Origin of the sequence: Methylobacterium sp. SyP6R, assembly GCF_019216885.1 — a bacterium.
GTDB lineage: Bacteria > Pseudomonadota > Alphaproteobacteria > Rhizobiales > Beijerinckiaceae > Methylobacterium.
Map to the genome: position 1 here is coordinate 5,209,364 of NZ_JAAQRC020000001.1, position 114,154 is coordinate 5,323,517.

97 protein-coding genes and 1 riboswitch (1 of these 98 only partly in view) are annotated in these 114,154 nt (G+C 69.8%); of the genes, 53 read left to right on the forward strand and 44 right to left on the reverse strand.

Annotation, left to right across the window (positions count from 1 at the left end):
- Positions 1-306 precede the first annotated feature (306 nt).
- The 6 genes from HBB12_RS23900 to HBB12_RS23925 all read left to right on the forward strand — a co-directional run bounded on the left by HBB12_RS23900 (position 307) and on the right by HBB12_RS23925 (position 7,268).
- Complete coding sequence (locus tag HBB12_RS23900; protein WP_236991648.1) at positions 307-1,674, forward strand: lipopolysaccharide biosynthesis protein; 1,368 nt, start codon at positions 307-309, stop codon at positions 1,672-1,674.
- Position 1,675: 1 nt separating this feature from the next.
- Positions 1,676-2,692, forward strand: coding sequence for a glycoside hydrolase family 5 protein (locus HBB12_RS23905; protein ID WP_236991649.1), 1,017 nt, complete (start codon positions 1,676-1,678; stop codon positions 2,690-2,692).
- A gap of 20 nt (positions 2,693-2,712) precedes the next feature.
- A complete protein-coding gene (locus tag HBB12_RS23910) occupies positions 2,713-3,864 on the forward strand; it encodes a glycosyltransferase family 4 protein (RefSeq protein ID WP_236991650.1) in 1,152 nt (383 codons plus the stop codon).
- Between the two features lie 330 nt (positions 3,865-4,194).
- Entirely contained in the window at positions 4,195-4,386 is a 192-nt protein-coding gene (locus tag HBB12_RS23915; protein WP_099954190.1) for a hypothetical protein, read from the forward strand.
- A 4-nt stretch (positions 4,387-4,390) separates the two neighbouring features.
- Entirely contained in the window at positions 4,391-4,858 is a 468-nt protein-coding gene (locus HBB12_RS23920; protein WP_236991651.1) for a YaiI/YqxD family protein, read from the forward strand.
- A gap of 76 nt (positions 4,859-4,934) precedes the next feature.
- Positions 4,935-7,268: an FdhF/YdeP family oxidoreductase gene (locus tag HBB12_RS23925; protein WP_236991652.1), complete on the forward strand. Its 2,334-nt coding sequence runs from the start codon at positions 4,935-4,937 to the stop codon at positions 7,266-7,268.
- 400 nt (positions 7,269-7,668) lie between these two features.
- On the opposite strand, the gene HBB12_RS23930 is transcribed toward HBB12_RS23925, so the two are convergent.
- From HBB12_RS23930 to HBB12_RS23940, 3 genes are all read right to left on the reverse strand, one after another.
- Positions 7,669-7,899 carry a hypothetical protein gene (locus HBB12_RS23930; RefSeq protein WP_236991653.1) on the reverse strand — a complete coding sequence of 77 codons (231 nt, stop codon included), beginning with the start codon at positions 7,897-7,899 and terminating at the stop codon, positions 7,669-7,671.
- A gap of 89 nt (positions 7,900-7,988) precedes the next feature.
- Complete coding sequence (locus tag HBB12_RS23935; protein WP_236991654.1) at positions 7,989-8,192, reverse strand: hypothetical protein; 204 nt, start codon at positions 8,190-8,192, stop codon at positions 7,989-7,991.
- 71 nt (positions 8,193-8,263) lie between these two features.
- The gene (locus HBB12_RS23940) at positions 8,264-9,013 is read right to left on the reverse strand and encodes a MauE/DoxX family redox-associated membrane protein (protein ID WP_236991655.1); all 750 of its coding nucleotides are present in this window, start codon (positions 9,011-9,013) and stop codon (positions 8,264-8,266) included.
- Between the two features lie 70 nt (positions 9,014-9,083).
- Here HBB12_RS23940 and HBB12_RS23945 point away from each other — a divergent pair, with 70 nt between their 5' ends.
- The gene (locus HBB12_RS23945) at positions 9,084-9,488 is read left to right on the forward strand and encodes a MerR family transcriptional regulator (RefSeq protein ID WP_442919312.1); all 405 of its coding nucleotides are present in this window, start codon (positions 9,084-9,086) and stop codon (positions 9,486-9,488) included.
- A gap of 135 nt (positions 9,489-9,623) precedes the next feature.
- Here the strand turns inward: HBB12_RS23945 and repB are convergent, their stop codons facing one another.
- Together repB and repA are read right to left on the reverse strand one after the other, a co-directional pair.
- Positions 9,624-10,682, reverse strand: coding sequence for a plasmid partitioning protein RepB (repB, locus tag HBB12_RS23950; RefSeq protein WP_236991657.1), 1,059 nt, complete (start codon positions 10,680-10,682; stop codon positions 9,624-9,626).
- Positions 10,679-11,887 carry a plasmid partitioning protein RepA gene (gene repA, locus HBB12_RS23955; protein ID WP_236991658.1) on the reverse strand — a complete coding sequence of 403 codons (1,209 nt, stop codon included), beginning with the start codon at positions 11,885-11,887 and terminating at the stop codon, positions 10,679-10,681. Before repA ends, repB begins: the two co-directional genes overlap by 4 nt.
- Before the next feature lie 602 nt (positions 11,888-12,489).
- Here repA and HBB12_RS23960 point away from each other — a divergent pair.
- The 5 genes from HBB12_RS23960 to HBB12_RS23980 all read left to right on the forward strand — a co-directional run bounded on the left by HBB12_RS23960 (position 12,490) and on the right by HBB12_RS23980 (position 18,590).
- Positions 12,490-12,744 carry an acyl carrier protein gene (locus HBB12_RS23960; RefSeq protein ID WP_236991659.1) on the forward strand — a complete coding sequence of 85 codons (255 nt, stop codon included), beginning with the start codon at positions 12,490-12,492 and terminating at the stop codon, positions 12,742-12,744.
- 2 nt (positions 12,745-12,746) lie between these two features.
- On the forward strand, positions 12,747-13,958 hold the full coding sequence (locus HBB12_RS23965) for an acyl-CoA dehydrogenase family protein (protein WP_236992873.1): 1,212 nt from the start codon (positions 12,747-12,749) through the stop codon (positions 13,956-13,958).
- Positions 13,958-14,920, forward strand: coding sequence for an amino acid--[acyl-carrier-protein] ligase (locus HBB12_RS23970; protein ID WP_236991660.1), 963 nt, complete (start codon positions 13,958-13,960; stop codon positions 14,918-14,920). The genes HBB12_RS23965 and HBB12_RS23970 overlap by 1 nt, the downstream gene beginning before the upstream one ends.
- A 79-nt stretch (positions 14,921-14,999) precedes the next feature.
- The gene (locus HBB12_RS23975) at positions 15,000-15,929 is read left to right on the forward strand and encodes a DUF1839 family protein (protein WP_236991661.1); all 930 of its coding nucleotides are present in this window, start codon (positions 15,000-15,002) and stop codon (positions 15,927-15,929) included.
- A 231-nt stretch (positions 15,930-16,160) separates the two neighbouring features.
- Positions 16,161-18,590 carry a glycosyl hydrolase 2 galactose-binding domain-containing protein gene (locus tag HBB12_RS23980; protein WP_236991662.1) on the forward strand — a complete coding sequence of 810 codons (2,430 nt, stop codon included), beginning with the start codon at positions 16,161-16,163 and terminating at the stop codon, positions 18,588-18,590.
- Between the two features lie 246 nt (positions 18,591-18,836).
- Here the strand turns inward: HBB12_RS23980 and HBB12_RS23985 are convergent, their stop codons facing one another.
- From HBB12_RS23985 to HBB12_RS24005, 5 genes are all read right to left on the reverse strand, one after another.
- Entirely contained in the window at positions 18,837-21,134 is a 2,298-nt protein-coding gene (locus HBB12_RS23985; protein ID WP_336886950.1) for a PAS domain S-box protein, read from the reverse strand.
- Positions 21,135-21,241: 107 nt separating this feature from the next.
- Positions 21,242-21,652 carry a DUF1236 domain-containing protein gene (locus HBB12_RS23990; protein WP_236992874.1) on the reverse strand — a complete coding sequence of 137 codons (411 nt, stop codon included), beginning with the start codon at positions 21,650-21,652 and terminating at the stop codon, positions 21,242-21,244.
- A 478-nt stretch (positions 21,653-22,130) separates the two neighbouring features.
- Positions 22,131-23,846 carry a malate dehydrogenase (quinone) gene (gene mqo / locus HBB12_RS23995; RefSeq protein ID WP_236991664.1) on the reverse strand — a complete coding sequence of 572 codons (1,716 nt, stop codon included), beginning with the start codon at positions 23,844-23,846 and terminating at the stop codon, positions 22,131-22,133.
- Between the two features lie 503 nt (positions 23,847-24,349).
- The gene (locus HBB12_RS24000; protein ID WP_236991665.1) at positions 24,350-24,856 is read right to left on the reverse strand and encodes a CYTH domain-containing protein; all 507 of its coding nucleotides are present in this window, start codon (positions 24,854-24,856) and stop codon (positions 24,350-24,352) included.
- Between the two features lie 178 nt (positions 24,857-25,034).
- A complete protein-coding gene (locus HBB12_RS24005; protein ID WP_236991666.1) occupies positions 25,035-26,393 on the reverse strand; it encodes a formimidoylglutamate deiminase in 1,359 nt (452 codons plus the stop codon).
- A 124-nt stretch (positions 26,394-26,517) separates the two neighbouring features.
- Between HBB12_RS24005 and hutI the strand changes: the two genes are divergently transcribed.
- Positions 26,518-27,741 carry an imidazolonepropionase gene (gene hutI, locus HBB12_RS24010; RefSeq protein ID WP_236991667.1) on the forward strand — a complete coding sequence of 408 codons (1,224 nt, stop codon included), beginning with the start codon at positions 26,518-26,520 and terminating at the stop codon, positions 27,739-27,741.
- Positions 27,742-27,948: 207 nt separating this feature from the next.
- Positions 27,949-29,613, forward strand: a complete 1,665-nt coding sequence (gene hutU / locus HBB12_RS24015) for a urocanate hydratase (RefSeq protein ID WP_236991668.1) — start codon at positions 27,949-27,951, stop codon at positions 29,611-29,613.
- A gap of 1,326 nt (positions 29,614-30,939) precedes the next feature.
- Here the strand turns inward: hutU and HBB12_RS24020 are convergent.
- Complete coding sequence (locus tag HBB12_RS24020; protein WP_236991669.1) at positions 30,940-32,019, reverse strand: replication initiator protein A; 1,080 nt, start codon at positions 32,017-32,019, stop codon at positions 30,940-30,942.
- A gap of 300 nt (positions 32,020-32,319) precedes the next feature.
- Here HBB12_RS24020 and HBB12_RS24025 point away from each other — a divergent pair, with 300 nt between their 5' ends.
- Together HBB12_RS24025 and pepT are read left to right on the forward strand one after the other, a co-directional pair.
- Entirely contained in the window at positions 32,320-32,940 is a 621-nt protein-coding gene (locus HBB12_RS24025; protein WP_236991670.1) for a glutathione binding-like protein, read from the forward strand.
- A gap of 238 nt (positions 32,941-33,178) precedes the next feature.
- The gene (gene pepT / locus HBB12_RS24030; RefSeq protein WP_236991671.1) at positions 33,179-34,414 is read left to right on the forward strand and encodes a peptidase T; all 1,236 of its coding nucleotides are present in this window, start codon (positions 33,179-33,181) and stop codon (positions 34,412-34,414) included.
- Between the two features lies 1 nt (position 34,415).
- On the opposite strand, the gene HBB12_RS24035 is transcribed toward pepT, so the two are convergent.
- Complete coding sequence (locus HBB12_RS24035) at positions 34,416-35,684, reverse strand: TetR/AcrR family transcriptional regulator (protein ID WP_236991672.1); 1,269 nt, start codon at positions 35,682-35,684, stop codon at positions 34,416-34,418.
- A 42-nt stretch (positions 35,685-35,726) separates the two neighbouring features.
- Positions 35,727-36,740, reverse strand: a complete 1,014-nt coding sequence (locus HBB12_RS24040; RefSeq protein WP_236991673.1) for an NAD-dependent epimerase/dehydratase family protein — start codon at positions 36,738-36,740, stop codon at positions 35,727-35,729.
- 177 nt (positions 36,741-36,917) lie between these two features.
- Here HBB12_RS24040 and HBB12_RS24045 point away from each other — a divergent pair, with 177 nt between their 5' ends.
- From HBB12_RS24045 to HBB12_RS24075, 7 genes are all read left to right on the forward strand, one after another.
- Complete coding sequence (locus HBB12_RS24045; protein WP_236991674.1) at positions 36,918-37,670, forward strand: ABC transporter ATP-binding protein; 753 nt, start codon at positions 36,918-36,920, stop codon at positions 37,668-37,670.
- Positions 37,663-38,382 carry an ABC transporter ATP-binding protein gene (locus tag HBB12_RS24050; RefSeq protein WP_236991675.1) on the forward strand — a complete coding sequence of 240 codons (720 nt, stop codon included), beginning with the start codon at positions 37,663-37,665 and terminating at the stop codon, positions 38,380-38,382. The genes HBB12_RS24045 and HBB12_RS24050 overlap by 8 nt, the downstream gene beginning before the upstream one ends.
- 271 nt (positions 38,383-38,653) lie before the next feature.
- Positions 38,654-39,874 (forward strand): ABC transporter substrate-binding protein, encoded by a 1,221-nt coding sequence (locus HBB12_RS24055; RefSeq protein WP_236991676.1) that lies wholly within the window; start codon positions 38,654-38,656, stop codon positions 39,872-39,874.
- Between the two features lie 360 nt (positions 39,875-40,234).
- Positions 40,235-41,140 (forward strand): branched-chain amino acid ABC transporter permease, encoded by a 906-nt coding sequence (locus HBB12_RS24060; RefSeq protein WP_236991677.1) that lies wholly within the window; start codon positions 40,235-40,237, stop codon positions 41,138-41,140.
- A 1-nt stretch (position 41,141) separates the two neighbouring features.
- The gene (locus tag HBB12_RS24065) at positions 41,142-42,128 is read left to right on the forward strand and encodes a branched-chain amino acid ABC transporter permease (RefSeq protein ID WP_236991678.1); all 987 of its coding nucleotides are present in this window, start codon (positions 41,142-41,144) and stop codon (positions 42,126-42,128) included.
- A 34-nt stretch (positions 42,129-42,162) separates the two neighbouring features.
- Entirely contained in the window at positions 42,163-43,059 is an 897-nt protein-coding gene (locus tag HBB12_RS24070; protein WP_236991679.1) for a dihydrodipicolinate synthase family protein, read from the forward strand.
- Positions 43,060-43,065: 6 nt separating this feature from the next.
- Positions 43,066-44,307 (forward strand): NAD(P)/FAD-dependent oxidoreductase, encoded by a 1,242-nt coding sequence (locus HBB12_RS24075; protein WP_236991680.1) that lies wholly within the window; start codon positions 43,066-43,068, stop codon positions 44,305-44,307.
- A gap of 385 nt (positions 44,308-44,692) precedes the next feature.
- Here HBB12_RS24075 and HBB12_RS24080 read toward each other — a convergent pair whose 3' ends face one another.
- Entirely contained in the window at positions 44,693-45,031 is a 339-nt protein-coding gene (locus tag HBB12_RS24080; RefSeq protein ID WP_236991681.1) for a hypothetical protein, read from the reverse strand.
- Between the two features lie 368 nt (positions 45,032-45,399).
- Here HBB12_RS24080 and HBB12_RS24085 point away from each other — a divergent pair, with 368 nt between their 5' ends.
- Positions 45,400-45,678, forward strand: a complete 279-nt coding sequence (locus tag HBB12_RS24085) for a DUF3297 family protein (protein ID WP_236991682.1) — start codon at positions 45,400-45,402, stop codon at positions 45,676-45,678.
- 74 nt (positions 45,679-45,752) lie between these two features.
- Here HBB12_RS24085 and HBB12_RS24090 read toward each other — a convergent pair whose 3' ends face one another.
- Positions 45,753-46,247 carry a VOC family protein gene (locus HBB12_RS24090; RefSeq protein WP_236991683.1) on the reverse strand — a complete coding sequence of 165 codons (495 nt, stop codon included), beginning with the start codon at positions 46,245-46,247 and terminating at the stop codon, positions 45,753-45,755.
- Between the two features lie 143 nt (positions 46,248-46,390).
- Between HBB12_RS24090 and HBB12_RS24095 the strand changes: the two genes are divergently transcribed.
- The 4 genes from HBB12_RS24095 to lexA all read left to right on the forward strand — a co-directional run bounded on the left by HBB12_RS24095 (position 46,391) and on the right by lexA (position 52,252).
- Positions 46,391-47,368, forward strand: a complete 978-nt coding sequence (locus HBB12_RS24095; RefSeq protein WP_236991684.1) for a LysR family transcriptional regulator — start codon at positions 46,391-46,393, stop codon at positions 47,366-47,368.
- On the forward strand, positions 47,365-48,432 hold the full coding sequence (locus tag HBB12_RS24100; RefSeq protein WP_236991685.1) for a PAS domain-containing protein: 1,068 nt from the start codon (positions 47,365-47,367) through the stop codon (positions 48,430-48,432). Before HBB12_RS24095 ends, HBB12_RS24100 begins: the two co-directional genes overlap by 4 nt.
- 88 nt (positions 48,433-48,520) lie before the next feature.
- Positions 48,521-51,295, forward strand: a complete 2,775-nt coding sequence (uvrB, locus tag HBB12_RS24105) for an excinuclease ABC subunit UvrB (RefSeq protein ID WP_236991686.1) — start codon at positions 48,521-48,523, stop codon at positions 51,293-51,295.
- Positions 51,296-51,514: 219 nt separating this feature from the next.
- On the forward strand, positions 51,515-52,252 hold the full coding sequence (gene lexA / locus HBB12_RS24110) for a transcriptional repressor LexA (RefSeq protein WP_236991687.1): 738 nt from the start codon (positions 51,515-51,517) through the stop codon (positions 52,250-52,252).
- 229 nt (positions 52,253-52,481) lie between these two features.
- On the opposite strand, the gene HBB12_RS24115 is transcribed toward lexA, so the two are convergent.
- From HBB12_RS24115 to HBB12_RS24125, 3 genes are read right to left on the reverse strand one after another with little or no spacing between them, the layout of a single operon-like run.
- Positions 52,482-53,822, reverse strand: coding sequence for an NCS2 family permease (locus HBB12_RS24115; RefSeq protein ID WP_236991688.1), 1,341 nt, complete (start codon positions 53,820-53,822; stop codon positions 52,482-52,484).
- Entirely contained in the window at positions 53,813-56,563 is a 2,751-nt protein-coding gene (locus HBB12_RS24120; protein ID WP_236991689.1) for a molybdopterin-dependent oxidoreductase, read from the reverse strand. The genes HBB12_RS24115 and HBB12_RS24120 overlap by 10 nt, the downstream gene beginning before the upstream one ends.
- A gap of 11 nt (positions 56,564-56,574) precedes the next feature.
- Positions 56,575-57,399: an FAD binding domain-containing protein gene (locus HBB12_RS24125; protein ID WP_236991690.1), complete on the reverse strand. Its 825-nt coding sequence runs from the start codon at positions 57,397-57,399 to the stop codon at positions 56,575-56,577.
- A gap of 452 nt (positions 57,400-57,851) precedes the next feature.
- Here HBB12_RS24125 and HBB12_RS24130 point away from each other — a divergent pair, with 452 nt between their 5' ends.
- Positions 57,852-58,547, forward strand: a complete 696-nt coding sequence (locus HBB12_RS24130) for a hypothetical protein (RefSeq protein ID WP_236991691.1) — start codon at positions 57,852-57,854, stop codon at positions 58,545-58,547.
- 26 nt (positions 58,548-58,573) lie between these two features.
- On the forward strand, positions 58,574-59,629 hold the full coding sequence (locus tag HBB12_RS24135) for a DMT family transporter (protein WP_236991692.1): 1,056 nt from the start codon (positions 58,574-58,576) through the stop codon (positions 59,627-59,629).
- A gap of 77 nt (positions 59,630-59,706) precedes the next feature.
- Here HBB12_RS24135 and HBB12_RS24140 read toward each other — a convergent pair whose 3' ends face one another.
- The 3 genes from HBB12_RS24140 to HBB12_RS24150 all read right to left on the reverse strand — a co-directional run bounded on the left by HBB12_RS24140 (position 59,707) and on the right by HBB12_RS24150 (position 61,766).
- Positions 59,707-60,132, reverse strand: a complete 426-nt coding sequence (locus tag HBB12_RS24140) for an ACT domain-containing protein (protein ID WP_236991693.1) — start codon at positions 60,130-60,132, stop codon at positions 59,707-59,709.
- Positions 60,133-60,196: 64 nt separating this feature from the next.
- Positions 60,197-60,592, reverse strand: a complete 396-nt coding sequence (locus HBB12_RS24145; RefSeq protein ID WP_236991694.1) for a RidA family protein — start codon at positions 60,590-60,592, stop codon at positions 60,197-60,199.
- 376 nt (positions 60,593-60,968) lie between these two features.
- The gene (locus HBB12_RS24150) at positions 60,969-61,766 is read right to left on the reverse strand and encodes a helix-turn-helix transcriptional regulator (protein WP_236991695.1); all 798 of its coding nucleotides are present in this window, start codon (positions 61,764-61,766) and stop codon (positions 60,969-60,971) included.
- 87 nt (positions 61,767-61,853) lie between these two features.
- On the opposite strand from HBB12_RS24150, the gene HBB12_RS24155 reads away from it, so the two are divergent.
- Positions 61,854-62,615, forward strand: a complete 762-nt coding sequence (locus HBB12_RS24155) for a class I SAM-dependent methyltransferase (RefSeq protein ID WP_236991696.1) — start codon at positions 61,854-61,856, stop codon at positions 62,613-62,615.
- Positions 62,616-63,082: 467 nt separating this feature from the next.
- On the opposite strand, the gene HBB12_RS24160 is transcribed toward HBB12_RS24155, so the two are convergent.
- The 3 genes from HBB12_RS24160 to HBB12_RS24170 form a co-directional block, all read right to left on the reverse strand.
- On the reverse strand, positions 63,083-65,371 hold the full coding sequence (locus HBB12_RS24160; RefSeq protein WP_236991697.1) for a putative bifunctional diguanylate cyclase/phosphodiesterase: 2,289 nt from the start codon (positions 65,369-65,371) through the stop codon (positions 63,083-63,085).
- A 652-nt stretch (positions 65,372-66,023) separates the two neighbouring features.
- The gene (locus HBB12_RS24165) at positions 66,024-67,442 is read right to left on the reverse strand and encodes a PepSY-associated transmembrane domain-containing protein (RefSeq protein WP_236991698.1); all 1,419 of its coding nucleotides are present in this window, start codon (positions 67,440-67,442) and stop codon (positions 66,024-66,026) included.
- Positions 67,442-69,571 carry a TonB-dependent receptor gene (locus tag HBB12_RS24170; protein WP_236991699.1) on the reverse strand — a complete coding sequence of 710 codons (2,130 nt, stop codon included), beginning with the start codon at positions 69,569-69,571 and terminating at the stop codon, positions 67,442-67,444. The genes HBB12_RS24165 and HBB12_RS24170 overlap by 1 nt, the downstream gene beginning before the upstream one ends.
- Positions 69,572-69,828: 257 nt before the next feature.
- Positions 69,829-70,033, reverse strand: a riboswitch (cobalamin riboswitch).
- Positions 70,034-70,297: 264 nt separating this feature from the next.
- Between HBB12_RS24170 and HBB12_RS24175 the strand changes: the two genes are divergently transcribed.
- The 5 genes from HBB12_RS24175 (at position 70,298) to HBB12_RS24195 (ending at position 76,714) form a co-directional block, all read left to right on the forward strand.
- On the forward strand, positions 70,298-71,473 hold the full coding sequence (locus HBB12_RS24175) for an extracellular solute-binding protein (RefSeq protein WP_236991700.1): 1,176 nt from the start codon (positions 70,298-70,300) through the stop codon (positions 71,471-71,473).
- A gap of 365 nt (positions 71,474-71,838) precedes the next feature.
- Positions 71,839-72,906, forward strand: a complete 1,068-nt coding sequence (locus tag HBB12_RS24180; protein ID WP_236991701.1) for an ABC transporter ATP-binding protein — start codon at positions 71,839-71,841, stop codon at positions 72,904-72,906.
- Positions 72,907-72,977: 71 nt separating this feature from the next.
- The gene (locus HBB12_RS24185; protein WP_236992875.1) at positions 72,978-73,835 is read left to right on the forward strand and encodes an ABC transporter permease; all 858 of its coding nucleotides are present in this window, start codon (positions 72,978-72,980) and stop codon (positions 73,833-73,835) included.
- The gene (locus tag HBB12_RS24190; protein WP_236991702.1) at positions 73,832-74,674 is read left to right on the forward strand and encodes an ABC transporter permease; all 843 of its coding nucleotides are present in this window, start codon (positions 73,832-73,834) and stop codon (positions 74,672-74,674) included. Before HBB12_RS24185 ends, HBB12_RS24190 begins: the two co-directional genes overlap by 4 nt.
- 237 nt (positions 74,675-74,911) lie before the next feature.
- Positions 74,912-76,714 carry a methyl-accepting chemotaxis protein gene (locus HBB12_RS24195; RefSeq protein WP_236991703.1) on the forward strand — a complete coding sequence of 601 codons (1,803 nt, stop codon included), beginning with the start codon at positions 74,912-74,914 and terminating at the stop codon, positions 76,712-76,714.
- 390 nt (positions 76,715-77,104) lie between these two features.
- Here the strand turns inward: HBB12_RS24195 and HBB12_RS24200 are convergent, their stop codons facing one another.
- Positions 77,105-77,752 (reverse strand): class I SAM-dependent methyltransferase, encoded by a 648-nt coding sequence (locus tag HBB12_RS24200; protein WP_236991704.1) that lies wholly within the window; start codon positions 77,750-77,752, stop codon positions 77,105-77,107.
- On the reverse strand, positions 77,752-78,903 hold the full coding sequence (locus HBB12_RS24205; RefSeq protein ID WP_236991705.1) for a glycosyltransferase family 4 protein: 1,152 nt from the start codon (positions 78,901-78,903) through the stop codon (positions 77,752-77,754). The genes HBB12_RS24200 and HBB12_RS24205 overlap by 1 nt, the downstream gene beginning before the upstream one ends.
- A gap of 145 nt (positions 78,904-79,048) precedes the next feature.
- Between HBB12_RS24205 and HBB12_RS24210 the strand changes: the two genes are divergently transcribed.
- Positions 79,049-80,293 (forward strand): DNA topoisomerase IB, encoded by a 1,245-nt coding sequence (locus HBB12_RS24210; protein ID WP_236991706.1) that lies wholly within the window; start codon positions 79,049-79,051, stop codon positions 80,291-80,293.
- A gap of 65 nt (positions 80,294-80,358) precedes the next feature.
- Here the strand turns inward: HBB12_RS24210 and HBB12_RS24215 are convergent, their stop codons facing one another.
- Positions 80,359-81,018: a LuxR C-terminal-related transcriptional regulator gene (locus HBB12_RS24215; RefSeq protein WP_236991707.1), complete on the reverse strand. Its 660-nt coding sequence runs from the start codon at positions 81,016-81,018 to the stop codon at positions 80,359-80,361.
- Positions 81,019-81,460: 442 nt separating this feature from the next.
- Between HBB12_RS24215 and HBB12_RS24220 the strand changes: the two genes are divergently transcribed.
- Both HBB12_RS24220 and HBB12_RS24225 read left to right on the forward strand, forming a co-directional pair.
- On the forward strand, positions 81,461-81,670 hold the full coding sequence (locus HBB12_RS24220) for a hypothetical protein (protein WP_236991708.1): 210 nt from the start codon (positions 81,461-81,463) through the stop codon (positions 81,668-81,670).
- A 9-nt stretch (positions 81,671-81,679) separates the two neighbouring features.
- Positions 81,680-82,213: a hypothetical protein gene (locus tag HBB12_RS24225; protein ID WP_236991709.1), complete on the forward strand. Its 534-nt coding sequence runs from the start codon at positions 81,680-81,682 to the stop codon at positions 82,211-82,213.
- Between the two features lie 154 nt (positions 82,214-82,367).
- Here the strand turns inward: HBB12_RS24225 and HBB12_RS24230 are convergent, their stop codons facing one another.
- Complete coding sequence (locus tag HBB12_RS24230; protein WP_236991710.1) at positions 82,368-83,270, reverse strand: GGDEF domain-containing response regulator; 903 nt, start codon at positions 83,268-83,270, stop codon at positions 82,368-82,370.
- A gap of 102 nt (positions 83,271-83,372) precedes the next feature.
- On the opposite strand from HBB12_RS24230, the gene HBB12_RS24235 reads away from it, so the two are divergent.
- Positions 83,373-83,720, forward strand: a complete 348-nt coding sequence (locus HBB12_RS24235; RefSeq protein WP_236991711.1) for a hypothetical protein — start codon at positions 83,373-83,375, stop codon at positions 83,718-83,720.
- A gap of 4 nt (positions 83,721-83,724) precedes the next feature.
- Here HBB12_RS24235 and HBB12_RS24240 read toward each other — a convergent pair whose 3' ends face one another.
- The gene (locus HBB12_RS24240) at positions 83,725-84,594 is read right to left on the reverse strand and encodes an IclR family transcriptional regulator (protein ID WP_236991712.1); all 870 of its coding nucleotides are present in this window, start codon (positions 84,592-84,594) and stop codon (positions 83,725-83,727) included.
- Between the two features lie 266 nt (positions 84,595-84,860).
- On the opposite strand from HBB12_RS24240, the gene HBB12_RS24245 reads away from it, so the two are divergent.
- From HBB12_RS24245 to HBB12_RS24265, 5 genes are all read left to right on the forward strand, one after another.
- Complete coding sequence (locus tag HBB12_RS24245) at positions 84,861-86,060, forward strand: branched-chain amino acid ABC transporter substrate-binding protein (protein WP_236992876.1); 1,200 nt, start codon at positions 84,861-84,863, stop codon at positions 86,058-86,060.
- A 406-nt stretch (positions 86,061-86,466) separates the two neighbouring features.
- A complete protein-coding gene (locus HBB12_RS24250) occupies positions 86,467-87,420 on the forward strand; it encodes a branched-chain amino acid ABC transporter permease (protein ID WP_236991713.1) in 954 nt (317 codons plus the stop codon).
- Positions 87,417-88,745 carry a branched-chain amino acid ABC transporter permease gene (locus HBB12_RS24255; protein WP_236991714.1) on the forward strand — a complete coding sequence of 443 codons (1,329 nt, stop codon included), beginning with the start codon at positions 87,417-87,419 and terminating at the stop codon, positions 88,743-88,745. Before HBB12_RS24250 ends, HBB12_RS24255 begins: the two co-directional genes overlap by 4 nt.
- Positions 88,742-89,506, forward strand: a complete 765-nt coding sequence (locus HBB12_RS24260) for an ABC transporter ATP-binding protein (RefSeq protein WP_236991715.1) — start codon at positions 88,742-88,744, stop codon at positions 89,504-89,506. Before HBB12_RS24255 ends, HBB12_RS24260 begins: the two co-directional genes overlap by 4 nt.
- Before the next feature lie 14 nt (positions 89,507-89,520).
- Positions 89,521-90,243: an ABC transporter ATP-binding protein gene (locus HBB12_RS24265; RefSeq protein WP_236992877.1), complete on the forward strand. Its 723-nt coding sequence runs from the start codon at positions 89,521-89,523 to the stop codon at positions 90,241-90,243.
- Between the two features lie 85 nt (positions 90,244-90,328).
- Here the strand turns inward: HBB12_RS24265 and HBB12_RS24270 are convergent, their stop codons facing one another.
- Together HBB12_RS24270 and otsB are read right to left on the reverse strand one after the other, a co-directional pair.
- A complete protein-coding gene (locus HBB12_RS24270; protein WP_236991716.1) occupies positions 90,329-90,751 on the reverse strand; it encodes an FKBP-type peptidyl-prolyl cis-trans isomerase in 423 nt (140 codons plus the stop codon).
- 69 nt (positions 90,752-90,820) lie between these two features.
- On the reverse strand, positions 90,821-91,573 hold the full coding sequence (gene otsB, locus HBB12_RS24275; RefSeq protein ID WP_236991717.1) for a trehalose-phosphatase: 753 nt from the start codon (positions 91,571-91,573) through the stop codon (positions 90,821-90,823).
- A 466-nt stretch (positions 91,574-92,039) separates the two neighbouring features.
- Here otsB and HBB12_RS24280 point away from each other — a divergent pair, with 466 nt between their 5' ends.
- Together HBB12_RS24280 and HBB12_RS24285 are read left to right on the forward strand one after the other, a co-directional pair.
- Positions 92,040-93,998 (forward strand): putative bifunctional diguanylate cyclase/phosphodiesterase, encoded by a 1,959-nt coding sequence (locus HBB12_RS24280; RefSeq protein WP_236991718.1) that lies wholly within the window; start codon positions 92,040-92,042, stop codon positions 93,996-93,998.
- A 34-nt stretch (positions 93,999-94,032) separates the two neighbouring features.
- The gene (locus tag HBB12_RS24285) at positions 94,033-94,686 is read left to right on the forward strand and encodes a metallophosphoesterase family protein (protein ID WP_236991719.1); all 654 of its coding nucleotides are present in this window, start codon (positions 94,033-94,035) and stop codon (positions 94,684-94,686) included.
- Between the two features lie 193 nt (positions 94,687-94,879).
- Here HBB12_RS24285 and HBB12_RS24290 read toward each other — a convergent pair whose 3' ends face one another.
- Both HBB12_RS24290 and HBB12_RS24295 read right to left on the reverse strand, forming a co-directional pair.
- Complete coding sequence (locus tag HBB12_RS24290) at positions 94,880-95,986, reverse strand: nickel/cobalt efflux transporter (protein ID WP_236991720.1); 1,107 nt, start codon at positions 95,984-95,986, stop codon at positions 94,880-94,882.
- Between the two features lie 14 nt (positions 95,987-96,000).
- Complete coding sequence (locus HBB12_RS24295; RefSeq protein WP_236991721.1) at positions 96,001-96,279, reverse strand: metal/formaldehyde-sensitive transcriptional repressor; 279 nt, start codon at positions 96,277-96,279, stop codon at positions 96,001-96,003.
- Positions 96,280-96,372: 93 nt separating this feature from the next.
- Between HBB12_RS24295 and HBB12_RS24300 the strand changes: the two genes are divergently transcribed.
- Entirely contained in the window at positions 96,373-96,591 is a 219-nt protein-coding gene (locus tag HBB12_RS24300; RefSeq protein ID WP_236991722.1) for a DUF1289 domain-containing protein, read from the forward strand.
- Positions 96,592-96,866: 275 nt separating this feature from the next.
- Here HBB12_RS24300 and HBB12_RS24305 read toward each other — a convergent pair whose 3' ends face one another.
- A complete protein-coding gene (locus HBB12_RS24305) occupies positions 96,867-97,745 on the reverse strand; it encodes a LysR family transcriptional regulator (protein WP_236991723.1) in 879 nt (292 codons plus the stop codon).
- 103 nt (positions 97,746-97,848) lie between these two features.
- On the opposite strand from HBB12_RS24305, the gene HBB12_RS24310 reads away from it, so the two are divergent.
- Positions 97,849-98,727, forward strand: a complete 879-nt coding sequence (locus tag HBB12_RS24310; RefSeq protein WP_236991724.1) for an SDR family oxidoreductase — start codon at positions 97,849-97,851, stop codon at positions 98,725-98,727.
- A gap of 57 nt (positions 98,728-98,784) precedes the next feature.
- The gene (locus tag HBB12_RS24315; RefSeq protein ID WP_236991725.1) at positions 98,785-99,273 is read left to right on the forward strand and encodes a P-loop NTPase family protein; all 489 of its coding nucleotides are present in this window, start codon (positions 98,785-98,787) and stop codon (positions 99,271-99,273) included.
- Between the two features lie 52 nt (positions 99,274-99,325).
- Here HBB12_RS24315 and HBB12_RS24320 read toward each other — a convergent pair whose 3' ends face one another.
- The 7 genes from HBB12_RS24320 to radA all read right to left on the reverse strand — a co-directional run bounded on the left by HBB12_RS24320 (position 99,326) and on the right by radA (position 107,743).
- Positions 99,326-99,781 (reverse strand): NUDIX hydrolase, encoded by a 456-nt coding sequence (locus HBB12_RS24320; protein ID WP_236991726.1) that lies wholly within the window; start codon positions 99,779-99,781, stop codon positions 99,326-99,328.
- A gap of 50 nt (positions 99,782-99,831) precedes the next feature.
- Positions 99,832-100,236: a dihydrofolate reductase family protein gene (locus HBB12_RS24325; RefSeq protein WP_236991727.1), complete on the reverse strand. Its 405-nt coding sequence runs from the start codon at positions 100,234-100,236 to the stop codon at positions 99,832-99,834.
- 92 nt (positions 100,237-100,328) lie between these two features.
- A complete protein-coding gene (locus HBB12_RS24330) occupies positions 100,329-102,440 on the reverse strand; it encodes a sensor domain-containing protein (protein ID WP_236991728.1) in 2,112 nt (703 codons plus the stop codon).
- A gap of 350 nt (positions 102,441-102,790) precedes the next feature.
- Positions 102,791-103,549, reverse strand: coding sequence for an SDR family NAD(P)-dependent oxidoreductase (locus HBB12_RS24335; protein ID WP_236991729.1), 759 nt, complete (start codon positions 103,547-103,549; stop codon positions 102,791-102,793).
- A 20-nt stretch (positions 103,550-103,569) separates the two neighbouring features.
- Entirely contained in the window at positions 103,570-105,072 is a 1,503-nt protein-coding gene (gene purF / locus HBB12_RS24340; RefSeq protein ID WP_236991730.1) for an amidophosphoribosyltransferase, read from the reverse strand.
- A 279-nt stretch (positions 105,073-105,351) separates the two neighbouring features.
- Positions 105,352-105,945 (reverse strand): CvpA family protein, encoded by a 594-nt coding sequence (locus tag HBB12_RS24345; protein ID WP_236991731.1) that lies wholly within the window; start codon positions 105,943-105,945, stop codon positions 105,352-105,354.
- A gap of 343 nt (positions 105,946-106,288) precedes the next feature.
- Positions 106,289-107,743 (reverse strand): DNA repair protein RadA, encoded by a 1,455-nt coding sequence (gene radA, locus HBB12_RS24350; protein ID WP_236991732.1) that lies wholly within the window; start codon positions 107,741-107,743, stop codon positions 106,289-106,291.
- Between the two features lie 175 nt (positions 107,744-107,918).
- On the opposite strand from radA, the gene HBB12_RS24355 reads away from it, so the two are divergent.
- The gene (locus HBB12_RS24355) at positions 107,919-108,497 is read left to right on the forward strand and encodes a cytochrome b (protein WP_236991733.1); all 579 of its coding nucleotides are present in this window, start codon (positions 107,919-107,921) and stop codon (positions 108,495-108,497) included.
- Between the two features lie 145 nt (positions 108,498-108,642).
- Here the strand turns inward: HBB12_RS24355 and HBB12_RS24360 are convergent, their stop codons facing one another.
- Positions 108,643-109,305, reverse strand: coding sequence for a TetR/AcrR family transcriptional regulator (locus tag HBB12_RS24360; protein ID WP_442919313.1), 663 nt, complete (start codon positions 109,303-109,305; stop codon positions 108,643-108,645).
- Positions 109,306-109,390: 85 nt separating this feature from the next.
- On the opposite strand from HBB12_RS24360, the gene HBB12_RS24365 reads away from it, so the two are divergent.
- Complete coding sequence (locus HBB12_RS24365) at positions 109,391-110,584, forward strand: MFS transporter (RefSeq protein ID WP_236991734.1); 1,194 nt, start codon at positions 109,391-109,393, stop codon at positions 110,582-110,584.
- Between the two features lie 110 nt (positions 110,585-110,694).
- On the opposite strand, the gene HBB12_RS24370 is transcribed toward HBB12_RS24365, so the two are convergent.
- Entirely contained in the window at positions 110,695-112,695 is a 2,001-nt protein-coding gene (locus HBB12_RS24370; protein ID WP_236991735.1) for a PhoX family protein, read from the reverse strand.
- Positions 112,696-112,886: 191 nt separating this feature from the next.
- Positions 112,887-113,210 (reverse strand): hypothetical protein, encoded by a 324-nt coding sequence (locus HBB12_RS24375; RefSeq protein WP_236991736.1) that lies wholly within the window; start codon positions 113,208-113,210, stop codon positions 112,887-112,889.
- A gap of 377 nt (positions 113,211-113,587) precedes the next feature.
- Between HBB12_RS24375 and HBB12_RS24380 the strand changes: the two genes are divergently transcribed.
- Positions 113,588-114,154, forward strand: the start of a protein-coding gene (locus HBB12_RS24380) for a pyridoxal phosphate-dependent decarboxylase family protein (protein WP_236992878.1). 849 nt of this gene lie beyond the right edge of the window; only the first 567 of its 1,416 coding nucleotides appear in the window; its start codon is at positions 113,588-113,590; its stop codon lies beyond the right edge, outside the window.

Sequence of the window (114,154 nt, forward strand, 5' to 3'; positions counted from 1 at the left end):
GCGGCGATCGGTGAAGAATTGCCGGCGGTCCGCACCCGCCTCACGATGAATGCAGCCACCCGCACTCGAGATGCAGCCTTAATTCAGTGCAGGGTTAACGGCGCGTTGGACGAATACCGGCAAGTCCGTATCGGAGCCGTTACGAATGGATAAGCTTGTCGTCTTGTTACGACGTCGCGACGATATCCCGATGGTCGGGGCGCACGCGCGGGATCGCGTTAAAGTCCCGATAGGGGATCGCTGCTAAGTCCGAGGGATGAGCGGCGGGCGCGAAGACCCCGCCCCCATCGAGAGGCGACGGACACGATGCTGACACTCGTCGCGCGGCTGCGCCGATCGGCCCGCTCGCAGCAATTCGCCTCGGCCTTCGTCGCCCGGATCGCCAGCGCGGTGCTCGGCTTCGTGATGCTGCTCGTCGCGAGCCGGGTCCTCACCACCTACGAGTACGGCGTCTACGTCTTCCTTTTCTCGCTCGGCAGCGGGCTCGGCCTCATCGCGGCCTTCGGCCAGCAGAACCTGGTGCTGAAGCATTACCGCGCGCAGGACGGCGTCACGCCGCACAATGACGGGCTGGTGCGCTACAATCTCGGCTGGCTCGGGATCGCGATCACCCTGATGGTGGGTGTGAGCGCGGTGGTCTTCGTCGCCGAGGAATCCCTGCCCGACCCGTATCACCGGCTCCACCTCGCCTGCGCCTTCGCGGCCGTGTTCGCGCTGTCGGAATATCTCCAGAGCTATTTTCGCGTTCACGGCCAGATCTGGCTGGCGCTGCTGCCGCGGGAGGTGGTCTGGCGCGGCGCCTGCTCGGTGCTGCTCTGGGGTGCCTCGCTCGCCGGCCTCCTCACCGGCGCCACCGCGGCGATGGGGATCGTGCTCGGGCTGCTGCTGGCGATGACGCTCTACCAGATCGGTCACCTCGCGAGCCTTCACGGCTGGGATTCCTGGCGCGGGGGCTTCGGTCATCCGCAGAAGGCGCCGGCCTGGCGCAGCGAGAGCCTGCTGTTCACCGCCAACAACGTGATGGTGGCGGTCACGGCCTTCCTCGAGACCGTGATCGTCGGGGCGCTGCTCGGCATGGAGCAGGCGGCGTTCTACTTCGTGGCCCTCCGCTACGCGACGCTCGTCAACCTGCCGAGCGCGGCGATCGACACCGTCAGCATGCCGATGATCGCGGGCCATTTCCAGGCCGGCGACCGGGAGGGCGCGCAGCGCCTGGTCGGCCGGCTGTCGCTCGCGAGCTTCGCGATCTCGTCGGCAGGCGCGGTGGCGATGGCGGTCGGCGCTCCTTTCGCGCTGACCTTGTTCAAGCCGGACTTCGCCGCCCATACCGACGTGCTGATGGTGCTCAGCCTCTCGTCGGTCGTCACCGCGTTCTTCGGGCCGGGGGCCTCGCTGCTGACGATCGGCGGCGGCGAGCGCTACATCCTGATCAGCAACGCCGTCCTGTTCTCGGTCTACGCGGTCCTGCTCTGCCTCGTGGCGGTACCGTTCGGCATCCTCGGCGTCGCGGTGGCGAATGTGTGCTGGACGATCGTCATCAACCTGGTCCTCGCCCGCTGGGTGCGGGCGAACTGGAACGTCGACAGCCGCGCGACTGCCTTCTTCACCCGCCGCCGGGCGCCCGCCCCCTTGCAATCCGCCCCCTTGCAGCCCGCCGCCCAGGCGGCCGAGTGACATGCGCCGCCTCCTCGCCCTCGCCTGCCTGTTCCTGGCGCTCCCGCCCGCGCCTGCCGCCGCCGCACCCGCCTGCCTGCGCGGCGTCAACATCAGCGGGGCCGAGTTCGGCACCGTGCCGGGACGTTACGGCTTCGATTACCTCTACCCCTCGGCCGCGACGATCGGCCGGTTCGCGGGTTTGGGCCTCAGCGCGATGCGGCTGCCGATCCGCTGGGAGCGGCTGCAACCGACCCTGCGCCAGCCCCTCGATCCGGACGAACTCGCCCGCCTCGAAGCCGCGGTCGCGGCCGGGACACGGGCGGGCCTGCGCACGGTGATCGACCTGCACAACTACGCCTATCACGGCAAGGCGCGGATCGGCACCGAGATGGTGACGCCGGAGGCCTTCGCCGATGTCTGGCGACGCCTGGCGCAGCACTTCCGGGGCGACGCCTCGGTGGTGTTCGGGCTGATGAACGAGCCGCACGACATTCCGGCCGATCGCTGGCTCACCGCCGCCAACGCCGCCATCGCGGCGATCCGGGAGGCCGGGGCCAGGCAGCTGGTGCTGGTGCCGGGCTCGGGCTGGACCGGCGCGCATAGCTGGACCGCCGACCTGCCGACCGGCAACAACGCCGCGATCATGCTCGGCACGGTCGATCCGGGAGAGAACTACGCCTACGAGGTGCACCAGTACCTCGACGCCGATTTCTCCGGCACCCATGCCGAGTGCAGCCGCGGCGCCGACGCCCTCAAGGCGGTGGAACGCCTGACCGGCTGGCTGGTGCAGAACAAGCGCCGCGCCTTCCTGGGCGAGATCGGCGCCTCCGGCAAAAGCGGCTGCCCGGAGAAGCTGGCGGCTTTGCTGGCCCATCTCAACGCGAATCCGCAGGCCTGGGTCGGCTGGACCGCCTGGGCCGCGGGCGACCTGTGGGCGCCGGATTATCCCTTGAGGCTCGATCCCGCCGGGGCCACCGCCCCGGTCGTGGCCGCGATCCAGGCCGCCGCCCGAGCCAAGCCGTCCTGCGAGCCGTGAGCGCCAGGTTGACAATCGCCATGCCGAACCCCGCCCCCCTCTCGATCCTGCACGTGGTCCGCCAATTCCTGCCCAATCGCGGCGGGCTGGAGGATTTCGTCGCCAACCTCGCCCGCGAGCAGGCCCGCCTCGGCCACCGGGTCCGGGTGCTGACCCTCGACCGGCTGTTCTCGCAGCCCGACGCCCGGCTGCCGGCGCGGGAGCGGCTGGAGGGGATCGACATCGAGCGGATCCCGTTCGTCGGCTCGCACCGCTATCCCGTCGCGCCGTCCGTGTTCCGGCATCTCGGCGACGCCGACCTCGTCCACGTCCACGCCATCGACTTCTTCTTCGACGCCTTCGCGCTGGCCAGACCCCTGCATCGCCGGCCGATGGTGGCGACGACCCATGGCGGCTTCTTTCACACCAAGGCGCATTCGCGGCTGAAGCAGCTCTGGTTCCAGGGCCCGACCCGAATGAGCGCGCGCGCCTACGAGGCGATCATCGCCTGCAGCGAGAGCGACGCCCGGCTGTTCTCAGCCATCACACCCGGCGACGTCACGGTGATCCAGAACGGCGTCGACCTCGACAAGTTCGCGGACGCCGCCTCCCGCGAGCCCCGCCGCGCGCTCCTGACCCTCGGCCGCTTCGCCCACAACAAGCGCCTCGACCGCCTGCTCGCGGCGATGCAGGCGCTGACCACCGGCGGCGCCGGCTGGCGGCTGCGGATCGTCGGGGTCCCCTCCGATTGGACCGAAGCCGCGCTCACCGCCGAGATCGACCGGCTGGGGCTGACCGGCGCCGTCACCCTGCATACCGGCCTCGACGCTCCCGCGGTCCGCGACCTGATCGGGCAGTCGAGCCTGTTCGTCTCGGCCTCGCAATACGAGGGGTTCGGGATCGCCTTGATCGAGGCGCTGAGCGCCGGGCTCGTCCCGGTGGCCCATCCCAACGACGCCTTTGCCTGGCTCGGGCGGCACCACCCCTCGATCACCCTGACGGATTTCGCCGATGCGCCGGGCGCCGCCGCGGCGATCCGCGGCGCCTACGACCGCCTGGAGCGGGGTGCGATCGTGCCCGGGTCGGAAGACCTGTCGGAGTACCGCTGGTCGAGCGTCGCGGCGCGCTACGTCGCGGCCTACGAGGCGGCGCTCGCCGGGACCGGGCCGGTGGTGGCCGCCACGGCGGCGTGAGGGGATCTGGGCCAAAAGGTCTGCGAGCCTGCCCCCTTCTGCGGGTCAGGGTGGCCCCCGGAGGCGGCCCGGGAGAGGGGACGCCGATTCCCGAGAGGTCACGCGCAGCATGAAGGGCGCCACATCTTTCGGCGTCGCTCTGCCCGTCTCCTGCCGCGCAGAGGGGGGGAGGGCTTGGCCGCGCTCCGTCAACACACCGTTAACCCTCATCCGCGACCCTGGCCGGGCCGCGGCGACGGATGCCGTTGCCCTCCCCTCCCCTGCCAGGGCTCGCCGCGTCGCAAGTCCTCATGCGATAAGCGTGCGGGACCCGCCCGCAACAGGATGACAATGCACCTCGTCGTGACCGCCCACACCGCCAACGGCCCGCTGTCGCACCAGCGCACCTCGCCGGAGGATGCCCTGGAGAAGGCGCAGGAACTCGAGGCCGAGGGCCACGACCACGTCGTCATCACCGACATCACCGGCCGGGACTACGCGCCGCCGGAATTCGACAGCCTGTTCCTCAATCCCGGCCGCTGACACCATGGCGGCGATCACCATCCTCGTCGATGCCGATGCCTGCCCGGTCAAGGACGAGATCTATCGCGTCGCCGGCCGGCATGGCGCCCACGTGGTCGTGGTCGCGAATGCGTTTCTGAACGTGCCCCGCGAGCCGTGGATCGAGCGCGTCATCGTGTCGGACAAGTTCGACGCCGCCGACGACTGGATCGCCGAGCGGGCCGGGCCGGAGACGGTCGTCGTCACCGCCGACGTGCCGCTGGCCAGCCGCTGCGTGAAGGCCGGCGCCAGCGTGCTCGGCCCGACCGGCAAGGCCTTCACCGATTCCTCGGTCGGCATGGCGCTCGCGACCCGCGACCTGATGCAGTCCTTACGCGAGGCCGGCGCGGTGACCGGCGGGCCGAAGCCGTTCTCAGCGAAGGACCGCTCCGCCTTCCTCGACGCCCTCGACCGGGCGCTGGTGCGGCTGCGGCGCAACGCCCAGGGCGGCTGAGCCCGCTTCCCGCGAACTTACCCAATCCCTGCGGGTTCCTTGTCGGCGGCTGCCTTTCGCCGCCGGGAGAGCCAGCATGTCGGTCGAGGAGAACACGGTCCATTACGACAGCCCGGCCGGCGGCTGGGGCTCGGTGCGCGGCATTGCCGAGGTGTTCGGCAAGGAATGGGCGACGCCGCTCGCCACAGAGACCTTGTTTCGCCAGAACAAGCCGAAAGGCTTCATGTGCGTCTCGTGCTCCTGGGCGAAGCCCGCGAACTACCACCCCTTCGAGTTCTGCGAGAACGGCGCCAAGGCGACCCTGTGGGAGCTGACCACCCGGCGCTGCACGCCAGACGTCCTCGCCAAGCATACGCTGACCGAGTTGCGGGGCTGGAGCGACTACGATCTCGAGCAGCTCGGCCGCCTCACCCACCCGATGCGCTACGACCGCGCCAGCGACCGCTACGTTCCTTGCGGCTGGGACGAGGCCTTCAAGGCGATCGGCACGGAGTTGCGCCAGCTCGCTCCGAAATCGGTGGTGTTCTACTCGTCCGGTAGGGCCAGCCTCGAGACCTCGTATCTCTACGCCCTGTTCGCCCGGCTCTACGGCAACAACAACCTGCCCGATTCCTCCAACATGTGCCACGAGACGACCTCGGTGGCCTTGAAGAAGGTGATCGGTGCCAGCGTCGGCACGGTCGTGTTCGACGACCTGTCCAAATGCGACGCGATGTTCTTCTTCGGCCAGAACACCGGCACCAACTCGCCGCGATTCCTGCACCCGCTCCAGGAGGCGGCCAAGCGCGGGGTGAAGATCATCACCTTCAATCCCGTGCGCGAGCGGGGGCTGGAGAGCTTCACCAACCCGCAGAGCCCGGTCGAGATGCTGACCCGCTCCTCGACGCAGATCAGCGCGCAGTACCATCAGGTCCGGCCCGGCGGCGACATCGCGGTGATGCTCGGCCTGTGCAAGCACGTATTCAACGCCGACGACGCCGCCAAGGCGCGGGGCACCCGAATCCTCGACGTCGACTTCATCGCCCAGCACACGACCGGGCTGGAGGCCTTCGAGGCGAAGGTCCGGGCGACCCCCTGGGAGGAGATCGAGCGCGAATCCGGGATCCCGCGCGCCGATATCGAGGCGGCGGCCCAGGTCTATGTCGAGGCCGAGCGAACTTGCGCCTTCTACGGCATGGGGCTGACGCAGCACGTCCACGGCTTCGAGAACGTCGCGATGGTCGTCAACCTGCTGCTGCTCAAGGGCAATATCGGGCGCGAGGGCACCGGGGTGTCGCCGGTGCGGGGCCATTCCAACGTCCAGGGCCAGCGCACCGTCGGTATCTCGGAGAAGCCGGAACTGGTGCCGCTCGACCGGATCGCCGAGCAATTCGAGTTCGAGCCGCCGCGGGAGAAGGGCGTCAACACGGTGGAGGCCTGCGAGGGCATCCTCGAGGGCTCGATCAAGGCCTTCATCGGGCTCGGGGGCAACTTCGTGCGGGCGATCCCCGACCAGGACCGGATGGAGAAGGCCTGGACCGGCATGCGCCTCACCGTGCAGGTCGCGACCAAGCTCAACCGCTCGCACCTCGTCAACGGCGAGATCGCCTACCTCCTGCCCTGCCTCGGCCGCACCGAGGAGGACAAGCAGGCCGCCGGACCGCAGGCGGTGAGCATCGAGGACACGTTCAGCTGCATCTACGGCTCGCAAGGGCGCCGCACCCCGGCGAGCGACTTCCTGAAGTCGGAGGTCGCGATCGTGGCGGGCCTCGCCAAGGCGACGCTGGCGGAAAACCCGAAGGTTCGGTGGGACGAGTGGGTCGGCGATTACGGCCTGATCCGCGACGAGATCGCCAAGACCTATCGGGAGGAGTTCCACGACTTCAACGACCGGCTCTGGATCCCCGGCGGTTTCTATCGCGGCAACTCGGCCCGTGAGCGGATCTGGAAGACCGAGAGCGGCAAGGCGGAGTTCACCGCGCCCGAGGTGATGTCGGCAACCGGATTCGAGGACGAGCCCGGCCGCTACCGGCTGATCACCATGCGGTCGAACGACCAGTTCAACACCACGATCTACGGCTACAGCGACCGCCTGCGCGGGATCGAGGGGACCCGCGACGTGCTGTTGATGAACCCCGGCGAGATCCGCCGGGCCGGCTTGCGCGACGGCCAGGTCGTCTCCCTCGTCAGCGATGCCGGCGACGGGATCACCCGCGAGGTGACCGGCCTCACCGTGACGCCGTTCTCCCTGCCGGACGGGTGCCTGGGGGCCTATTACCCCGAGATGAACCCCCTGATGGCGCTCTCGCACCACGACATCCAGTCGGGAACGCCGGCGGCGAAATCGGTGCCGGTGCGGATCCGGCCGGAGGCCGGCGGCGCGAAGACCGACCGGCTTGAGCCGACCGGGCACGCGGCGCATCCGATCTGACGGAGGCCGACATCGTCGGGGCGGGGTGTCGCGCGCCCCCTCCCCTATCATGAGATTTGCCCTGCCCCGGGATCTGCGCAGGAAAATGCCAGGTGCCCGGGAATGACGCACAATTGTGCTTGTGCGGGCGTGAATCGCCGGGTACCACTGTGATCACAGACACGAAACAGGCCGCCCTCGAGAGCGGCCCGAAGTCTGGGGAGGAAGGCCCTCAACGAGGGCAAGCACCGCCGCGACGCCATCGCGGCGGTGCTTCCATGTTGTCCCACACGCAACCGGGCCGCGCAATCCGGCCAAAGGGACAAGCCGCGCGGCCACCGTGCCGATGGGCTGCAACCTGCTCACCGTACCGAGCGACGCAACGCTCTCCCCGAGGGGAAGGCCGTCGCGTCGGCCGGCATCAGGCCCCCTGCCCTTCTCCTTGCCCCGGCGGCTCCGGAAACGGCGTCCAGTCGGTGAAGGCGTCGACCTCGTAGCCGTAATCGGTGGTGGCGACGTGCCAGGGCCGGCCGTCCCCGAGCCGCCCGGGATCCCAGCGGATCACGGCGCGCCGGTCCGGCTCGTCCCGGTGGATGGCGATGATCCAGCGCCCGTCCCGGGGCGCGCGATCGATGGGCCTCCAATCGGTCATCGGGTGCTCCACGGTCATTGCCTGTGCCCGGGTCAACGCGCCAAGACTAACGCGCCAAGACTAACGCGCCAGGCCTGCCGCCGTTCGCCTCAGCGCGGCGCGGCACCCCGCACCAGGCGCTCGCCCGCCTCGCATTCGCGCAGGTAGGTCGCCCGGTTGTCGCCGGTGATCCCGGCTTGGTCGGCCTTGGCCTCGCAGGCCCGGCGTCCCTCCGCCGGAGCCGGATCGGGAGCGGCCTGAGCAGACGCGGCGGCGGGTGACAGAAGGGCGAGAATCAGGAGGGCGTGGCGCATGACGGGCCTCGATCGGCAGGTGGTTCGTCCCGGTCCAGCGCCGGTCCCGCCCGATGGTTCCCCACGCGGGCTCAAAGGGCCGTCGCGGCCATCCAGATCGCCATCGCCACCATCATCAGGTTCTCGGTCAGCGACACGAAGCCGAGCGGGACGTTGCTGCCGCCGCCGACGCAGGCGCATTTCAGCTCGCGCCGGTCGAGATAGACCGCCTTGAACACCGAGACCGCGCCGATTCCTCCGATGACGAAGGCCACGGGCACCGACAGCCATGTGAGCATTCCGGCGGCCATCAGCAGGCCGGCGAGCGCCTCGGCATAGGGGTAGATCGTGGCGTACGGGACCCATCTCTGGGCAAGCAGATCGTAGCCGAGGAACATGCTGGAGAAGGTCTCGACGTTCGAGAGCTTGAGGATCGCCAGCACGCACATGCTGAAGGCGATGAACCACTCGCCTGCCCGCATCGTGAGCGGCGTGCCGTAGGCGGCCTGGCTGACCGCCAGCGCCATCAGGGCCGTCATGCTGAACAACGCAACGACCGGGCGATAGCTCACCGCGTTCGGGTCGCGCACCGGCTTGCCGAGGCGGCGGCGCAGGTCGTCGTAGCCGCCGATGCGCTCGCCGGCGATGAAGACCTGCGGCGTGGTCTTCACCCCATGCTCGGCCTTGAAGCGGTCGGTCTCCTCCCGGGTGGTCAGGGGGCGGTCCTCGACCGCGTAGCCGGCTCGGGCGAGCAGGTGGCGGGCCTTCAGCCCGTAGGGGCAGACATGGCTGTCGGTCGCCATGCGGTAGAGGGTGGCGTTGCGGGCGGAAGCGGTGCTCATCGGGCAACCTCGTCTGGTGTCGATCATGGCCCGATGGCGTAGCATCCGTACCATGCTACGGAGTCAAGCCATGCCCCTCTCGAAGACCGCCGACCTGACCATCGCCGGACTCGCCCGCGCCGGCGGCGTCGGGGTCGAGACGATCCGCTACTATCAGCGGCGCGGGTTGCTGCCGGTGCCGGCGCGGGCCGGCGCCATCCGGCGCTACGGACCCGAGGAGATCCGGCGCCTGCGCTTCATCCGCTCGGCGCAAGGCGCAGGCTTCACCCTGGAGGAGATCGCCGAGCTCCTGGCACTCGATGCCGGCGAGGACCGGGCCCGGGCGCGGGAGCTCGCCCGCCTGCGCATCGAGGCCCTGGAGGCCCGGATCGCCGAGCTGAGCGCAGCCCGCGACGCGCTCACGCGCCTCGCCGAGGCGTGCGGCGCCACGATGCGCGGGCCATGCCCGATCATCACCGCCTTCGAGCCGGAGTGAGACGATCTCCGGAACATTCCTTTCGGAGATCGTCTCACGAGCCTGCGCGGCGCTTGAGCGAAGCCGATTTCCGACTGATCGCTCGGCGATTGCGCAGCAATCGCCGAGCGATCAGTCGGAAATCATATGACGGCGTCAGGGTCTGGACCGGCCGGCGCGGTAGGCGGCCAGGATTTCGGGCAGCCGGTCGAGGACGTAATCGGCGAGCCCGGGCTCCACGCTCTCGTCGAACGACAGGGCGACCCGGTCGGGCGTGCGCTCGATCCGGGCGATGAAGCGACCGGCCTCGTCGCTCCAGACCTGCGGCGCCGGCCGCTTCGCGGCGGGGGGCGAGAGCGCATTCAGCACCGCGGCGAAACGCTCGTTGGTCGGCTTCTCCCGGAAGCCGGGATCGGCGAGCAGGCCGTCGATCCGGCGGGCCGGGGCCGTCCTAATCCGCTCGGCGAGCAGCATCCAGCGCGGCCGCCCGGCGGACGGCGCCGGGCCGATCGCCCGGACGATCTCCGCCGGCACGGTGCGGGCCACGGAGATCAGGGTCGAGAGGTCGCCCTTGCCGACACCCATCGCGGCGGTGATCGTCGCGCGCGGGAAGCCGTGCTCCTCGAGCCGGAGCGCGAAGAAGGCCCGCTCGATATAGCTCAGGTCCTGCCGCTCCAGGTTCTCCTTGCCCTGGGCCACCACCAACTCGGCGTCCGAGAGCGGGCGCACCACCGCGCGGACGGCTTGCGCGAGACGCCGCGCCGCCTGGATCCGCCGCCTGCCATAGGCGACCTGGTAGCGCTCCGGGCTGTCCGGATGCGGCCGTACCAGGATTGGCACCTGCTGGCCGCTCTCGCGGATGCTCTCGACCAGGGCGGCGAGGCCCGGATCGTTGGCGTCAGTCACCCGGTCGGCGATGAAGGAATCGTCGATGCGCTCAGGCTCGATCTCGACGACGACGGTGCCGGCCTCGATCTCCGCCGCGGCATCGGCCCGGGCGGCGAGCCCGCGCAGGGTGCTGCTCATCGCCCGGACCGCGCCGCTGCGGCTGCGCTCCGGGGCGCGGGGGTTTGCAGCTGCAAACTCGGGCTCGGGTGGGCTCGGGTTTGCAGCTGCAAACGCCTCCGGCTCCGGCGTCGGCGGGGCCTCGGGGGCAGCCGGTTTGGCCGTCGGCTTGGCGCCGAACAGCGCGTCGAGGTTCGACTTGCGGCTCATGACCGGCCCCAGGCGCGGCGGATCAGACCCTCGATCTCGCCGTTGACGGCCTCGAGCGATTCGAGCGCCCGGTCGTAGGTCGAGCGGGTCACGCTCTCGCGGCCGATCTCGTAGAGGGTCTGCTTCGACAGGCCGGCATCGGACACGGCAGAGGATTTGAGCATCGGCGCAGTCAGCACCGCATCCTCGAACAGGGTGCGCAGCATGCCGACGATGCGGGTCTGGGGCGCATCCTGCTGCTCGTAGCGGGTCACCAGATAGCGCAGCCAGTCGTATTGCAGGCGCCCGCCGGATTCGGCCACCACGCCGAGCAGGTCCTCGGTCATCGCCAGGAACTGGCTCATCGAGGCGACGTCGAGCATCTGCGGATGCACGGTGATGAGCAGCGAGGTCGCGGCGCAGAGTGCCGAGAGGGTCAGGTAGCCGAGTTGCGGCGGGCAATCGATCACGACGATGTCGTAGGACGAGGCCACCGAGTCGATGGCGTGGGCGACCCGATCGAAGAACAGCGGCTCGCCGGCCCGGCGGCGGGTGAGCGCCCGCGGCGTCTCGTGCTCGAACTCCATCAGTTCGAGATTGGCCGGCACCAGGTCGAGGCCGGTGAAGTAGGTCGGGCGCACCACGTCGCGAAGCGGCCTGGAGTCGTCGTACCGGATCGCGCCGTAGAGCGTCTCGTCGGCCCCGACATCGAGTTCCGGCTGCACGCCCAGCAGCGCCGAGAGGCTGGCCTGCGGGTCGAGGTCGATGGCGAGCACCCGGTAGCCGCGCAGCACCAGGGACTGGGCGAGGTGGGCGGTGGTGGTGGTCTTGCCCGACCCGCCCTTGAAGTTCGCCACCGCCACCACCTGCAGGTGTTCGGAGCCCGAACGCCGCGGCTGGTAGCGTCGGCCGCCCCGGGTATTCTCGTCGAGATAGGCGCGCAGGCCGTGGATGTCGGCGAGCGTGTAGGAGCGGCGGCCATTGGCCGAGACCTCCGGCTGCGGCCCGAGCCCGTCGGCGGCGAGCTGCTGGAGCCGCGACACCGTCACGCCGATGATCCGGGCGGCCTCGGTCGAGGTGAAGCGGCGCAGGCCCTTGGCGGCGGTGGGCGGGAAGAGGCCCGACGAGATCGCCTGGAGCTGCGCGCGAAGCGTCGCCGCATGGGCGCCGATCGTCGCGGCGGGTGCCACCGGGGCGGGGGGTTGCGGCGGCGTGTGCTGATTCATCCTCGCAGGCCCTGTTTGCAGAAAATTCGCCGGTTCGGCGTTCGAACTGCAATTGGCCTGTTTTTACCCCGATTCGCAATCGCCGCCGCGCCGCCCCGCAAGCCCGGCGCAAGCTCCCGACGCCAGGGGGCCGGGAAGGAGAGGGGGCTTTCCGGCTCCGAGCCCCTCCACCCGGAGCGGGGCAGCCCCTCCGGACGGCATAGGACCTACCTCGAAGTGAGGCGGCCACGACCGCTTCATCGCGCCTTCGCCCGGCGCTAGGGTCCGGATCGGCGCCGAGACCCATCGACCAAGCTCAACCCGAAGCGGCAGGCCGCCAGAGGGTGGCACCCCAAGAGCGCGCGACGCGCACCAGGCTTAGTCCTCTCGGTGAAATCCGTAAGCTTGACGGAATTCCATCTCAAGGGCGCTCCGGCGGTTTGCCGGCCGTTAAGCTGTTCAGAGTTTAGTGTCCCGCATCCACTCGGATCGACCGGGTCGCCCCGCAGTGGAACAGAAAATTCCCTAAAATAGACATGTGAAAATTTACCAAGAAGTGGCCCGGAGATTGCAATCTCATCTGCCGAATGGGATGCTCGTCTCACACAGGAAGGTGGTGCCTCATGGTCGAAATCTCTGACATCCGCGACGTGCTGAAGTCGCTGGAATCGCTGAAGGCCGTCGTCGATGGGCTGTCGGACGACGACGACCTGTTCGAGAAGGGACTGGATTCCTTCGGTTCGGTGCAGCTGATGCTGGCCCTCGAGGAGCGATTCGACATCGAGTTCCCCGATTCGGCGCTCGGCCGGCGCTCGTTCTCGACCATCCGCATCATCCGGGACACCGTCTCGGGCCTGGCCCAGCAGGAGGCCGCATGAACATGCACGTCGAGGTCGCGGCGGCTCTGCCCGCCGCGACGCCGGCCCCGGCGGGCGACCTCGACGCGCGGGCCAAGCGCGTCGCGGAACAAGCCGCCCGCCACGCCGACGCCGTCGACCGCGAGGGCCGCTTCCCGGCCGAGGCGGTCGCCGCGCTCAAGGCCGAGCGCCTCTTCGGCATCCAGGTCCCGCGCTCCCTGGGCGGGGAGGGGGCCTCGATGAGCGAGATCGCCGAGCTTTGCGCGGTTCTCGGGCGCGCCTGCTCGGCCGCCGCGATGGTATTCGCGATGCACCACATCAAGCTCGCGAGCCTCGTCACCCACGGCCTCGACAGCGCCTGGCACTGCACGCTGATGGAGCGGATCGCCGCCGAACAGATGCTGATCGCCTCCTCGACCACCGAGGCCGGCATCGGGGGCGATCTGCGCAACAGCCTCTGCGCCGTCGAGGTGGAGGGCGACACCTTCCGCCTGACCAAGGAGGCGAGCGTCATCTCCTACGGCGCGCAGGCCGACCTGATCCTCGCCACCGCCCGCCGCCACAAGGAGGCCGCGACCTCCGACCAGGTGCTGGTGGCGCTGCTCGCCGACCAGATCACGCTCGAGCGCACCAGCGTGTGGGACACGCTCGGCATGCGCGGCACCTGCAGCGACGGCTTCCTGCTCAAGGCCGAGGGCCTGCCCGTGGCCCAGGTGCTCCAGAAACCCTTCGCGGAGATCGCCGCGCAATCGATGCTCGCCGCCTCGCACCTGCTCTGGGGCAGCGTGTGGTTCGGCATCAGCAGCTACGCGGTCGACCGTGCCCGCGCCTTCGTGCAGGCCGAGGCGCGCAAGAAGCCGGGCCAGGTGCCTCCAGGCGCCCTGCGCCTGGCGGAAGCCGCCAACGAACTCCAGGCGATGAAGAGCACGGTCGTCGCCGGGCTCGCCCGCTACGAGGCCGCCAAGGGCGACCCCGATGCGTTGAGCGCGATCGGCTTCTCGATCATGCTCAACAACGTCAAGACCACCGTCTCGGTCCAGGCCGTCGACATCGTGCAGCGGGCGCTCAGCGTCGTCGGCATCATGGGCTACAAGAACGGCACCCCGTTCAGCCTCGGCCGGCAGCTGCGCGACGTCCTCTCGGCGCCGCTGATGATCAACAACGATCGCATCCTCTCCAACACCGCCAACCTCCTGCTGGTGCAGAAGGGCAGCGGCAAGCTCCTGAGCGCGTGATGGACCAGAGCCTCTCCCCCTCCGATCTCCTGCCCGCCTTCGACGATGCCGAGGCGCCCGCGCCGCGCTCGTTCCTCGACCGCCTGTTCGATCGCGGCCTCCTGATCCGCACCGGGGTCGACGGTCTCTACGGCCGCTCCGGCGCCTTCGAGAGCGTGGTCGAAGCCCTCGACCGGCTGGTCTCGCGCATCGGCGGCGCCGACGGCGCCGAAACCTTACGCTTCCCGCCCGGCATGGCCCGCTCCAGCTTCGAGCGCAGCGGCTACCTCAAGGGCTTCCCGCACCTCGCCGGCACGGTGCACAGCTTCTGCGGCAACGAGGCGGACCATGCCCGGCTCCTCGCCTGCCTGGACGCCGGCGAGGACTGGACCGCCAAGCAGGCCGCCACCGACATCGTCCTGACCCCGGCCGCCTGCTACCCGCTCTATCCGGTCGCCGCCGCCCGCGGCCGGCTGCCCGAGGGTGGGCTGCTGTTCGACCTGCAATCCTACTGCTTCCGGCACGAACCCTCGCTGGAGCCGACCCGGATGCAGCTGTTCCGCATGCGCGAATACGTCCGCATGGGCACGCCGGAGCAGGTTCTGGCCTTCCGCGAACTGTGGCTGACGCGCGGCACCAAGATGATGAGCGATCTCGGCCTGCCGCTCGCCATCGACCCGGCCAACGATCCGTTCTTCGGCCGCGCCGGCAAGATGCTGGCCAACAACCAGCGCGCCCAGGCGCTGAAGTTCGAGCTGAACGTGCCGGTCAACAGCGAGGACAAGCCGACCGCCTGCCTCAGCTTCAACTACCACCAGGACCATTTCGGCACGACCTGGGGTATCGCCCAGGCCGACGGCTCCACCGCCCACACGGCCTGCGTCGGCTTCGGCCTGGAGCGGATCACGCTTGCGCTCCTGCGCCACCACGGCCTCGACCTCGACGCCTGGCCGGCGGAGGTCCGCGCCCAGCTGTTCGGCTGAAGCCGCGATGTCGGCCGCCCTCGCTCACGCCATCGCGCCGCGGACGGAGACGTCCGCGGCCCCGATTCTTCCCCGTCCCGTGCACACGCCGCACGCGCTCCACGCCCCCGACCGGACCTGGCCGGAGACGAATTGCTACGTCGATCTCTGGATCGAGCTCCTGCACCTGCGGGGTCTTAGCCCCGAGGCGATGCTGGGCTTCACCCTGCGGCAGGATTTCGAGGGCGACCAGTTCACCTTCTTCAAGCCGAAGGCCGCCGACATCGAGGCGCTCTACGGCCTGGAGATCCTGGAACTGGCGCTCTACGAGGATCTGGAGAGCCACAGCCTGGTCCAGGCGGCGCGGGGATTCCCGGTGCTGGTCGAGGTCGATGCCTTCTTCCTCCCCGACACCGCCGGCACCACCTATGGCCGCGAGGCCTCGAAGACCACGATCGCGATCCTGGCCCTCGATCCGGCGCGGCGCGTCCTCGACTACGTCCACAATGCCGGGCGCTTCACGCTCGAAGGCGCCGATTACGACGGGATCTTCGCGAAGGGGCGGCTCCTGCCCTATGCCGAGTTCGTGAAGCCGTGCGGCTTACCCTTGAGCCCGGCCGAACTGCCCGGCGCCGCCCTCGCCTTGCTGCGCCGGCACCGCGCCCACGCACCGGCGGCCAACCCGGTCACCGCCTTCCGCGCGTGCCTGGCGGGCAAGGCGGATTCCTTCGTGCAGCGTCCGCTCACCGCCTTCCACGCCTACGCCTTCAACACCACCCGGCAGCTCGGGGCCAATTTCGAGCTTCTGGGCAGCCATCTCGCCTGGCTGACGGCAGCGGGGGCAGGGTCGCTCAGTGAGGCGGCGGAGGCGGCGACGCGGCTGGCGCAGGAGGCCAAGGCGTTCCAGTTCCAGCTCGCCCGCGCCTTCGCCCGCGGCAAGCTCGCCGGTCTCCCGGAGCGCCTGTCGGCCGCCGAGGCGACCTACGCGGCCGTGTTCGCGGCGCTCGACCGGGCGCTTCCGGCGGAGTGAGAGCCAGCATGATCGGCGAGGACCAGCCTCGCCGATGTCTGTGTCGATCCCATCCACGACCTGACCCTGAGGTGCCGGCCGATCGAAGATCGGTTGGCATCGAAGGAGGGTTCCGGAAGTCTCCGAGATCTCCGGAACCCTCCTTCGAGGCGAGCAATGCTCGCACCTCAGGATGAGGTCGTGGGCGGGATCCTATCGACTTACCCCATCGAGCAGGCTCTGACCGACAGCATGGCCCTTCCGCGCACCGTCGACCGGCCCCTCGACGGGCCTTGGGACATGATCGTGATCGAGCCCGGCGCCTGCGCCGGGCCGGAGGAGCTGAAAGGTCTCACCGGCTTCATCCCCGCCCCGGTGCCCGGTACCGCCGCGGGCGCTCTGCGCGCAGCCGGCCGCTGGTCGGATCGGGAGCCGACGCCGCTGCACGGCTCCGACATCTGGTACCGCACGCAGATCGAAGGCCGGGGCCGCGAGATCCTGCGCTTCGAGGGCCTGGCGACGCTCTGCGAAATCTGGCTGGACGGGCAACTCGTGCTCTCCTCCCGCTCGATGTTCCTCGCCCACGAGGTCGCGGTCGATCTCGACGGCACTCACACCCTCGCGCTCGCCTTCCGTTCCCTGGCGCAGGATCTCGCCCGGCCGCACAAGCGCGGCCGCTGGCGGCCCCAGCTCGCCACCCCCGGATCCTTGCGCCATGCCCGCACCACCTTGCTCGGCTTCATGCCGGGCTGGTGCCCGAGCGTCGACGCCGTCGGGCCGTACCGGCCGGTCACCCGGAGAGGGGAGGGGGCTCGACCCACCGACATCGACCTGCGGGCGAGCGTCGAGGAGGGGGCCGGGATTCTCGCTGTCGGCTTCAGCTTTCCGAAAGCCCGCGGCCCCGTCACCCTGAGCTGCGATGGCCGCGAGAGGGGGCTCGCCGAGACCACGCCCGGCCGGTTCGAGGGCCGGCTCGAACTGCCGGGCGTCGCCCTGTGGTGGCCGCACACCCATGGCGAGCCGCGGCTGCATGCCGTCACGGTCGAGGCCGGGGGCGAGGCGTTCGATCTCGGCCGGGTCGGATTCCGCACCATCACGCAGACCCGCCCCTTCGCCGAGGGCCTGAGCCTCGCGGTCAACGGGGTGCCGGTCTTCTGCCGCGGCGCCTGCTGGACCCCGCCCGATCTCGTCGGGCTGCCGGGCGACCGCGCGTCTTATGCCCCCTCCTTGAGCCTCGCGGTGGAGGCCGGCATGACCATGATCCGGGTCGGCGGCACGATGCTGTACGAGGCAAACGCCTTCCACGATCTCTGCGACGAACTCGGCCTCCTGGTCTGGCAGGACCTGATGCTGGCCAATTTCGATTATCCGACCGACGATCCGGCCTTCCGCTCGGCGCTCCAGACCGAGATCGCGCAGCTCCTCGACCGGGTCCAGGCCTCGCCCTCGCTCTGCATCGTCGGCGGCGGCAGCGAGGTCGAGCAGCAGGCGGCGATGCTCGGCTTTCCGGAATCGGTCTGGCGCGCAAAGGCCGTGGAGGCGATGCTGCGCGAGGCCGCGGCGGAGATCCGGCCGGACCTCGTCGTGGTGCCGAACTCGCCCTCGGGCGGCGACCTGCCGTTCTCCACCAATGCGGGCGTGACCCACTATTACGGCGTCGGCGCCTATGGCCGCCCGTTCGAGGATGCGCGCCGGGCCGACGTGCGCTTCGCCTCCGAATGCCTGGCCTTCGCCAACGTGCCGGAGCCGGTCTCGCTCGCGGAAGCCGGCCTGACCGATCCGCGCGATCCCGCCTGGGCCCTCGGCGTGCCGCGCGACCGCGGCGCCGACTGGGACTTCGAGGGCGTGCGCGACCACTATGTCGGGTCGCTCTATGGGGTGGACCCGCAGGCCCTGCGCCGCGACGATCCGGAGCGCTACCTGACCCTCGGCCGGGCCGCGGTCGCCGAGGTGATGGAGGCGACCTTCTCGGAGTGGCGGCGCGCCGGCTCGATCACAGCCGGCGGTCTGGTCTGGCTCTACCACGATCTCGCGCCGGGGGCGGGCTGGGGCGTGGTCGACGTCGCCGGGCGGCCGAAATCGGCCTGGTACGCCCTCAAGCGCGCCTTCCGGCCGGTTCAGGCCGTGCTCACGGACGAGGGGCTGAACGGCCTCCACGCGCACCTGCTGAACGAGACCGCCGATTCGATCGAGGCGACCGTCACGCTCACCTTCGCCACCGCCGCCGGCAAGGTCGCCGCCAAGGCGGAGCGCGCCCTGACGCTCGCACCGCGCAGTGCGCTCGTGCTGTCCTCGGCCGCTCTGCTCGGCCGCTTCTTCGACGCGACCGCCGCCTACCGCTTCGGCCCGGCGGCGCACGACCTGGCACACCTGCGGCTCACCTGCGCCGATGGGACGTTCCTCGCCGAGGCGTTCCATTATCCGGCCGGCCGGGACGCGACCCCGCGGGAGATCGGCCTCTCCGCCGCCCTCGTCGAGGATCGCGACGGCGTCGGGCTGCGGGTCGCGACGGAGCGGCACGCCCTCGGGGTGCATGTCGTGCTCGACGGCGAGGGGCGCCCGTCCGACACCTGGTTCCCGCTTGCGCCGGGAGGAGAGCGACGCCTCGCATTCACCGGGACGGAGGGGCGCCCGAGCGGGACGGTGCGGGCGGTGAACGGGAGCGAGGTGGTGCGGTTCTGAAGGGCTGCCCCACGTCATATCAAGATGAGACGCAGGATCCCCTCTCCCGTGTGGGAGAGGGGTAGGGGCGATCGAAGATCGCGCGAGGGTGCTACGGCTCCGTGTAAAGCTGCCAGCACCACGCTCAGCGCTTTATACTGAAGCGTGTCACCCTCACGCGGGATTTTCGATCCCCAGGCCCCTCTCCCACACGGGAGAGGGGGGATGTGCTCCAGCTCTACACGAACTCATCACGGAGACGTCGCCTCACTCCCCCCGCCGCAGCTCCACCAGCGGCGCCGTCAGCGTGCACACCACCCCCTCGGGCGGGTAATGCATGGTGACCTCGCCGTCGACGGTGCCGGCCAGCCCCCGTTCGATCAGCCGCGAGCCGAAACCCTTGCGGGTGGGCGGCGTCACACGGGGACCGCCATGCTCCTGCCAGCGCAGGGCCAGGACGGGGGCGGCGGGGTCGGTGATCGTCCAGTCGAGGGTGACGTAACCGTTGGGGGTGCGAAGAGCGCCGTACTTGACCGCGTTGGTGGCGAGTTCGTGCGCCATCAGGGCGAGGGAGAGCGCGGCCGGCGCCCCGCACGGCACCGGCGGGCCGTCGAGGCGGAACCGTCCGGGCCGGCCGTCGTCGTGGATGGCGAGCGCACCGCCGAGCACCGCCCGTAAGGAAGCGCTCTCGCCCTCGCCGGTCAGCAGGAGGTCGTGCGCCTTGCCGAGCGCCACCAGCCGGGCCACCAGCGCCTCGCGGGCCGCAGCAGGGTCGGTGGCGTTGCGCAGGGTCTGCACGGCGATGGCCTGGACCATCGCCAGGGTGTTCTTGAGCCGGTGGCTCAGCTCGCGGTTGAGGATCTCCTGCTGCGCCTCCGCCGCCTTGCGGGCCGAGATGTCGTGGCTGACCGCCGCGAAACCCTCGAACGCCCCGAGCGACGAGGAGCCCTTCGGCCCCCGCAGGGCGAAGAGGTTGTAGCGCACCGGCACCACCGCCCCGGTGATGCGGTTGCGCAAGCGGAACTCGCCGCTCCAGCACCCGCCGGACCGGATGGCGGGCAGGATCGTGTCTTCGGCAAACGGCAGGTCCTCGGGGGTGAAGACGTCGGTCAGGCGCACATCCTGCGTCGCGTCCTCGCCGAGACCCACCAGGGCCCGGCCGGCCGGGTTGACGTAGTCGATCCGGCCTTCGGCATCCGCGATGGCGATGAAGTCGCTCGACTGCTCGGCCACGAGGGCGAGCCGGCGCAGGGCGGCTTCCGCCTCGCGCTGCTCGGTCACGTCGAGGAACACCGTGACCGCGGCCCGGATCGCCCCGTCCTCGTCCCGCACCGGGCTGCTCGAGACCTCGAGCAGGCGCAGCGCCCCGGTCGCGGCGTTGCGGTAGCGCATCGCCTCCCCGGTCACCACCGCGCCGTCCCGCAGCGCGCGTAAGGACGGGTACTCGTCGGGCGCGTAGGGACGGCCGTCGGCGTGCTCGGCGCGGAAGGAGGCGTAGCGGGAGAGGGCGGGACCGTCGATGCCGTGGCCGAGGATCGCTTCGGCCTGGGCATTGATCAGGTTCGGCGCGCCCGGCCCGATCCCGGCGACCGAGATGCCGACCGGCGCCTGCCGAAACACCGCTTCGAGCAATCCGCGTTCGAGGTCGAGCCGGCGTTCCGAGTCGCGCCGTTCCGCCTCGGCGCGCTTGCGCTCGGTGAGGTCGAGCATCGCGCCGATCATCCGCACCGCGCGGCCGGCCTCGTCGCGGATCACCGAACCGCGATCGAAGACGTCCGCGTAGGAGCCGTCGGCGCGGCGGAAGCGGTACTCGTCGCTCCACACCGTCCCGGTCCCGTCGATGACGGCATGGATCGAGGCGTCGATCCGGGCGCGGTCGTCGGGATGGATGTGGTCGATCCACCACGCCCCGGTCGGCGCGACATCGACGAGGACGTGGCCGTAGGCCGCCTCCAGCGCCTCGTTCCAGAGCACGTGGTCGGTGGCGAAATCCCAGTCCCAGATGGCGTCCCGGGTGGCCTGGGCCGCCCGGCGGTAGCGCTCCTCGGTGGCCTGTGCCGCGCTCAAGGCCGCCTCCTGCTCGGCATTCGCCCGGCGCAGGGCGAGCTGGCCCATCACCTGGCGCGCCAGCGCCCGCAGGTCCCCGGTCTCGGCATCGCTCAAGCCCTCCGGCCGCGAGACGTAGTCGATCACGCAGAGCGTGCCGAGAACCAGCCCGTCGGGCGTGCGCAGCGGCGCCCCGGCATAGAACCGGATGCCGGGCGAGGCGGTGACGAGCGGGTTGTCGCGGGTGCGGGGATCCCGGCTCAGGTCGGGGATGACGAGGAGCGCGTCCGGCTGCGCCAGGGCGTGGGCGCAGACCGAGCGGCCGAGATCGGTCTGGGGCAGGGGAAAGCCCGTGCGGGCCTTGAACCATTGCCGGGTGCCGGCGACCAGGCTCACCAGCGCGATCGGCGTATCGCACAGGCGGCTGGCCAGGCGCACCACGTCGTCGAAGCCCTGCTCGGGCAAGGTGTCGAGGATGGCATACGAATCGAGCGCGGCGAGGCGGTCGGGATCGCACACGGCAATCGGCGGATCGGGAGGGAGTGACATGCGTGGCCGGGGCTTTCTGTCCCGGCTCTTAACGCGAGGACGGCCCGAAGGTCACGGCTCTTGCGTCACCCGCCCCCTCAATCGATCACCTCGACGACCCGGCGCGTGCCGGGCTCGACCAGCACCGGGTGATCGTTGACGATGGTGTAGTTCAGTCCCTTGAGGGCGAATTCCGGCGGCACGTCGTAGTAGATCACGCCCTCGGGCGGCAGCACCGTGCCGACGCGCAGCGGCCCCTCATGGCGGAAGGACCGCCGGTGCTCGCCCGCGGCATAGATGCGGAAGCGCTCGCGCCGGTCGATGCCCAGGATGCTGTTGGCGGTGCCGACGGCGGCCCCGATGGCCCCGCCCACCACCGCGCCCACCGGCCCGGCGATCGCCTCGCCCCGGGCCGCGCCGTCCTGGGCCCCGCGGGACGCCCCTTGCGCCTGGGCGGCACCGATCCCGAAGCCGAGGAGGAGGGCCGTGGTGGCGAGGCGCAGGGCGATGGTCATGAGTCGTATCTCGGGCGGTGTCTCGGGACCGGCCGGGAGCTTGGCCGTATCGGGAGAACGGTGGGGATGCGGGGCCGGTTCCCGGTCCTTGCCGGACCGACGCGCGCCGCTCTCCCCTTATGCAAGGAGCTGTCCGGGGAGAGAAAAAAGCGCGCCTCCCCTCTCCCGTGTGGGAGAGGGGCCTGGGGATCGAAGATCCCGCGTGAGGGTGACACGCTTCAGTGTGAAGCTCGAACTATCGTGCCGGCAGCTCAACGATTCAGTTTCATTCTGAGCCGTGTCACCCTCACCCCTACCCCTCTCCCACACGGGAGAGGGGATCCCGCGCTTGATCTTAAAGGGGATTTTCCCCGGACAGCCCTGCGCCCTGTGGGCAGGAAGGGGAGGGGCCCACGACCCCGTCGCACCGCATCCCGCTCGCGCGGGTGGCGCGACTGCCGGAGACAATCGTCCCACCCGCGCGGGTTCCGCCTCAGGGCGCCAGATCGCCGACCGGTCCCTTGACCGGCGTGTCGCTGCTGTTGAGCACGGTGTCGCTCACCGGAGTGGGCTTGAGCGGTCCGCGATCGATCGCCGGCGGGGCCGGCAATTGCAGCTGCTCGCTGGTATAGGCCCAGGCTTGCGCCACCTTCTCCGGGTCGTCGTTCAGGCGCTGGCCGTAGCTCGGGACGATCCGGCGGATCTTCTCCTGCCATTCGGGTGTGGCGACGTTCTTGGCGAAGACCTTCTGCAGCACCTCCAGCATGATCGGCGCCGCCGTCGAGGCGCCCGGGGAGGCGCCGAGCAGAGCCGCGATGCTGCCGTCCTTGGCATTGACGATCTCGGTGCCGAGCTTCAGCACGCCACCCTTGTCTTTGTCGCGCTTGATGATCTGCACGCGCTGGCCGGCCTGCCACAGGCGCCACTCGCCCTTCTTGGCCTTGGGGAAGTACTCCCGGAGCGCCGCCAGGCGGTCGTCGTCGGAGAGCATCAGCTGGCCGGCGAGATATTCGACCAGCGGGTACTCGTCCATGCCGACCTTCATCATCGGCCAGACGTTGCTGGTCGTGGTCGAGGTCAAGAGGTCGAAATACGACCCCTCCTTCAGGAACTTGGTCGAGAAGGTCGCGAACGGGCCGAACAGGATGACGCGCTTGCCCCCGAGCACGCGGGTGTCGAGATGCGGCACCGACATCGGCGGCGAGCCGACCGAGGCCTTGCCGTAGGCCTTGGCGAGGTGGAGCGTCGCGACGTCCGGATTCTCGTTGATCAGGAACGAGCCGCCGACGGGGAAGCCGGCATAATCCTGGCCCTCCGGGATGCCGGAGGCCTGGAGCAGGTGCAGCGCCCCGCCGCCGGCGCCGATGAACACGAACTTGGCGTCGATGGCCTGGCGCGACCCGTCCTTGAGATTGCGCGAGGTCACGCGCCAGGAGCCGTCCGGATTCTTCTCGATGCCCTGGACCTCGGTCGAGACGTCGAGGCGGAATGTCTTCTGGTTCTTCAGGTGGGCGACGTATTGACGGGTGACCTCGCCCCACTCGACGTCGGTGCCGAGCGGCGACCAGGTGGCGGCGACCTTCTGGTTCGGGTCGCGTCCCTCCATCATCAGGGGGACCCAGGTCTTGAGCTTCTCGGGATCGGTCGAGAACTCCATCCCGGCAAACAGCGGGCTCGCCTTCAGCGCCTCGTAGCGCTTCTTCAGGTACGCGATGTTGTCGTCACCCCAGACGAAGCTCATATGGGGCGTGTAGTTGATGAAGGACTTGGGGTCCTTCAGGACACCGTTCTTCACCTGCCAGGCCAGGAACTGGCGTGTGACCTGGAACGCCTCGTTGATCTCAACCGCCTTGGCGATCTCGATCTTGCCCTTCTTCTCGGGGGTATAGTTCAGCTCGGCCAAAGCCGAATGGCCGGTGCCGGCGTTGTTCCAGCCGTTCGAGCTCTCCAGCGCCACCTGGTCGAGGCGCTCGATCATCCGGATCGACCAGCCGGGCTCCAGCTCGTTGAGCCACACGCCGAGCGTCGCGCTCATGATGCCGCCGCCGATCAGCAGCACGTCGACCTTGTCGGCACTCTGCGCGAAGGCGAGCGACTCGGGCAGCGCCGAGGCCGCGAGGCCGGCGGCCGCACCGCCGAGGATCTGGCGGCGGCTCACGCCGGTCAAGCAGGCGGCCTTCAGGGAGGTGGTCTTGTCGTCGGCACGCATGGCCAGATCCCGTTCTCGTGCGGGCCGGCGGATGCGCGAGGCACCCCCGGCCGTGACAGGCGTCAGATCGCGACGACGGGAGGGCCCGCGCGTCCCAAAGACCATTCGGGTGGGTTTCCTCGTATCGGTCGCGGCACCCGGCCGCGATCGGCCGGTCCCTCGCGACGCGGGTCCCGCTCCCGGTCCGGGATCGCGGGGGCGTCCCTTCCGCCGGGGATGAAGAGGCGGCACGGCGCGGACAAGACCGCGGACCGACCTCGGGGGCGGGGAAGACGCTGGCCGGTTCGGCTCGATGATCTTGCGGTCGGCTCATAGCCGATGTGAACCGGAAGGACAATCGCCCCGCGACCGCCGCTCCCGCCGTGCCCATCATCGTCGAGTGAGAGCAGTTCCGGACTTTGCTGACACTTCCTCAACGGCGGTGCCTGAGAACTATAATGCCTGTCCTGCTGCTGCCGGTCCATGAGTTGCCGCGCACGCGGATGAAGCGGGGGGTCCGGCCGTCACAGCGCCGCGGCGATCACCTCGGTCAGGGTCACCGGCCGGCCGGCCTCCCGGGCGAGGCGCAGCAGCGTCGACTGGCGGAAGCGGGCATCCGCCGTGACCTCGCGGCCGAGCCAGTCGGGCAGGCCGACGACCTGCGCCTCGTGCTCCAGCTCGATCTCCGCCAGGACCATTCCGGCGAGCGAGCCGCCATATTCGTCGACCGTCCAGACCAGCCCGTCATGGGGCACGGAATGGCGGGTCTTCTCGATGAGGCAGGTCTCGCAGACGAGGCGCAGCATCGCCTCGGCCTCGTCCCGCGGGATCTCGTACTCGAATTCCGGCCGGGACAGGCCGTCGCGCCGGCCCTTGACGGTGAGCCAGGCCCGCTCGTCGTCGAGCCGCACCCGTACCTTGCCGGTGGCGAACTCGCCCACGAGCCCGTCCGTGAGCCGCTGCCGGCTCACCGCCCCCTCGCGCCAGCCCGCATGGGCGACCAGGAACTTCCGCTCGACCTCGTACCGCATCGCCCTCGACCGTTCGTGCCCCGCCTCGCGGCCACAGGGCGCCCGGGCGACGCTGGTGCGAGCGCCCGGCCGGGCCCGGCCGCTGCCGGGGCGGCGGGGCTGATAGCCGATCGGCCCTGCGAGGGCCAGGGCCGTTATGTCGATCCGCTGACGGTGCGACGCGCGAAGACCCCGTCCGTCACTCCGCCATCAACCGACGCAGCACCCCCGCATACCGCGCGCCCACCGCCTCCCGGGCGACGTGCCGCCCGCCCGTGACGACCTGGCGGCCCGCCACCCACACCGACTCCACGGCCCGCGATCCGGCCGCGAAGATCCAGCCGTCGAGGAGGGCGTCGCCGTGCCGTTCGAGCAGCGCCGGATCCATCCCGTCGAGAGCGACGCAATCGGCCGGGGCCCCGGCGCGGAGCCCATCACCCTCCGCTGCCAGCGCCTGCGTGCCGCCGGCGAGCGCCGCCTCGAACAGGGCGCGCCCGGTCGAGGCGCCGGGGGCGGCGAGCACGTTGCGCTGGCGCTGCCCGAGGCGCTGGGCGTATTCGAGCTGGCGCAGCTCGTCGGCCGCCCCCACCAGCACGTTCGAATCGGTGCCGATCCCGTAGCGTCCGCCCGCCGCGACGAAGCCGGGGGCCGGAAAGATACCGTCGCCGAGGCTCGCCTCGGTCACCGGGCACAGGCCCGCGACGGCGCCGCTTCCCGCGAACCGCGTCGTCTCGTCCGGGGTCATGTGGGTGGCGTGGATCAGGCACCAGCGCGGGTCGAGCCCGGCGTTGTCGAGGAGCCATTGCACCGGCCGCGCGCCGGACCAGGCCAGGCACTCCTCCACCTCCCGCACCTGCTCGGCGGCGTGGATATGGACCGGCCCGCCTTCCGCAAGGGCGACGGCAGTGGACAGATCGTCCGGCGTCACCGCCCGCAGGCTGTGGGGCGCGACGCCGAGCGTGGCGCCGGGGAGGGCCGCCAGGGCGGCGCGGGATTCCGCGACGAGGCGCCCGAACAGGTCGAGATCGCTGACGAAGCGGCGCTGACCCTCATTCGGCGCCGCACCGCCGAAATTCGACCAGCGGTAGAGCACCGGCAGCAGGGAGAGGCGCAGGCCCGTCAGCGCCGCCGCGGCGGCGATCCGCTCCGCCATCTCGGCGACGTTGCCGTAGGGGCGCCCGTCCGGGGCGTGGTGCAGGTAGTGGAACTCGCCGACCCGGGTGAAGCCGGATTCGAGCATCTCGACATAGGCCTGGGCCGCCACCGCCTCGGCCTCGTCCGGGCTCATCCGCAGGGCGAAGCGGTACATCGTCTCGCGCCAGGTCCAGAACGTGTCGGAGGCGGGCCCCCGCCGCTCGGCGAGCCCCGCCATGCCGCGCTGGAAGGCGTGGCTGTGGAGGTTGGGCAGGCCCGGCACCAGCACGGCGACCCGGGTATCGCCGGGCTGCGGCGCGGCACCCGCCTCGAGCGTCGAGAACCGGCCCTCGGTCACGGTCAGCCGGAGATCGGCCTGCCAGCCCGTGGGCGTAAGACCTTGAGCGGCGTGCAGCACGGTCATCGGAGCATCCCCTGCATCGGCGCGTCTCCTGCATCGGGCGGTGCGCTCCCGCGCGCCACCATTCATGTCTATACAAAGCGGATCGCTCATGTCTATACATATAGGCGAATCGGAGGAGACGCGCATGAGCGGGAGTGAAGGCGTGCCACAGGTCTGGCGCAACGTCCGGCTCGCCACCTTCGCGCCCGGGCTCGCGGGAATCGGCGCGGTCGAAGACGGCGCGCTCGCGATCCGCGACGGGCGCATCCTGTATGCCGGGCCCGCGGCCGAGCTGCCGGGGGCGGCCTTGGCGGGGGCCGAGACGATCGACGGCGAGGGCCGCTGGATCACGCCGGGCCTGATCGACTGCCACACCCATCTCGTCTGGGCCGGCGACCGGGCGCACGAATTCGAATTGCGCTTGGCAGGCGCCTCCTACGAGGAGGTGGCGCGGGCCGGCGGCGGCATCGTCTCCTCGGTCGGCGCCCTGCGGGCGGCGAGCGAGGACGACCTGGTGCGCCAGACCCTGAAACGGCTCGACGCGCTGATCGCCGAGGGCGTCACCACCGTCGAGGTGAAGTCCGGCTACGGCCTCGACCTGCCAAGCGAGCGCAAGGCGCTGCGCGCCGCCCGCCGGCTCGCAGAGCTGCGCCCGGTCGGCATCCGCACCACCTTCCTCGGCGCCCATGCCCTGCCGCCGGAGGCCGGGGGCGACAAGGACGCGTATATCGCGGAGGTCGCCGACACGATGCTGCCGGCACTCGCCGCGGACGGCTTGGTCGATGCGGTCGATGCGTTCTGCGAGGGTATCGCCTTCTCGCCCGAGCAGGTCGCGCGGGTGTTCGAGCGCGCCGAGTCTCTCAGGCTGCCGGTGAAGCTCCATGCCGACCAGCTCTCGAATCTCGGCGGCGCCGCCTTGGCCGCGCGCCATCACGCGCTGTCGGCCGACCACCTCGAACATACCGACGAGGCCGGCGCCGCCGCCATGGCGGCGAGCGGCACCGTCGCGGTGCTCCTGCCCGGCGCCTATTACTTCATCCGCGAGACCAAGCTGCCGCCGGTGGCCCTGTTCCGGCAGCATGGCGTCCCGATGGCGGTTGCCACCGATGCCAATCCCGGCACCTCGCCGCTCACCTCGCTGCTGCTGGCCATGAACATGGCCGCCACGCTGTTTCGCCTCACCGTCGACGAGTGCCTCGCCGGCACCACCCGCGAGGCCGCCCGCGCGCTCGGAATCCTGTCCGAGGTCGGCACACTCGAAGCCGGCAAACGCTCCGACCTCGCGGTGTGGTCGGTCGAGCGGCCGGCCGAGCTCGTCTACCGCATGGGGTTCAACCCGCTTCATGCCCGTATCTGCGGAGCGCGCTGAACTCAAAATCATTCTCTCCCATCCGCGATCTCATCCTGAGGTGTCAGTCCATCACATTGATGGACTGACCTCGAAGGAGGTCTCCAGAAGTCTCCAAGATCACTGGAGCCCTCCTTCGAGGCTCGCTTCGCTCACACCTCAGGATGAGGTTGTGGGTGGGATGAATTGGACGACATTCGAACGCCATCCTCCTGCCCGGAGCCACCCATGACCCGCATCGACAACGCCCGCATCGTCCGCGCGCCCCACGGCACCACCCTCACCGCCAAGAGCTGGCTGACCGAGGCGCCGCTGCGGATGCTGATGAACAACCTCGATCCCGACGTGGCCGAGCGGCCGGGCGAGCTGGTGGTCTATGGCGGCATCGGCCGCGCGGCGCGGGACTGGGCGAGCTTCGACCGCATCGTGGCGGCCCTGCGCGACCTCGACGACGATCAGACCCTGCTGGTCCAGTCCGGCAAGCCGGTCGGGGTCTTCCGCACCCATGCGGATGCCCCCCGCGTGCTGATCGCCAACTCGAACCTGGTGCCGCACTGGGCGACCTGGGAGCATTTCCACGAGCTCGATCGCAAGGGCCTGATGATGTACGGCCAGATGACGGCCGGGTCCTGGATCTATATCGGCAGCCAGGGCATCGTTCAGGGCACCTACGAGACCTTCGTCGAGATGGGCCGCCAGCATTATGCCGGCGATCTCTCCGGCCGCTGGATTCTCACCGCGGGTCTCGGCGGCATGGGCGGCGCGCAGACGCTGGCCGCCACCATGGCGGGGGCCTCCTGCCTCGCCGTCGAGGCGCAGGCCTCGCGCATCGAGTTCCGGTTGCGCACCGGTTACGTCGACGTCCAGGCCCGCGACCTCGACCACGCCCTCGAACTGATCGAGGAATCCTGCCGCAACAAGACCCCGCGCTCGGTGGCGTTGCTCGGCAACGCGGCCGAGATCTTCGGCGAACTCTACGCCCGCGGCGTGCGCCCCGATTGCGTCACCGACCAGACCTCGGCCCACGATCCGGTCAACGGCTACCTGCCGGCGGGCTGGACGGTGGCCGAATGGGAAGCGAAGCGCGAGACCGATCCGGCCGCGGTGGCGGCGGCGGCGAAACGCTCGATGGCGGTGCATGTCCGGGCGATGCTCGATTTCCACCGCGCCGGCGTGCCGGTGGTCGATTACGGCAACAACATCCGCCAGATGGCGCTGGAAGAGGGGGTCGAGGACGCCTTCGCCTTTCCGGGCTTCGTGCCGGCCTACATTCGCCCGCTCTTCTGCCGCGGAATCGGGCCGTTCCGCTGGTGCGCCCTCTCGGGCGACCCCGAGGACATCTATCGCACCGACGCCAAGGTGAAGGAGCTTCTGCCCGACAACCACCACCTCCACCGCTGGCTCGACATGGCGCGGGACAAGATCAGGTTCCAGGGCCTGCCGGCGCGGATCTGCTGGGTAGGCCTCGGCGACCGCCACCGCCTCGGGCTGGCCTTCAACGAGATGGTGCGCAAGGGCGAGTTGAAGGCGCCGATCGTCATCGGGCGCGACCACCTCGATTCCGGCTCGGTCGCCTCGCCGAACCGCGAGACGGAAGCCATGCGCGACGGCTCGGACGCGGTCTCCGACTGGCCTTTGCTCAACGCGCTCCTCAACACCGCGTCGGGCGCCACCTGGGTCTCGCTGCATCACGGCGGCGGCGTCGGGATGGGATTCTCGCAGCATGCCGGCATGGTGATCGTCTGCGACGGCAGCGAGGCCGCGGATCGGCGCCTCGAGCGGGTTTTGTGGAACGACCCCGCCACCGGCGTGATGCGCCACGCCGATGCCGGCTACGAGGAGGCCGAGGCCTGCGCCCGGGAGCATGGGCTGGATTTGCCGTCCCTCGTGTGAGGCGTTTTTGGCGTAAAATCCTACCCTCTCACCTCATCCTGAGGTGTTGGCGATCGGAGATCGACTGACCTCGAAAGAGGGCTCCAGGGATCGCAGCGACTTCTGGAGCCCTCCTTCGAGGCTCCTTTCATACGCTTTCCGATTGATCGCTTCGCGATGCGGAAAGCGGCTTCGCTCAGGCGCCGCGCGGGCTGATGATACGAAATCCGGAAGTGATCTTCCGGATTTCGTATCAGTCGCGATCTTCGATCGCCAGCACCTCAGCATGAGGTCGCGGGTGGGAAGGGCCGGATTCGCACGTGGAACTGTCCCGAGACCGCTCGACGTATTTCGGGAACTTCGCCTTTACGGCCATGATGTCGGCGAGAAGCCTTGGAGACTGCAAAACCGCCTTGCCCTCGATGTGCAGCCCCTGATCCCCAGGGCCGCCCTCCCGCGCCTGCCCTGTCCACCGAGGCGGGGTTCTGGATTGCGGGGAAACCGTGCAGGACCGGCACTCCGATCGGTCGCTTCTCCCCGCTGTCCCCGATGTACGTCCTTGCGCCGCCGCAGCTGGTCCGCGTCCGGGATGTCACGACGCTGTCGGGGTTTCGTGACCGCGACCGGTACCCTCCCGCTCCTTTTTGGCGTTCCGGATCACCCTTCCATCCCATCACCCACCGTCCGGACGTACTTCACGAACGGTTCGCCATGGCGCGAACCTCCTGTTGTCCGCCCTCGCGCATCGCCATCCGTCCCCATCGCTGCCCTGAATCCGCTCGTACGATGCTGAGGTCCGATGAGTCGAGATCGTGATCCTCCATCCCGGAGAGTCCCACAGGAAAGCTTTCTCGAGTCGAGTCCAGCTTGACCCTCCCAGTTGGACAGATGCCGTAGCCGACTGGGTCGTTCCGGTGAGTCCCGTGGACTCCTGTGGGCGCCGTGTGGATCGCGCCTCGACTCGCGATTGCCATCAACGACTCGGGGGCCGACTCCCTGTCCGGCTTTTCCCCAGAATGCACCGCTTAGAGTGTTACAGGAATCTTTATCGATTTAGGCGCTTGGGTGGCGGCGATTCCTGAAACCCGCCCAAATGTTTAATGCAGGTGGACCGTTCCCGTTGTACCGGGGATTCGTCCCCGTTGTACCGGTCGTCCTGTCCCCGAAGTACCGTGCCGGCGTTCCCGATCGCACGGTGGCCGTTCCCGAAGTGCCGATCCGCCCCCAGGGCGTTCCCGAAGTGCCGAGTCCACCCGACTCGTTCACAGGGATTCCGGGGATTTCCCCTCGGGACCGCCGCTCTCCTGCCCCGCTCCCCTCGTACATCGGGAACGGGGTCCCTGTGGATCAGTGTGCATCGCGCACGAAGCGCTCGGCAAACCCCAGGAAGGCGCTCTCGTAGTTCTTCGGCTCGCGGGTCGCGTCGCCTTCGAGCCAGTGGTCGAACTCGGTCTTCAGCCCGTACACGTCCCAGCCGGGATGGGCCTTGCGGCAGAGGGCGATCGTCTCGTCGGACAGGTGGCGGAAGAGCGGCAGCTCGGCCGACGCCTTCGGCTTGCGGGTACGCTTCGGCTTCGGCGCGGCGACGATCAGCCCTTCCTCGGTGACGAGGTCGCGGCGGATCATCCGCAGATGCGGCTCGCCGCGCTCCTTGTCCTCGATCCGCAGGACGAAGCCGGGCAGTTCGTCCGCCTTGGCGATCTTGGCGATCTCGAACTTGAACCGGCGATAGGTCCCTTCCGCGCCCGACTTGTCGAACAGGGTCGGCAGGCTGATGGCGAAACCCCCTTCGCCCGCGCCCCCGGCATGCTTGCGCGCGATGCGGTAGAGCCAGCGCTCGCGCCCACCGGTGATGCCGAAATAGGCGGGGTCGATGGCGAGCACGCCGCCATCCATCAGCACGCCCTCGTAGAACCAGTCCGACAGAGTGATCGACATGCCCCGGCTGGCATTGGTCTCCTCGTCGATCGTGTCGTCGAAGGCGTCGATCCAGCTGAACTGGCGTTCCTTGCGCTTGGCCTTCTCGGCCCGGATGTTGGTGCGCACCGAGGTCGATTGCAGGCGAAACAGCGCGTCGCGCAACAGCTTGTATTGCCGCCCGCCGGTCTCGCGGCCGATCCCCTTCAGAAGGTCGTAGGGCATGAAGTTGAGCTTGCGCGGGATGTCGTTGCGGCCGCGCTTCTTCATCTCGCAGATCGTCGAGGCGGCCCAGATCAGGATGTCGGCGTCCCAGATCGTCGCCATGCCGTAGGCCTGGTTCGGCAGCACCCGCACCCAGACCGAGCCGTCGGGGCTGGTATAGTCGATCTCCTTTAGGCGCTTCTGCTTGGCGATCGAGAAGAACGGACGCTCCATCGTCTCCCGCTGGTCGCGGAAGTGCACGAAGGGCACCACCATATCGATCTGGTCGTTGCGCCGATGGCTCATCGTCACGTCCGTATCGGGCCCATGGACGGCGCCCGCCGCGCCGTGCCGCCCCCTGTCGCCCTGCCGTCCCGAATCCGTCTCATGGGTCCGAGGCTAGGCCCCGCTCTCCTTCCAAATCGTGGACACAACAGGGTTTTTCGATGCCGTCCCCGATCCTCTTCAATCGCGGTTAACGTCGAATCCGGATTACCGCTCTGGTCGTGGGCGCGCTTGTCGTCGGGCCCTGCGCCCTGGTAACCGGGTGTTAGGATTTGCCGGATGGCTCGCGGCCGCGCGGGCTGCCGCCGGAGGGAGCGCAGCATGATCCAGCTCTATGCCTGGGACACGCCGAACGGCCGCAAGATCAGCGTCGCCCTGGAGGAGATGGGCCTGACCTACCGGGTCGAGCCGGTGGACATCACCAAGGGCCGGCAATTCGAGCCGGCCTTCCTGCGCTTGAGCCCGAACAACCGCATCCCGGCGATCGTCGATTCGGAGGGGCCGGACGGGGCGCCGATCTCGGTCTTCGAATCCGGCGCGATCCTGGTCTACCTCGCCGAGAAGACCGGGCTGTTCCTGCCCGCCTCCGGGCGCGGCCGGGTCCAGGTCATGGAGTGGCTGATGTGGCAGATGGGCGGTTTCGGGCCGATGCCGGGCCAGGTCCACCACTTCCTCGGCGTCGACGAAAAGGATCGCGCCTACGGGCTCGAGCGCTACCAGAAGGAAACGCGCCGGCTCTACGGCGTGCTCGATAAACGGCTGGGGGAGGGGGAGTTCGTCGCCGGCGCCCTCTCGATCGCCGATTTCGCGATTCTCGGTTGGGCCTGGCGCCACGCCCGGCACCGCGTCGATCTCGCGGACTATCCGAACGTGCAGCGCTGGTACGAGGCGCTGATGGCGCGGCCGGCGGTGCAGCGCGGCTTTTCGGTGGCGCTCACCTGATGCGCCTGATGAGAGTCTGGTCTGACGGCATCACTGGTGTTTTTCCATCCCACCCGTGACCTCATCTTGAGGTGTTAGTCCATCGAAGATGGACCGACCTCGAAGGTGGGCTCCAGGGATCGCTGTGATCTCTGGAGCCCTCCTTCGAGGCTCCCTTCGGTCGCACCTCAGGATGAGGTCGCGTGTGGGAGAAAAATGGATTGACGACGGCGAGCAGGCTCTGAGGGAACGACACGCCATGGCGGACGAGACGGCCCTGCGGGCGCAACTGGTCGAGCGGTTTTTTCGCTACCTCGCGGTGGCGAGCCAGAGCGATGCCAGCGCCACCACCCTGCCGAGCACGCCGGGCCAGCGCGCCCTGGCCGAATTGCTGGCGGATGAGCTGCGCGGCTTAAGCCTGACCGACGTGGTGGTCGACGACCACGCGATCCTGACCGCCCGCAAACCCGGTACCCTTCCCGGCGCGCCGCCGATCGGCTTCGTTGCTCATCTCGACACCGTCGATGTCGGGCTCTCGCCTAAGATCCGCCCGCAGGTGCTGCTTTTCGACGGCGCCGACCTCTGTCTCAACCGCGACCGGGACATCTGGCTGCGCGTCGCCGAGCATCCGGAGATCGTGCCCTATCGGGGCGAGGACGTGATCGTCGGCGACGGCACCAGCGTGCTCGGGGCCGACAACAAGGCGGCGATCGCGGTCCTGATGACCCTGCTGGCGACCCTGACGCCGGACGATCCGCATGGCGACATCTGGGTGGCCTTCGTGCCCGACGAGGAGATCGGGCTGCGCGGCGCCAAGGCCCTCGACCTCGCGCGCTTGCCCGTCGATTTCGCCTACACGATCGACGCCTGCGGCCTCGGCGAGGTGGTAATCGAGACCTTCAACGCGGCCGGTGCCGAGATCGTGTTCACGGGTGTGGCCGCGCATCCGATGTCGGCCAAGGGCGTGATGGTGAACCCGCTCCTGATGGCGCACGACTTCATCTCCCGGTTCGACCGGGCCGAGACGCCGGAGAACACCGAGGGGCGCGAGGGCTACATCTGGTTCAACGGCCTCCAGGCCCATTCCGGCGAGGCCCGCCTCCAGGCGATGATCCGCGACTTCGACAAGGCGAACTTCGCCGCCCGCAAGGCGCGCCTGCACGCGGTGACCGAGGAGATCGCCGCCCTCTACCCGACCGGCCGGGTGGACTGCCGGATCACCGACACCTACGGCAACATCCACGACAGCCTCGGCGACGATCGCCGCTCGGTCGACCTCCTGTTCGCCGCGCTCAAAGCCGAGGGGATCGCCCCGCGCCAGATCCCGATGCGCGGCGGCACCGACGGCGCGGCGCTCTCGGCCCGTGGGCTCCCGACGCCGAACTACTTCACCGGGGCGCACAATTTCCACTCGCGGTTCGAGTTCCTGCCGGTCTCGGCCTTCGCGGCGTCGTGGCGGGTGACGCGGCGGATCTGTTTGCTGGCGGCGGGGTAGGTCAGCGCGCCGCCGGCGCGAACAGCCCCAGGAACAGCGGCCGGGCGTAGAGGTCGGCCGCATTCTCCGGCGTCACGCCCGGCACCCAGGCGGGCAGCTCGGCGGCGGCGTTGACCATGCTGGAGACGAGTTGCGCCGCGATGCCGGCATCGAGCGGGCGGACCGAGCCGTCGGCCATGCCGTCGACGAGGCAGAAGCCGAAGCGCTCGGTCAGGCGGTTCATGGTGCGCCGCGTCTCGGTGCGCAGGGCCTCCGGCAGGGCGCTGAAGGCGGTGACGCGCAGCAAGGGACCGCCGGGGCCGAGCTGGCTGCGCACCAGCGTCGCCGAGGCGGTGCAGATCCGGTCCCAGCCGCTGCCGCCCCGCGCATCCGCCGCGTCCTGCACCGCCCGGATCTGCGCGAAGCTGCGGGAGAAGCAATTGGCGACGAGGTCGTCCTTGTTGTCGTTGTGGTGGTAGAACGAGCCCTTGGTGACCTTGAGGAGCCCCGAAATCTTCTCCACCGAGGCGCCGCGATAGCCCTGCTGGTTGATGAGGATGGTGGCGGCGCGCAGGAAGGCCTCCGGCGACACCTCGCTCTCCTCCTGCGGCGCCTGTTCGGGCAGCAGGGCCGGGCGCCACTCGGAGCCTGCCGCCGCCATGCCGCGGGTGAGCAGGTCGGTCATCCGGGCGCCGGCCCGGGCATAGTCCCGCGGCTCGTAGCGGCCGATCCACAGCCGGGTCGAGTGGATCACCGAGAGCAGCAGGTGGGTGCGGGCGTTGCGGTCCCGCCGGTCGAGGCCGTCCCCGTCGAACAGGCCGCGCAGGCGGCGAAACAGCGCGTTGTAGGCGGCAAACACGCTCTCGGCCTGGGGGGCGGGCAGGGCCCGCACGTCGTTGAGCACGGCGATGTCCGGCTCCTCGCCCATCGCCATCGCGGCCCGGTGGGCGGCCGCGAGGTCGAGGAGGCGAGCGAGCCGCGCCGGCCCGTCGGGGGCGCCTTCCGCCTGCGCCACCAGCCCGTCGAGCACCCCGATCGTGTGCAGGAAGCAGGCCGCCGCCAGGTCCTCCTTGCGGCGGTAATAGTAGGTGACGCTGTTCGTCATCAGCCCGACGCTGCGGGCGACGTCGGCCAGCGTCGTGCCCTTCACCCCGGCCTCGTTGATCAGGGCGGCGGCGGCGTGGAGGATCGCGTCGCGCTTCTGGGCGTAGCGCCGGGTCTGGCGCGGCGCCGCCTCGGGGGCGGGCACGGTCTCGGGATCGAGGCTGCGGGGCATGGGGGGATTGAGCACTGTCATGGCCTCCATGACAAGCCGGTGATTTCACGGGCCTCGTCAGGCCCCGGTGCCGTAATGCTCCCGGTACCAGGCGACGAAGGCCGGAATGCCGGAAGAGAGCGGCGTCGCCGGCACGTAGCCGACGAGGTCGCGCAGGAGCTCGGTGCTCGCTTCCGTCCGCTCGACGTCGCCGGGCGGCAGGTCGCGCAGGTGGCGCACGGCGCGCGCCCCCAGGGCCGCCTCCAGGGCATCGAGCATCACCGCCACGCTCACCGGCCGGCCGCCGCCGATATTGACCATCCGGTAGGGCGCGACCGGGCTCAACGTATCGGCCGCCGAGACGGGATTCGCGCCCGGCAGGGGAGGGGGCGCGTCGATCAGCCGGGTGATGCTCTCGACGAGGTCGTCGATATAGGTGAAGTCCCGAACCGCGCGGCCGTGGTCGTAGACCTCGATCGGCTCCCCCGCCAGGATCTTCCGGGTGAACAGGAACAAAGCCATGTCGGGCCGGCCCCACGGCCCGTAGACGGTGAAGAACCGGAACGCGGTCGTCGGGATCTTCCACAGATGAGCGTAGGAATGCGCCATCGCCTCGCCGGCGATCTTCGAGGCGGCGTAGATGGTGAGCGGCCAGACCGCCCGGTCGGTCTCGCGGAACGGCACATCCCGGTTGCCGCCATAGGCCGAGGAGGTCGAGGCGAAGAGCAGGTGGCGCACCGGATGCGCCCGGCAGCCCTCCAGCACCTGGAAGGTCCCGACCACGTTGCCCGATACGTAGGCCTCCGGGTGCTCCAGGCTGTAGCGCACCCCGGCCTGCGCGGCGAGATGCACTACCACGTCGGGGCGCGCCTCGCCCATCAGGCGCATGAAGGCGCCGGGCTCCTCCAGCAGGAACTCGTGCGCCGAGAAGCCCGGCAGCGCGTCGAGCTGCGCCAGCCGCGCCCGCTTCAGGGCGACGTCGTAGTAGTCGGTCAGCCCGTCGACCCCCACGACCTCGTGGCCGGCCTGCAGCAGGCGCCGGGCGAGGTGGAAGCCGATGAAGCCGGCCGTGCCTGTCACGAGGAAGCGCATGGCGGGTCCCTGGGCGCGTAAGGGCAAGAGCGCCCGCTAGGGCGCGGTTACACCGACGTGGGACCGGTTGCCAGCCCGGCGAGGCCGCGGATCGCCCGTCCCCCGTGCCGACGCGTCGCTTGACCTCATCGCATATTTTATACAATCTACGAATTACGACGCGCAGAGGACCACGCCGTGCCCGACACCGCACTCGAGACCAGGGGGCTGACCAAGGCGTTCGGCGGCTTCCGGGCGGTGCGGGGGCTCGACCTCAAGGTCCGGCGGCACACGATCCACGCGCTGATCGGGCCGAACGGCGCCGGCAAGACCACGGTGTTCAACCTGCTCACCAAGGTCCACGTGCCGACGGACGGGCAGATCCTCTACGAGGGCCAGGACATCACTCGCGAGTCCTCGGCGGCGATCGCCCGGCGCGGGGTGGTACGCTCGTTCCAGATCTCGGCGATCTTCCCGAACCTCTCGGTGCGCGACAACGTCCGGGTGGCGCTCCAGCGCCGGCTCGGCACGCAGTACCGGTTCTGGCGCTCGGGCCGCTCGCTTCAGGTGCTCGACGACGAGGCGATGCGGCTCCTCGCCGAGGTCGGGCTGGCGGAAGCCGCGGAGTCCCGCGCCGCCGACCTGTCCTACGGCCGCAAGCGCACCCTCGAAATCGCCACGACGCTCGCCCTCGATCCGCCCTTCCTGCTCCTCGACGAGCCGACGCAGGGCATGGCGATCGAGGATGTCGACCGCATCAAGCGGCTGATCCGGCGCATCGCCAAGGGCCGCACGATCCTGATGGTGGAGCACAACATGTCGGTCGTGGCCGACCTCTGCGACACCATCACGGTGCTGCAACGGGGCGAGATCCTGGCGGAGGGGCCTTACGCCGCCGTCTCGGCCGATCCGGCGGTGAAGGCGGCCTATCTCGGGGGCGGGCATGGCTGAGATCGTCTTGCCTGAGGTCGTCTTGGAAACCCGCGGCCTCCAGGCCTGGTACGGCGAGAGCCACGTTCTCCACGGCATCGACCTCACGGTGCGCGAGGGCGAGTGCGTGACGCTCATCGGCCGCAACGGCGCCGGCCGCACCACGACGTTGCGCGCCATCCTCGGCCTGACCGACCGGCGCGCCGGCTCGGTGCGGGTGCGGGGCGCCGAGGCGATCCGGCTGCCGCCGCACCGCATCGCGCGGCTCGGCCTCGGCTATTGCCCGGAGGAGCGCGGCGTCTACCGCACGCTTACCACCCGCGAGAACCTGACCCTGCTGCCGCGCCTCGGCGAGGGCGGGTTGCCGCTCGACGAGGTGCTGGCGCTGTTTCCCAACCTCGCCGAGCGGGCCGACAGCTATGGCGGCCGGCTCTCCGGCGGCGAGCAGCAGATGCTGGCGCTCGGCCGCATCCTCACCACCGGCGCCCGCATCCTGCTCCTCGACGAGATCACCGAGGGGCTGGCGCCGGTCATCGTCGAGGCTCTGGGCCGCGCCGTGGCGATGCTGAAGAGCCGCGGCTTCACCATCGTGCTGGTCGAGCAGAACTTCCACTTCGCCCGCCACCTCGCCGACCGCCACTACGTCGTCGAGCACGGCCGCATCGCCGCGGAGATCGCGGCGCACGAGGTCGAGGCGCGGGAGGAGGAGGTCGGGCGGTTGCTGGGGGTGTGATGTCCTCAGTGCCCTTTTTTCTTTGCAGCGTCAGTAACTCATAATGGTTCATCCCATCCACCACCTCATCCTGAGGTGCGACTGAAAGGAGCCTCGAAGGAGGGCTCCAGAAGTCTTCATGCTCACTGGAGCCCTCCTTCGAGGTCAGCCGATCTTCGATCGACTAACACCTCAGGATGAGGTCGAGGGTGGGATGGGATCGGCGATCACGTCGAAGATGCTCTGAGTCAGCAGGCGCGCCGTTCAGGCGATCACAAGGAGGCTGAGAATCATGCGGTCGCGTGTCATCGGAGTGGCCCTCGGGCTGTCGCTCGCCGCCCTGGCATCGGGCGCCCGCGCGGCCGACAAGGTCAGCGACGGGGTGGTGAAGGTCGGCATCCTCAACGACCTGTCGGGGATCTATTCCGACTTCACCGGCCGCGGCTCGGCGGTCGCGGCGCAGATCGCCATCGACGAGATGGGGAGCAAGGTGCTCGGCGCCCCGGTCGAGCTCGTCGCCGCCGACCACCAGAACAAGCCCGACATCGCCGCCAACCTCGCCCGTGAGTGGTTCGACCAGGGCAAGGTCGACATGATCGCCGACTTCCCGACCTCCTCGACGGCGCTCGCCGTGATGGAGATCGCGCGTCAGAAGAACCGGGTGACGATGCTCTCGGCCGGTGTCGCCATGGCGGCGATCACCGACAAGTGCTCGCCCCTGAGCGCGCAATGGATGGTCAACACCTACGCGCTCGCCGCCGGCACCGCCAAGGCCTTGATGAAGGCGGGGCGCAAGAGCTGGTACTTCGTCACCGCCGATTACACCTTCGGCCATTCCCTCGAGAAGGACGCGAGCGCGGTGGTCGAGGCCGAGGGCGGCAAGGTCTTAGGGGTCTCGCGCCATCCGTTCCCGGGCGGCGATTTCTCCTCCTACATGCTGAAGGCGCAGAGCACCGGCGCCCAGGTGATCGCGCTGGCCAATGCCGGCAGCGACACCGTCAACGCCGTCAAGCAGGCCGCCGAATACGGCATCGGCCGCAGCGACAAGCAGGTGATCGCGCCGCTGCTGACCTACATCACCGACGTGAAGAGCCTCGGCCTCGCCAAGGCCCAGGACATGTACCTCACGGAAGCGTTCTACTGGGATTACGACGACCGCTCGCGCGCCTTCGCGGAAAAATATTTTTCCAAGATGAAGCGGATGCCGAGCGCCTCGCAGGCCGCGATCTACTCGGCCGTCCTGAGCTACCTGAAGGCGATTCAGGCGGCGGGTACCGACGAGGCCGGGGCGGTGATGAAGCAACTGCGCGCCATGACCATCGACGACGCGGTGATCCGCAACGGTCACCTGCGCGCCGACGGGGCGCTGGTGCACGACCTGCTGCTGCTCCAGGTGAAGAAGCCGGCGGAATCGAAGCGCGACTGGGACTTCTACCACGTCAAGGCGGTGCTCAAGGGCGACGACGTCTACCCGAAGCCGAGCGACGCCTGCCCGCTGAACGCCAAGGGGTGAGCCACTACTCTGAACCCTCCCCCCTCTGCGCAGGGCCGTCCGAGGAAAGACGAGGCGCAGGTTTCCCCTCTCCCCGCGGGCGGGGAGAGGCCTGAGCTCCGAAGGGGCTCAGGGAGCAGCGAACCGCAGGTTCGCCGCGAGGGTGAGGGGGTGGTTCCGGAGGAGCCTCACGCGTCGAGACCCCCTCACCCTCGCTCCGGCTTCGCCTCCGCTTGCCGTGTCTCCTGAACGTCGACACGGCCCTCTCCCCGCCCGCGGGGAGAGGGGGAAACCCGCGCCATTCTCTCTTCCCCTGAAAGCTCTGCTCAGAGGGGGGAGGGAAAACCCGAACCGTCCCGCCTCATCCTCCCCGGTGCCCCCATGTCGGACATCACCCTCCAGGCCTTCATGGCCCAGCTCACCATCGGGCTCATCGGCGGCTGCTTCTACGCCATGCTGAGCATGGGGCTGGCGATCATCTTCGGCCTCTTGAACATCATCAACTTCACCCACGGCGCCCAGTTCATGATGGCGGCGTTCCTGGCCTGGATCGGGCTGACTCAAGGAGGGCCCTGGCTCGGCCAGCCGGACCTCCAGGTGAATTTCTGGCTCGCTTTGGTCCTGGCGCCCGCCCTCGTCGCAGTGTTCGGCATGGCGATCGAGCGGACCCTGCTGCGCCGGCTCTACCACCTCGATCACCTCTACGGCCTGCTCCTCACCTTCGGGGTGGCCTTGGTGATGGAGGGCGGCTTTCGCTACGTCTTCGGCGTGTCGGGCCAGGGCTACGAGCCGCCGGAGATTCTTCAAGGTCCGGTCGATGTCGGCTTCATGCTGCTGCCCAAGTACCGGGTCTTCGTGGTCGTCGCCTCGCTGCTGATCTGCCTGGCCACCTGGTACCTGTTCGAGCGCACCAAGCTCGGCGCCTATCTTCGCGCCGGCACCGAGAATCCGCGCCTGCTCCAGGCCTTCGGCATCAACGTGCCGGTGATGATCACGCTCACCTACGGCTTCGGGGTGGCGCTCGCCGGCATCGCCGGGGTGCTGGCGGCTCCCATCATGCAGATCACCCCGCTGATGGGCGGGAGCCTGCTCAACATCGTCTTCGCCGTGGTGGTGATCGGCGGCCTCGGCTCGATCCTCGGCGCCATGCTGACCGGGCTCGGCCTCGGGCTGATCGAAGGCTTGACCAAGGTGGTCTATCCGGAGGCCTCGACCGTGGTGGTCTTCGTCATCATGGCCCTGGCGCTGCTCCTGCGCCCGGCCGGCCTGTTCGGGCGGGAGGCGTGAGATGAACTCCAGACACCTGTTCGCCGGCCTCGTGGCCCTGCTGCTGGTGGTGCCGCTGGTGCCGGGGCTGATCTACCCGATCTTCGTCATGAAGGTGATGGCCTACGGGCTGTTCGCCTGCGCGTTCAACCTCTTGCTCGGCTTCACCGGCCTCGTCTCCTTCGCCCACGCCGCCTTCCTCGGCACCGCCGGCTACGTGACGGGCGCGCTGATGATCCGGCTCGGCGCTCATCCGCTCGGGGTGCCGGTGTCCTTCGCGGCGGGAGTGGCCGCGGCGGCGCTCGTCGGTTTCGCCATCGGCGGCCTGGCGATCCGGCGGCGCGGCATCTACTTCGCGATGATCACCCTCGCTTTGTCGCAGATCGTCTACTTCCTGGCGGTCCAGTTCCGCTGGACCGGCGGCGAGGACGGGCTTCAGGGTATCCCGCGCGGCACATTGCTGGGCCTCGTCGACCTCTCGAACGACACCGCGATGTATTATGTGGCGCTCGCGCTCTTCGTCGCCGGCTTCCTGTTCATCCACCGGGTGGTGCATTCGCCCTTCGGCCAGATCCTCCAGGCGGTGCGCGACAACGAGGCGCGGGCGGTGTCGCTGGGCTACGACGCCTCCCGGTTCCAGCTCCTCGCCTTCGTGCTCTCGGCGGCGGTCGCGGGCTATGCCGGCGCCCTCAAGGCCCTGGTCTTCGGCCTCGTCTCGCTCAACGACGTGTCGCTCCACACCTCGACCGAGGTGGTGCTGATGACCCTGCTCGGCGGCGTCGGCACCCTGGTCGGGCCGCTCGTCGGCGCCGCCCTGGTGGTCGGGTTGCAGAACTACCTCGCCACCATCGGCGACCTCGTCACGGTGGTGATCGGCCTGATCTTCATCCTCTGCGTCTCGTTCTTCCGCCGCGGCGTCGTCGGCGAGTGGCTGCACTGGCGCCACCGCCGGGCCGCCCGGACCGCGCCGCCGAGCCCCCGGTCGTCCCCGGTCGCCGAGGCGGCCTGATTCCTTCACCTCAATCTTTCAAGGAGATACGACCATGTGGACAGGCGTCATTCCCGCCGTCACCACCAAGTTCACCGCCGAGGGCAGCCTCGACCATGCCGAGATGGAGCGCTGCTTCGCCCTCCAGATGCAGGCCGGCTGCGACGGCCTGATCGTCTGCGGCTCGCTCGGCGAGGGCCCGATGCTGTCGCCCGACGAGCGACTCGAGGTGCTGAAGACCGCCCTGTCGGTCGCCGGTCCCCATCCGGTGCTGATGACCGTCTCGGAGGCCGGCACCCGCGAGGCCTGCGCGCTCGCCGCGCGTGCCGCCAAGGCCGGTGCGTCGGGCCTGATGGTGGTGCCGAGCCCGATCTACCACACCGACGAGGACGAGACCGTCGCGACCCTGAGCGCCGTTGCGGCGGCGGGCGACCTGCCGGTGATGATCTATTCCAACCGCGTCGCCTACCGGGTCGACGTGACGCCCCGGATCATGGAGCGGCTGGCCGGCGACAAGCATTTCGTCGCCATCAAGGAATCCTCCGACGACATCCGCCGCACCACCGAGATCATCAACCACTTCGGCGACCGCTTCGCGGTGCTGACCGGCGTCGACAACCTCGCCTTCGAGGCGCTGAGCGTCGGCGCGGTCGGCTGGGTCGCGGGCCTCGTCGTCGCCTTCCCCGACGAGACCGTGGCGATCTACCGGCTGATGAAGGCCGGTCGCACCGCGGAGGCGCTCGAGATCTACCGCTGGTTCCGCCCGCTCCTCGACCTCGACGTCTCGACCTTCCTGGTCCAGAACATCAAGCTCGCCGAGGCGCTGGCGATCGGCTCGACCGAGCACGTCCGGATGCCGAGGAAGCCTCTCTCGGGCGAGCGCCGGGCCGCCGTCGAGGCGATCATCCGCACCGCCCTGGAGCGCCGCCCCTCCCTGAAGCTGGCGGCGTAAGGGCCGATGCCCCGCGAGGTCGCGATCGTCGGGGCCGGCATCGTCGGCCTCGCCACCGCCCATCACCTGCTGGCCGAGGGCTGGCGGGTGCGGCTGATCGAGCGCGGCGGCGTCGCCGAGGGGGCGAGCCTCTGTAATGCCGGGGCGCTCGCCTTCACCGACGTGCTGCCGCTGGCCTCGCCGGGCATCCTGCGGAGGGCCCCGCGCTGGATGCTCGATCCCCTCGGGCCGCTGGCCTTGCCGCCGGCCTACCTGCCGCGGATCGCGCCCTGGCTGCTGCGCTTCTGGCGCGCCAGCCTGCCCGATCGGCACCGGCACGCGACGGAGGTCCAGTCCGGCCTGATGCGGCTCGCCGCCGACGCCATGGCGGCGATGGTGGATTCGGCCGGCCTCGCCGGGCGCCTTCGCCACGACGGCAACCTCGAACTCTACGAGAGCGAGGCGGAACTCGCCGCCGCCGGGCCCGGCTGGGCGGCGCGGGAGCGGGAGGGCATCGCCTTCGAGCATGTCCGGGCTGACCGCCTCGCGGAGTTGCAGCCCGGCCTGTCGCCCCGCTTCGTCGCCGGCACCTTCACGCCGAACTGGATGACGGTGGACGATCCGCACCGTTTCGCCCTGGCGCTCCACGCCGACACCATGGCGAGGGGTGCCACGCTCACCAGGGGCGAGGTGCGGGACATCGCGCCCGCGGGGGAGGGCGTGCGCCTGACCTTCGCCGACGGCACGGTGCTGACGGCCGATGCCTGCGTGCTCGCTACTGGGGCCTGGTCGCGGGACCTCGCCCGCCGCCTCGGCGACCGGGTGCCGCTGGACACCGAGCGCGGCTACAACACCACGTTGCCGCCCGGCGCCTTCCCGTTGCGCCGCCAGCTCACCTTCGGCGGCCACGGCTTCGTGGTCACGCCGCTCGCCACCGGCATCCGGGTCGGCGGCGCCGTCGAGTTCGGCGGTCTCCACCGCCCGCCCAACTTCGCCCGCGCCGACGCGATGCTGACGAAGGCCGCCGCCTTCCTGCCGGGCCTCGACACCGCAGGCGGCCGGCAATGGATGGGGTTCAGGCCCTCGCTTCCCGACAGCCTGCCGGTGATCGGCCCGTCGCGGGCGAGCCCGCGCGTGATCTACGCCTTCGGCCACGGCCATCTCGGCCTGACGCAGAGCGCCGGGACGGGGCGGATCGTGGCGGACCTGCTGGCGGGGCGGGCGCCGGCCGTGGCGGTCGAGGCGTTGCGGGCGGGGCGGTTCGGGTGAGGGGATCGTTGAGAGCCCGATGGCTTCTCTCGACGGAATCGACACCCTCCTGGTCGTTCCAGGGCCGCGAAGCGGAGCTCGGAATCCAGAACCGCGGATGGTGCAAGGTAATTCGGAGACCATCCTGCTTTATTTTGAAACACCTGACAGCCTGTTTGAGCAGAATTTTCTACTCAAGCTTGAGGCAGGCGAAATCATCCTATTCTCTAACCTCGTCCTGAGGTGTTAGCCGATTGAAAATCGACTGACCTCGAAGGAGGGCTCCGGGGATCGCAGAGGCTTCTGGAGGCCTCCTTCGAGGTCAGTCCATCGACGATGGACTGACACCTCAGGATGAGGTCGTGGGTTGAGGATGGCTCCTGAAGAATCAGTGCGCGACAACTCCTCACGCCCGCCCCGCCACCGGCAGGTCGGCGAGACTCGGCCGCGGCCGCTCGATCAGGGCGGCGGCGAGCATCGCTTCGAGGCGGATCAGGTCCTCGTCGGGCTCCGGCTGCCAGCCGCAGCCGCAGCGGGGCGCCGGGCCGTGAAGGGAGGCGATCTGTCGGTAGAGCGTGCCGACCGTGCGGGCGGCGGCTTCGAGCGCCGCCATCGGCGGCAGCGGGCCGCGCTCCAGGGCGTCCCAGAAGGCGAGCGTCAGGGCCTGTTCCAGGGCGGCCTGCCGCCGGCTCTCGGTCTGCGCCTCGGCCTCGGCGAGCCGGCGTTGGTGATGGTGCAGGGTCATCGCGCGCTCCTCCCGTCGCTGAAGAGGCCGACCAGCCGCTCCCAGGGCAGGCCGACCGGAGGCCATCCCTCCCGGATCAGGCCGGCACAGCCGTGAATCAGGATCAGCGCTCGCGCCATCGCGGCCTCCATCTCGGGATCGTGCCGGGGTTCGGCCCGCCCTGAATGCAGGACATCATCGCTCTGCGCAAGATTGATTTGAAATATTGGAGATTTTCTATTTTGCGAACCGAGGTATATACTATCACATGAATTATGAAAATTCCAAACTGCGGCCGGGACGGGAGGCGGATTGGCAGCGGCGCCCGGAGCGGCTATCGGGGCGCCGGCACGTTCCCACAGGCAGCAAGTCCCGAAGGCTCCAGACCGATGACCGATACTCCGCCCGACCGCCTCAGCACCGATCCGCGCAGCCCCTTCCACGATGCCGCCCTGCTCGAGCGCGGCGTCGGCGTCCGCTTCAAGGGCGTCGAGAAGACCAATGTCGAGGAATATTGCGTGAGCGAGGGCTGGGTGCGGCTCGCCGCCGGCAACGCCAAGGATCGCTTCGGCAACCCGATGACCGTGAAGCTGAAGGGCCCGGTCGAGCCCTATTTCCGCACCCAAGAGGGCGGCACTCAAGAGGCCGGCACGGCCGACGCCGAGTAGCCGCCGGGGCGGACACCCGGCGCCCCGGCTCCTCGCGCCCGATCCCGCCCGGCCGCGCGATGCCGGGCGGGCCGTCAGCGGGCTCGCGTCGCCTCCTCCCGCAGGGAGGCGAGGTCGAGGCGGCGGGTGACCATCTGCAGGCCCCCCGCCGCGTCCCGCGGCCACTCGCCCTCGGGCCGGTCGCGGTACAGTTCCACCCCGTTGCGGTCCGGATCGTCGAGGTAGAGCGCCTCGCTGACGCCGTGGTCGCTGGCGCCGGTGAGCGGGATGCCGGCGGCGTCGAGCCGCGCGAGGGCGTCGGCGAGGGCCGCCCGGGTCGGGTAGAGGATCGCCACGTGGTAGAGTCCGGTGCTGCCGGCCGGCGGGGGCAAGCCGCCGGCGCTGTCCCAGGTGTTGAGCCCGATATGGTGGTGGTAGCCTCCCGCCGACACGAAGGCCGCCTGGGTGCCGTAGCGCTGCATCAGCGTGAAGCCGAGCACCCCGCAATAGAAGCCGAGGGCCCGGTCGAGGTCGGCCACCCGCAGGTGGACGTGCCCGATGCGGGTGCGCGGGTCGATCGGTCCGGTCATGCTCCACTCCTCCGGCGGCCCGCCCCGTGCGGTCCGCCACTTGCAGGCCGTCCGTGCGGCTTGCGCAGATTGCACCCTTTGAGAATGTCCGGAAATCCGGCATCCCGTAGCATCACTTCACACGTCCAGAGTGAGACCGAGCCGTGCCCGACCGGCTGACCGGAATGCAGATCTTCGTGCGCGTCGCCGCCGCCGGCAGCTTCTCGGCCGCCGCGCGGGCGCTCGGCCTGTCGCAGAGCGGGGTGACCAAGCACGTCGCCGCCCTCGAGGACCGGCTCGGTGCCCGGCTTCTGCACCGCACCACCCGCCGCCTGACCCTGACCGAGGCCGGCCGGCACTACCTGGAGGCCTGCGAGCGCATCCTCGCCGAGATCGACGAGGCCGAGGCGGCGGCCGGGGCCGAGGCGGCGGAGCCCCGCGGCACCCTACGGCTCAACGTGCCGGTCTCGTTCGGGGTGCTGCAGGTCGCCCCCGCCCTCGCGGAGTTCGGGCAGGCCCACCCGTCGCTGACCGTCGAGCTCGGCCTCAACGACCGGCCGGTCGACCTGATCGAGGAGGGCTGGGATCTCGCCCTGCGGATCGGCCACCTGCGCGATTCGAGCCTGGTCGCCCGGGCGCTCGCCCCGTGCCGGATGCGGGTCTGCGCCGCGCCGTCCTACCTGGCGGCAAGAGGCCGGCCACGGCGCCCCGAGGACCTCTCCGCCCATAACTGCCTCGGCTACACCCTGGCGAGCAGCGACGGCTGGCGCTTCGAGGGCGCCACGGTCGCGGTCGCGGGGAGCTTGCGCGCCTCGAACGGTGCCGCCCTGGTGGCCGCCGCCGCCGCCGGGCTCGGGGTGATCTACCAGCCGACCTTCCTGGTCGGCGAGGCGCTCCGCTGCGGCAGCCTGCTGGCGCTCGATCTCGGTGCCATCCCATCCCTGCCGATCCACGCGGTCATGCCCTCGCGGCGCCGCCCGCCCGCCAAGGTCCGGGCCCTGGTCGCGTTCGTGGCGGCCCGTTTCGCCGATCCGCCCTGGGACCGCGACCTGCCCGCCCCGCTCGGAGCCGACGATCCGCTGCCCGGGATGTGCGACACCCCGTGGCCGGAGGCCGGCCCGGTGCCCGCGAGGCTGTCATGAGCCGGCGCGTGCCGCCGCACGGCCTGCCGGCCGGTCCCGTCCCGGCCTGCCCGCCGACCGTCCCGGACCAGGATTTCCTCCGCCTCGTCGAGGCGCACGGACTGACCGGCAGCTGGACCTGGACCTTCGCCACGGACGAGCATTGCTGGTCCCCGGGCCTGTTCCGGCTGCTCGGCTTCGAGCCCGGTGCGGTGCGGCCGGATTACGACCTGTTCCTGAGCCTCGTCCATCCGGAGGACCGGCCGGCGATCGAGAACAACGCCCAGGTGATGCGGGATGGGGCCTTCAACGACCACACGGTCCGGGTGATCCGGCCGGACGGGTCGCTGCGGGTGCTGGCCAATCGCGGCACGGCCTATTTCACCCCGGACGGGCGACCGCGCGCGGTGGCCGGGGTGGTGCTGGACGTGACCGATACCGAGCGCCTGGCCCTGCTGCACCGCGAGGAGCAGCGTCGCCGACGGGCCCTGTTCGAGCAGGCGCAGGCCTGGATGCACGCCTCGCCCTACTCGGACACGTTCCGCATCGCCTCGCGCGAACTCCTGACCCTCACCGGCCTGACCCAGCAGGACTTCCACGACGACTGGACCCGGATCCTGGTGCCGCAGGAGCGCTCGAGAGCCTACGACACCATCCTGGCGCGGATCCGGACCGGGCTGCCCTTCGTGGCCGAGAACCCCCTGGCCCTGGCCGACGGCGAGAGCGGCTGGTTCCGGGGCGTGTTCGTCCCGGTGCGCGACGCCGAAGGGCGGATCGAGACCTGGGCCAGCCTGAATTCGCGGGTCGACGGGATCCGGCCGGTGCCGACCGGGCTGGCGCGGCGCGGCCTGGAACAGGCCGTCCAGGGCGCGCATCTGCGCGCCGCCCGCGGCCTGCTCGACTGGTCGATGGCCGACCTCGCCGAGGCCAGCGGCCTCTCGCTCTCGACCATCCGGCGCCTGGAGGACGGGAGCGAGGGGCCGGCGGCCCGCAGCCGCCACGCCGCGGTCGAGGCCCTGCGCCGGGCCGGCATCGGCTTCCTGCTCGTCGAGGGCGACACGATCGCGGTCGCCAAGGTGCGGTGATCCAGGCTCCTCCGATTCGAGGGGCGGTGCGCGGGCTGCGGTGATGCGGGCCCTTTCCGGCCCCGGCATGGCTTGCCATATCGGGGGCATGCCCGCCCCGAAGAAGCCCCGCCTGTCGACCGGCAAGGCCTCGAAGCCCGAGTTGAAGCCGCTCGACCCGTTCCTCGCCGAGCTGCTGAACCCGGCGCTGAACCGCGACCGCCTGCCCGTCATCGCGCCGCCGCCGCCGCCCGAACCGCCGAAGCGCGGCCGCCCGCGCAAAGCCGCGGTCGCGACCGAGCCCTCTCCGGAGCCCGCCCGCAAGGCCGGGCACAAGGCCGGGCAGCGAGAGGGGGCGACCCCGGAGGGCTTCGGCGAGGCGCCGCAGGCCGCCTTCGCCCATGGCGACGCCGCCGACGTCGAGCCGGCGCTGGCCCAGGCGCTGGGCCTGCGCGAGCCGGACGGCGAGGCGGTGGAGGAGCGCGGGTCGCTTGCCGCCGAGGGCGTCTCGGCGACGGTCGACGCGCTCACCAAGCTCCTCACCGAGGGCAACCCGCTGTTCAAGAACGGCGAGCTGTGGCGCCCGCACCGGCCCGAGCGGCCGCAGAAATCCGAGGGCGGCGTCCCGTTCCGGCTGAATTCCGAGTTCACCCCGGCCGGCGACCAGCCCCGCGCCATCGCCGAGCTGGTGGCCGGCATCCAGGGCCAGGAGCGCGACCAGGTGCTCCTCGGCGTGACGGGCTCGGGAAAAACCTTCACGATGGCCAAGGTCATCGAGGAGACCCAGCGCCCGGCCCTGATCCTCGCCCCCAACAAGACCCTGGCGGCGCAGCTCTACGGCGAGTTCAAGAGCTTCTTCCCCGACAACGCCGTCGAGTACTTCGTCTCCTACTACGACTATTACCAGCCCGAGGCCTACGTCGCGCGCTCCGACACCTTCATCGAGAAGGAATCGTCGATCAACGAGCAGATCGACCGGATGCGCCACTCGGCGACCCGGGCGCTCCTGGAGCGCGACGACGTCATCATCGTCGCCTCGGTCTCGTGCATCTACGGCATCGGCTCGGTCGAGACCTATACGGCGATGTCGTTCACCGTCAGCCTCGGCGAGAAGATCGAGCAGCGCCAGCTCGTCGCCGACCTGGTGGCGTTGCAATACAAGCGCATCCAGTCCGACTTCGCCCGCGGCACCTTCCGGGTGCGGGGCGACGTGATCGAGCTGTGGCCGGCCCACTTGGAGGATCGCGGCTGGCGCATCGGCCTGTTCGGCGACGAGATCGAGTCGATCTCCGAGTTCGATCCGCTCACCGGCAAGACCCTCAACACGCTCAAGTTCGTCAAGGTCTACGCCAACAGCCACTACGTGACGCCGCGCCCGACCCTCCAGCAGGCGGTCAAGGGCATCAAGGACGAGCTGAAGTGGCGGGTCGAGGAGCTGACCCGGATGGGCCGGCTGATCGAGGCCCAGCGCCTGGAGCAGCGCTGCACCTTCGACCTCGAGATGATCGAGGCAACCGGCGCCTGCAACGGCATCGAGAACTATTCGCGCTACCTCACCGGCCGCAAGCCCGGCGAGCCGCCGCCGACCCTGTTCGAGTACCTGCCCGACAACGCCCTGGTCTTCACCGACGAGAGCCACGTCACGGTCTCGCAGATCGGCGGCATGTACCGGGGCGACTTCCGCCGCAAGGCGACGCTCGCCGAGTACGGCTTCCGGCTGCCCTCCTGCCTCGACAACCGACCCTTGCGGTTCGAGGAATGGGACGCGATGCGCCCGCAATCGATCCACGTCTCGGCGACGCCGGCGAAGTGGGAGCTGGAACAGACCGGCGGCGTCTTCGCCGAGCAGGTCATCCGCCCGACCGGCCTCGTCGATCCGGTGATCGAGGTACGCCCGGCCCGCTCGCAGGTCGACGACCTGCTCGGCGAGGTGAAGGAGGTGGCGGCCGCCGGCTACCGCACGCTGGTGACGACGCTGACCAAGCGCATGGCCGAGGACCTGACCGAGTACCTGCACGAGAACGGCGTGCGGGTGCGCTACATGCATTCCGACATCGACACGCTGGAGCGGATCGAGATCATCCGCGACCTGCGGCTCGGCGCCTTCGACGTTCTGATCGGCATCAACCTCCTGCGCGAGGGCCTCGACATCCCGGAATGCGCCCTCGTCGGCATCCTCGACGCCGACAAGGAAGGCTTCCTGCGCTCCGAGACCTCGCTGATCCAGACCATCGGGCGGGCCGCCCGCAACGCCGACGCCCGCTGCATCCTCTACGCCGACCACATCACCGGCTCGATGGAGCGGGCGATGGCCGAGACCGAGCGCCGGCGCAAGAAGCAGCTCGCCTATAACGAGGAGCACGGCATCACGCCCCAGAGCGTGAAGCGCAACATCTCCGACATCCTGGAGAGCGTCTACGAGCGCGACCACGTCCAGGTCGATACGGGGCTGGCGAAATCCGCCGTCACGGTCGGCCACAACCTCAAGGCGGTGATGGCCGACCTCGAGAAAAGGATGCGGGCGGCCGCCGCCGATCTCGACTTCGAGGAGGCAGCGCGCCTGCGCGACGAGCTCAAGCGGCTCCAGGCGACCGAGCTCGCCATCGCCGACGACCCGATGGCCGAGCAGGCCGATGTCGAGCGCGAGGCCGGCCGCTTCGGCGCCAAGCGCAAGCGCCGGGGTGCGGAACCGCTCGGCTACGGTCCGGGCGGCAAGGGCGTCTCGGACGAAGGCACCCGCATCCGCCAGCCCGACCTCGACGACATGGGCCCGGGCACCGACCGCGAGGTGCCGTTCACCTACGCCGAGCGCCCGACCGGCCGCTCGACGCAAGGGTTTCCTGGTCAGAAGCCGAAATACAAGGGCCGCAAGGGGCGGGGCTGAGGCGCAGGCTCGGACCGGCGCGGCGGACAGTCCCGCGCCGGTCGAACACCGCGCGGAACGTGCCTCATCGTCCGATCGACCCGTGACATCCCCGTCTATCACCCCGGTTGCTGCGCCCTCGCGCCGCTTTTTCGAAGCCGCTTGCGGAACACTTGCGGAACGCTTACCATGTTCGCGATTTGTTTCCGGAGCGCGGCAGCGCGGGGATGAGAGTGTCACATGCTCACGCGTAAGCAGTTGGACCTGCTCCGCTTCATTCAGCAGAGAATGCGCGAGACGGGCGTGCCCCCGTCCTTCGACGAGATGAAGGACGCCCTCGATCTCAAGTCGAAATCGGGCATCCACCGCCTGATCACGGCCCTGGAGGAGCGGGGCTTCCTGCGCCGCCTGCCGAACCGGGCCCGGGCGATCGAGGTGATCCGCCTGCCCGACACGGTGACGGGACCGGCGCCGGTCGCGGCCACGGCCGAGGTGGTGCGGTTCAATCCCAGCGTGGTCGAGGGCGGGCGCGCTCACGAGCCGAAGCGGCAGGCCGGTATCCCCGCGATGGCGACGGCGTCGGACGAGAACGGCCAGTCGGTCAGCGTGCCGGTGATGGGCCGGATCGCCGCCGGTACGCCGATCTCGGCGATCCAGAGCCAGAGCCGCACGGTGGCGATGTCGCCGGACTTCCTGGCGAGCGGCGAGCATTACGCCCTGGAGGTGCGCGGCGACTCGATGATCGAGGCCGGCATCCTCGACGGCGACCTCGTGGTGATCCGCCGCCAGGAAACCGCCAATACCGGCGACATCATCGTGGCGCTGATCGACGACGAGGAGGCCACGCTCAAGCGCCTGCGCCGCCGCGGCTCCTCGATCGCGCTCGAGGCCGCGAACCCGGCCTACGAGACCCGCGTGCTCGGGCCCGACCGGGTGCGGATCCAGGGCCGGCTGGTGAGCCTGGTCCGGAAGTACTGAAGGGGCTTTCAGTCAAGCGCGGGAACCCTCCCCCCCTCTGCGGGGGAGGGTGGCGAACGGAGTGAGCGCAGCGGGACGAAGTCCCGCCGAGAGGGGCAGCGCGACGCTGATCCAGGTGGCGTCCGTCACTATGGTCGCGACCTCTCCGGAAGCGTGGTTCCCCTCTCCCGGCCTGCTCCGCAGGCCACCCTCCCCCGCAGAGGGGGGAGGGTTCAGGGCGTCGCGCTCGTCAGTGCGCGCTGCCGGTCGCCACGAACTTGAACAGGAACACCGCGGCGATCACCCACACCACCGGCTTCACGTCCCGGAACCGCCCGGTGAGCAGCTTGATCACCGCGTAGGTGATGAAGCCGAAGGCGACGCCGTTGGCGATCGAGTAGGTGAAGGGCATCAGCAGCGCCGTGACGCAGGCCGGCAGCACCTCGGTCAGGTCGTCCCAGTCGAGATCGACCAGCTCGTGCAGCATCAGGCAGGCGACGTAGAACAGGGCCGGCGCCGTGGCATAGGCCGGGACCGAGCCGGCGAGGGGCGCGAAGAACAGGCAGGCCAGGAACAAAACCGCCACCGTGGCGGCGGTGAGCCCGGTGCGCCCGCCCTCCTCGACGCCGGACGCGCTCTCGAGATAGGCGGTCGTGCTCGACGTGCCGAGCAGCGAGCCGACGAAGATCGACGAGGAATCCGCCATCAACGCCTTGTCGAGGCGCTCCATCTTGCCCTCGGTCAGCAGCCCCGCCCGGTTGGCGACGCCCATCAGCGTGCCGGTGGCATCGAACAATTCGACGAGGAAGAACACCAGGATCACGTTGAGCAGGCCGCCCGACAGCGCGCCCTTGATGTCGAGGGCGAACAGGGTCGGGGCGATCGAGGGCGGCAGCGAGGCCACACCCTGGAAGGTGTTGTCGGCGACGATGAAGCTCAACGCCGTCACGGTCAGGATGCCGGCAAGCAGCGCGCCGCGCACCTTGCGCACCGAGAGCACCGCGACGATCAGGAAGCCCAGCACCGCCAGCACCGTGCTCGGCTTGTGCAGGTCGCCCAGCGTCACGAAGGTCGCGGGGCTCGCCGTCACCACGCCGGCGCTCTTCAGCGCGATGATCGCGAGGAAGAGCCCGATGCCGACCGTGATCGCGATGCGCATCGAGCGGGGAATGCCCTCGACGATGATCCGTCGCAGCCCCGTCAGCGTGACGACCATGAAGCACAGGCCGGAGATGAACACCGCGCCCAACGCCGCCTGCCAGGTGTAGCCCATCTGGAGCACCACCACATAGGCGAAGTAGGCGTTGAGCCCCATGCCCGGCGCCAGCGCGATCGGGTAGTTGGCGTAGAACGCCATCACCAGCGAGCCGATCGCCGCGACGAGGCAGGTCGCGACGAACACCGCCCCCTTGGGCATCCCGGCATCGCCCAGGATGTTGGGATTGACGAAGACGATGTAGGCCATCGTCAGGAAGGTGGTGAGCCCGGCGAGCAGCTCCGTGCGCACGGTGGTGCCGTGGGCCGAGAGCGCGAAGGTGCGCTCCAGGAAACCCGGGGGCCGGGTCAGGCCGGCGTCGCGCTTCATGTCCATCGCTGCTCCTCGTCGCTCTCTCTGATCTGTCGGTAGATCCGGTCGGGCGCGAAGGGCGTCGCGGTCAGCCGCGCGCCGGTCGCGTCCCGGATGGCGTTGGCCAGAGCCGCCGCGACGGGGTTGAACGGGCTCTCGCTCATCGACTTGGCGCCGAGCGGCCCGACCGCGTCGTGGGTGGCGGCGAAGATCACCTCGGTGCGGGGCACGTCGGCGATGGCCGGGATGTGGTAGGTGCGGAAGGACGGGGTCGCGACCCGGCCCTCGCCGTCGATCGCCAGGTCCTCGTAGAGCGCCGCGCCGAGCGCCTGGGCGACGCCGCCCTCGACCTGGCCGCGGCACTGCGCCGGGTTCATCACCCGGCCCGCATCGGCGGCGTGGACGCTCCGCAGGATGCGCAGTTCGCCGGTTCCCGAATGCACCGCGACCTGGAAGCCCTGGACGTTGAACGCCACCGAGCGCGGGCTGCCGTCGGCATGGCCGATCGCCTCCGCCGGGCCGAGATCGGCGAGGGGGACCCGGGCCTCTCCCGCCGTGACCGCGTCGCCGTCGAGCCGGCAGGCGGCGGGATCGAGCCCGAACCGGGCGGCGGCGCGCCGGCGCAGGATGTCGGCCAGGCCTTGCGCGGCCCGCAAGGTCGCCTGGCCCGCCACCACGATGCCGGTGCTGCCATAGGCGCCGGTATCGTGCCCGACCGCGTCGCTGTCGCCCTGGCGCAGGGCGATCCGGTCCGGGGTGGTGCTCAAGGCCTCGGCGGCGATCTGGCCATGAACCGTCGAGGTGCCGTTGCCGAACTCGACCGTGCCGACGCGCAAGGCGTAGGCCCCGTCGTCCCCGAGCGCGATCCGGGCCTCGGCGAAGTGGCCTCGCGGCGGGATGGTGTCGATCATCGACAGCGCCATGCCGGAGCCCGTGCGCCAGCCCGGCGGGGCGGGGGGAGGGGGCTCGGCCAGGGCCGCCGACACCGCGTCGAGGCATTGGTCGAGGCCGTAGCTGCCGTATTGCACGTCGTGCGGTTCGAGGCTCGTCGAGACCATCGGGTCGCCGGGCCGCACCACGTTGCGTCGCCGCAACTCGAACGGATCGAGCGTCAAGGCGCGAGCGAGCTCGTCCATGGCGGATTCGACCGCGAAGATGGTCTGGCTCAATCCGTAGCCGCGAAATGCCCCCGCCGGCAGGGTGTGAGTGTGGACGGCATAGCCCGCGACCCGCTTGTTGGCGCAGCGATAGACCGCGATCACCTCGTTGCAGCCGTGATGCAGCACGCCGCCGGCATGGTTGCCGTAGGCGCCGGTATTCGACAGCACCTGGAGGTCGATCGCCGTCAGGGTGCCGTCGCGGCGGGCGCCGAGGCGCACCCGCACCCGCATCGGGTGGCGGGTGGTGGTGGCGGTGAACTGCTCGGTGCGGGTCAATTCCCAGCGCACCGGCCGGCCGGTGGCGAGCACCGCGAGCGCCACCAGATCCTCGGTCAGCATCTCCTGCTTGCCCCCGAAGCCGCCGCCGACCCGGCCGCACTCGACCCGGACCTCCTCGCGCGGGAGATCGAACAGGGCGCAGAGCGCGTCGCGGGTGAGGAACGGCACCTGGGTGCTGGAGCGGATGACGAGGCGTCCATCGGAATCGCGCCAGCCGATCGCCGCATGGGTTTCCAGATGCGCGTGCTGGATCCGCTGCGAGCGGTAGGTGCCCTCGTGCACCACGTCCGCCGCGGCAAGGCCGGCCGCCACGTCGCCGATCTCGCCATGCGCCTCGGCGGCGAGGTTGGGATGGGGATGGAGCGGCGGCGCGTCCTCCCCCGTGGGGCGCAGGCCGTGGACGAGCGGTGCGTCGGGGGAAAGCGCCTGCTCGGGATCGAGGCAGGCCGGCAGCACCTCGTAGTCGACGACGAGCGCCCGGCAGCCGGCCTCCGCCGCCGCCTCGCTCTCGGCGACCACCGCCGCGACGCGCTGGCCGACGAAGCGCATCACCGAATCGAGCACCCGCGTGTCGCTGGCATCGTCGGCGGGGTTCTGGTGCCGGGCGGTGGAGAAGAGCCGGTCCGGTGCGTCCGCGTGGGTCAGCACCCGCACCACCCCGGGCAGGGCGAGCGCGGCCGCCGCGTCGATGCGCAGCACCCGCGCATGGGCGTGGGGCGAGCGCAGCACCTTGAGATGCAGGGCGCCGGCAACAGTGAGGTCGAGGGTGTAGCGCGCCCGGCCGCTGACGATGGCGGCGCTGGCGGGAGCCGGCGGGCTGTGCTCGCGGGGGGCCGGGCAGGGCGCCGGGACTTGGCCGTCGAGGCCTTCGATCGCGTTGGCGGTGTCGATCGCGTCGGCGATCGACCGGTAGCCGGTGCAGCGGCAGAGATTGCCCTTCAGCGCCGCCGGCAGGTCCCGCCGCTGGCCCTGGTCGAGGGCGGCGGCCGTCATCACCATCCCGGAGGTGCAGAAGCCGCACTGGAAGCCTTGCGCGGCGACGAAGGCCGCCTGGACCGGGTGGAGGGTGCCGGGCACGCCGTCCCCCGGCGCGCAGGGGCCGGCCAGCCCCTCGATCGTGGTGATGCTCCGGTCCGCCGCCCGGAAGGCCGGCACCAGGCAGGCATGCAGCGGCTCGCCGTCGACATGCACCGTGCAGGCGCCGCAATCGCCGGCATCGCAGCCCTTCTTGACCCCGAACCAGCCGAGTTCGCGCAAGAACGTGCGCAGGCACTGCCCGGCGCGGGGCGCGGCCTCGTGGACCGTTCCGTTGACCGTCAATCTCATGCTCGCCGGTTTCATGCGCCGCCTCCCGCGAGCTCGGCCCGGGCCTCCTCGGCCAGAAGCCCGGTGACGTGGCGGCGCCAGTCCGGCGCACCGTGGACGTCGTCGTACCAGAGCCCGTCCGGGATCGCGGCGGCGAGGGCCGCCGCCAGTTCCCCGGCCTCCGGCAGGCTGCCCAGGTCGATCCTGACCGGGCGCCGCGTCGCCGCCGTCACCGTGAGGGCGAAGGCGCCCGAGGCGTCCAGGGTGGCGATGGTCAGCGCCCCGGAGCGGCCGTTGGGGCTCAAGGACAGGCGCCGGAAGGCAGCGCGACGGCACAAGGCCGCCGCCGGCAGGGTGATCTCCCGCAGGATCTCGCCGGTTTCGAGCGCCGTGTCTTGCGGCCCGCGCACCAGGTCGCGGATGGGCAAGGTTCTCTCGCCGCCTTCCGGCGTCCAGATCAGGCCGATGCCGTCGAGGGCGACCGCGAGCGCGATCATCGGCCCGGCGGGGAGCGCCAGGCAGACGTTGCCGCCGACGGTCGCGGCGTTCCAGACCTTGAACGAGCCGAGGAGCGCCCGGCAGCAAAGGCCGATCAGGGGTGCTGCGGCGTAAGGGGCCGGCAGTTCGATCCGGTCGAGGGCCGCGATGGTGCAGGTCGCGGCGAGCGTGAGGCCCTGCTCCGACACCGCATGGGGCTCCCAGCCGAGGGACGGCAGATCGACCAGCCGGCCTATCCCCTCCTGCGGCTCGGAGAAGAGCCAGGTCCCGCCGGCGAGCCAGGAATCTCCGGGCCGCCAGGCCGGCAGGGCGGCGCGGCTGCGGGGCGCCACCACCTCCGTGATGCTGTCGAGGTCCATGAGCCGTCTCGCGCGCCTCCCGCCTGCGCCCCCCGGACGGGGCCGCCGCTATCGTAAGGCAAGATCGCGTCCAATGCGGCAGGGCTCGCGCGCGCCGGGCGGCCTACGCCGTGCCGCCGCCCCGAGCGTCCAGCCCAGGCCGGCCGCCCCCGTGAATTCACGACAATTGCTGTGAGCGTATTAACCTTCTGTTAGATTCTCGATTGACTTTAGTAAGTCGTTAACGCCCTTATCGCGCATCACGGGACGATGAGCAGGCCGCCATCATGCCGAAGCTAGAAAAGTTTATTTCCGGCTTTACGTTGGGATGCGAGACAGGGGTGAAGGACATGCAATCGGCCTATCCCAGCGAAGCCGGCCTTATCGAAGCCGCGTCGCTGCCGTTCGACATGGCATCGACACGAAAGAAAGTTCGGAGCAGCGCGACGTCACCCAGGGCACTCAATCCTGAGTTGATCATCAAGTCGTTCAACACTTGGGCGTTCAAGCGCGAACAGCCCGGCAATCCCGAGCGGCTGGTGCCGGCGGTCGAGGCGGCGATACGGGCCGGGCGGCCGCTCGAATTCGTGCTGTACTGGGGCAAGGGCCCGCGGGCCGGGATCGCCGCGCCGGATCTCGCCTGCCTCGATTATCTCGGCCAGCTCGCCGAGCGGGTGCGCCAGGCCTACGCGCCCGGGGCGGTCTTCCGGCTGATCTTCACCGACACCCATGCGGCGCTGAACGGGCACCCGGCCGCGGCGGCGGATGCCTATTTCGGCGCCATCGATGCCGCAGCGCAAGCCCGCGGCTTCGCCAGCATCCGGCTCAGCGACGTCGTCGCCTTCGCCCGGGAGATCGGGGCGGACACGCCCGAGGAGGAGCCCTCCGGCGCGATCCTGGCGAGCCTGATCGCCTGCGCGGCCAAGTGGTATCGCGGCGAGGGCTCCACCGAGCAGGGCGCCCTCGACTATCACCGCATGAACATGGTCGAGAAGCGCGCCGTGGCGGCGGCCTTCCCGGAGGCGGTGTTCGTCACCTTCAACGGCAGCGAGTTCCGCGACCTGTTCCCGGCGACCATGCCGATCTTCTACATGTACTCGTTGCGGCGCGGCGTCGGGGTGAAGCCCTGGTTCATCACCGCCGCGCCGGAGGCCGGACCGGCCGCCTGACCCGCCTGACTGCCCCGGAGATCGTCATGCAGAGCGCCGCTCGCGCGTCGGCGGCCGTTCGGCCGCCGGTGGAGGCCGCACGCCCGGCCGACAACATCCCTCTCGGCATCGCGCTGATGATCGGCGCGACTGTGCTGCTGACCCTGTCGAACGCGTTCTCCAAGCACCTCGTCGCCCATTACCCGGTCGGCGAGGTGATGTTCCTGCGCTCCTCGATCGCCTTCGGGCTGGTCGGCGCCGTGATGCTGCCGGTGACGGGGCTCGGGGTGTTCCGCACGAAGCGGCCCGGCGCCCATCTCGGCCGCGGGCTGTCGCAGGCGATCTCCCAGACGCTGACGGTGCTCGCCCTCGGGCTGATGCCGCTCGCCGGCGTCACGGCGATCGGCTTCTCGGCGCCGCTCTTCGCGGCCGTGGTCGCGATCCTCTGGCACAAGGAGGCGTCGGACCCGGTGCGCTGGGGCGTGCTGCTGGTGGGCTTCCTCGGCGTGCTGGTGGTGACCAATCCGGGCGCCGATTCGCTCCAGGTCGGGGCGTTGTTCGCGCTGGGCAACGCCGTGATGTACGGCACCGTCACGGTGGCGGTGCGCGGCATGGCCAAGACCGAGAAGGCCTCGACCCTGCTGATCTGGCAGATGGCCGTGATGGCGGCGGCCCATTCGCTGCTGCTGGTCTTCGGCTTCCGCTGGCCGGGCGGGTTCGATGCTCTCCTGTTCGGGCTGCTCGGCGCCTCGAATGTCGGCGCGCAATATCTCTGGACCCGGGCGCTCGCCGCGGCCCCGGCCACCGCGGTGTCGCCGTTCTACTACCTGATGCTGGTCTGGGGCATGGGGCTCGGCTACCTCGCCTTCGGCGAGGTCCCGAATTCGCACCTCGTCATCGGCGGCGTGATCGTGGTGGCGGCCGGCGCCCTGCTCCTGTGGCACGAGACCTTGATGCGGCGGGGGCACGCGACGCGGATGCCGGCCTGGGTCGGGGCCTGGATGCGCGGGCGCGATGGGGGGCCGGTGCGGCTTGCCCGCCCGGAGGTCCATCGGTTGCACAGGCCGGTGGCGCTGGGGCTGTCACGGGATTTTGCGGGTTGAGGGGGCTCTGCCCTTAAAGGGTAGAGCCCACAGCTTGACTGGGTAAAGGGCTGTTGGGGGTGGTTCACAAATGTTGTCTAGTCGACTTCGTTCTTGGCCTGTTGCTGCCTCGACTTGAGTGCGTTGAGCGCTGCTTCCGCGCTCTCTTGAGGGACAAAGACATGATCGTGGTGATAGGCCGCTACGACGTTGCAAGAAATACCCTCGTCGGCGAGCGTTGAGGCCACTGCCGCGGTCAGCCCAACGCCGTCCAAAGCGGAAAAAACTTCAAGCACGATTCGGCTCATCGGTAGATGGGTGCCGAACCCATGCGCCTCGGCGTCGGTTCGTTTGAGAAGAAGCGTCACTCCCTCCTTCTCGACGAAGATCATGAGGGCCTTTCCTGCGCATCTCTCGATGATAAGGCTATCTCTGGTCGAGCAGAAGAAGTAGGTGCCTTCGTCAAGCTCAGGCTTCATGGCGGCGATCATGGCATTGCGCTCACGGACAATATGGTTGATCATTCGTGATCCAATCAACAACGGTATGTGGTGGCGGGCCATCCGCGCGTGAGGGCCCGCCTAGGGCCTAAGTCCGAACCGCCGTGACTTCGACCTCAACGAGGGCATCCGGCCGAGCCAGCCCGGCGACGATGATAACCGTCACCGCCGCAGGCGTCTCCGAAGCCCAGCGGGTGCGACGCGCGTGACCGAGGGCCGGAAGATCATCCGCCCGTGTCAGAAAGAAAGTAGCCTTGGCGACGTCGGGGAGAGCCATTCCAGCTGCCGCGAGCAGGGCCTCAACATTGTCCATCGCCTGCTCGATCTGCTCGGGGAACTCAGTCTTCATCTGTCCATCCGGCGCAACGCCGAATTGACCCGAGACGTAGAGCGTGCGCCCCGCAGGGTCTTCCAGAGCATGGGTATAGATGGAGCGGAACTGCTCCGGCACCGTCCAGACGGTGGATGGGTTCAGGGTCTTCATGGACATTCGCCTTGGTTGCACCCCGGCCCCGAATGATCGGGCTCCGTTGCACGGGGCAGGAAATGCCCCGCGCCGCTCACGGCCACAGGGCTCGGAGACGCGATCAGGTGTGGGCGCAAGCGAACAGCGTGCGGGCTGTTCAAGCTAGCGAGGTGCTACAAGCCCCCGTCACGCCGGCCGCGTCTAAGGCGGCGTCGGCGTCGAACGATCATCGTCGGACGGGTAAGACTCATGCGGCCTCGCTAGGGGAAATCTTCGCAGAACGCAATCATCATCCGCCGTCCACTGGGGGGTGCACACGGTCTTCCGCTTGGTCATGCTGGTCGGGTTTTGTCCCCGGCATATCAATCGGCCGCGCGCCTCAGCGGTTCTCGGGCTACCGCGGTAACAGCACGACCAGCTTGTGATCCGGCTGGCTCGCGGGAACGAAGGTGACCTGTTCGTAGCGCAGGATGCCGTCCTGCGGGTGGTCGAATGTCCGCAGACCCCCTTCCCGCGCCAGCACCGCATGCTCGTTCCAGAACGTCGTGAACTCGGCACTGCGCCGGCGCAGGTCGCGGACGAGGGCGTCCATCGCGGGATCGTCCGGGTTGTGCCCGGTATCGGCCCGGAACTCGGCGAGCAGACGGCGGGCGCGGTTCTCCCAGTCCTCGATGAAGCGGCGCGCCGCCGCGTGCAGGAACACGAACCGCAGCAGGCAGGGCTCGCCGCTGTCGAACCAGGGGGCGAACAGGCGGCCTGCGGCCGCGTTCCAGCCGCGCGCCTGCCAGAGCCGGTCGAGGAGATAGGCCGGCGCCGACAGGGCATGAAGCGCATCCAGCAACTCGGGCGGCGCGGCGTCCGGCACCGGCGCGGCGACGGGCGCGGCGGGGTCGCGCCGCCGGGTCAGCTCGAACAGGTAGGCGCGCTCCGCCGGGTTGAGGCGAAGCGCCTCCGCCAGCCGGGCGAGCGCTTGAGCCGACAGGGCGATGTCGCGCCCCTGCTCGACCCAGGTGTACCAGGTCGTGCTCAGCCCGCTGAGCTGCGCCACCTCCTCGCGCCGCAGGCCGGGCGTGCGCCGACGGCCGGTCGGCTGCCCGATCGCGGCGGGCGCCAGCGCCTCGCGGCGGGCGCGCAGGAAGGCACCGAGGAGGCGCCGCTGGTCGACGGGCAGGGTCATGCGGGTGCCGGACATACCAGGATATCCAGCCAACTTGTACCAGCATGGCAGTGGGATCAGGGTGACGGCGCCACAGCGGAGCACACCCAGCGGAGCCCATCGATGACAACGCAGCACGCCTTCGTCGCACAGGAATATGGTGTCCGGGCCTCGGACTACGTCGCCAGCGCGGTTCACAAAGCCGGGGCCGACCTCGACCAGGTGGAGGAGATCGTCCGGGGCCTCAGCACCGCACGGGTGCTCGATCTGGGCTGCGGCGGCGGCCATGTCAGCTACCGCGCGGCGCCCCACGTCGCCGAGGTGGTCGCGTGCGACATCACCCGGGCCATGCTGGACGCCGTCGCCGCCACGGCGGCGGAGCGCGGCCTGGCCAACATCGCCGTCCGGCAGGCCGCGGCGGAGGCGCTGCCCTTCGAGGCGGCCTCGTTCGACCTCGTCCTGAGCCGCTTCAGCGCGCATCACTGGCAGGATCTGGAGGCCGGTTTGCGGGAGGCGCGCCGCGTCCTCAAGCCCGGCGGCCGGGCCGTGCTGATCGACACGGTCGCGCCCGCCGACCGCGTCCTCGACAGCCACCTGCAGGCGATCGAACTCTTGCGGGACGCCTCGCATGTCCGCAACGCCACCACGGCCGAGCTGATCTCGGCCCTGGCGCGCGCCGGCCTGGCCGTCGAGGGCGTCACGATGCGGCGGCTGCGGATGGAGTTTTCGATGTGGACGGCCCGGACGCGGACGCCCGTGCTCCACGCCGAGGCGATCCGCTCGCTGCAGGATCGCGCACCCGACATCGTCAGGGCGTATTTCGCCATCGGCCCGGACGGGAGCTTCGACCTCGATGCGGCGACCCTGGTGACGGTCGCCGCCTGAGCAGACTTCGCAAAAGTGGTGGCCGGTTTTGCGACAAAAATCTTTGCCACGGCAAAAACCTAAGAGCCTACCGGATCAGATTTTGCTTCGTGAAACCGATAGCTGATACGATTTCCGACTGATCGCTTCGCGATGCGGAAATCGGCTTCGCTCACGCGCCGCGCGGGCTGGTGATACGAAATCCGGAAGTGATCTTCCGGATTTCGTATGACACGGGATATCCTGCCCGATCACCTCATCCTGAGGAGTTGGTCGATCGAAGATCGACTGACCTCGAAGGAGGGCTCCCGAAGTCTCGCGATCCCTGGAGCCCTCCTTCGAGGCTCCCGTTGGTCGCACCTCAGGATGAGGTGGGAGGTTAGGACAGCCTCGATCGTCTCAAGCCTTGAGTAGAAAATCCCGCTCAAACAGACTCCAAGCGGACGACGCGTCGGCTTGCCAACGCAAGTCTGCCGAGGCGCGGCCGATCACGCCGCCAACGTCTTGGCCTTTCGGTTCTCGGGGCACCAGCGGCCGATCAGTGTACGCACCTCCGCGGCGGGCACCGGGCGGCTGAACAGGTAGCCCTGGACCTCGTCGCAGCCCAGCAGCGCCAGGACCCGCTGCTGGTCGGCGGTCTCGATGCCCTCGGCGGTGGTGCGCATGCCGAGCACCCGGGCGATGTCGATGACGGCGCGGACGATCGCGGCGTTCTGCGCAGCCGTGCCGAGCCCGGTGACGAAGCTGCGGTCGACCTTGATGCGGTCGAAGGGGAAGCTCCGCAGGTAGTTGAGCGAGGAATAACCGGTGCCGAAATCGTCCATCGCCACGTGCAGGCCCAGCGCCTTGAGCTCGCGCAGGATGGCGAGCGTCGCCTCGCCGCTGTCGAGCAGCATCTGCTCGGTGATCTCGAGTTCGAGGCGGTGGGCCGGCAGGCCGGTCCGCTCCAGCACCCCGCGCACCATCCCGACGAGGTCCGGCCCCGAGAACTGCACCGGCGACAGGTTGACGGCGATCTTCAGCCGCTCGGGCCAGGTCGCGGCCTGGCGGCAGGCCTCCTCCAGGGACCACTCGCCGAGCGCGTGGATCAGGCCGCATTCCTCGGCGATCGCGATGAACAGCGAGGGCGGCACGTTGCCCCGCTCCGGATGGCGCCAGCGCGCCAGCGCCTCGAACCCGGCGATCTCGCCGCTCTTGAGGGTGACGGAGGGCTGGTAGTGCAGCTCCAGCTCCCCCCGCTCGATCGCCCGGCGCAGGTCGGCCTCGATCTGGCGCCGTTCCTCCAGCCCCTCGCTCATCTGCCGGTCGTAGAACCGGAAGGTGCCGCGCTTGCCCCCCTTCACGGCGTAGAGCGCGAGGTCGGCGGCGATCAGGAGGTCGTCGGCGGATCCGCCATCCGCGGGCCCGACCGCGATGCCGATGCTGACGCTGGAGCGGATCTGGTGACTGCCGATCTCGAAGGGCGGCAGCACCGCCGCAGCGATGCGCCGCGCCAGAGCCTCGATCGCGTCCCGGCCGCCGGCGCGGGGCACCAGCAGGGCGAACTCGTCGCCGCCGAGGCGGGCGAGAAGCTGGCCGGGGGCGAGCACGGCGGCGAGCCGGTCGCCCACCGCCTGGAGCAGGTGATCGCCGACCTTGTGGCCGAGGGTGTCGTTGACGATCTTGAAGCGGTCGAGGTCGAGGAACATCACCGCGAAGGTCGCCTCCGGCGTCGCCCGCGCCGTCTCCGCCATCGCCTCGAGGGAGGCGCGGAACACCCGGCGGTTCGGCAGGTCGGTCAGGGGATCGAGGGAGGCGAGCCGCACCACCCGGGCCTCGGCCTCGGAGCGCTTGGCCTCGATGCGCAGGAGCTTCTCGACCGCGATCCCGACGAGCAGCGTCAGAATGGCCGCCGTCAGGGCGTCCATCCGCAGGGTGGCGCGGGAATCCTTGTAGATCTCGCTCTCCGGCACGCTGACGCTCACCCAGAGGGGATGCTCGCGCACCTTGCGGATCGTCACCAGCCGGCTCTCGGCACCGTCCGGCATGGTGAGGGTGAAGGTGCCGGACCGGCCGGAGCGGATCTTGCGGTAGGTCTCGGTCCGCGTCAGGTCGGCGCCGACCCCGAAGCCGCCGCCGACGCCGCCGCTGGAGCGCACCACCCCGTCGCTGCCGATGAGCGAGATCGAGGCCGGGGTGCCGAGGTCGATCTTGTCGTAGAACCGGGTCAGGTGGCTCGGGTTGAGCGAGGCCACCACCACGCCGCCGAACTCCCCGTCCGGCCCGCGGAAGCGGCGGCTGATCTGCACCGAGACCCGGCCGCTCGCCCGCCCGATCACCGGGCGGCTGATGTAGAGCACGTCGTCGGAGGTCTCGACGTGGATGCGGAAATGCTCGCGGTCGCTGAGATCGGTCGCCGGCGGCGGCTGCGGCCCGGCATTGGACGCCCGCATCACCCCGTCCGGCCCGATGATCGCCACCTGCACGATGATCTCGCTCAGGAGATCGGTCGTGTTGACGATCGTCGCATAATCCTCCTTGCCGGCGCGGTTCTCGATGCTGCGGCGCATGTAGAGCAGCGACTTGTCGATCTCGCCGATCGAGCGCAGCACGTTCTCCTCGAACACCATCGCGAAATTGTGCGTGGTGCGCTCGGAATCCTGCAGCGCGCCCCTGACGTCGTTCTCGTGCTTGGCCGCCACGCCGATCCACAGCACCACCACCACGATCAGGCCGATGATCACCGGCCCGCGGCGCTCCGCCAGGAATCTGGGAAATTGCTTGAGGTGCAGGGCCATCCCGGCTCGTCCAGCGGCTTCGGTCCCTGGCACTATGCAACCCGAAAGTTATCGGTATCTAAATCACGGGCTGCCATTCCGACTCTTTTGCGCGCCGCCGCAATGGTATAGCTTCAATGGAAAGCGCATCGACTACCGGATTGCTTGTCAGATCGTCTCGTTTTCCTGCCGTATAATCCGAATGACAGCATGGCCTATGAGCGTGACGGATGCACGGCCTGCATGTCGAAATGTCCGGAGATCGAGATCGGTGGAAGACGACCCACGAAATCACAACCGGAGGTGGTTTAAGTTGCAGTTTTTCCGTCGGCGTTGCAGGTCGAGTCGTGGCGGTTCCAGCGCGACCATACCTAAACGTCACTCGGTTAACGTAGTCAATCGTGCTCAATTCGATCATCGGGGCCGCCGGGGCGTCCTGCTGATCCGCGACGCCGCCGCTTTCCGTCCCGGTTCCGTCTTCGCGGACGCCGCCGCGAGATGAGGCAACGTATTCGATGAACTTCAGAACGACATGTCAGTGAAACCGGCGTCGCGAGGCGATCTCGGGTCGAGCCGACGCGGCCGAATTGGGGCGGTGTTGCCGCCGGTCTCGTGCCGGACACGAGATTTTTTGTTTCCACTCACGACGGACCGACGGGAAAACCTGTCCTGCTCAACCGCGGCGCAGGCGGCGCCAGCCGAGAACCGCGCCGCTTCCCGACACCACCAGGCCGAGGGCGCTGAAGGCGACGATCACCGTCAGCCGCAGGGCCGGGTGTTGCGCCAGGGGGCCGGCATCGAGGGTGTGGAGGGCATCGAACAGCCAGCGGTTCGTCCGCCCGCTGCGGTCGGTCCGCCCCAGGATCGTGCCGGTGGCGGGATCGATGTGGAACCAGGTTCCGGCCGGATCGTCGAAGGCGAGCCGCAGGACCGGCAGGGGCGGGGCGCCGTGGCGGTCGTACCAGTAGGCATCCGGCGCCTCGAGCCGGGTCACGGAGCGCAACGCCGCCCCCGGCAGCATCGCGCGGGCCGCCGCCACGATCGCGTCCGGCGTCGGGGCGGTGCCGCAGCACGGGGCCGCGCCGCCCGGGCCGGTGGCGACGACGATGGGTTTTCCGCCGATCCAGGCGAAATCGAGCGCGGCGGTGCCGGCGGGCGCTCCCGCGAGGGCGTCGGTCCGAGCGGGGAAGACGGGGGCCGTCTGCCCTGCATAGGCCGCCCGCATGGCGGCGTCGGGCGCGCGGGGCCCGAACCAGCCGCGCGGGTTCATCGACAGCCAGCCGCTGAGCAGGAAGGTGACGACGACGAGGCCGCCCGCCACGCCGACGAGGTGGTGCCAGGCGGCCCAGCCGCGATACGGCGTGAGTCGGCCGCGCATCAGCCGGACGAAGCCCAGCACGTAGCCGCTCACTCCCCCGGCGAGGGCGATGCCTGAGACCCACAGCACCACGTCCTGCCACAGCCCCGCCCGCGCCCGCAGCGGCGTGAGGTAGATCCAGTGGGTCACGGCGCCGGCCCAGTTCCACACCCGCTCGGTCCGGGTGGTGTCGAGGGCGAGCTCCCCCGTGGCCGCGGAGAGGTACAGCTCGGTCCCGGCCGCGTCGCTTAAGCCCACGAGGCGGAACGGCCGCAGCGGATCGAAGCGCGCCGTCACCGTCCACTGGTCGCGGGTGACGAGGCCGAGATCGACCGTGTGGCGGGAAGCCGGATGGGTGGCGGCGAGCGCCGCCGCAGCCTCCCCGGTGAGGGGCGGGAACGGTTCGCCGGTCACCGCCGAGAGCGCCTGGCGCCGCCCGTCTCCTTGCGTGATCCAGTAGGCGGGCTCGGATCCCCGCATCGCCAGGGTGAGGCGGGCGGGAAAGCGCGGGCTCCCCGACCGCTCCAGCGCACCCTGCGGCGTCAGCCGCACGGCGTCGAGGCGGAGCGTCCCCAAGGCCGCGACCCGCTCCGCCTCGGTGAGGGCGGGGAAGCCGACGGCCAGCATCACCAGCCCGGAGACGAACCAGGTGACGATGAAGAGCGCGGTCGCGATGCCGAGCCAGCGATGGCCGAGATGCAGCCATCGCTTCAGGCGCTTGACGACACCTTTCATCAGAACGTGACGTGATAGGCGAGCTCGACCGAGCGCGGGCGGCCGAGCAGCCAGGAATTGGTGTTGCCCGAGATCGCGTAGAGCTGGTCGGTGAGGTTGTAGCCGCGCAGCGACAGGCGCGAGGTCGGCGTCACCTGCCAGTCGAGGGTGGCGTTGAGGAGCGTGTAGCCCGGCCGCTTCACCGTATTGGCGAAGTCGCTGAAGACCGGCCCGACATCGTTGACGCCGAGCCGCGCCACCCAGCCCGGCGCGAAGGCGTAGGCCAGCCAGACATTGGTGACGCGCTGGGGCACGTCGACCGGGACGTTGCCGGTAAACGACACCGCGGCGCCGTTGATCGTCTGGGCGAAGTTGTCGTAGCGGGCCCGCAGCAGGGCGGTGTTGGCCTCGATGCGCCACGCATCGGACAATTGGTAGGCGAAGGCGACCTCGACGCCGCGGGACGACTGGCTGCCGACCTGGGCCACCTCCGTCGGCCGGTCGGGGATCGGGGTCAGCAGGTTGTCCTTGCGGATGTGGTAGGCGGCGAAGGTCCACTCGCCGCGGCCATTGTCGAACAGGCCCTTGGCGCCGGCCTCGACCTGTTCGCCGGTGGCGAGCTGGAACTGCGACTGCGCCACGCTGGTGGTGATCAGGCTGCCGAGGGGATCGGCGGCGGTGGCGTATTGCGCGTAGAGGGCGAGGTCGGGTGTCGGGGTGTAGACGGCGCCGACGCGGGTGCTGACCGAATCGAAGGTTTTTTCGAAGGCGGCACCCGCGAGCGGCCGGTTCACCGCCACCCGGGGCGCGTCGTAGCGGACCCCGGTCACCAGGGCGAGTTGCGGCGTCAGTTCCAGCCGGTTCTCGGCGAAGACCGAGGCCTGGCGGGTGCGCGAGACGATGTCGGTGCGGGTCCCCGTGACGTTGATGAAGCGCCCTTGGGCGAAATTGTACGGATCGACGACGCTCTCGCCGTCGAAGGGGGAGTTGCTGTCGCGGCGGAAATCGACGTGGTTGACGTCGAAGCCCACGACCGTCGACGTTTTGAAGCCGAACAGGCTGCCGCGGAACGTCGCATCGAGGCGGTTGCCGATCTGCTCCTCGTGATGGAAGATCTCGATGTAGTCGCTGCGCCGGATCAGGCCGGTCGCCGGCTGGTAGGTGTATTGCTCGACGTCGCGCCAATGCCGCTCGGTCGAGAGCCGGTAGGCGGTGTTGCGGATCGTGATGTCGGGGGTGGGGTTCCACTCGGTGCGCAACTGCGTCCAGTTGTCGAACCAGGCGATCTGCGAATCCTGGATGTTGTAGTTGGTGAAGCGCAAGCGGTCGGGCACCCGGGTGCCGACGAGCGGCGAGCCCCAGTAGCGGGTCGGCTCGTTATAGCCGAGATCGTGCGAGAGGGTGACGCTCAGGTCGGGCGCCGCCCGCCAGGTCACCGCGGCCGAGAGGGCGACATCACGGAAGTCGCCGTCGGGCTTCACCCAGCCGTCGGCCCGGTTGCCGCTCAGATTGAACCGGTAGGCCAGGTTCTCGCCGACCGGCCCGCCGCTGTCGAGGGCGAGCCGCGCCAGGCCGTCCGAGCCGATCGCCGCCCGCGCCTCGCCGATGGGCGTGAAGACCGGCTTCTTCGGCACCACGTTGATGATGCCGCCGATCGCGCCCTCGCCGTAGAGCACCGAGGCCGGGCCGCGCAGGACCTCGATCCGCTCCGCCGACCAGGTGTCGAACGGGAAGGTGACCGTGCCGGCCCCGACATAGAGCCGCGTGCCGTCATAGAGCTGCTGCACCGAGCCGGCCCCGGCGAAGCCCCTCGCCGTGAAGGCGAGGTTGCCGTTGCCGGGCGCCGCGATGCTGGTGATGCCGACGGCGTTCTGGGTCACCGCCTCCTCGACGGTGTTCTGGCCCCGGGCCCGGACGGTCTCGCCGCTGATGATGTCGAGGCTCGCCGGGGTCTCGAGCGGGGTGAGGCCGAGGCGGGACCCCGAGCGCGACGGCGTCGCGAGGTTGAGGCCGGGCGCGGCCTCCTCGCGGTTGCGGCCCCCCGCGACGTCGATGCGGTCGAGGCTGATCTCCTCGGCGCAAGCAGGGGCGGCAACGAGCAGGACGGTGGCGGCGAGGGCGGTGGAGCGACGGGCGCGGAGCGCGGGCATGGAAGAGTCCAGGGCAGGATGGCGCCCCGTCCGTAGCCGGTCTCGCAAAAAATGTAACGTTATAAAGTTACATTTCCACTCTCCCGGACGATCTGCAGGACGCATTGCGCGCGTCCTGTCGGCGGATCGGGAGGGGAGGGGAGCGAGCATGGCGGGACGGCGCGAGGCTGTGGCACGTCACCGCGAACGACAGCGGGGCGAAGGCTCCTCGCCTCTCGCCTCGACACCCATCAGGACACCCCGCCCGACGTGCTCGCGTGTGACCACGGCTGACGGCAGGTCTCCTGGCTCACGGGTCAGCGCCTGCCATCGTCTTCCCAGGGAGCGTCGAGGATCCCCAGTGACGTAAGGTGATGGAAGGCTCGCCGCTTACAGTTGCGGGGGCAGCCGCGGCTTCGGGCTCGTCACCCTCACCGCGTTCCCTTTTGATCCCCGGAGGGAACCGTCGGAGGCAAGCTTAGCGATTCGGTTACGAAGGAGCAATGGTGATCGCGCGGTCGCTCACGGGAGCGATGCGCGGCGCCTCGCCGGATGGGCCGCCCGCGCAGTGGCGATCCGGTCCACTGTCCCCCCGGTCGATAGCGCAACGCGGCGCGGAGCCCGGCGACCTGTCGCAACGGCAGACTTGACGCCCTAAAATATTAGTGCACCAATGGATGAAAGTATGGAGCGATCCGTCGTCGCTCAAGGGCCGGCAGAGCCCGCAGGCAGCAAAACGGGGGAAACATGACGATCACACGCCGCAATGCGGTCGCGGGGCTCGCGGCCGGGGCGGGGCTCGTCCTCGGCGGGCGCGCCTGGGCGAACCTCGCCCTGCCGACCTCGCCCGTCGTCGTCACGGTGGTGGATGTCGCGGGCAACCTGGCGCTCACCCAGAAGGCGATCGAGGCCTATCGCCGGGCAAAGCCCGGCATCGTCTCGCGCTTCGCCTTCACCAAGGCGCCGGCGCCGGAACTGCCCTCGAAGCTGAAGGCCCAGCAGGCCGCCGGCCGGGTCGACATCGACCTTGTGCTCACCGGCACCGACGGCATCGCCGCCGGCATCGAGCAGACGCTGTGGATCGACCTGAAGCCCTATGCCGGGCAGTTGCCGAAGCCCGCCGACATCTATCAGCCCGCCGCGCTCAGGCTGAACGGCCTGGCGCAGGGCCGGGGCCTGTGCGTCGCCTGGTACCCGTCGGGCCCGCTGATCGAGTACATGCCCGAGCGGGTGAAGACGGTGCCGACGAGCGCCGAGGAGCTTCTGGCCTGGGCGCGCCAGAACAAGGGCAAGTTCATGTATGCCCGTCCGGCCAATTCCGGTCCCGGCCGCACCTGGATCATGGGCCTGCCCTACATCCTCGGCGACAAGGACCCCAAGGACCCGGACAAGGGCTGGGACAAGACCTGGGACTACCTGAAGGCGATCGGCGAGACGGTCGACTACTACCCGGGCGGCACCTCGCAGACGATGAAGGAACTGGGCGAGGGCAGCCGCGACATCATCGTCTCGACCACCGGCTGGGACATCAATCCCCGCGTGCTCGGCGTCGTGCCGGCCGAGGCCAGGGTCGGGACGCTGAAGGATTTCCGCTGGGTGGCGGACGCCCATTACATGGCGGTGCCGAAGGGCGTGCCCGAGGAGAAGCTCGCGGTCATCCTCGACCTGATGGCCTTCCTGCTCCAGCCGGCGCAGCAGGCCTATACCTACGACGAGGGCTACTTCTATCCGGGCCCTGCCGTGAAGGGCGTCACCCTCGACATGGCCCCGCCGGAGAGCCGCGCGGCGATCAAGGACTTCGGCCGGCCCGAATACGACCGGATGATCGCCGACCACCCGATCGAGATGCCGCTCGACGCCGACAGGATGGTGGTGGCCTTCCGCCGCTGGGACGAGCAGGTCGGCTCCGGCAAGAAGCGGTGAGCCATGCCCGATACACGACAGCGTCCGGCCTTATGCCACCCGCAACCTCATCCTGAGGTGTCAGTCCATCAGAGATGGACTGACCTCGAAGGAGGGCTCCAGTTGGCTCGGAGACTTCTGGAGCCCTCCTTCGAGGTCAGTCGATCGAAGATCGACTAACACCTCAGGATGAGGTCGCGGGTGGGATAAGGCCGGTGCCGCACATGAACCGTCCCGTCGTGTACAGTGGCGTTGCGATTGGTCGCTACTCTATATATTCTATTTTGCCGCATTTTCTATGACGAGCCAGTCTCCGCTTCGTCGGGAAATGCTCTAACGCCGCAATGGTCGCCCGCAAAGAGGCGACGCGGCAGGAGAGGACACCGATGGCACGCCATCACGAGGCGCCGCAGGACCTGTGCTTGAGCGGCCTGAGCCGCCGGTTCGGCGCGATGACCGCCCTCGACGGGCTCGACCTGACGATCCGGGGCGGCGAGTTCATCGCGCTCCTCGGCCCGTCGGGCTGCGGCAAGTCGACGGCGCTCAACTGCATCGCCGGGCTCCTGCCGCTTACCGGCGGGTCGATCCATCTCGGCGAGCGCCGCATCGACCGGCTGAAGCCCGAGGAGCGCGGCTTCGGCATGGTGTTCCAGAGCTATGCGCTCTTCCCGCACATGACCGTGGCGAAGAATGTCGGCTTCGGCCTCGCCATGCGGGGCATCAAGGGCCAAGAGGCCGCGCGCCGGGTCGAGGATGCGCTGGCCCTGGTGCGGCTGCAATCGCAGGCCGCCAAGCTCCCGGGCCAGATGTCCGGCGGCCAGCAGCAGCGCGTCGCCATCGCCCGGGCGATCGTGATCGAGCCGCCGGTGGTGCTGATGGACGAGCCGCTGTCGAATCTCGATGCCAAGCTGCGACTGGAGATGCGGGCCGAGATCCGCCGCATCCACGACGCCATCGGCTCGACCACGATCTACGTCACCCACGACCAGGACGAGGCCCTGTCGATGGCCGACCGGGTCGTGGTGATGCGCGACGGGCGCATCCGCCAGGTCGGCACGCCAGAAGATCTCTACGAGCGACCGAGCCATCCGGACGTCGCCGACTTCATGGGATTCCGCAATCGCCTGCGCGGGCGCACGGTCGCGGTCAGCGGCGACCGGGCCGAGGTCGAGATCTGCGGCACCCGCCTCGCCGGTACCCTGCGGGACGCTCTGAGCCCCGGCGCTCCGGCGGTCGCGGCGATCCGCCCGGAGGACCTGACGATCGCGGCCGACGGCCTGCCAGCCCGGGTCGCCAGCGTCGAATATCGCGGGCGGGCCTTCTTCGGCACCGCCGTGGCGCAGGACGGGACCGAGCTGTTCTTCCGCTCCGACCGATTGGTGTCGCAGGACGAGACCCTGTGCTTTGCCGCCGCCTCGCCGCGGGTCCTGGTCTTTCCCGGGGAGGCGGCGTGACCTCGGCCTCGCTTCCCAAAACCTCGCTTCCCAAGACCGCGCCGGCCCGCGAGGAGGCGCCGCCGCTCTCGGTGCGGCTGGCCGCCCGCGGCCTCGACGGCACCACGCTCCTGGTGCTGCCGGCGCTGCTGACGATCCTCGGCCTGTTCGTCTATCCCTTCGCCTATGGGCTGGTGCTGTCGTTGCAGCCGAAGGCCGGGGCGTGGTGGGCGAACTATGCCCGCTTCTTCTCCGACCCGTTCCTCTACGACACGATCGGCGCCACCTTGCGCCTCGCGATCCCTGTCACTGTGCTCAATCTCGTGCTCGCGGTGCCCATCGCCTTGCGCGTGCGGCTGATGCGCAGCCAGCGGCTTCTCACCACCATCCTGGTCCTGCCGATCACGCTCGGCACCGTGCTGGTGGCGGAGGGCCTGCTCAACTTCCTCGGGCCGCAGGGCTGGTTCAACCGCAGCCTCGTCTGGCTCGGGGTGATCGGGAGCCCGCTCAAGCTCACCAACAATTACTGGGGCGTGTTCGCCTCGCTCCTCATCACCGGCTTCCCGTTCGCCTTCCTGCTGACGCTCTCCTCCGTCACCGGCATCGATCCGGCGCTGGAGCAGGCCGCGGCGACCCACGGCGCCAATGCCTGGCAGCGCTTCCGGACGGTGATCCTGCCGCTGATCCTGCCGGGACTTGCCGTGACCTTCTGCCTGTCCTTCGTCCAGGCCTTCTCCGTCTTCCCGTCCGCGGTGCTGCTCGGGGCGCCGGCGGGCGCGACGCGGGTGATCTCGATCGCAGCCTACCAGGCGGCGTTCGAGGAATACGATTATTCGCTCGCCTCGGCGATCGCGATGGTCATGGCGGCGGTGCAGCTCGCCATCGTCGGCCTGCTGCTCTGGGGCCGCACGCTCCTCTATACCGGCCCGGTCGGAGGCACCAAGGGATGATCCGCGACACCGGCCTCGTCTCGCGCCTGTGGCGGATGGCGGTCTGGGCCGTCACGCTGCTGTTCTGCCTCAACCTCATGGCGATGATCGCCGCGGTCGTGCTCAACTCCTTCGCCACGCGCTGGCTCGGAACCTGGCTGCCGCTCGGCCTCACCACCCGCTGGTACGCCTCGGCCTGGGACGAGTTCCAGCTCGGCGACGTGCTGGTGGTGACCCTCCAGGTGGTGTTCCTGGTGGTTTGTCTCTCCGGGCTCCTCGGGGTCACGGCGGCCTACGCGCTGGCGCGGCGCGACTTTCCGGGCAAGCGGCTGGTGATGCTGGTCTTCCTGCTGCCGCTGCTGGTCCCGCCGATCACCTACGGCATCCCGCTCGCCACCGTGCTCTACCGGGCGGGGCTCGCCGGCACGCTCTGGGGCGTGGTCCTGGCCAACCTCGTGCCAAGCGTGCCCTTCGTGGTGCTGGTGATGATCCCGTTCATCGAGCAGATCGACCCGCGCATCGAGGCGGCGGCCCGGGTCTTCGGCGCCGGCACGGGCCAGCTCTTCCTGCGGGTGCTGCTGCCGCTCCTGATCCCCGGCATCCTCGCCGCCCTGCTGCTGGTGCTGGTCCGTACCATCGCGATGTTCGAGCTGACCTTCCTGGTCGCCGGGCCGACGAGCCAGACCCTGGTGGTGGCGCTCTACTACGCGGTCTTCGCCGCCGGCGTGCGGGCCGGACAGTCGATCGACGCCATGGCGGTGGTCTACATGGCGGTGACGCTGGTCTGGCTGGTGATCGCTTTGCGCTTCGTCAACCCGACGCAGATCGTCGCGAGGGCAAAGCAGCCGGCGGCCCATTGACGGTCTTCACCCTGCGCCGCCGTGTCGGCGCAGGACGAGGTGGGACGTCGGGCCAGACCCCGATCGGTGTGACCCGGTGCGAGGGGCCGGAAGGGGGCGGGGAGACGACACGGGCCCTCCGCCCGGGCGTGGACATCGGGATCCAATCTCGCCCGACTCGACAGCCCACGATGAATTCGCGCGCACGCGACGGCGGATTTCGCGACTCATCGCGGTGCGTCTGACGTTGAGACAATCGTGGGTTGCTTCGCCGATGTCTCACGGTCTTCGCCGATAAGCTGCGGCTTAGCGAAAATTTATAGCCGGCCATTCATTCTCGCGGCTCCTCCCCGGAGCTGCGCTCGGTCAATGGCCTCCTGGTTCGCGACACTCTCGATCAAGCACCGGATTGCCGGCGCCCTCGCCCTGCTCATCGTCTGTCTGCTCGTCGTGAGCGGCGTGGGCCTGCATGCCGTCGGCACGCTTGCCGGCGACCAGAGCCGTCTCGGCAAGAACACGCTGCCCAGCGTGCGGTATGCCGGCGAGCTGCGCGGCAACGTGATCGATGCGCGCGTCAGCGTCGTCAACCACATCCTCTACGCCGAAGCCGCGCGGATGCGGACCGAGGAAGAGGCCCTGTCGAAGAAGACCGAGGCCGTGGTCGCAGCGATGCGCCACTACGAGCCGCTGATCGACGGTGCGAAGGAGCGTGAGCTCTTCGCGGTGTTCGATCGCGAATGGAAGAACTATCTCGCGGCCATCCCGGCCGTGCTGGAACATTCGCGGACGGGGCGCAAGGATCTGGCGTTGCGCGAGAACCTCACCAACGTCCGTCCTCACATCAAGGCGGCCTCGGAGGCGCTCGAGAAGATCGTCGCCCTCAACAACGACAACGGCGAGAAGGCGGTCGCCCAAGGAGAGGTCACCGCATCCGGCGCCGAGCGGATGATGTTGGCGATCGGTGTCGTTGCCTTGGTGCTCGCCGCCTCGCTGGGGACGCTGATCGTGCGCAGCATCTCGGCCAGCGTCCGCGCCATCCTGGAGCCGATGCGGCAACTCGCGGCCGGTGATCTTGCAGTCACGATACCGCATCAGGGCGAGCCGAACGAGATCGGCCAGATCGCCGATGCCGTGCAGGTGTTCAAGGAGTCGAGCATCGAGGCCCGGCGGCTGGCCGCCCTGCAGGCCGAGGCCGATGCCCTCAAGATGCGCCGGGCCGAGATCCTCGATCGGATCACCCGCGGCTTCGAGGCCGAGGCCGGCGCGCTCACCGAGGAACTGGCGGCCGCCGCGACCGAGATGGAGGCCACCGCGGCATCGATGACGGAGATCGCCGCGCAGACCAACACGCTCGCGGCCCATGTCGCGGTGGCCGCCGAGCAGACGTCGGGCAACGTGCAGCAGGTCGCGGGTGCGACCGAGGAGATGGCGGCCTCCGTGCAGGAGATCAGCGGGCAGGTGACGCATTCGGTCGGGATCGCCGCCTCCGCCATTGCGCGCGCACGGGAGACGGGCACCATCATCCGGGAACTGTCGGACAGCGCCGACCGGATCGGCGCGGCGGCGGGCCTGATCTCGGGGGTGGCAAGCCAGACCAACCTGCTGGCGCTGAACGCCACCATCGAGGCGGCCCGGGCCGGCGAAGCCGGGCGCGGATTCGCGGTGGTGGCCGCCGAGGTCAAGACGCTGGCCGAGCAGACGGCCCGGGCGACCCAGGAGATCACCGCCCGGATCGGGGCGATCCAGTCCGCCACCCGCGGCGCGGTGGAGGCGGTCCAGGGCGTGAGCGGCACGATCGACGACATGTCCGGCATCGCCACCCACATCGCCTCGGCGATCGAGGAGCAGGGTGCGGCCACGCGCGAGATCGCCCGGAACGTCCAGGAGGCCGCGCAGGGGACCCGGCAGGTCACGGGCCATATCGAATCGGTGCGGGCCGGCGCCAGCGAGACCGGATCGGCCGCTGTGCAGGTTCTCGGCGCCGCGCGCACCCTCGCGGTACGGTCCGACGGGCTCAGCCGTGCCGTCCGCGGCTTCCTGGACGAGGTCCGGGCGGCTTGATGCATTTTTCGACGAAGTAAATACCGGCGTATCGCAGAAAATGCGGCACGCTCAAAGATCTGGGGCAGAACTACGATTGCGGCGCCACACTACGCGATAGAATCTGCTCCCAGCGTCGCATGCCCTTCCCGCCCACGACCTCATCCTGAGGTGTTAGCCGATTGAAAATCGGCTGACCTCGAAGGAGGGCTCCAGGGATCGCACAGACTTATGGAGCCCTCCTTCGAGGTCAGTCCATCAAGGATGGACTGACACCTCAGGATGAGGTTGCAGATGGGAAAAGCCTGACGATCGCGGACTTTGCGCCAGTGTCGTGTACCGCGTCGCAGCGCGATCGGGCGCTGCCCTAGCCGAGCGGGACAACCGGGGATCGGCGGGGTCACGCCACCTTCACCCCCGGAACCGCCACACCCCCGTCCGCTTGATCTCGGAATCCTCCAGCGCCCGCGTCACCGGCACTTCATAGGTCGCCACGTTCTCCAGCCGGTCCTTCGGCAGGTAGGCCCGGCCGGGATCGCCGAGCAGCACCCGGGCGCCGCGGGCGTGAAGTCCCGAGAGCCAGTCGCCGACCCGCGCGGCGAGGTCGCGTTCGTAGAAGATGTCGGCGGCGAGCACGCAATCCCAGCCGTCGTCGCGGCCGATCAGGTCGGCGCTTATCGCGGTGATCCGATCCGCGACGCCGTTCTCGGCCGCGTTGAGGCCGATCGCCGCCAGCGCGAAGGGATCGAGGTCGCTCGCCGCGATGGATGTTGCGCCCGCCATGGCGGCCGCGATGGCGACGAGGCCGGAGCCGGAAGCGAAATCGAGCACCCGGGCGCCCGCGACCGTCTCGGGGTGCTCCAGCACGTAGGCCGCGAGCGCCTGGCCTCCGGCCCAGGCGAAGGCCCAGAACGGCGGCGGCAGGCCGATCTCGCCCAGTTCCTCCTCGGTCCGGCCCCACAATTCCGTCGCCTCGTCGGCGACGTGCAGGCGGATCGCCGGGGCGTGCGGCACCGGGCGCAGCGCCGTGTGAGTGCGGATGAAGGCGAGGGGGTCCATCAGGCGAGGTCCGCGTAGAGCCGCAACACCCGCCCCGTCACCGCCGCCTCGGTGAAGCCGCCCTCGACGATGCGGGTCCGTGCCGCCGCGCCCATCCGGGCGACGAGAGCGGGATCGGCGGCAAGCCGCACCATGGCGGCGGCGAGCGCGTGTGGATCGTCCGGCGGCACGACCAGCCCCTCGATCCCGTCCCGCACCAGGGTCCGGCAGCCCGGCACGTCGGTGGTGAGGATCGCCCGGCCGCTCGCCGCAGCTTCGAGGAGCGCCCGCGGCAGCCCCTCGCCGCCGCGGGACGGCAGGCAGGCGACGTGGGCCTGGCTCAAGGCTGCGGCGACGTCGCCGGTGGCGCCGTGCCAGGTGATCCCGTCCCGCGACCAGTCGCGCAGGGTCGCCTCGGGGATCGCGCGGCGGTTCGACGGGTCGGGGGCGCCATAGAGCGACAAGTCCAGGTTCGCGCCCTCCGCCCTCGCGAGGCGGGCGGCTTCCACCGCGGTATCGACCCCCTTCGACCACAGCATCCGGGCGGTCAGCACGATCCGCAACGGGCCTTGCGGCGGCAGGGGTTTCGGCACCCACGCCTCCGGGTCGATCCCGGCCCCGCCGATGATCGTCACGCGAGGGCTTTCGGGATCGAGGCCGAGCAGCCGCGCATCGTCCGGATTCTCGAACAGGTAGCGGGTGCGCGCCGTCTCCAGGGGACCGCGGATCAGGAGCCGCAGGGCGGCGCGGGCGAGGCGCCCGGTCCGATCCTGCCGGGCCCCGATCAGCCCGAGGCCGGTGAGCGCGTAGACCCGGGACGGGATGCCGGCGAGCACGGCCGCCGCGCCGCCGACCAGGATGCCGCGCAACGCGATGCAATGGACGATGTCGGCCTGGAGGGCCTTCAGGATCGCGGCGAGCTGGCCGGCGGCATAGCCCGCCGCCATCGGGTTCAGGCTCGATCGCTCGGCCTCGAGTTCCACCACCCGGGCGCCCGTCGCCGCGATGACGTCGCGATGCGCCCGCACCCGGGTAACGACCGAGACCGGGTGGCCGGCCGCCACCGCCGCGCGGGCCATCGGCAGGAAGTGCGAGGCGAAGAACCAGTCCTCGGTGACCACGAAGGCGATGTGCGCCCGCTTGTTCTCCCGGCTCGCGTCCTGTGGCTGCACCCGGTCCCTCCCGCTCGTCGAGCCCCCTCCCTACAGGCTGGCGCCGCGCCGGGATACCGCGGCCTGTCATGCCCCGTGACGGCAGGAACCGGGACGGCCGAGCGCCAGTTGAGATCGACTTGAACCGCGCGAGGTCGTGATACCCATGCTGTCGGATGCCGAGAGGGCGGAATCGGCCGCCGAGGATCGCGTCGACACCCGCGACGCCGCCCGCGAGGCGGGCCTGCGCTACGTGAGCGACGAGGAGCCCGGCTATCGCCGCAAGCGCAACGGGCGCGGCTTCACCTACGTCGATGCCAAGGGCGCGAAGGTGCAGGACCAGAAGGCGCTGGCGCGCATCAAGGCCCTGGCGATCCCGCCGGCCTATACCGACGTGTGGATCTGCCGCTACGCCAACGGCCACATCCAGGCGACCGGGCGTGACGCTCGCGGCCGCAAGCAGTACCGCTACCATCCCGAGTTCCGCCAGGCGCGGGACAGCACCAAGTTCGCCCACATGATGACCTTCGCGGAGGTGCTGCCCGGCATCCGCGCGACGGTGCAGGAGCATATGGGCCGGCGCGGGCTGCCGCGCGAGAAGGTGCTGGCCACGGTGGTTCACCTGCTGGAGACCACCCTGATCCGGGTCGGCAACGATGACTACGCCAAGCAGAACAAGAGCTACGGCCTCACCACCCTGCGCGACCCGCACGTCAAGGTGGAGGGCAAGGAACTCACGTTCCGCTTCAAGGGCAAGAGCAACAAGGTCTGGGAACTCGCCGTCCACGACCGAAGGGTGGCGAAGATCGTGAAGGCCTGCCAGGACCTGCCGGGCCAGGAGCTGTTCCAGTATCTCGACGAGGACGGGGTGCAGCGGGACGTGACTTCGGCCGACGTGAACGCCTACCTGCGCGAGATCACCGGGCGCGACATCACCGCCAAGGACTTTCGGACTTGGTCCGGCACGGTGCTCGCCGCCATGGCTCTGCGCGAGTTCGAGGCCTTCGACAGCGAGGCCAAGGCCAAGCGCAACGTGCGCGCGGCGATCGAGCGGGTGGCGGAGCGGCTCGGCAACACGCCGACCATCTGCCGCAAGTGCTACGTCCACCCCGAGATCCTCGGCTGCTACCTCGACGGCGAGCTGCTGCTCCAGGTCAAGGACGAGGTCCAGGCGGCGCTCCGCGACGAGATCGCCTCCTTGCGGCCGGAAGAGACGGCGGTGCTCGGCCTGCTCCAGGGCCGCCTGGCCCGGGTTGAGCGGGAGGCGAAGAAGGGGCGCACCAAGGCCGGCACGAGGAAAGCGGAACCCGCGACCGGGCGTTCGATCAAGGGCGGCTCATCGCCATCCGAAAAGACCCGGCGATCCGAAAAGACCCGGTCCGGCAAGGCAGGGGCCCGCAAGGCCGCCTGATCCGGCCGGCAGGACAAGTCCGACGATGGCGGTCGCTCAAGGACCGCCCGATCCCGCGCCGCCCCTCAGTGAGGGACGACGCGGTGCGCCTCGTGGGCGATGCGCCGCAGGGGCCGGGCTTCGCCCTCCAGCACCGGCGCCAGGCCGATCTGCCGGGCGAGCTGCACCAGGTCCTTGAGCCGGCCGGTCTTGGTCTTGCGGCGCAGGTTGAGCCGGTGGGTCTCGACGGTGCGCACGCTGACCGTGAGGCGGCGCGCCACCTCCTTGTTGCTGAAGCCGGCGGAGAGGAAGCGCAGCACCTCGGCCTCCCGCGGGGTGAGGCCCAGGCTCTCGGCCGCGGCTTCCGGGGCCGGCGCTTCCGCCTCGCCCTCGTGCAGCGGCAGGCCGTGGGCGAGCGCCAGGATCGTCGCGCAGATGTCCTGCGGGGTGCTGCCGCGGGCCACGAAGGCGTCGGCACCGGCGGTCGCGAACCGGCCGATCTCGGCGGCGTCGGCGGCCTTGAACGCCACCAGGATCCGGGCGTCGGGCGCCCGCTCGCGCAAGGCGGCCACGGCGTCCGGGCCGTATTCGGGCGCGAAGGCCAGGACGACGCAGGTCGTGCCCGCATCCTCCAGCTCTTCCTCGCCCACCGTGCGCAAGGCCGGGCTGTGTTCCAGCGTCGCCCGGAAGGCGGCGCCGAGATCCGACGGCTCGTTGATGATCAGAACCCTGACGGCGTCACTCATGCCGTTTGCCTCCGTCCCAGCGCGATACAGGCGCGGTGCCCATGGAGGAGACGGATCAAGCCGCGTTCCACTCCGGCGGGGGAGAGCGGGGCGGGGATGGACTCCCCGGCCTCGGCATGGCCCGCCCGAGGGGCGGAATGCCTAGGTAGACCGACTCCGCGTCAGGATGTCGCAAAACCCTGGCCGGACGGGGTCGGAGACCAGGGCTGCGGGGACGAAAGGGCCGGACCAGTTTGGAACGCGGGCCTCGGTATTTTCCCGCAATGGGTCAGGCCGGGACGCGACACGCGGAGGCGTCTTCGGGCCTTCCCGCTCGCCGGGCCGACCCGGCGCGCGCCGCACGGCCGTTGCGAAAGGCCGGCTCGCAAAACGAAACCGGACGCACGATAATGAGGGTCAGCGCCGTTCGGGTGTGAATGGGGAACCGCTGGTTGCGCACGTCATGGGGGAAGACAAGAGCGCCCGTTTCCGCGGCGGCAAGAAATCTGCGCGTGACCGGCTCTTCGGTGTCGACGATCCAGGGTTCTGGAACTGGTATCATCGCAAGGAGAAGGGCCGGACGGGGGGCAGTGGACGTGACTTCGGCACTGTCGATGAGGTGCGCGAGTTATACGACGAATGGGTGCAGCTTGGTCGTCCGAAAGCGAAGTGAGATGTGAACATGAATCTCGCCTTCCTGATCGATAATGCACGTCGAGAGCCCGGTCATCCTCGCCTTGAAGGTGACGATCTCGTCGTTCATGCGTTGCGCAACGCTCGCTTCGCCGGTGACGATGACAAGAGCGATCTGGCCAATCTCGTGGCGGATGTCCTGAACAGGACGGATTCGAGCAAGGTCCGCAATGCGGCGGCGCTACTCCTGACTGATTTGATTGGCAGGGGCGCCGATCAAAGTATCATTCGACTGCTCGAAAGGCCAGGCATGCTCAAAATGTCAGGGTCTCTGCTTTTCGCGCTCAACAATATCGAAGCAATTCTTCCGCTCGACTTGATCGTGACGATCATAGAAGAGGGCTCCCTCGAGGCGCAAGGCGAAGCGCTGGTGTTTCTGGAGAGCGGGCGAATCACGGAAACGACTGATGATGCCGTCCAGGCGTCGAGGCAACGCCTCCAAGACTTGTCGGCCCGGACGAACGACAAGAACCTCAAGATAGCGGCTGACATCGCGCTCGAATGCCTGGACGATATTTCATAATATATCGTCCAGGATTCGGTATCTGGTGACTTCGTCGAGATTTATCGACCTCCGCGCAGGCCGGCCAGGTATGTCGAGGCGTCGCCTCTTCGAGGCGTGCGGACCTGGTCGGGCGCGGAGGACGGATTGTCCCTTGATCTCCGGAGGGCCGGTCTCATCCCGCCCGCGCCAGGATCAGGTCGGTGGCCGCCGAGACCACCCGGTTGCGGCCGGTGCTCTTGGCCTCGTAGAGGGCGATGTCGGCGCGCTTGAGTAGCCCGCCGACGGTCTCGCCCTCGGACCAGGCGCTGACGCCGAAGCTCGCGGTGAGCTGCACCGGGCCGCGCTGGCCCTTGAAGCGCAGCTGTGTGCAGCGCAGCCGCAGGCGCCCGGCGGCGGCCTCTGCCTCCTCCAGGGTGCGCCCCGGCAGGGCCACGGCGAATTCCTCGCCGCCGAGGCGCCCGGCGATGCCGCCGGCCTCCGTCAGCATCTCCGCGGCGACGCCCCGGATCGCCGTGTCGCCGACATCGTGGCCGTGCTGGTCGTTGATGGTCTTGAAGTGGTCGATATCGACCACGACCATCCCCACCCGGCCGTGGGCGCCGGCCCGGTCGGTCATGTCGCCGACCCGCTGCAGGAAGGCGCGGCGGTTGAGGAGCCCGGTCAGCGCGTCGGTCTCGGCGAGGCGAATCAGCTCGCGCTGCATCCCGGTCATCCGCTCGGCGGCGCGCAGGCGGGCATAGAGCTCCTCCGGGCTCGGCGGCTTGTCGATGAAGTCGTCCGAGCCGCTGTCCAGCGCCTCCGACAGGTTGCGGGCGTTGCGGGCCGACGACATGGTGATGATGTAGAGTGGCCGATGCGCATCCGCGAGGAGCCGGGCCGACCAGCACAGCTCCAGGCCGCCGAGGGGGCGGACCTCGAGGCTGGTGATCAAGGCGGTGACCGACGCGTTGTCGGTGACGAAATCGAGCGCTTCGCGCGAATCCGTGAAGGTGTCCACGGTATGGCCGCGGGGCGTCAGGAGCCCGCTGATGACCTTGAGCACCACCCGGCTCGGATCGACGACGACGATATGCATGGCGCCCCCAGGCAGGAGGACTGACTCCCGCTTCCCGCGACGAAGTTGCGCGCGAAGGTTTAACGCCGCCTCAAGACGGGCCGGGCGAGCGGCGATCTTACCGTGACGGAGCGCAAGACTGTTCCGACCACCAAGACTGTCCCGACCACGCCGGACGGGCGCTACATCGTGGTACGCGGGCGGCTGTGGCGCCGCTCCGACCCGGATCTGCCGGCGGAGCGCCGCGAGGCCCTGGTGCAGGACCTGATGCGGGCGCGCCGCGCGGTGCGCGACGCCAAGGGGGAGGGGGGCGCTGCCCTGGCGGCGGCCCGCGCGGCGGTCGATGCGGCCAAGCACGGGCTGGGCGAGCGAGGGCCTCCCTGGTGGACCGACGGGGCGCCGGACTACACCCGGCACCTCGCCCGCAACACGCCCTACGCGGCGTGGTTTTCCGGGCTGGAGGAGGGGTGAGCCGTCAATCGACGATGCCCAGCGCGCGCATCCGCTCGACCGTCTCCACCAGCTTCGGCCCGGTATCCTTGCGCAGCACCTCCTCGGTGAGCAGGAAGGCCGGGCCGCTGATGTTGAGGGCGAAATGACCCCGCCCGCCCGGGGCCTGGATCGGGGCGGCGACGGCGTTGATGTCCTGGTGCCAGATGCCGATGCCGACGCAGAAGCCGTGCTGGGCGATCTCGGCGGCGCAGCGGCGATAGGTCTGCTCCAGCTTGCCCGCCTCGGCGCCGTCGCGGCGCAGGCGGGTCATGAGCGCGGTGCGCTCCGCCTCGTCGAGGCTCGACAGGGTCGCCATGCCCATGGCGCTGCGGGCGAGCGGCAGGCGGTAGCCGACCTCGCTCGACAGCACGATGCGCTGGCCCTCGCCGCGCCAGAGCTGGACGTAGACGCTCGACAGCCCGTCGAGGAGGCCGAGCGCCACGTGCGCCTGCACGGCGGTGGCGAGGTCCTGCAGGAACGGCTTCACCATCTGGGGGAAGGAATTCTGGCGCAGGAAGGCGGAGCTCAGCGCCAGCACCGCGGGCCCGAGGCCGTAGCGCTCGTCCTCCGGGTCGTGCACCAGGTAGCCGAGGGCGAGCAGCGTGTGGGTCAGGCGCGAGACGGTAGGCTTCGGCAGGCCGGTGCGGGAGGCGATCTCGCGGTTGCCCAGCATCTCGGCCGCGTCCCGGAAGGCGCGCAGGACCTGGAGCCCGCGAGCGAGCGCGGTGACGAATTGCCGGTCGCCGTCCTCCGGCTCCGCTGCGTTCTGTACGATCGAGCTTTTGGCGATCGCATTTTCGGCGACCGTGTCCTGCGTGATCGCGCCGGCGCGCGCCGCCACCGCCTGTGCCATGCTGCCGCCTCCCTCCCACGCCCTGTTCTGCGGATCCCGCCCCGGGCTGCCATAGGGTGACGATCCGGCGCCGGCTCGGCAACATGTTTCGCGATGCGGATCGTCATTTCGCGTCTTGACCGGTCCCGGATGGGGAGGCACTGTCGGACCAAGGGGGCGAAGGCCCCCGGGCGACGCCGAATACGGCGCGCTGCAAGAACACGGGAACGCCATTCCAGGAGGACGCCTTGGTCAAGACCCTCGCGCGCATCACGGCCGCCGGCCTCATGGCCCTGGCGGCCTCGACTGCGCTCGCCGCGCCGATGAGCCTGAAGATCGCCTTCGTCGATCCGCTCTCCGGCGGCGGGGCCAGCACCGGCGAGGCCGGGCTGAAGACCTTCCAGTTCATGGCCGACCAGCTCAACGCCAAGAACTCCGACCTCAAGCTCGAGGTGATGGGCTACGACAACAAGCTCAACCCGCAGGAGAGCATCGTACAGCTCCAGAAGGCGATCGATTCCGGCGCCCGCGTGGTGGTGCAGGGCAACGGCTCCTCGGTCGGAGCCGCGCTGATCGACTTCGTCGGCAAGTACAACGACCGCAATCCCGGTAGGGAAATCCTGTATCTCAACTACGCAGCGGTCGATCCGTCGCTGACCAACGCCAAGTGTAATTACTGGCACTTCCGCTTCGACGCCAATTCCGACATCAAGATGGCGGCCCTGACCAACTACATCAAGGGCAAGCCGGAGATCAAGAAGGTCTACCTGATCAACCAGGACTACTCGCACGGCCAGGCGGTGCGCGCCGCGGCCCGGGCGATGCTGAAGGAGAAGCGGCCCGACATCCAGATCGTCGGCGACGAGGTGGCGCCGCTCCAGAAGGTCAACGACTTCTCGCCCTACATCGCCAAGATCAAGGCCTCGGGTGCCGATTCGGTGATCACCGGCAACTGGGCGCAGGACATGGCGCTGCTGCTGAAGGCCGCCGGCGATGCCGGCTTGCAGGCCAACTTCTACACCTATTACGGCGGCGGCAGCGGCGGGCCGACGGCGATCAAGCAGGCGAACCTCCCCGATCACGTCTTCCAGATCTCCGAGGGCTACGCCAACATCGACTACAAGCCCGCGCACGACTTCGAGACCGCCTTCCGCGCCAAGACCGGCCAGGAGCTGACCTATGCGCGGGTCGTCAACCTGATGAACGTGCTGTCGAAGGCGACGCTCACCGCCAAGTCGACCGATCCCAAGGCCATCGCCAAGGCGATGGATGCGATCCACAACGACACGCTCTACGGCAAGGACAGCTTCATCCGTCCGGACGACCACCAGATCTTCCAGCCGATCTACATCTCGCGCTTCGGCCCGGTCGATACGTCGAAGGTTCTCGACAGCGAGAATACCGGCTGGGGCTGGACCGGCGACGGCGTGGTCGAGGCGAAGGACACCCTGCTGCCGACCACCTGCAAGATGGATCGGCCGAGCTGAGGCGAAAGGCAGGGCGCCCCGATCCGGCGGGGGACTCGAAAGCCCTGTACAACTTACGCTTTCCCAAGCCACGACCTCATCCTGAGGTGCCGCGTAGCGGCCTCGAAGGAGGGCTCCAGTTCGCTCGGAGACTTCTGGAGCCCTCCTTCGAGGTCAGCCGATCTTCAATAGGCTGACACCTCAGGATGAGGTTCTGGGTGGGAGTCACAGGTACGTCAGCCAGACCGCGCTGTCGTGGACGGTGGTCCCATTCGCTAGTTTTCGCCAAGCCTTGGCTGGGTATCGAAAATTGGAGATGAATAGGCAGCCTGATGCGTCAGCATCTCGGGCCGTCGGCATGAGTCCGGCGGGTGCCTCCCGCCCTGCACCCGCCCTTTCGGCATCCCGCACCGGCAGGAGACCCCGCGTGCTCGAACTCGTCATCATCTCGACGCTGAACGGCGTGCTCTACGGGATGCTGCTCTTCCTGATGGCGAGCGGCCTGACCCTGATCTTCAGCATGATGGGCGTGCTCAACTTCGCGCATGCCAGCTTCTACATGCTGGGCGCCTTCTTCGGCTACCAGATCAGCAAGTTCACCGGGTTCTGGATCGGCCTCGTCGCCGCGCCGGTCGTGGTCGGCGGGATCGGCGCGCTCGTCGAGCGCTACGGCCTGCGCAACGTCCACCGCCACGGCCACGTCCCGGAACTGCTCTTCACCTTCGGCCTCGCCTACGTGATCGAGGAGGTGGTGCAGATGGTGTGGGGCAAGCTGCCGGTCGATTACCGGGTGCCGGCCGTGCTCGACTTCCCGGCCTTCACGGTGTTCGGCACCAACTACCCGGCCTACAAGCTGTTCATGCTGGTGATCTCGGTGGTGATCTTCGTCGCCCTCTTGGTCGCGCTCACCCGCACCCGGGTCGGGCTGATCATCCAGGCGGCGCTGACCCATCCCAACATGGTGGCGATGCTCGGCCACGACGTGCCGAAGGTGTTCATGCTGGTCTTCGGCGTCGGCACGGGCTTGGCCGCGGTGGCGGGCGTCATCGCCGGGCCGGCCCTGGTCACCCAGGCCAACATGGCGGGCCTGCTCGGGCCGATCCTGTTCGTGGTCGTGGTGGTCGGGGGCCTCGGCTCCCTGACCGGCGCCTTCGTGGCCTCGCTCCTGATCGGGCTGGTCCAGACCTTCGCGATCTCGCTCGACGTCTCGGTCGCCAGCGTCCTGCAATCACTGGGCATCGACGCCGCGCCGTCCGGCGGCGTGCTCGGCGATCTGTGGACCGTGACGATCGCCCAGATCGGGCCGATCATCCCCTATCTCCTGCTGGTCCTCGTGCTGATCGCGCGGCCGACCGGCCTGCTCGGGAACCGCGAAGCATGAGCGACCTCGCCGACATCGCGCCGTCCGGCGACTGGACGCAGGCCGGCCGCCGCCCGTCGATCCGCCCCAAGGGCCTGAGCCTCGCCGCGCAAGGGCTGCCCTGGCTCCTCGCCGGAGCGATCCTGGTCGCCGCACCGCTCGTCTTCACCAGCGGCACCGCGCTGACCATGATGAGCCTGATGGGCATCATGGTGGTGTTCTCGCTGTCCTACAACATGCTGCTCGGCCAGACCGGGCTCCTGTCCTTCGGGCACGCGGTCTATTACGGCTTAGGCGCCTTCTTCACCGTCCACGCGATGAACCTCGTCGCCGGTTTACGCCTGCCGGTGCCCCTGCCGCTGATGCCGGTGGTGGGCGGGCTCGCCGGCCTCGCCTTCGGGATCCTGTTCGGGGCGATCTCGACGAAGCGCGCCGGCACCGTGTTCGCCATGATCTCGCTCGGCATCGCCGAACTGGTCTCGTCGGGCTCGCACATCCTGCACAGCTTCTTCGGCGGCGAGGAGGGCATCACCGCCAACCGCACCAAGATGCTACGGCTGTTCGACCTCAGCTTCGGGCCGCAGATCCAGGTCTATTACCTGATCGCCGCCTGGTGCCTGATCTGCGCGCTCGCGATGTACGCCATCACCCGCACGCCGCTCGGGCGCCTGTGCAACGCCGTGCGGGAGAACCCGGAGCGGGTCGAGTTCCTGGGCTACGAGCCGCAGGCGATCCGCATCACCGCCTTCTGCCTCTCGGCGATGTTCGCGGGCGTGGCGGGGGCGCTCGCGGCGATCAATTTCGAGATCGCCAACTCGGCCTATCTCGGCGTGCACCAATCGGGCGTGGTCTTGCTCGCGACCTTCATCGGCGGCATCGGTACCTTCATCGGCCCGGTCGTCGGTGCCGTGGTGGTGACGCTGCTCCAGGTCTCGCTCAGCGACCTGACGGAGGTCTGGCAGCTCTATTTCGGCCTCCTGTTCATCGCCATCGTGATGTTCGCCCCCGGCGGCATCGCGGGCTTGGCCCTGATGCACGGTCCGCTGATCCGCGCCGGCACCGCGCATCGCCTCCTGCCGGCCTACCTGCTGGCGCTCGGGCCGTTCCTGCTCCTGCTCGCGGGGTCGATCGCGCTGATCGAGATGGCGTTCCGGATGCTGGTCAAGGCGAGCGACGGCACCGAGATGAGCCTCATCGGCATCTCCTTCGACGCCGCCCACATCCTGCCCTGGATCGTCGCCGGCGCGATGGCGGTCGGCGGCGGCCTCGCCTTGCGGGCCGTGCTGCCGCGGGTGAATGCGGCCTGGCACGAGGCCTCCGATGCCGCGAAGGAGAAACTCGCATGAGCGCCCCCGCGATCGAGTTGTCCGGCCTCCACAAGAGCTTCGGCCCGGCCAAGATCATCAACGGCGTCGACCTCTCGTTGCCGGTGGGCGAGCGCCACGCCATCATCGGGCCGAACGGCGCCGGCAAGTCGACCCTGTTCCACCTGATCAGCGGCCGCTTCGCGCCGACGAGCGGCACGATCAAGCTGGAGGGCCGCGACATCACCGGCTGGCGCCCGGCGGCGATCAACCGGGCCGGCCTCGCCCGCAGCTTCCAGGTCACCAACATCTTCCCCAAGCTCAGCGTGTGGGAGAACGTGCGCTGCGCGGTCTTGAGGGCGATGGGCCACGGCCCGTCCTTCTGGCGCGGGGTCGAGGGGCTGCCCGGCGTCGCCGAGCGCACGGAGGAGATCCTCTCGCGCATCCGCCTCGGCCACCGCGCCGCGGTGGCGGCGGGATTGCTGGCTTACGCCGACCAGCGGGCGCTCGAGATCGGGATCGCGATCGCCAGCGACGCCAAGGTCATCCTCCTCGACGAGCCGATGGCCGGAATGAGCCACAGCGAGAGCGAGCACGCGACCCAGCTGATCCGCGAGGTCACGACGGGCCGCACGCTCCTGATGGTCGAGCACGACATGGCGGTGGTGTTCGGGCTCGCCGACCGCATCTCGGTCCTGGTCTACGGCCGGATCATCGCCACCGACACGCCCGCCCGCATCCGGGAGAACCGCGCCGTGCAGGAAGCCTATCTCGGCGTCGCCACCGGGGAGGAGGCCGCGTGAGCGCCGCCCTCGCGATGCCGGCCGTCGGGGCCGCTCCCGCCCTCCTCGAGGTCGAGGACCTGCACGCCTATTACGGCAAGAGCCACATCCTCCAGGGGGTGAGTTTTTCGGTCGGGGCCGGCGAGATCGTGTCGATTCTCGGCCGCAACGGCGTCGGGCGCTCCACCACCCTCAAGGCGATCATGGGCGACGTGCCGCCCCGCGGCCAGATCCGCTTCAAGGGGCAAGCCATCGCGGGTCTCAAGCCCTACGCGGTCGCCCGAAGGGGTCTCGGCTACGTGCCGGAGGAGCGGGCGATCTTCCCCAAGCTCACGGTGCGGCAAAACCTGGCGCTCGGCGAGAAGGGCGGTAAGCGCGGCGGGCGCTGGTCCTATGCCGACATCTTCCGGCTGTTTCCGCGGCTGGAGGAGCGGATCGACACGCCCGGCGGCGTGCTCTCGGGCGGCGAGCAGCAGATGCTCACGATCTGCCGCACCCTGATGGGCGATCCGGATCTCATCATGATCGACGAGCCGACGGAAGGGCTGTCGCCCCAGATGGTCGCCCGCGTCGCCGAGATGATCGGCGAGATCGCGGCCCGCGGCGTCTCGGTGCTGCTGGTCGAGCAGAAGCTGACCATCGCCCTCAAGCTGTCGCAGCGCCTCTACGTGATGGGCCACGGCCACGTCGTGTTCGAGGGCACGCCGGCCGCGCTCTCGGCCAACGAGGCGGTGCGGCGGGAGTGGCTGGAAGTCTAGACGCGTGTCCTGGCCCGCGAAACGACATCCTGTCCTTGTCATCCCGGGTTCCGCTTTCGCGGCCCCGGGATGACGCTTGCAGGCGTCAGCGAACGCCGAGCAGCTCCACGTCGAACATCAGCGTGGCGTTCGGCGGGATCACGCCGCCGGCGCCGCGGGCGCCGTAGCCGAGCTCGGGCGGGATGATCAGGGTGCGCTTGCCGCCGACCTTCATGGTCGACAGTCCCTCGTCCCAGCCCTTGATGACCTGGCCGGTGCCGACCGCGAAGCTCAGCGGCTGCTTGCGGTCGAGGGAGCTGTCGAACTTCGCGCCCTTCTTGCCGTCCTGGTAGAGCCAGCCGGTATAGTGGACGTTGACGGTCTGGCCGGTCTTCGGCTGGGGGCCGGTGCCGACCACGTCGTCCTTGACCTGAAGGCCGGACGGGGTGGTGGAGAACGAAGCGGCGGAGGCTGAAGCGGTCATGGCGATCGTGAGGGCTCCGACAAGGAAGAAGGGCGAACGGCGCATCGACGGGATCGTTCCTGTGCGTGACGTCGGGACTCGAGTTAGGGCATTGCGGCGTCGAGGGACAGGGCGTCAGGCCGGCGGCAGCGATCCGGGATCGATCGTCCCGCCCTCGGCCCAGCCCATGAGCAGGTCCCGCACAGCGGCCGGATCGGCCACCCGGTGGCGGGCGACCGTGTCGCCGGGCCCGACCCGGATCGTGATCCCGCCATCCTCGTTCACCGGCACGAAGGCCTTCTCGTCGGTGAGGTCGTCGCCGATGAAGATCGCCCGGCGGCCGGCATAGGGCGCCTCGCGCAGGAAGGCCCGGATGGCGTGGCCCTTGGTGGCGCTGGCGGGCAGGATCTCGGCCACCGCCTTGCCCTGCTGCAGCCGGTAGGCCTCGCCGAGGATGCCCGCGATGGAGGACGCGGCCGATTGTGCCCGGACGGCATTGGCCTCGTTCGCGAGCCGCCAATGCACCGCGACCGAGCAGCCCTTGTCCTCGATCAGCACGCCGTCGAGATCGGCCACCGCCCGCTGCAAGGTCTCGACGCCCGCCCGCAGAGCCGGATGCGCCGCCGGATCGCCGCCGACCACCTGCCCGTCGCGGCGCATCTCGACCCCGTGCAGGCCGGCGACGTCGAAACGCTCCGGGTCCAGGAAACCGTCGACGGTGGCGATCGGCCGCCCGGTCACCAGCGCCAGCGCCCCGCCGAGGCGGCCGCGCAGCCGCGCCAGGCCCGGCGGCAGGGCGGGCGGGACCACGACGCCGTCGGGGCGGGGGGCGATCTCGACGAGCGTCCCGTCGAAATCCAGGAAGAGGGCGTAGGCTCTGTCGGTCAAGGGATCGCGTCTCCCGTCGCTGCCGAGGACCGCCGTCGAGAGAGTGCCGCGACCGGCCCGCATCCCGGGGTTAAACCGCAACCGGGCCCGCGAGGCAAAGCCGGGGAGAAGCGGGCGCGACGGCATCGTGTCGCGGGGGAAGCCGTGCCGCCGGAGCGGTGCGCCCCTCGGCCCGGAGGCAGATTGCCGGCTCTGACGCAACTTCCATCGCATGACTGCGGCGTCGATGATAGGATTCGCTCAAATATCCGCCGTTGTAAGTCGAGCCTCGGGGACGAGGCGTGTCCCGTGACACGCGCCGACCCTGTCCGGCGGGCCACAGGGCGGAGATTTTTACCCGGGACTAACCGTCATCTGCTGGTCTGGGACAGGAAGGTAACCTTTGATTCAAGCGGTCGTGATTCTTGGGCGAGATCGCGGTGCCATGATCGGCTGAACCGGACGGGGTGGACGCGCAGTGCGCAGGATGAAGACCATCGTCGACCTGTTCCGGGTCGATACCGGGAATCCCGACCTGATGCGGGCGCAGATGCAGGCCCTGCACAGCCAGGTTCCGCTGCTCTACGTCATCCTGGCGATCAACTCGACGGCCCTGGCGGTCACCTATCTCGGCGCGGCGCCGGACCGGCTCACCCTCTATCCGCTGGGTGCCCTCCTGGCCGTGTGCGCCTTGCGGCTCGGGCTGTGGCTGCGCCGGGCCCGGCAGCCGATCGACGAGACCCGGCTCGCCGCCAGGCTGTGGCTCACGGTCGTCCTCGCGGGCGTTCTCGCGGTCGGCTTCATGGCCTGGGGCTGCGCGCTCTTCGGGTACGGCGACGCCTACGCCCGGGCCCACATGCTGTTCTATGTCGGCACCACCACGATCGCCTGCGTGTTCTGCCTGGCGCAGCTGCGCGCGGCGGCCCTGCTGGTGACGGCGATCGTCACGATTCTCTTCTGCCTCCACGTCAGCAGCCTCGACAACCAGGTCATGCGGGCGATCGGCCTCAACCTGGTGATCGTCAGCGCCGCTCTGGCCTTCGTGATCCTCACCTATTACCGCGACTTCACCCGCCTGATCGGACAGCAGGTCGAGCTCGGGCGCCTGAGCCGGGAGAACCTGCGGCTCGCCAATCTCGACATGCTCACCGAGCTGCCCAACCGCCGCAGCTTCTTCGCCTCCCTGGACCAGGCCGTGGCTGAGGCGGAGGCGGGGGCTGGGCCGTTCGTCGTCGGCCTGATCGATCTCGACGGGTTCAAGCCGGTGAACGACGCCCACGGGCACGGCGCGGGTGATGCCGTGCTGCAGGAGGTCGCCCGGCGCGTGCGGGACGTGGTGGGTGAGGCCGGCGTGGTGGCACGCATCGGCGGCGACGAGTTCGGCCTGGTCCTGCGCGGCACCGCGGCGCTCGCGACGACGGGCGAGGCGATCTGCGGTGCGCTCGCGGCGCCGTTCCGGCTGCCGAACGGCGGCAGCGCCCAGATCGGCGCGTCGATCGGCTTTGCCGCCTATCCGGAGGCGGGCCACAAGGCGGCCCAGCTCGTCGAGCGGGCCGATTACGCCCTGTACTACGCCAAGGCGCAGAGCCGCGGCGCCGCCGTGCTGTTCACCGAGGAGCACGAGCGGCTCCTGCGCACCCAGAGCGTGATCGAGCAGGCGCTGCGCCACGCCGACCTGTCCCGCGAGATGAGCCTGGTCTTCCAGCCGATCGTCGACGTGCGGCGCGGCCGCACCGTGGCGTTCGAGGCGCTGGCGCGCTGGACCAGCCCGGAGCTCGGCCCGGTCTCGCCTGCGGTGTTCGTGCCGATCGCCGAGCGCTCGGGCCTGATCACCCGCATCACCGCGGTGCTGTTCGGCCAGGCGCTGGCCGCCGCCCGGGCCTGGCCGGACCGGCTCGCCCTGTCCTTCAACCTGTCGATGGCGGATATCGCCTCGCCGCAGGCCGCCGCAGGCCTCGTCGCGGCCATCCGGGCGAGCGGACTGGAGCCGGAGCGGGTGATCCTGGAGGTGACCGAGACCGCGCTGATCCAGGACGTGGCGCAGGCCCAGACCGTACTCGAGACCCTGAAGGCCACCGGCATCGCCATCGCGCTCGACGATTTCGGCACCGGCTACTCGTCCCTGAGCTACGTCCACCGCCTGCCCCTCGACAAGCTCAAGATCGACCGCAGCTTCATCAGCGAGGTCACCACCGATCCGGCCAGCCGCGACATCGTCACGTCGATCGCCGCGCTCGCCCGCAACCTGAAGCTCGACTGTGTGGTGGAGGGGATCGAGACACCCGAGCAGGCCCGCCTGCTCGAAGGGCTCGGCTTCGTGCTGATGCAGGGCTACCATTTCCACCGGCCGATGGGCTTCTCCGACACCCTGCGCTACCTGGATTCCGAGGCTGTGCGGGCGATCCGGCCGGTCCAGGGGATCGCCCGCCAGCAAGCGGTCGCCTGACGGGGAAGCGGCCGCCCGTGAGGGAGGGACGGCCATGCTCACTTACGCGATCGGCGACATCCACGGCCGCGCGGATCTCCTGGCCCGCCTGCTCGCCCGGATCGAGGAGCACCGCGCCGGGCGCCCGCGCCGCCTGGTCTTCCTCGGCGACGCCGTCGACCGCGGGCCCGACAGCGCCGAGGTCATCGCGATCCTGCGTGACCTCCAGGCCGGCGAGCCGGAGGCGGTGACCTGCCTGATGGGCAACCACGAGGCGATGCTGCTCGACGCCGCCGCGGGTACGAACCTCGACCTGTGGCGGCTCAACGGCGCCGGCCCGACGCTCGCCTCCTACGGCGTCACGCAGCCCTGCGACCTGCCGGCCGAGATCGTCGCCTGGATCGCCGCCCTGCCGACCCTGCACGGCGACGCGCGGCGCTGGTACGTCCATGGCGGCCTCGACCCGGCCCGGGGCGCCGAGGAGAGCGACCGCGAGACCCGGCTGTGGATGCGCGAGCCGTTCCTGTCCTCGGACCACGATTTTGGCCGCCACGTCGTGCACGGCCACACCCCGACGCGGGACGGCCGGCCGGAACTGCGGGTCCACCGAACCAACCTCGATACGGGCGCGGTGTTCGGCGGCCCGCTCACCGCCGGTATCTTCACGGACGGGCAGGAGCCGCCGGTGGAGGTGCTGGCGGTGCGGTAGGCGGCCGGAAGCGGCATCGCTGCTCTCGGCGGTGCCGACACCCTCGATGTCATCCCAGGACCGTGCAGCAGAATCCGGTGGCATCGTATGAAATGCGGCAAAATCAACGATCTAAGGAGCTTCGAGATTGCAACTTGGTCGTGAAATAACCTAAAATCGTTGCAGAAATTCAAGCCGATGCCATTTCCAATACTTAAGGGCTGTGAGTGATGTCGATCCGGGCTGCGTGGTCCACCGAGCGGTGCTGAATGCCCTGCCAGCCGGTCCAGCCGGTATACAGACCGACCAGCACGATCAGTACGGCCGAGGCATAGGGGGCCTGTCGGGCGAAGCTGCCGAACCCTGACCAGCGCGAGGCGACGTGCTCGACGCTCAGCGCCGCCAGGACGCCCGCCGAGACCATCGTGAGTGCCAGCCCGATGCTGAAGCACGCCACCAGGGCGAAGCCGAGGCTCAACTCCTTGAGTTGGATGCACAACAGCAGCACCGTGACCGCGGCCGGGCACGGGATCAGGCCGCCGGTCAGGCCGAACATGACGATCTGTCCGGTGGTCACGGTGCGGCCCGCGAAGCGACGCCGGATGTCGTCGGCATGGGCGCGGGCGTGGGCGTCGTCCTCGGTGCCGAGGTTCATGTGGTCGTGCTCCTCGAACGCAACCTCATGGTTTTCCACTCCAGCCGGTAGTTCGAGGTGGAGCCGGGCCGTGAAGGCGTGCGGCTCCGGGATTTCCTCCAGGCTTTCGAGAAAGTCGTCGTTGCGCACGAAGCCGAAGGTCTGCCGAGTTCCATCCGGGCGCCGAGTGACGATGCCCGCCGCCTCGGCCTCCGGCAGTGGACCGCGCTCGCTGCGGAGACGCCAGCGCGGCGGCACGCCGTCCTCGAACACCTCCAGCGTCAACAGCCCTTCCCGGGTTGTGATGTGGTGCCTCTCGTCATGGTGATGATGGTCGCGGTGCTGCCCGCTCCACGTGCGCCACGCCATCCAGAGGGCGACGCCGACGATCAAGACGGCCGACGCCAGTTGGAAGTACGGCTCGCTCGCCTCTCCGGCATATTGCTGGCCGAAAGACTGGCCGCCGAGCGCGATCGCCCACACGACCGCCGTGTGCGAGAGCGTTGCCGCCAACCCCAGCAAGACCGCCTGCATGACCGTCCCGCGCACGGCGATGATGAAGGCAGCCATCATCGTCTTGGAGTGGCCGGGTTCGAGGCCGTGCAGCGCACCAAGCAGGATCGCGGTCGGCGCGAACAGCCACGCGTGCGCCGTCCCCTGCTGAAGCAGGTCGGTCAAAGGGGTCATGGCACGGGCTTTCGTTACTTGAGGTAGGTCTTCACCACCTCGATCAGCTCGGCCGCACCCCTGGCGCGGTCGGCGTCCGGCTCGTTGTCCGGGTTCACGACGTGGTGGCGGATATGGTCTTCCATCAGCTCGGCAGTCAGCCCATTGATAGCCCCGCGCATCGAGGCGACCAGCATCAGCACATCGGCGCAGCCCAGCTCGGCCTCCAGGGCGCGCTCGACCGCCTCCGCCTGTCCTTTGATGCGGCGCACCCGCGCCAGCAGCTTGGTCTTTTCCTTGATCGTGTGGGCCATGGGGGCAGCTTTCGCTTCTGGGTGGATATATAGGGGGGTACCCTATAGCGTGTCGAGCACGAATTGCGCGACCGGGGCATGGAGGCCCCTGGCATGAAGAAGGACGACCCCTGCGTCGGGGTGTGCGCGTGGGATGGAAAGACCGGCTGGTGCCTGGGCTGTGGCCGAACCGTGCCGGAGATCAAGGCGTGGCGGAAGCTCACGCCGTATCGGCGTACCGCGCTCCTGCGCGATCTGCCGCGCCGGGTGGAACAGTCGAGCAAACATCAGCCGATCGAAGCGGCTCCAGCCGGGAAGGCGCGACGCTCGTAGGTCACACGTTGCGAGCGTGGCCAATGCCCTCATACCAATGGCCCAAGACGCTGACGCATCGATTCGATCTCGGGCAAGCCCGAGATCGACGGGGCCATTGACCCATCTCGAATTTTCGACACCAAGGCAAAGGCTTGGCGAGAATTCGAGAACGGAACCAAAGGTCGTTTCCAACGACCGTAGGTATCATACCCGCTTCCTGCCCTCGACAGCCCGCCGCAAGGTCCCGCTGACGAGGTTCGAACCCCGGCGGAAGCAGGCGGCGCGAGGGCGACTCATTCCGCCACGTACGCCGCCAGCTCCTCCGGCTCCCCGGTCGGAAACGTCTCCCGCAGGTGATCCAGGAAGGCGCAGACCCGGGCGCTGAGGAGCCGGCGCGACGGGTAGAGCGCCCAGAGCGCGATGTCCGATCCCGCCACGTCGCCCCAGGAGACCAGCCGGCCGGCGGCGAGGTCGTGGGCGACGAGGGAGACCGGCAGGCGCGCCGCGCCGAGGCCGGTGCGAACCGCGTCGCGGATCATCACCAGCGACGACAGGACCAGCACGGGCGCGACGGCGAGCGATGCGCCATCCGCCAGGGTCCAGACGGCCCGCTCCTCCGACCGCACCACCGCCGGGGCGTAGTCCCCTTGCGCCGGGCGGGTAAGGCCGGGGCTCGCCGCCACCACCATCCGGTCGCGCAGGAAGATCCGGCCGACCAGGGCCTCCTCCGGGACCGGGTTGACCCGGATCACCAGGTCGTAGCCCTCCTCGACCATGTCGACGGCTCGGTCCTCGGTCGTCACGCTGAGGCGGACCTCCGGGTATTTCAGCGCGAAGCCCGCCGCCACCTTGCCCATGGCGATCTGCGAGAACAGCAGCGGCGCGCTGATCCGCAGCCGGCCCCGGGCCCGGGCCCCGCCGGCCGCGATCGCCGCCGCGGCCTCGTCGATTTCGGTCAGGAGGGCGCCGGCTCGCTCGTGGAGGGCGCGCCCCTCCTCGGTCAGCGTCAGCACCCGGGCGCCGCGCTCGAACAGGCGCAAGGCGAGGTCGGCCTCCAGCTCCGCGACCCGGCGCGACAGGGTCGCCTTCGGCCGGCCGGAGGCGCGGGCGGCCCGCCCGAATCCGCCATGGCGGGCGACGAGGGTGAAGTCGGCAAGGGCGAGCAGGTCCATCCGTTCCACCAGCGAGACGGTGCGTCCAAATCGGACGCCTATCGGCTCGGATACGGATCGCTCATCCTCCGGGGGTGTTCAACGACGAATGCGGAGCAATCCCATGACGATCCTGGTGACGGGCGCCACCGGCACGGTCGGCCGCCACGTGGTCCGGCAACTGGCGCAACGCGGCGCCGATGTCCGCGCCCTCGTCCGCGACCCCGCGAAGGCCGATCTCCCGCCCGGCGTCGCGGTGGCGAAGGGTGACTTCCTCGACATCGATGCGATGCGCAGCGCGCTGTCGGGCGTCTCCACCCTGTTCCTGCTCAACGCGGTGGTGCCCGACGAGGTCACGCAGGCGCTGGTCGCCCTCAACCTCGCCCGCGAGGCGGGCATCCGGCGGGTGGTCTACCTGTCGGTCATCCACAGCGATCGGTTCGTGAACGTGCCCCATTTCGCCGGCAAGTTCGCCGTCGAGCGGATGATCGAGGGCATGGTGTCCGAGGGACGGGGGTTCGAGGCCACCATCCTGCGCCCGGCCTACTTCATCGACAACGACCGCACGGTGGCCGACATGGTGCTGCAGCACGGGGTCTACCCGATGCCGCTCGGCCACAAGGGCCTGGCGATGATCGACGCGCGCGACATCGGCGAGATCGCGGCCCTGGCGCTGATCCGCCGCGAGCAGGGTGCGGGGCCGCTCGACCGCCTCACCCTCGTCGGGCCCGAGACGCTGACCGGGCCGAACGTCGCGGGACTCTGGTCGGAGGTGCTCGGCCGCCCGATCGCCTATGGCGGCGACGACACGGCCGGGTTCGAGCGGAACCTGCGGGCCGTCATGCCGCCCTGGATGGCCTTCGACATGCGCCTGATGGCCGAGCGCTTCCAGGCCGACGGGATGATTCCGGAGGCGGGCGACCGCGAGCGCCTGACCGCGCTGCTGGGGCGCCCGCTGCACGGCTACCGCGACTTCGCCGCCGCCGTCGCGGCCGCCGCCTGACCTCGCCCGTCGGCGGGCGACGGTGGAAACCCGGATATGGCGGTGCGAGAGTGGGGAATGGCTCCTGCTCTCCCCGTCCGTTGGGTCGTCATCGGCAATAGCGGCTCGGGCAAGAGCACCCTGGCCGAGCGCCTGGGCACGGCCCTGTCCGTGCCGGTCCACGACCTCGATCTCGTCCACTGGCATCCCGACGGAGGCAAGCGCGACGAGGACGAGGCCAGGGCGCGCGTCGCCGGGATCGCGGCGACCGAGGCCTGGATCGTCGAGGGCGTCTACGGCTGGCTGTCCCAGGTCGCCCTGGCGCGGGCGACGACGCTGGTCTGGCTCGATCTCCCGTGGGAGGCGTGCCGGGACGGCCTGCTCGCCCGCGGCCTGCGGCGCGGCATGACACTGGACGACCAGAGGGACCTGCTGGCCTGGGCGCAGGACTATTGGGCCCGGACCACCTCCTCGTCGTTCACCGGCCACCGGCGGATTCATGATGCCTTTGCCGGCACGAAGGTCCACCTGTGCACGCGCGACGAGGTGGCGGCCTTCATGGCCTGATGGCCCGGGATGGGCGGGGCTGTCCAGGGAAAGCCGTAGCGCGCGATCGGGGCTACCGCATGCGGATCAACCGCTCCTTCAATCCCGCCGGATACAAGGGCAGGCCGCCCGGACGATCGAGCGCATCGATGGCGAACCACGCGGCGCGGCACGGCTCGCCGTCGTCTTCGCGAAACGCGATGGGCTCCATGTCGGACAAGCATCCCTCGGGCAGGCGGATCTCGAACAGGGCGACGATCTCGTGGCCGACATGCCCGTGATGGGTGTAGATGCTCTCCAGGAAGACGGGCGGCCCGACGGTCTCCACGTCGAGGCCGAGCTCTTCCCGGAATTCCCGGATGACGGCGGCCTGCGCCGTCTCCCCGAACGCGACGCCGCCGCCGAGCGGCCGGACGCCCTTGAGGCTGCCGTCGTCGTTCGAGACTTCCGCGGCGAGCAGGCGGTCGCCGCGCCGGGGCAGGCCCAGAGCCTTGAACCGGATCCGCGCCTCGGGGCGCCAGACGCTCATCCGACCTCTCCCTCCGCCCACCATGCCCGCGCCGACCGGCGGCTCCCGGCTCAGTCCCGCCCCCGCCCCACCAGCCACGCCGGATCGAACCAGCGGTCGGCCTCGCCGTCATAGGGCAGGCGGGTGATGTCCCATTGCTGGATGAACGGCGCGTAGACGTTCCAGACCGCGATGCCGCCGCCGACATAGATGCGCCGGCCGGGATAGCGCGCCAGCACCGCCCGCGGGTCCTCGTGCGAGCGGATGATCGCGATGGTGCGGTCCTGATAAGCGAAGTCCGGCACCGCCTCGATGGTCTTCGGCCCGGCGATCAGCACGTGCCCCTGCGTCACGGCAAAGAAGCGCGTCACGTCCTCGACGTAGAGCGGATCGGCGTTGCCCTCCCAGGGCAGCCGCCCGTGGAGGCCGAGCTGGCCCCGCTGCCCGATGGCGCACATCGCCCGCACGTCGATCATCGGCCTCGACCCTCCCCGGCCCCGCAACCCGGCCCCCTGATAGCCCGCCCGCCGGGCGGAGGGCCAGCCGGCCGAAGGGCGGGGGCTCACGATCAGGGGATGCTGGCCTCCGCGCCCTCCGGCAGCGCGCTCGCCGGCATCGGCTTGCCGTACAGGTAGCCCTGGAGCTGGGTGCAGCCCTCCCGGTGCAGGCAGGCGGCCTGCTCGGGCGTCTCGACGCCCTCCGCCGTGGTGGCGATGCCGAGGCTGCGGCTGAGCCCGGTGATCGCCTGCACCACCGCCAGGGCCTCGCGGCTGTCGCAGAGCTCGCGCACGAAGGTCCGGTCGATCTTGATCTTGTCGAACCGGAACGCGCACAGGTAGCTCAGGGACGAATAGCCGGTACCGAAATCGTCGAGCGCGATCCGCGTCCCGAGCTGCTTGAGCTGTCCCAGCAGCGCCAGGTTGTTCGACGAGGCGTCGAGCAGGACCGATTCGGTGATCTCCAGCTCGAGCCGGGCGGCGGGCAGGCCGGAGGCGGCGAGCGCCGAGGCGACCTGCGCCGCCAGCGCCGCGTTGCGGAACTGCACCGGCGACAGGTTGACGGCGACGCTGCGGCCGCTCGTCCAGCAGCTCGCCTCCCGGCACGCCTCGTGCAGCACGAAGGCACCGATCTCGTGGATCATCCCGGTCTCCTCGGCGACCGGGATGAAGTCGAGGGGCGAGATCGGGCCGCGTAACGGGTGGTGCCAGCGCAGGAGTGCCTCGTACCCGACGGTCGCGCCGTCCTCCGCCCGGACGATCGGCTGGTAGTGAAGGCCGAGCTCGCGCCGGGTGATCGCCCCCCGCAGGTCGGTCTCGATCAGGCGGCGGTAGCGGGCCGCGGCCGCGAGCGCACCGTGGAAGCGCACGGACCGGCCGCCGCCCGTGCGCTTCGCCTCGTCGAGCGCGAGGTCGGCGCTGCGCAGGAGCCCGTCGGCGCCGTCGGCGTCGGCAGGCGCGAGGGCGAGGCCGATGCTGAGGCCGGCCTCGATCCGCTGGCCGTCGATCTCGATCGGCTCGCGCATCGCCGCGATCAGGCGCTCGGCCAGGGCCTCCGCCTCCGCTTCCGCCGCGAGGAGTGGGGCGACGACCGCGAACTCATCGCCGCCGAGGCGCGCCAGGGTGTCGCCCGGGCGCAAGGCCTCCTGAATGCGCCTGGCGACGGCGCGCAGCAGCTGGTCGCCGACCGGATGGCCGAGGGTGTCGTTGATGCACTTGAGGTCGTCGAGGTCGAGGCACAGCACCGCCGTGCCGGTTCCCGCCGCGTCCTTGCCCGCTGCGCCGTAGGCGGCCAGGGCCTCGTCGAGCCGCTGCCGGAACAGCTCGCGGTTGGGCAGGCCGGTCAGCGCGTCGTGATGGGCGAGATGGTGGATCCGCACGCTCGCGGCATGCGCCTCGCTGACGTCCTCGGCGATGAGCAGGCCGTGGAGCGGCTGCTCGCCGGTCCCGGCGATCGCCAGGGCGCGCATCCGGAGCGTGCGCGAGCCCCAGGCGGTCGTGACCGGCGCCTCGAGGGTGACGGCGGAGGCGGACGGGCTGCCGGCGGCCGCGAGGGCGGTCTTCAGCAGTGCGGCGAGGGTGGCCGGCAGCACCGCCTCCGCCGGCCGGCCGACCAGCTCGCCGGTGCAGCCGCAGAGCAGAAGCTCCGCCTGGCGGTTGGCGAGCCGGATCAGTCCCGTCGCCGCGTCCTGCACGACGACGCTCGACGGGATGGTGGCGACCACGCTGTCGAGGAAGGCCGTCGTCGCGGCCAGGTGGTCGCGGTGGCGCTCGGCGACTTCCTTGGCCTCCAGGAGTTGCAGTTCCTGCGCCCGCTTGTCGGTGCGGTCGCGGGTGATCTTGGCGAAGCCGAGGAGGCGACCGTCCTCGTCGCGGATCGCGTCGATGACGACGAAGGCCCAGAACCGGGTGCCGTCGCGGCGCAGGCGCCAGCCCTCGGTCTCGAAGCGTCCGGTCTCCCGGGCCTCGTGCAGGCCGGCCTCGGGCAATCCCGCCGCCCGATCCTCCGGGGTGTAGAGGCATGCGAAGTGCCGTCCGACGATCTCGTCGCCGGTATACCCCTTGGTGCGTTCCGCCCCGGCGTTCCAGTTCGCCACGATCCCATCCGGATCGAGCATGAAGATCGCGTAATCCGTCACGCCCTGGACGAGCAGCCGGTACATGACGTCGGTGCTTGCGGTCACGGCTGGCCGTCCCGTCTGCGGCCGGGCCCCGATGGGCCCAGTGTGATGAGGTTTTCCCAGTATCCGAGTTGGGCGGAGGGCCCCTAATTCAGTGTTAAATTTCGCTGCCGCAACGACCGAAACGGCCGAGACAGCACGAGAGTCCGCATCTCGAATTTTGCAATGAGCGATGAATGTTCAGACGATCCTTGATGCTTCTGCGGCGAGCATAAAATGCGCAATCCCGCCGCAGGCCTGTCCGTGTCGAGACGAGGCGGGCCCGCCCGACGGGACAGGCGCGCGCCCGACCGCCGAGGGAGTGTCGTCCCGGACGGCGATGCCGGTCGTGACGACACGCGGCGGCTTTTGGCTCAGGCCGGCTTCTGCGGCGTCAGCACCCGGCCGGTCGGGAAGTCGAAGATCGTCCCGCTCTCGGTCCAGTCCGGGCTCGCGAGCCGCACGATGTGGGGCGCCAGGTCCTCCGGGGTGCGCAGGGTCTCCGGATCCTCGCCCGGCATCGCGGCCTTGCGCATCGCGGTGCGCAGGGGGCCGGGATTGAGCAGCATCGCCCGCACCGGCGTCGTCTCGGTCTCAGCCGCGTAGGTCCGCACCAGGGCTTCCAGCGCCGCCTTCGACACCGCGTAGGGGCCCCAATAGGCCCGGCACGACGAGGCCGCGCCGGAGGTGACGAACACCGCCCGCCCGGCATCGGAGCGGCGCAGCAGCGGGTCGAGGGAGCGGATCAGGCGCCAGTTCGCCGTGACGTTCACGTCCATGACGCTCGACCAGACCTTCGGGTCGACGTGCCCGAGCGGCATCAGCTTGCCGAGCACGCCGGCATTGCCGACGAGCACGTCGAGCCGGCCCCAGCGCTCGTGGATCGCGGCGCCGAGGCGGTCGATGGCGTCGTAGTCGCACAGGTCCAGGGGGACGAGGGTGGCGGAGCCGCCCGCCGCCCGCACGGCATCGTCGAGATCCTCGAGGGCGCCTTGCGTGCGGGCGACCGCGATCACGTGGGCGCCGGCCGCGGCCAGCGCCAGGGCCGCCGCGCGGCCGATGCCGCGCGAGGCCCCGGTAACGACCGCGATGCGGTCGGCGAGGGGTTTTGGGGGGAGGAGGGTGTCGGACATCGGGTCAGCGGGCCTTGGGCTCAGTCGGCCTCGGCGAGGATCGCCATCCGGCGCGGCGAGGCGACCGCGAGGTCGGTCAGCGCCGTCGGGTAGTCGCCGGTGAAGCAATGGTCTGTGTATTGCGGGCAGGACGCGTTGCGGCCCTCCTCGCCCATCGCCCGGTACAGCCCCTCGATCGACAGGAAGGCGAGCGAGTCGGCGCCGATATACTGGCGCATGCTCTCCAGGTCGTGGGTGGCGGCGAGCAGCTTCTCCTTCTCCGGCGTGTCGATGCCGTAGAAGTCGGGATGGGTGATCGGCGGCGAGGCGATGCGGAAATGCACCTCGCGGGCGCCGGCCTCGCGCATCATCCGGACGATCTTCACCGAGGTGGTGCCGCGCACCAGGCTGTCGTCGACGAGCACGATCCGCTTGCCCTCGACCGCCGCGCGGTTGGCCGAGTGCTTCATCCGCACGCCGAGCTCGCGCACCGACTGGGTCGGCTGGATGAAGGTGCGGCCGACATAGTGGTTGCGGATGATCCCGAGCTCGTAGGGCAGCCCGGTCTGCTGGGCGTAGCCGAGCGCCGCCGGCACGCCGGAATCCGGCACCGGGATGATGATATCGGCCTCGGCCGGCGATTCCTTCGCCAGCTCGACGCCGATGTTCTTGCGCACCGAGTAGACGTTCTTGCCGTTGACGACCGAATCGGGGCGGGCGAAGTAGATGTACTCGAAGATACAGGGACGCAAGGGTTGCGCCCGGGCGAAGCGGATCGACTCGATGCCCTCTTCCGAGATCACCACCATCTCGCCGTTCTCGACGTCGCGCACGAAGCGGGCGCCGATGATGTCGAGCGCGCAGGTCTCGGAGGCCAGGATGTAGCGGCCGTCGAGTTCGCCGAGCACCAGCGGGCGGATGCCGAGGGGATCGCGGGCGCCGATCAGCTTCTTGTTCGTCATCATCACGAGGGCGTAGGCGCCTTCGATCTGGCGCAGGGCATCCATCACCCGGTCGACGATGCGGACGTGGCGCGAGCGGGCGACGAGGTGGAGGATCGCTTCCGTATCGGAGGTCGACTGGCAGATGGCGCCGTCGCGCACGAGTTGCCGGCGCAGCAAGAGGCCGTTGGTCAGGTTGCCGTTATGGGCGACCGAGAGCCCGCCGGTCTCGAGCTCGGCGAAGAGCGGCTGCACGTTGCGCAGGATCGTCTCGCCGGTGGTCGAGTAGCGGACGTGGCCGATCGCGGTCTCGCCCTTCAGGCGCTCGATCGTGGCGAGGTCGGAGAACGAATCGCCGACGAGGCCCATGCGGCGCTCGGAATGGAACACCCGGCCGTCGAACGACACGATGCCGGCCGCCTCCTGGCCGCGATGCTGCAGGGCGTGCAGACCGAGCGCGACGATCGCCGAGGCATCGGGATGGCCGTAGATGCCGAAGACCCCGCATTCCTCGCGTAAGGTATCGCCGTCGAGATCGAGATCGCCGCCGAACGCCTCGCTCGCCCCGGGGGCGCCCCGGAAGGTTTCGCTGCGTGCTGACATGATGAGAAGCCCCTGGTGGCCGGTCACCGCACGGCCTCGCCTCGCCGACCCCGCGCACCGACACCATCCGCGCGCGGGCCTGATTCACCCCGGGAGGCAGGTTTCGGGCCGCCCGCATCCGAAGCGTCGCGTCCGATCGGTTGCCTCACCGCCGGCTATGTAAACGCTGCCTTCGGCGGAACCAAGGCGTCAAACCTGCGTTGCGCGGCCTACCTCACATGCAAAGGGCGCCGGTCGGGCGCCCTTGCAACATCCTGGTGAACGGTCCGTGGCCCGGCTTCAGCGGCGCGGGCTGGCATCGGTCCGGCGCTGGGGCGGGGCATCGGCCTCGGCCGGCGCGTCGGTGCCCGGATCGGTCTCGGGCTTGGGCTTGCGGAACTGCTTGAGCAGGCCTTCCGGATTGTCCGGCAGCATCGCCACCAGCTTCTGGCCGCTATTCTCCAGGATCTCGCGGCTGCGGGCCTGCTGGGCCCAGTCCGGCACCTTGCCCTGGACCAGCCAGGCCAGGAACACCCAGCCGATGACGCAGATCAGGAAGCCGCGGGCCGCCCCGAAGGCGAGGCCCAGGCTGCGGTCGACCGCGCCGATGCGCGAATCGAGGATCAGGTCCGAGATCTTCACGGTGATCACCGAGACCACCAGCAGGGTCACGAGAAAGATCGCGGCGATCGACGCCACCAGCGAGACGGTGTCGCTGGAGACGTGCTGCTTCACGGTCGGCAGTAGCAGCGGGTGCAGGGTCCAGGCGAGGCCGGCCGCCGCGACCCAGGCCACGATCGCCAGCACCTCGCGCGTGAAGCCCCGCACCGCCGCGAGCAACGCGGAGATGACGACGACACCCAGCACGACGAGATCGAGAACGGAGAACGGCATCGGCAGGAACAGGTTCGGGGGCGTGCGCGTTGGCTCGGGTCGCGGCTGCCCTGCACCGCCGGGGTTGTATACGCTGCCGGATGCGCTTCGTCACCCTGCCGTTGGCAGAGCCCGTGCCCGTGGCGCGGGGCGGGGCCCATTCGGGCCGATCGACCGGTTCTATCCCACGCGCGACCTCATCCTGAGGTGCGAACGAAGTGAGCCTCGAAGGAGGGCTCCCGGTAGCATTGAGGCTTCTGGAGCCCTCCTTCGAGGCCTCCGCTTCGCTCCGGCACCTCAGGATGAGGTCGCGGGTGGGACGGCAAGCGAGGCACTTGTTCTCATCTCGGCAATGGGCAAGCGCTCAAACATCCTCGTCGTCATAGGCCGGCATCCGCTGCGGCGGGCGCCGCCCGCCCCGGACCGGCTTGCCGCTGGCGGCGACCCCCGCCACGAGGTCGGCGATGTGGCGAAGCGACTCCGCCGGAAACCCCGTCCCGGACCCGTCCCGCCCGGCGCCCTCGCGGCCCTGCGGCATCAGCGCCTTGGCAAAGCCCAGCTTCTGCGCCTCCTTCAGCCGCGCGGGCGCCTGCGCCACCGGCCGGATCGCCCCCGACAAGCCGACCTCGCCGAAATACACCGCGTCCGACGGCAGGGCCGAGCCCGAGAGCGAGGAGACCAGGGCGGCGGCCACCGCGAGGTCGGCGGCGGGCTCGCTGATGCGTAACCCCCCCGCGACGTTGAGATAGACGTCGTGGCCACCCAAGCGGATGCCGCCATGGGCCTCCAGCACCGCCAGCACCATCGACAGGCGGTTCGGGTCCCAGCCGACCACCGCGCGCCGCGGCATGCCGAGTGCGGACGGCGCCACCAGGGCCTGGATCTCGACGAGGAGCGGCCGCGTGCCCTCCATCCCGGCGAAGACCGCGGTGCCCGGCGCCGCAAGGTCGCGCCCGGCGAGAAAGAGGGCGGAGGGGTTCGGCACCTCGGCCAAGCCCCCGTCGGTCATCTCGAACACCCCGATCTCGTCGGTGGGGCCGAAGCGATTCTTGACCGCGCGCAGGATGCGGAAATGGTGGCCCTGGTCGCCTTCGAACGAGGCCACCGCATCGACCATGTGCTCGACGACGCGGGGGCCGGCGATCTGCCCGTCCTTGGTGACGTGGCCGACCAGGATCACGGCGGTGCCGGAGGTCTTGGCGAAGCGGATCAGGCTCTGGGCCGAGCCGCGCACCTGGGTCACCGTGCCGGGGGCCGATTCGACCGTCTCGGTCCACATCGTCTGGATCGAGTCGATGATCGCCAGCGCCGGCGGCTTGCCCTGGCTCAAGGTGGCGATGATGTCCTCGACATTGGTCTCGGCGGCGAGTTCGACGGGGGCGCTCGCGAGACCCAGCCGCTCGGCCCGCAGGCGCACCTGGCCCACCGCCTCCTCGCCCGAGATGTAGGCGACGCGCTCACCCCGTTTCGCCAGCGCGGCGGAAGCCTGCATCAGCAGCGTCGACTTGCCGATGCCGGGATCGCCGCCGAGCAGGATCACCGAGCCGCGCACGAAGCCGCCGCCCGTCACCCGGTCGAGCTCGGCGATGCCCGACGAGGTGCGCGGCGCCTCCTTGACCTCGCCGGTCAGCCCTTCGAGCGGGAAGATGCGTCCCCGCGCCCGGCTCGGCCGGGTCGCGACCGGGCCGGAGACCGGGCTTGCCGCGCCGGTCTCCTCGACGATCGTGTTCCAGCCGTTGCAGGCCTCGCAGCGGCCGCGCCAGCGATTGTAGACCGCGCCGCAGGACTGGCAGGCGAAGGTCTGGTGGTTCTTCGCCATCGGCGGCTGATCTCCGGGGCTGAAGGCCGCGCGCCGGCCTCCTGGGTGTGTTCCTGATATGTCCCGAGGGGCACGCCGTTGCAACCGCGCGCCAGCGACCGTTCAGACACGAACCCGCCGCGCTCGCGTCCCAATCCCCGGCGAAAGCCAGGCCTTATCGTGACGATGGATGCGGATGATGGCCCGGACCGGTCGACCTTACCACTACGACCGCGTCCAGCGCGGCTTCCACTGGCTCATGGCGGCGCTGATCGTGGTGGCGCTCGGGCTTGGCATCTACGCCGCCTGGCAGGTGCCCGGCACCTCGCCGCGGCGCGAGATCCTCGACATCCACAAGTCGATCGGCCTGACGGTGCTGCTGCTCCTGCCGCTCCGCTTCGTCTGGCGGCTCGTCGCCGGCGAGCCGGCCTATCGTGCGCCGCCGTCGCGCCACGCCCACATCGCCGCGACGCTGGCGCATCTGACCCTCTACGCCCTGATGCTGCTCTTGCCCGTCAGCGGCTACGTCTATTCGGCGGCGGGCGGCTACGGCCTGCCGTGGTTCGGCGTCTTCTCGTTCCCGCGCCTCGTGCCGGTCGACAAGGCTTTGTCGCAGGCGGGCTACGGCGCGCATTACTGGATCGCCTGGGGGCTCGGGATCGTGCTCGGCCTTCATGTCCTCGCCGTGGCCTGGCACGCCTGGATCCGCCGCGACGAGGTGATGGGGCGGATGTGGCCGGGGCGGGTGGGCGGGGATGAGGCGCGGTCGGCGTGATGTGATTCGATACGAGTAAAGCGCAGGTGCCCTCCTCTCCCCGCGGGCGGGGAGAGGGCTGCGAACCCCTTGTCGGGTTCGCAGCGAGCCCGCAGGGCGGGGGTGAGGGGGAAGTGCCGAATGTGGCTCCTCCGGAAACACCCCCTCACCCTCGCTCCGGCTGCGCCTGCGCTTGCTGCTGACCCGACGAGGGGTCAGCAGCCCTCTCCCCGCCCGCGGGGAGAGGAGAAATACGCGCCATATCCGTCCAGGCACCGGCGGAAAACGCATTCTCCACCAACGCCCCGACCCGATCCGCCACCAGCGCCTCGTCGAACAGGATGCGGAAGAGAATCGGCGCGATGACACGGTCCAGCACCCTGTCGAGATCCGGAAACGCCTCGCCCCGCGCCGCCGCGCGCTCGGCGATGACGGCGATCTGCTGCCGGGCATAGCCGCAGCAGCGCCGGGGGCCGGCCTCGCCATCGGCGGCGAGCACGTCGCGGATCATCTCGCGGCCGAGCTGCGAGGCCATCTCCTCGGCATATTGCTCGGCCCAGGCCAGGAGGTCGCCGCGGCCGCTGCCGGTCTCGACCGGCACCATGTCCGGCCGCAGCCGCTCGACCGCCACGTCGGCGAGCAGGTCGTTCAACTCGCCCCAGCGCCGGTAGATCGTCGAGGGCGTGACGCCGGCCTCCGCGGCGACCAGCGGGATCGTCACCGCGGCGCGGTCCATCCGGGCAAGGAGATCCCGCGTGGCACGATGGACCGAGGCTTGGACCCGTGCGCTGCGCCCGCCCGGGCGCGGCCCTCCCTCCCGCTCCGCCATCCCACCCTCCAAACGCAAAGAATTTGCTTTTAGCCCGCCGGAGCGCTAACTCTTAACGCAACGGATTTGCTTTAGGGGCATGACGATGCGCGAAGGTCAAGGATCCCGGCGGGTCGACCCGCTCACGGTCCACGCCATGACGCTGGGCGCGTTCTTCGCCGCCGCGGCGGCCCCGACGCCGCTCTACCGGATCTACCAGGAGACCCTGGCGCTCTCGCCGGTCTTCGTCACCCTGGTCTTCGCGGTCTACGCGGTCGCCCTGCTGAAGGCGCTTCTCGTCGCCGGCTCGCTCTCCGACCATCTCGGGCGCCGCCCGGTGATTGCCGGGGCGCTCTGGCTCGAGGCGGCAGCGATGGGCCTGTTCCTGCTGGTCGGGAACGGGGCCGGCTGGCTCGTCGTCGCCCGGATCACCCAGGGGCTCGCCACCGGCATCGCCGCCGCGTCGTTGGGCGCCGCCCTCGTCGATGTGGATCGCACCCGCGGGCCGATCGTCAACGCCGTGGCGCCGCTCGCCGGCATGGCTGTGGGCGCGATCGGCACCAGCGCGCTGATCCAGTATGCGCCGCTGCCGCTGCACCTCGTCTACGGCCTCCTGCTCTGCATCTTCGCCGGGCTGGCGCTGGCGGTGTGGTCTATCCCTGAGAGCGCCGCGACGCGGCCCGGCGCCCTCGCCTCGCTCAAGCCCCGCATGGCCGTCCCGTCCCGGATCCGGCGGCCCCTGGCGCTGGTGACGCCGATCAACCTTGCCAACTGGACGCTCGGCGGCTTCTACCTCTCGCTGGTGCCCTCGGTGGTCGCGGCGGCCACCGGCAGCGGCGCGCCGCTCACCGGCGGTTCGGTCGTCACCGCCCTGATGGTGGCCGGCGCGGTCTCGGTGCTCCTGCGCCGCACGGCGGCGCCGCAGGCCAACCTGACCTTCGGGGTGCTCACCACGGCTCTCGGCGTCGTCGGAGTCGTCGCCGGCATCCATGCGGCGAGCGTGCCGGTGCTGATCCTCGCGACCCTCGTCACCGGAAGCGGCTTCGGCGCCAGCTTCCTCGGCTGCCTCGGCACGATCATGCCGCTCGCCGAGCCCGACGAGCGCGCCGGGCTGCTCGCCGCCTTCTACGTCCAGAGCTACCTCGCTTTCAGCCTGCCGGCGGTCGGCGCCGGATTCCTCGCCCGCACCCTCGGCTTTGCCGCCACCGCCGACCTCTACGCGGCGGCGGTCCTGGTGGTGAGCCTGGGCGGGCTCGCGGTGATGCGGGCCCGGTCGGGGCGGGGCCTGGTGGTGGCATAGGCATCGTTCGCCGAAGTGGTCACCGGTTCGGCAACAAAAATGATGCCAAAGCCAGAAGCTCAGCAGAGCTGCGCCATGCAGTTCTGCCGAGCCGCCGAGGGGGAGGGGGTTTAAGTCCCCACGCGTCCCCCACCCCTTTTCGTGATCGCCACCACGGCCGGGCGCGGCGGCAGGGCGGGGTCGAAATCGGGCCAGCGGGTCGCCGGGTTCTCGAAGGTGGCTGGCTGCGCGGTCGGGTCCTCCTCGTCGGCCTCGCCGGGATGCTGCACGGCGACGAAGAAGGTGGTGTCGTCGGGGGCGAAGTAGGGGCCGCACATCTCGGCCCCCAGCGGCACCTGGAAGAAGTGCTTGGCGGTGCCGCGGCGGGCCCCGTCCGTCTCCATCGCCCAGATGCCGTCGGCGCGCCCGGTCTTCGACGGCGAGTTGCCGTCCGTGGCGACCCAGAGGCGGCCCTCTCCGTCGACGGCGCAATTGTCCGGCATGCCGAACCAGCCGTCCTTCGTCGTCGCCGACGAGAAGGTGGCGCCGATTGCCGCGACCGACGGGTCGCCGCAGCGCACCAGCACCTCCCAGGCGAAGTCCTTCGCCCCGAAGTCGCCGCCCGCGGGCGACAGCTCGACAATGTGGCCGAAGCGGTTGTCCGGCCGCGGATTGGCCGCGTCGACCTGGTCGGCCTTGCGGCGGGTGTTGTTGGTCAACATCACATAGACCTTGCCGGTCTTGACGTTGGCCTCGACGTCCTCCGGCCGGTCCATCTTGGTGGCGCCGAGCAGATCGGCGGCCCGGCGGGTCTCGATCAGCACGTCGGCCTGGTCGCGAAACCCGTTCTCCGGCGTCAGCGGGCCCTCGCCGAACACGATCGGCAGCCAGGTGCCGCGCCCGTCCGCGTCGAAGCGGGCGACCGACAGCGTGCCGTGATCGAGAATGTCGCGGTTGGCCGCCTTGTCGGCCGTGTTCACCGCGTCCGTCGTGACGAAGCGGTAGACGTAGTCGAAGCGCTCGTCGTCGCCCTGGAACACGACGTAGCGGCCGTCCCTGGCCAAGGCCCCGGCGGCGCCCTCGTGCTTGAAGCGGCCCATGGCGGTGCGCTTCACCGGCACGCTCGTCGGATCGAACGGATCGATCTCGACCACCCAGCCGAAGCGGTTCGGCTCGTTGGGCTCCTTGCCCAGGTCGAACCGGTCGTGGAAGCGGGCCCAGCCGTAGAGGTTGCCCGGCATCCCGAGGCGCTTGTGGTTCCTGGCCTCGATCTTGGCTTCCGCCGAGCCCTCCGGCAGGCGGCCCTGGAAGTAGTAGTTGATGTTCTCCTCGCAGGTCAGCCACGTGCCCCAGGGCGTGACGCCGCCGGCACAGTTGTTGAGCATGCCCAAGACCGTCTTCCCCTCCGGGTCGGCGCCGGTGCGCAGGCGGGCCGAGCCGGCGGCTGGGCCGGCGAGCCGCATCGGGGTCATGGCGGTGATGCGGCGGGCGTAGCGGGAGTTCGGCACCACGCGCCAGCGCCCGTCCTCGCGCTTGACCTCGATCACCGAGCCGCCATGGGCCGCCATCTCGATGTCGACGAGGTCGCGGTTCATGCCGGCGAACGCCGCCTTGCCGTCCTGCCGGCCGAGGCCGGGGAACATCAGCTCCTCGTTGGTGTATTCGTGGTTGACGACGAGGAGGCCGTGGCCGGCGGGATCGCCCGCGCCCGGCAGCGGGAAGAACCCCAGGAAGTCGTTGTTGTAGCCGAATTGCATGCCTTGCGCGGCGGCCGACTGCCTGTGCGGGTCGAAGGCCGGCGCGCCGGGCAGGACCGGATCGCCCCAGCGGATCAGCACCTCGGCGTCGTGGCCGTCCGCCACGTGGTGGCGCTCGTCGGCGCCGGCCGGCAATTCGCGGAACGGGAAGGTCTCGGAGGCTGCCGCCGCGACCGCCCGGGGTGCCAGGGTCGCGGAGATCGCCGAGACGGCGAGACTCGCGGCCAAACCTCCCGTCACCCCCCCGCGAAGAATCTCGCGCCGGTCGAAGCGCCGGGCCACGATCGCGCCGAGGGTCGGGTTGGCGCTCGGGTTCGAGCCGGCATCCTCGGATGCCTCGGCCTGCTGCGATCGGTTCAGCGACGGCTGTGTCATCGGGCATCCTCGGCGCACATCACGAATCAAACCGGACGCTTACCTTAGGGACCATGGCGCCCGGATGACAGTTTTCGGCGGGGCGCCCGCCGTCGGGCTGCCAAGTCCTGCGACAGAGCAAGTCCTGCGACAGAGCAAGTCCTGCGACAGAGCAAGTCCTGCGACAGAATCGGTGCTCCCGGGCGCGAGCCTCACGGCAGCAGATGCGCGTCCAGCCAGGGAGCTGGGGCCGGGTGCGGCAGACGGCGGGCGATCCAGTCGATCACCGCGTCGGGCGTGTCGAAGAGCGGCGCGCGGGCCAGCGCCTCGCCGGGGCCGTAGGTCTCCGCCACGCGCCACTTGTGGCGCTGCTCCGGCGCGGCGGCGGTGCCGGGCTGCAGGCGGATCAGCAGCGAGACCAACTGATCGCCGAGATAGATCAGGCAGCCATCCTGATCGAGCCCGTCGCTCTGCACGCGGAGATGGCGCTTCGTCAGCGTGCCGGCCGGTCTCGTCTGGGTGCCTCGCCCGAACATCGTGCTCCTCTAAATCTTCCCGCTGTGAGCTGACATGACGGCTTGGGAGATATCGACGCGAATGCCGGCAATTCCCTATACCGAAGAATTGTTCCGCGCGATTCACCATGATCCTGCATTCAAAAGATGTGCCGCACCTCGCGCAACCTAAAATTGGTTAAACAACCGTAAATAGTATGGTCTCGATTGATCGTGACATGCTTCGACCGTGCCCTCAAGTGTCCCAGAGGCTGGGATCGATTGTCGGATCCGGTGTCCACCGCCCCATGGCCCAGTCCGCGATGGCCGGCCTGGACGGGAAGGCGCTCCGGCCGAAAGCTGCTAGACAGCCGGCCGGGCACCGGAAGACCGGGCCGGCGGGAGGGAGTGCCGACGCCATGGACGACGAGACGTTTCGAGCCTGGGCGCGCCGGGCCGCCGACTGGTCGGTGGATTACCTGTCAGGCGTCGGCGAGCGGCCGGTGCGGGCGCAGGTGGCGCCGGGCGAGATCTTTCGCCAGCTGCCCGAGGCCCCGCCTAAGGCGGGCGAGCCGATGGAGGCGATCTTTTCCGACCTCGACCGGGTGGTGATGCCGGGCATGACCCATTGGCAGCATCCGCGCTTCTTCGCCTATTTCCCGGCCAATGCCAGCCCGCCCTCCCTGGTGGCGGAGTTCGTCACCGCGGCGCTCGCCGCGCAATGCATGCTCTGGCAGACCTCGCCGGCGGCGACCGAGCTCGAGACCCGGGTGATGGACTGGCTGCGCCAGATGATCGGGCTGCCCCAGGACTTTTCCGGCGTGATCCAGGATTCGGCCTCGGGCGCGACGCTCGCCGCCCTCCTCACCGCCCGGGAGCGGGCGCTGGACTTCACCGGCAACGCGAACGGCCTCGCCGGCGGGCCGGTGTTGCGGGTCTACGCCTCCGAGCAGGTGCATTCCTCGGTCGACAAGGCGGTGCGCATC

Bases quoted from the DNA above. Each gene is read 5' to 3' on its own strand.
- HBB12_RS23945 (WP_442919312.1), top strand. From the start codon at position 9,084: ATGCCCCTCTCGAAGACCGCCGACCTGACCATCGCCGGACTCGCCCGC.
- HBB12_RS24090 (WP_236991683.1), bottom strand. From the start codon at position 46,247: ATGACCGGACCGATCGACCCGCGCACCCGCATCGGGCACGTCCACCTG.
- repB (WP_236991657.1), bottom strand. From the start codon at position 10,682: ATGAGCCGCAAGTCGAACCTCGACGCGCTGTTCGGCGCCAAGCCGACG.
- hutI (WP_236991667.1), top strand. From the start codon at position 26,518: ATGAGCGGGAGTGAAGGCGTGCCACAGGTCTGGCGCAACGTCCGGCTC.
- HBB12_RS24180 (WP_236991701.1), top strand. From the start codon at position 71,839: ATGGCACGCCATCACGAGGCGCCGCAGGACCTGTGCTTGAGCGGCCTG.
- HBB12_RS24160 (WP_236991697.1), bottom strand. From the start codon at position 65,371: ATGGCCCTGCACCTCAAGCAATTTCCCAGATTCCTGGCGGAGCGCCGC.
- purF (WP_236991730.1), bottom strand. From the start codon at position 105,072: ATGTCAGCACGCAGCGAAACCTTCCGGGGCGCCCCCGGGGCGAGCGAG.
- HBB12_RS23930 (WP_236991653.1), bottom strand. From the start codon at position 7,899: ATGACCGATTGGAGGCCCATCGATCGCGCGCCCCGGGACGGGCGCTGG.
- HBB12_RS24365 (WP_236991734.1), top strand. From the start codon at position 109,391: ATGCGCGAAGGTCAAGGATCCCGGCGGGTCGACCCGCTCACGGTCCAC.
- HBB12_RS24305 (WP_236991723.1), bottom strand. From the start codon at position 97,745: ATGGACCTGCTCGCCCTTGCCGACTTCACCCTCGTCGCCCGCCATGGC.
- HBB12_RS23925 (WP_236991652.1), top strand. From the start codon at position 4,935: ATGTCGGTCGAGGAGAACACGGTCCATTACGACAGCCCGGCCGGCGGC.
- HBB12_RS24135 (WP_236991692.1), top strand. From the start codon at position 58,574: ATGCAGAGCGCCGCTCGCGCGTCGGCGGCCGTTCGGCCGCCGGTGGAG.
- mqo (WP_236991664.1), bottom strand. From the start codon at position 23,846: ATGCGTGCCGACGACAAGACCACCTCCCTGAAGGCCGCCTGCTTGACC.
- hutU (WP_236991668.1), top strand. From the start codon at position 27,949: ATGACCCGCATCGACAACGCCCGCATCGTCCGCGCGCCCCACGGCACC.
- HBB12_RS23910 (WP_236991650.1), top strand. From the start codon at position 2,713: ATGCCGAACCCCGCCCCCCTCTCGATCCTGCACGTGGTCCGCCAATTC.
- HBB12_RS24000 (WP_236991665.1), bottom strand. From the start codon at position 24,856: ATGCGGTACGAGGTCGAGCGGAAGTTCCTGGTCGCCCATGCGGGCTGG.
- HBB12_RS24080 (WP_236991681.1), bottom strand. From the start codon at position 45,031: ATGACCCTGCACCATCACCAACGCCGGCTCGCCGAGGCCGAGGCGCAG.
- HBB12_RS24170 (WP_236991699.1), bottom strand. From the start codon at position 69,571: ATGCCCGCGCTCCGCGCCCGTCGCTCCACCGCCCTCGCCGCCACCGTC.
- HBB12_RS23935 (WP_236991654.1), bottom strand. From the start codon at position 8,192: ATGCGCCACGCCCTCCTGATTCTCGCCCTTCTGTCACCCGCCGCCGCG.
- HBB12_RS24060 (WP_236991677.1), top strand. From the start codon at position 40,235: ATGTCGGACATCACCCTCCAGGCCTTCATGGCCCAGCTCACCATCGGG.
- HBB12_RS24345 (WP_236991731.1), bottom strand. From the start codon at position 105,945: ATGCCGTTCTCCGTTCTCGATCTCGTCGTGCTGGGTGTCGTCGTCATC.
- HBB12_RS23920 (WP_236991651.1), top strand. From the start codon at position 4,391: ATGGCGGCGATCACCATCCTCGTCGATGCCGATGCCTGCCCGGTCAAG.
- HBB12_RS24140 (WP_236991693.1), bottom strand. From the start codon at position 60,132: ATGATCAACCATATTGTCCGTGAGCGCAATGCCATGATCGCCGCCATG.
- HBB12_RS24055 (WP_236991676.1), top strand. From the start codon at position 38,654: ATGCGGTCGCGTGTCATCGGAGTGGCCCTCGGGCTGTCGCTCGCCGCC.
- HBB12_RS24120 (WP_236991689.1), bottom strand. From the start codon at position 56,563: ATGAGATTGACGGTCAACGGAACGGTCCACGAGGCCGCGCCCCGCGCC.
- HBB12_RS24050 (WP_236991675.1), top strand. From the start codon at position 37,663: ATGGCTGAGATCGTCTTGCCTGAGGTCGTCTTGGAAACCCGCGGCCTC.
- HBB12_RS24020 (WP_236991669.1), bottom strand. From the start codon at position 32,019: ATGAGCCATCGGCGCAACGACCAGATCGATATGGTGGTGCCCTTCGTG.
- HBB12_RS24025 (WP_236991670.1), top strand. From the start codon at position 32,320: ATGATCCAGCTCTATGCCTGGGACACGCCGAACGGCCGCAAGATCAGC.
- HBB12_RS23980 (WP_236991662.1), top strand. From the start codon at position 16,161: ATGGCCCTTCCGCGCACCGTCGACCGGCCCCTCGACGGGCCTTGGGAC.
- HBB12_RS24315 (WP_236991725.1), top strand. From the start codon at position 98,785: ATGGCTCCTGCTCTCCCCGTCCGTTGGGTCGTCATCGGCAATAGCGGC.
- HBB12_RS24065 (WP_236991678.1), top strand. From the start codon at position 41,142: ATGAACTCCAGACACCTGTTCGCCGGCCTCGTGGCCCTGCTGCTGGTG.
- HBB12_RS24230 (WP_236991710.1), bottom strand. From the start codon at position 83,270: ATGCATATCGTCGTCGTCGATCCGAGCCGGGTGGTGCTCAAGGTCATC.
- HBB12_RS23960 (WP_236991659.1), top strand. From the start codon at position 12,490: ATGGTCGAAATCTCTGACATCCGCGACGTGCTGAAGTCGCTGGAATCG.
- HBB12_RS24220 (WP_236991708.1), top strand. From the start codon at position 81,461: ATGGGGGAAGACAAGAGCGCCCGTTTCCGCGGCGGCAAGAAATCTGCG.
- HBB12_RS23940 (WP_236991655.1), bottom strand. From the start codon at position 9,013: ATGAGCACCGCTTCCGCCCGCAACGCCACCCTCTACCGCATGGCGACC.
- HBB12_RS24255 (WP_236991714.1), top strand. From the start codon at position 87,417: ATGAGCGACCTCGCCGACATCGCGCCGTCCGGCGACTGGACGCAGGCC.
- HBB12_RS23915 (WP_099954190.1), top strand. From the start codon at position 4,195: ATGCACCTCGTCGTGACCGCCCACACCGCCAACGGCCCGCTGTCGCAC.
- HBB12_RS24335 (WP_236991729.1), bottom strand. From the start codon at position 103,549: ATGTCCGACACCCTCCTCCCCCCAAAACCCCTCGCCGACCGCATCGCG.
- HBB12_RS24245 (WP_236992876.1), top strand. From the start codon at position 84,861: ATGGCCCTGGCGGCCTCGACTGCGCTCGCCGCGCCGATGAGCCTGAAG.
- HBB12_RS24300 (WP_236991722.1), top strand. From the start codon at position 96,373: ATGAAGAAGGACGACCCCTGCGTCGGGGTGTGCGCGTGGGATGGAAAG.
- HBB12_RS24360 (WP_442919313.1), bottom strand. From the start codon at position 109,305: ATGGCGGAGCGGGAGGGAGGGCCGCGCCCGGGCGGGCGCAGCGCACGG.
- HBB12_RS24115 (WP_236991688.1), bottom strand. From the start codon at position 53,822: ATGGACATGAAGCGCGACGCCGGCCTGACCCGGCCCCCGGGTTTCCTG.
- HBB12_RS24070 (WP_236991679.1), top strand. From the start codon at position 42,163: ATGTGGACAGGCGTCATTCCCGCCGTCACCACCAAGTTCACCGCCGAG.
- HBB12_RS24375 (WP_236991736.1), bottom strand. From the start codon at position 113,210: ATGTTCGGGCGAGGCACCCAGACGAGACCGGCCGGCACGCTGACGAAG.
- HBB12_RS24325 (WP_236991727.1), bottom strand. From the start codon at position 100,236: ATGATCGACGTGCGGGCGATGTGCGCCATCGGGCAGCGGGGCCAGCTC.
- HBB12_RS24215 (WP_236991707.1), bottom strand. From the start codon at position 81,018: ATGAGTGACGCCGTCAGGGTTCTGATCATCAACGAGCCGTCGGATCTC.
- HBB12_RS24225 (WP_236991709.1), top strand. From the start codon at position 81,680: ATGAATCTCGCCTTCCTGATCGATAATGCACGTCGAGAGCCCGGTCAT.
- HBB12_RS23905 (WP_236991649.1), top strand. From the start codon at position 1,676: ATGCGCCGCCTCCTCGCCCTCGCCTGCCTGTTCCTGGCGCTCCCGCCC.
- HBB12_RS24155 (WP_236991696.1), top strand. From the start codon at position 61,854: ATGACAACGCAGCACGCCTTCGTCGCACAGGAATATGGTGTCCGGGCC.
- HBB12_RS24280 (WP_236991718.1), top strand. From the start codon at position 92,040: ATGAAGACCATCGTCGACCTGTTCCGGGTCGATACCGGGAATCCCGAC.
- HBB12_RS24355 (WP_236991733.1), top strand. From the start codon at position 107,919: ATGATGGCCCGGACCGGTCGACCTTACCACTACGACCGCGTCCAGCGC.
- HBB12_RS23965 (WP_236992873.1), top strand. From the start codon at position 12,747: ATGCACGTCGAGGTCGCGGCGGCTCTGCCCGCCGCGACGCCGGCCCCG.
- radA (WP_236991732.1), bottom strand. From the start codon at position 107,743: ATGGCGAAGAACCACCAGACCTTCGCCTGCCAGTCCTGCGGCGCGGTC.
- HBB12_RS24370 (WP_236991735.1), bottom strand. From the start codon at position 112,695: ATGACACAGCCGTCGCTGAACCGATCGCAGCAGGCCGAGGCATCCGAG.
- uvrB (WP_236991686.1), top strand. From the start codon at position 48,521: ATGCCCGCCCCGAAGAAGCCCCGCCTGTCGACCGGCAAGGCCTCGAAG.
- repA (WP_236991658.1), bottom strand. From the start codon at position 11,887: ATGAATCAGCACACGCCGCCGCAACCCCCCGCCCCGGTGGCACCCGCC.
- HBB12_RS23900 (WP_236991648.1), top strand. From the start codon at position 307: ATGCTGACACTCGTCGCGCGGCTGCGCCGATCGGCCCGCTCGCAGCAA.
- HBB12_RS23970 (WP_236991660.1), top strand. From the start codon at position 13,958: ATGGACCAGAGCCTCTCCCCCTCCGATCTCCTGCCCGCCTTCGACGAT.
- HBB12_RS24165 (WP_236991698.1), bottom strand. From the start codon at position 67,442: ATGAAAGGTGTCGTCAAGCGCCTGAAGCGATGGCTGCATCTCGGCCAT.
- HBB12_RS24150 (WP_236991695.1), bottom strand. From the start codon at position 61,766: ATGTCCGGCACCCGCATGACCCTGCCCGTCGACCAGCGGCGCCTCCTC.
- HBB12_RS24285 (WP_236991719.1), top strand. From the start codon at position 94,033: ATGCTCACTTACGCGATCGGCGACATCCACGGCCGCGCGGATCTCCTG.
- HBB12_RS24005 (WP_236991666.1), bottom strand. From the start codon at position 26,393: ATGACCGTGCTGCACGCCGCTCAAGGTCTTACGCCCACGGGCTGGCAG.
- lexA (WP_236991687.1), top strand. From the start codon at position 51,515: ATGCTCACGCGTAAGCAGTTGGACCTGCTCCGCTTCATTCAGCAGAGA.
- HBB12_RS24085 (WP_236991682.1), top strand. From the start codon at position 45,400: ATGACCGATACTCCGCCCGACCGCCTCAGCACCGATCCGCGCAGCCCC.
- HBB12_RS24210 (WP_236991706.1), top strand. From the start codon at position 79,049: ATGCTGTCGGATGCCGAGAGGGCGGAATCGGCCGCCGAGGATCGCGTC.
- HBB12_RS24125 (WP_236991690.1), bottom strand. From the start codon at position 57,399: ATGGACCTCGACAGCATCACGGAGGTGGTGGCGCCCCGCAGCCGCGCC.
- pepT (WP_236991671.1), top strand. From the start codon at position 33,179: ATGGCGGACGAGACGGCCCTGCGGGCGCAACTGGTCGAGCGGTTTTTT.
- HBB12_RS24320 (WP_236991726.1), bottom strand. From the start codon at position 99,781: ATGAGCGTCTGGCGCCCCGAGGCGCGGATCCGGTTCAAGGCTCTGGGC.
- HBB12_RS24200 (WP_236991704.1), bottom strand. From the start codon at position 77,752: ATGGACCCCCTCGCCTTCATCCGCACTCACACGGCGCTGCGCCCGGTG.
- HBB12_RS24290 (WP_236991720.1), bottom strand. From the start codon at position 95,986: ATGACCCCTTTGACCGACCTGCTTCAGCAGGGGACGGCGCACGCGTGG.
- HBB12_RS24270 (WP_236991716.1), bottom strand. From the start codon at position 90,751: ATGCGCCGTTCGCCCTTCTTCCTTGTCGGAGCCCTCACGATCGCCATG.
- HBB12_RS24075 (WP_236991680.1), top strand. From the start codon at position 43,066: ATGCCCCGCGAGGTCGCGATCGTCGGGGCCGGCATCGTCGGCCTCGCC.
- HBB12_RS24040 (WP_236991673.1), bottom strand. From the start codon at position 36,740: ATGCGCTTCCTCGTGACAGGCACGGCCGGCTTCATCGGCTTCCACCTC.
- HBB12_RS24310 (WP_236991724.1), top strand. From the start codon at position 97,849: ATGACGATCCTGGTGACGGGCGCCACCGGCACGGTCGGCCGCCACGTG.
- HBB12_RS24145 (WP_236991694.1), bottom strand. From the start codon at position 60,592: ATGAAGACCCTGAACCCATCCACCGTCTGGACGGTGCCGGAGCAGTTC.
- HBB12_RS24100 (WP_236991685.1), top strand. From the start codon at position 47,365: ATGAGCCGGCGCGTGCCGCCGCACGGCCTGCCGGCCGGTCCCGTCCCG.
- HBB12_RS24240 (WP_236991712.1), bottom strand. From the start codon at position 84,594: ATGGCACAGGCGGTGGCGGCGCGCGCCGGCGCGATCACGCAGGACACG.
- HBB12_RS24260 (WP_236991715.1), top strand. From the start codon at position 88,742: ATGAGCGCCCCCGCGATCGAGTTGTCCGGCCTCCACAAGAGCTTCGGC.
- HBB12_RS24190 (WP_236991702.1), top strand. From the start codon at position 73,832: ATGATCCGCGACACCGGCCTCGTCTCGCGCCTGTGGCGGATGGCGGTC.
- HBB12_RS24175 (WP_236991700.1), top strand. From the start codon at position 70,298: ATGACGATCACACGCCGCAATGCGGTCGCGGGGCTCGCGGCCGGGGCG.
- HBB12_RS24265 (WP_236992877.1), top strand. From the start codon at position 89,521: ATGCCGGCCGTCGGGGCCGCTCCCGCCCTCCTCGAGGTCGAGGACCTG.
- HBB12_RS24295 (WP_236991721.1), bottom strand. From the start codon at position 96,279: ATGGCCCACACGATCAAGGAAAAGACCAAGCTGCTGGCGCGGGTGCGC.